Raw genomic sequence first — 114,375 nt, forward strand, 5'->3', positions numbered from 1 at the left:
TCACGAAGCCGGACGGGACGGTGGTGCACGGTGACATCAACATGTTCCTGGCGGGTGACCCGAACGCGGGGCAGTTCACCTCGGGGTTCTTCCCGATCATGATGTTCGCGTTGCCGGCGGCGGCGCTCGCGATCGCACACTGCGCGAAGCCGAGCCGTCGTAAAGAGGTCAGTGGTCTGATGCTCTCGGTGGCGCTGACGTCGTTCGTGACCGGTATCACCGAGCCCATCGAGTACTCGTTCCTGTTCATCGCGCCCCTCCTCTACGCGGTCCACGCGGTGTTGACCGGGGTGTCGATGGCGGTGACGTGGGGGCTGGGGGTGCACGACGGGTTCAGCTTCTCGGCGGGGCTGATCGACTACGCGATCAACTGGAACCTGGCGACGAAACCGTGGGCGATCATTCCGATCGGGCTGTGCTTCGCGGCGGTGTACTACGTCGTCTTCCGTTTCGCGATCACGAAGTTCGATCTGAAGACGCCGGGGCGGGAGCCGGAGGACGAGCGCGAGGACGTCACAAAAGCCTGACGGCACAAGGGAGTTGGGCCCTCGGACCATCGGTCCGGGGGCCTTTTGGCATGCGGGCGGGCGTGTACGTCGCGTAGCGATCCGGTCGCAGATTCAGCGGGTTCCTTTATGCGGACTTCATCTGCTACAACAGGTCTACACCACTGAGTGGTGTAGACCACCACCCGATGGAGGAAGTCCATGAGCACTGCCACCGCGCCAACGGCGGCACCCACGAAGAAGTGGGGATCCGGCCTGTTCCAGGGCCTGCAGAAGATCGGTCGCAGCCTACAGCTGCCGATCGCGGTGCTTCCGGCGGCGGGCATCCTGCTCCGGTTCGGCCAGGCCGACATCCACGACAAGCTGCATCTGCCGGACAAGGTGACGGCGGTCTTCGCCACCGCCGGTGGCGCGATCTTCGACAACCTGCCGCTGCTGTTCTGTATAGGTGTCGCGATCGGCTTCGCCAAGAAGTCCGACGGCTCCACCGCGCTCGCGGCGCTCGTCGGCTTCCTCGTCTACAGCAATGTGCTCAAGGCCTTCCCCGTCACCGACGCGAAGATCATGAAGGGCGCGGACATCGCCGCGACCTACAACAACCCCGGTGTCCTCGGCGGCATCATCATGGGTCTGCTCTCCGCGGTGCTGTGGCAGAAGTTCCACCGGACCAAGCTGGTCGACTGGCTCGGCTTCTTCAACGGCCGCCGTCTCGTCCCGATCATCATGGCGTTCGTCGGCACGATCATGGGTGTCTTCTTCGGCCTGATCTGGAAGCCGATCGGCGAGGGCATCTCGAACTTCGGTGAGTGGATCACCGGTCTCGGCGCGTTCGGTGCCGGTCTGTTCGGTCTGATCAACCGCGGTCTGATCCCGGTCGGCATGCACCAGTTCGTCAACTCGGTGGCCTGGTTCCAGATCGGCGACTACAAGGACTCCACGGGCGCCGTCGTCCACGGTGACCTGACCCGCTTCTTCGCCGGTGACCCGACCGCCGGACAGTTCATGTCGGGCTTCTTCCCCATCATGATGTTCGGCCTGCCGGCCGCCGCGCTCGCCATCGCGCACACCGCCCGCCCCGAGCGCCGCAAGGCCGTCACCGGCATGATGATCTCGCTCGCGCTGACGTCCTTCGTGACGGGCGTGACCGAGCCGATCGAGTTCTCGTTCATGTTCATCGCCCCGGTCCTCTACGCGATCCACGCGGTGCTGACCGCTCTGTCCATGGCGATCACCTGGGCCCTCGGCGTCCACGCGGGCTTCACCTTCTCCGCGGGCTTCATCGACTACGCCCTCAACTGGAACCTCGCCACCAAGCCCTGGCTGATCATCCCGATCGGTCTGGTCTTCGGCGCGATCTACTACTTCGTCTTCCGCTTCGCCATCACCAAGTGGAACCTCCCCACCCCGGGCCGCGAGCCCGAGGAGGAGATCGAGGACCTCACGAAGGCGTAGGTCCCCGTCCAACACCCGATGCCCGGCCCGGAGTTCGCCTCCGGACCGGGCATCGTCGCGTGTCGTGCCGGACCGCTCACACCGTGAGCACGATCTTTCCGCGCACCGAACGGCTCTCCGACTTGCGGTGCGCCTCGGCGGCCTCGGTCAGCGGCAGGGTCAGACCGACGCGGGTCTTCTTCTTCCCGGCGGCGACGTCGGCGAGGATCCGGGCCAGCAGCGCGCCGTCGGACTGCGCGCTGACGCGGCGTACGTCGACACCGCGCTCCGGTTCGGGGGCGGGCACGACCGCGATGACGACGAAGACACCGCCGTCGCGCACGGCGTGGACCAGGTCACCGCCGATACCGGCCGGGTCCACGACGACGTCGACCCCGCCGGGCACCAACTTGCGTACGGCGGCGGCGAGTTCCCCGGCGTCGCCCGCCCGGCCGAGGACGAGGTCGGCGCCGAGACCCTCGACGTACTTCTCGTCCCCCTCCGACGCCACGGCGACGACCTTGGCACCGCGCCCGGCCGCGTGCTGGACCGCCCATCCGCCGATCGCGCCGCTCGCCCCGGTGACCAGGACGGTCTGCCCGGCGGCGAGCCCGCCCAGGTCGAGGGCCTGCCAGGCGGTCTCGGCGGTGATCGGGAGGGACGCCGCCGTGATGTCGTCGACCCCGGCGGGGATCTCCGCCAGGTGAGCGGGGTCGATGGAGACGACCTCGGCGTACGTGCCCTCCTGGTCGACGAACCAGGGCGCGAGCCCCGCGACCCGAGTACCCGGGGCGAACGGTCCGTCGCCGTCGACGACCGTGCCGGCGAGGTCCGCGCCGAGAATGAACGGCGGTGCCAGATCGGGCAGCACCTGGCGCAGCCATCCCGCACGGGCCGCGAGGTCCGCCGGGTTCACGGAGGTCGCCGCCACCCGCACCCTGACCCGTCCGGCGCGCGGCGCGGGTTCGGGGATCTCGGTCACGGTGAGCACCTCGGGCCCGCCGAAGTCGTACTGCTGAATCGCTTTCATCACAGCCCCTTCTCCACGGGATCCGAGTTGCCGCGAGATCCGCTTCTAATTGCTTGCGGAAGCAACATTACGACGATGAACTTGCTCCCGCAAGCGGTACGCCGGAAAAGGGGCGGCCACTCAGAAGCTGTCACCGCCGAGCGCCTCCAGGAAGACCTCCGGGTTCCAGTACTCGCGGTAGGAGACGACGAGCCCGTCGCGGAAGGTCACGAAGGTCGCGTAACTCATGGTGTAGGGATTGCCGTTGGAGACCACGCTGCCGATGAGGTCGGGGTAGCCGCGCAGGTAGTCGTAGAGCGCCGCGCGCCCCTCGATCCGGGTCGGCGACCCTTCCGGGGCGAACGGGAATTCGGCGACGACGCGCGGCAGCCGGTCGCGGTGAGCGCCCGGGCACGGCAGAGCCCCTCGCAGCCGGAAGAGAACGGCGGGCTGCGAGGGGCTCTGTCAGATTTCGTACGACGCCCTCGGCGCCGCCAGTTCCACCGGGCCGGCGTAGGCCTCGCGAGCGTCGGCCAGGTTCGCCTGGGGGTCCGTCCACGGGGGGATGTGGGTGAGGACCAGGCGGCGGACGCCGGCGCGGGTCGCCGTCTCGCCGGCCTCGCGGCCGTTGAGATGGAGGTCCGGGATGTTCTCCTTGCCGTGCGTGAACGCGGCCTCGCACAGGAACAGGTCGGTGTCCCGGGCGAGTTCGTCGAGGGACTCGCTCACCCCCGTGTCGCCGGAGTACGTCAGGGACCGCCCGCCGTGCTCGACGCGGATGCCGTACGCCTCGACGGGGTGGCGGACCCGCTCGGTGTGCACGGTGAAGGGGCCGATGTCGAACGTGGACGGCTTCACCGTGTGGAAGTCGAAGACCTCGCTCATCGAGGAGGCGGTGGGGGTGTCGGCGTAGGCCGTGGTCAGACGGTGTTCGGTGCCTTCGGGGCCGTAGACCGGGATGGGGTCGCAGCGGCCGCCGTCGTGGCGGTAGTAGCGCGCGACGAAGTACGCGCACATGTCGATGCAGTGGTCGGCGTGCAGATGGCTGAGGAAGATCGCGTCGAGGTCGTAGAGACCGCAGTGGCGCTGCAGCTCGCCAAGGGCGCCGTTGCCCATGTCGAGGAGCAGCCGGAAGCCGTCGGCCTCTACGAGGTAGCTCGAACAGGCCGATTCCGCGGACGGGAACGACCCCGAGCAGCCGACGACGGTGAGCTTCATAAAGCAGAAACCTCCGCTGGCGGGAACTTCTGGAGTTGGGTGACGGGGGTCGTGCGGTCCGTCGAGCGTAAGGCGCAAAAGGGCCGGTCGCTCCTCCGCCAAGGGCTGTTGTGGGGGAACTCACCTGTGGTGTCACCGGTTCGGCTGGAACCGGGGCGCGTGGGGTCTGTAAGAGGGCGCGCGGCCTTGTTTGCGCGCCGGTACGGTCGTTCGTATGAACACGTACTGGTGGCTCGGGCTTGCGGCTGTGGTGTTGCTGGCGTTGGTCGCCACGCTCGTCGACGGGTGGGGGCGGGGGTCGTCCCGACGGGTGCGGGGGGATCGGCCTCGGCCCGCTGAGATCTGGTGGGCGAATGTGCCCTACGAGGATCAACCCGGGGCGGCCAAGGATCGGCCTTGTCTGGTGTTGGCGGTGCGGGGGCGGAAGGTCACCGTCGCGAAGATCACCAGCAAGTATCACGATGGGCGGGGTGGGGTAATTCCCTTGCCGCCGGGGGCCGTTGGCGATTCTCGGGGGCGGGCCAGCTACTTGGAGACCGACGAGTTGAGGAAGGTGTCGGTGTCTGAGTTCCGGCGGAAGGTTGGGGTGGTGGACCCGGTCCTTTGGGATCAGGTCCGTCACCTCAGCGGCTAACGGTTGTACGTCGGGTGCGGGTCGGTGGGGGCTGGTCGCGCAGTTCCCCGCGCCCCTACGCCAACTGCCCCTAGGCCCTTTTCGTCATGCCCAGAGTTGGCCCTGGAGCGTCTTGATGGCCTCTTCTGTCGTGGGCGCCGTGTAGACGCCCGTCGACAGGTACTTCCAGCCGCCGTCTGCCACCACGAACGCGATGTCCGCGGGCTCCCCCGCCGCTACGGCCTTCTTGCCGACGCCGATTGCCGCATGGAGGGCGGCGCCTGTGGAGACGCCGGCGAAGATGCCCTCTTGTTGGAGGAGTTCTCGGGTTCGGGTTACCGCATCGGCCGAGCCGACCGAGAAGCGGGTGGTGAGGACCGAGGCGTCGTAGAGCTCGGGGACGAAGCCCTCGTCCAGGTTGCGGAGGCCGTAGACCAGGTCGTCGTAGCGCGGCTCGGCGGCGACGATCTTCACGTCCGGCTTGTGTTCGCGGAGGTAGCGGCCTACGCCCATCAACGTGCCCGTGGTGCCGAGGCCCGCTACGAAGTGGGTGATCGACGGGAGGTCGGTGAGGATCTCCGGGCCCGTTGTCGCGTAGTGGGCGCCCGCGTTGTCCGGGTTGCCGTATTGGTAGAGCATCACCCAGTCCGGGTGTTCCGCGGCGAGTTCCTTCGCTACGCGGACTGCCGTGTTGGAGCCGCCCGCCGCAGGGCTGGGGATGATGTCCGCGCCCCACATGTTGAGCAGGTCGCGGCGTTCCTGGGAGGTGTTCTCGGGCATCACGCAGACCATGCGGTAGCCCTTGAGCTTGGCCGCCATGGCCAAGGAGATGCCGGTGTTGCCCGAGGTCGGCTCCAGGATCGTGCAGCCGGGGGTCAGGCGGCCGTCCTTCTCCGCCTGTTCGATCATGTGCAGGGCCGGGCGGTCCTTGACCGAGCCGGTCGGGTTGCGGTCCTCCAGCTTGGCCCAGATGCGGACGTCGGTGGACGGCGAGAGCCGCGGCAGGCGCACCAGAGGGGTGTTGCCCACCGCGGCCAGCGGGGAGTCGTAACGCATCGACGATCAGGCCATGCCGCCGGCGACGGCCGGCAGGATCGTGACGTTGTCGCCGTCCGACAGCTTGGTGTTGATGCCGTCGAGGAAGCGGACGTCCTCGTCGTTCAGGTACACGTTGACGAAGCGGCGCAGTTCGCCGCCGTCCACGATGCGGGCCTGGATGCCCGCGTGCCGGGTTTCGAGGTCGGCGAAGAGCGCGGCGAGGTTCTCACCGGCACCCTCGACGGCCTTCTGGCCGTCGGTGTAGGTGCGGAGGATGGTGGGGATGCGGACCTCGATGGCCATGGCAAGGGGCTCCTGTCGGAAGCGGAAAGGGTCTGGTCTCGGTGGGCGCGCGGCACGATCGTGAGCGCGCCTCGGCGTGCGGCCGTACGGCGACTGCGCCGCGGGTCAACAGATGGCGCTGCTGAGCCGGCACAGGTCGACGTGCAGCCGCGCCACGAGCAGTGTGCCCGGCGCCTTGTCGCTCACGTCGAGAAGAACCATGGGCTCATCGTATCGATTCCCTGTCCGGTCCTCGGTAGGGGATCTCACACTTCGGACGGATTTCATCCGGAGTACGAGATCAGGACCGCTTCAGGGTCGTGTACAGGGCCGGATCAGGACCCGATCAGTACGACTCCACCACCTTGACGTCCTCCTCCGTGACCTCGCCTTCCACGATCTGGTACGAGCGGAACTGGAAGGGGCCCGCTTCGTCGGAGTCGGCGGTGGAGACGAGGACGTAGTGGGCGCCGGGTTCGTTGGCGTAGGCGATGTCGGTGCGGGAGGGGTAGGCCTCGGTCGCCGTGTGGGAGTGGTAGATGATCACCGGCTCCTCGTCGCGGTCGTCCATGTCGCGGTAGAGCTTCAGCAGGTCCTGCGAGTCGAACTCGTAGAACGTGGGCGAGCGGGCCGCGTTCAGCATCGGGACGAAGCGCTCGGGGCGGCCCTCGCCCACCGGGCCCGCGACGACTCCGCACGCCTCGTCGGGGTGGTCCGCGCGCGCGTGGGCGACGATCTGGTCGAAGAGGGCCTGGGTGATGGTCAGGGTCGGCATGGTCGTCAGGATAAGCAGAAGGGCCGTCCTGTACCGAGTGGTGGTACAGGACGGCCCACATGGTGAAAGCGCGTGGCTAGCCGACCTTCTCGAACTCCGGGGTACGGCGCTCGGTGACCTGCGGGTTGCGGATCTTGAGGGCGATCCAGCCGGCGCCCAGGGCGATGGTCCAGCCGGCCATGACGTAGAGGCAGACGCGGGAGTCGGGGTCGTAGGCGATGAGGCCCGTGACGAAGAGGAGGAACGCGATGGCCACGTAGGAGAACTTCGCGCCGCCCGGGGCCGGGAAGGACGAGGCCGGGAGGCGGCCCGCGTCGACCGCGCGGCGGTAGAGGACGTGGCTGATCAGGATCATCAGCCAGGTCCAGATGCCGGCGGCGGTGGCGACCGAGGTGACGTAGCCGAACGCCTTCTCCGGGACGACGTAGTTGAGGACCACGCCGATGCCCATGAAGGCGACGGAGATCGTGATGCCGGTCGCCGGGGTCTTGGAGGCGGAGAGCTTGCTGAAGACCTTGGGGGCCTCGCCGTTGTCCGCGAGGGTGCGGAGCATGCGGCCCGTGGAGTACATGCCCGAGTTGCAGGAGGAGAGGGCCGCGGTGAGGACTACGAAGTTGACGATTCCGGCGCCTGCGGGGATGCCGATCTTCGCGAACGCCTCGACGAACGGGCTGACGCCCGGGGCGAATTCGGTCCACTTGACGACGCAGAGGATGACCGTGAGGGCGCCGACGTAGAAGAGGGCGATGCGCCACGGGAGGGTGTTGATCGCCTTGGGGAGGGTCTTCTCCGGGTTCTCGGACTCTCCCGCGGTGACGCCGACCAACTCGACCGCCAGGTAGGCGAACATGACGCCCTGGAGGGTCATCAGGGAGGAGCCGATGCCCTTGGGGAAGAAGCCGTCGAACTGCCAGAGGTTGGCGACCGAGGCGGTGTCACCGGCGCTGCTGAAGCCGAAGGTGAGGACGCCCAGGCCGATCACGATCATGCCGATGAGCGCGGTGACCTTGACCATCGAGAACCAGAACTCGATCTCGCCGAACAGCTTCACCGAGATCAGGTTGGCCACGAAGAGGATGACGAGGAAGGCGAGCGCGGTCACCCACTGGGAGACGGCGGGGAACCAGTAGTTGACGTAGATGGCGGCGGCCGTGAGCTCGGCCATGCCGGTCACCACCCACATCAGCCAGTACGTCCAGGCGGTGAAGTAGCCGAAGAACGGGCCGAGGAACTCGCGCGAGTACTCCGCGAAGGAGCCCGACACCGGGCGGTACAGGAGCAGTTCGCCGAGCGCCCGCATGATGAAGAAGATGATCACGCCCGCGAGGGCGTACATGAGGATGAGGCTGGGACCGGCCTTGGCGATGTTCGCCCCGGCTCCCAGGAACAGTCCGACGCCGACGGCGCCGCCGATCGCGATCATCTGGACCTGACGGCTGCCGAGCCCGCGCTCGTACCCCTCCTCGGGGGTCTTGTCCGTCTCGTCGACCTGAGCGGAGGTCATGTGTGTGGTGCGCCTTTCTCCGAATCCCCCCATGGACTGGAGCTGCCCGGCCGAGGTCCGTCGGCCGTACGGCGAACCCGGCGGGACATGGGTGGCGTCCGCCGGGCGTCGTGAAGATTTATCACGGTCGCAATGGTGATCGAAGGGGATGTCTGTGGCGCACACCACAGGAAGAAGCGGACAAAAAGATGCGACGGCCAGCATTCCTGGCCGTCGCGGTGACGTGATCGTTATCCGGATTTGAGCGTCCTCTGAGCGAACTCCGATCGAACTCCGAGGGACCGGAAGAGCGGCTGCTCCGGTCAGCGCAGCAGGGTGTTGACCAGGGTCTCCTGGAGGCCGCCCAGCCAGAGGTACGCCATCACCATCGGCTTGCGCGGGTCCTCGTCGGGGAGCCGGTAGAGGTCGTCGGTGTCGTCCTCGTCGGTGATGTCGAGGCGTGAACCGATCGCCAGGCGCAGGTCGTTGAGCGAGCCGAGCCACTGCCGGGACTCCTCGGCGGTGAGCTTGAGGATCGCGCCGCCGTCGCCGCCGGGGGTGAGGGAGTCGAGGGTGCGGACCACCGCGAGGGCGTTCTCGCGCTTGCCTGCGCGCAGGTCGTTCTCGGTGAAGCGGCGGAACTCGGCGGAGTGCGCCATCCGTTCCTCCGCGTCCTGCGGGGAGTCGGGGGCCTGCTCCGGGTCGGTGTACGCGTCCGGGAACAGGCGCCGGAGCACCGGGTCGGCGGGTGGTTCACTCGGGCCCTCGGCGAAGAGTTCGGCGAGGGGGTCGTCGGAGGCGTCCTCGCCCGGTCCTGGCCCGATCAGCTCAAGGAGCTGCACGGCCAACGACCGGATGATGGAGATCTCGACGTCGTCGAGCGCGACGGCCGCGCCGCCGCCGGGGAGCGGTTCGAAGTGTCCTGGCATCGGGATGGGTCGCTACTTCCGGTCCTGCTGGAGGGTGGCCCACAGACCGTAGCCGTGCATCGCCTGCACGTCGCGTTCCATCTCCTCGCGGCTTCCGCTGGAGACGACCGCGCGGCCCTTGTGGTGGACGTCGAGCATGAGCTTGTGGGCCTTGTCCTTGGAGTAGCCGAAGTACGTCTGGAAGACGTACGCGACGTAGCTCATGAGGTTGACCGGGTCGTTGTGCACGATCGTGACCCAGGGGACGTCCGGCTCGGGTACGGCGAAGACCTCCTCCGCCGACTCGGTGCGTTCGATCTCCAGGGGTGCGGGTGACGTCACCCGGCCCATGCTGCCACCAGAAGGGGGCCTCCGCACAAATGGACCCCACAAATCGTCAGAGTGACGAGATGGGAGTAGCATCACTCGTCATGAACACAGCGGACCTTGGGCTGCCGGTGGACGTTCCCTCGACGGCGCTCTTCACCGACCACTACGAGCTGACGATGCTGCAGGCCGCCCTCAAAGCGGGGACGGCGGACCGGCGTTCGGTCTTCGAGGTCTTCACCCGCCGGCTGCCCGAAGGGCGGCGCTACGGCGTCGTCGCGGGCACCGGACGCGTCCTGGACGCGGTGGAGAACTTCCGGTTCGACGCGGACGTCCTCGGCTTCCTGCGCGAGCGGAACGTCGTCAACGAGGAGACCCTGGAGTGGCTCGCCGCGTACCGCTTCAGCGGTGACGTCTGGGGCTACCCGGAGGGCGAGGTGTACTTCCCGGGCTCGCCGATCATGCGCGTGGAGGGCTCGTTCGCCGAGTGCGTGCTGCTGGAGACGGTGATCCTCTCCATCCTCAACCACGACTCCGCGATCGCGGCCGCCGCCTCCCGCATGGCCTCCGCCGCCGGCGACCGCCCGCTGATCGAGATGGGCGCCCGCCGCACCCACGAACTCGCCGCCGTCGCCGCCTCCCGCGCGGCCTACGTCGGCGGTTTCGCCACCACGTCCGACCTCGCGGCCGGCTTCCGCTACGGCATCCCCACCGTCGGCACCTCCGCGCACGCCTTCACCCTGCTCCACGACAACGAACGCGACGCGTTCCAGGCCCAGGTGGACTCGCTGGGCCGCAACACCACGCTGCTCGTCGACACGTACGACGTAACCGAGGCCGTCCGTACGGCAGTTGAGGTCGCCGGGCCCGAACTCGGCGCCGTCCGCATCGACTCGGGCGACCTGCTGCTCGTCGCGCACCGGGTGCGGCAGCAGTTGGACGAGCTGGGCGCCGTCAACACGAAGATCGTGGTGACCTCCGACCTCGACGAGTACGCCATCGCCTCGCTGGCGGCGGCGCCGGTCGACGCGTACGGCGTCGGCACCCAGCTGGTGACCGGGTCCGGGCACCCGACCTGCTCGATGGTCTACAAGCTGGTCGCCCGTGCCGAGTCCGCCGATCCGAAGGCGCCGTTGGTGCCGGTCGCGAAGAAGTCGAGCGGGGGCAAGACGTCGATCGGCGGGCGCAAGTGGGCGGCACGGCGGGTCGACGGCGACGGGGTCGCGGAGGCCGAGGTCATCGGCACCGGTGCGGTCCCCGCCGAACTGGCCGACCGGCAGCTGCTGGTGGAGCTGGTCAAGGGCGGCGAGGTCGTCGCACGCGAACCGCTGGACGTCGTACGGGACCGGCATGCGGTCGCCCGGGGCAACCTGCCGTTGTCGGCGACCCAGTTGTCGCGCGGGGAGGCCGTGATTCCCACGGAGTACGTACATCTGCGGTCGGGTAGTTAAGACCCGCACGAAAATCAGGGGTACGCCCTCCCGTAGTGCCGCCGGAGTCTCTAGGCTCGAATCTCACTCACTGTCGAAGGACACCACCATGCGCCGCGCCTTGATCGTCGTTGACGTGCAGAACGACTTCTGCGAAGGGGGCAGTCTCGCGGTGGCCGGGGGTGCGGATGTGGCCGCCGCCGTCACCGAGTTGATCGGGCAGGCGCCTGCCGGGTACCGGCATGTCGTGGCCACCCGGGACCACCACATCGCGCCCGGTGGGCACTTCGCCGACAACCCCGATTACGCCCGGTCCTGGCCCGCGCACTGTGTCGCGGGTACGGAGGGGGTGGGTTTTCACCCGAACTTCGCGCCTGCGGTTGCCTCTGGGGCGATCGATGCGGTGTTCGACAAGGGGGCGTATGCGGCGGCGTACAGCGGGTTCGAGGGGCGGGACGAGAACGGGGTTTCGCTTGGGGACTGGTTGCGGGCTCGGGAGATCGACGAGGTGGATGTGGTCGGGATCGCCACCGATCACTGTGTGAAGGCGACGGCGTTGGATGCGGTGCGGGAGGGGTTCCGTACGCAGGTGTTGCTTGATCTGACGGCCGGGGTGGCGAAGGAGACGACGGACCGCGCGCTGGAGGAACTGCGCGCGGCCGGGGTTGAGTTGACCGGGAAACCCGTCGTCTAGTTGTTCTTTGTGTGCGCGCCGGTGGGGGCTGGTCGCGCAGTTCCCCGCGCCCCTTCAGGGGCGCTGCTGCTTGCCGGGTGTTGGCGGCTCAGGCTTTCGCCCTCGATGTCCACGTTCGGGAGCAGGCGGTCCAGCCAAGCCGGTAGCCAGGAGATGCGGTCGCCCAGGATTGCCAGGACCGCCGGTACGAAGGCCATCCGCACGACGAACGCGTCGAAGAGGACGGCGATCGCGAGGCCGAAGCCGATCATCTTGATCATGGAGTCGCCGGCCGTGATGAAGCCCGCGAAGACGGAGATCATGATGAGGGCGGCGGCGGTGACGACGCGGGCGCTGTAGCGGAACCCGGTCGCGATCGAGGCGTGGGCCGCGCTGCCGTGGACGTAGGCCTCGCGGATGCGGGAGACGAGGAAGACCTCGTAGTCCATCGCGAGGCCGAAGACGATGCCCACCAGGAAGATCGGCATCAGGCTCATGATCGGGCCGGTGCTCTCCACGCCCAACAGGCTTGCGCCCCAGCCCCATTGGAAGACCGCGACCACGCAGCCCAGGGCGGCGAGCACCGAGAGCAGGAAGCCGACCGCCGCCTTGATCGGGATGACGATCGAGCGGAACACCAGGAGCAGGAGCAGTACCGCCAGGCCCACGACCACGATCAGGTACGGGACCAGGGCGCCGCTGACCTTCTGGGCCACGTCGATGTTCAGGGCGGTGGTGCCGGTTACCTCGAAGGTCGTGCCGGGGGCCGCCGATTCGATCGCGGGACGGTCGTCGCGGATCGTGTGGACGAGGTCTACGGTCTTCTCGCTCGTCGGCGCCTCGGCGGGTACGGCGGTGAACAGGGCTGTGTTGCCGGTGGAGTTGAAGCGGACGGGGGTTACCGACACCACGCCCGGTACCGCCGCGATCCGTCGCTCCACCGTGGCTGCTGCGGCCTTGGGGTGGGCGGAGTCCGTGAGGTCCACTACGACCGTCAGGGGGCCGTTGAAGCCGGGGCCGAACGCCTTGGCGAGGTCGTCGTAGGCCCGGCGTTCCGTGGTCGCGGTGGACTTGGCCTCGTCGCCGGACTGGCCGAGTTGGAGCCCGAGAACGGGGAGCGCCAGGACCACCAGGCCCACGACCGTGCCGCACAGGACCGGCCAGGGGTGACGCAGGACGAACCCGGCCCAGCGGCTGCCCATGTTGCCGGCCACGCCCTGGATGCGGCGGCCGGTGGTCTTGTAGCGGCGGGAGAGGACCGCGCGCGGCCAGAAGCCGAGCAGGGCGGGGACGAGGGTCAGCGCGATGAGCACGGCGAGGGCGACCGCCGCGGCCGCGCACAGGCCCATCTTGGTGAGGAGCGGGATGCCTACGACCGAGAGGCCGGCGAGGGCGATGACGACCGTGAGGCCCGCGAAGACGACCGCCGAGCCCGCGGTGCCGACGGCGAGGCCCGCGGCTTCCTCGGTGGTGTGGCCGTTGGCGCGTTCCTCGCGGTAGCGGAAGACGACGAACACCGCGTAGTCGATGCCGCAGGCCAGGCCGAGCATGGTGGCGAGGGTGCCGGTCGTGTCGGAGAGGCCGAGGGTGGCGGCGAGCGTGGTGATCGCGGTCATGGAGATGGCGACGCCGAGGAGCGCGGTGAGCAGCGGGAGTCCGGCGGCGGCGAGTGATCCGAAGGTGATCAGCAGCACTACGGCGGCGATGCCGACACCGATGACCTCGCCGACGCCGCCGGCGGCGGGCTGGGCGGCGAGCGCGGTGCCGCCGATCTCTACGGTGAGGCCGGAGGCGCGGGCCTGTTGCGCCGCGTTTCTGAGGTTGTTCTTGGCGGCGTCGGTGAGGTCGTTGGCCTGCACGGTGTACGTGATCGTCGAGTACGCCGTCGTCGCGTCCTTGCTGACCGCGCCCGCCTGGAAGGGGTTCACGGCGCTCGCGACCTGCGGTCCGCCGGAGACCTCGTCGACGAGCCGGACCACGGCCGCGCGGTCGGTACCGGTGGTGATCTTCTGTCCGCCGGGGGCGACGAACACCACGCGGGCCACGGCGCCGTCCGCCTGCGCGCCGGGGAAGCGCTGCTGGATCAGGTCGAAGGCGCGCTGGGACTCGACACCCGGGGTGGAGAAGGTGGTGGCGGGGGCTTCGGCGGCCTTGCTGGAGGCGAAGCCGAGGGCCGCGAGGATCACGACCCAGAAAACGGTCACGTACCAGCGCCGGCGGAAGGCCAGGCGCCCCAGGCGGTAGAGGACGGTAGCCACGAACGGCCTCCGGCGGTCTAGGCTGCCCCGAGCCATCCCAGGATGGGGGCGATGGGCCTGGTCCGCCTGTCGGGGGTCCTGGTGCGTCGTCTCGTCGTCTGCGGGCCCGGTGGGGGCTGGTCGCGCAGTTCCCCGCGCCCCTTAAAGGCAGCCCCTTCGGGGCGTGCCACCGCGTGGGCACCGTAGACGGACCGTGCCAGCCCCCACCGGGCCGCAGGCGACACACGACCCCGCTACGCCGAGGCCGCAGGCCTCCGGAGCAGCGCCCTGATCGGATGCCACAGTTCCTGCGGCAGCTCCGGCCCCGGGATCACGACAGCGTTGTCAGACGCAGGGGCCGTACGCCATATCAGACCGTCGGGGTGGTGCAGGACCGCCGTGATCTCGTCCGGCGTCGGCGGCTCCGCGTTGCCGCGCAGGTAGACGGCCCGCATTCCGAGGTTACGGAGCCGGGTCAGAGCCCGGGCGCGGTTGCGTGCGTGGACGAGAACGCGGACGCAGCCGTCACCCTGGGCGCTGGGTCTGGGCAGGTTCAACGCCACCACCACGCTGCCGGTCGGCAGCCTGCAGAAACCTCCTGCGGACAATGCGGTCACACCCCCTGGCGGGTCGTAGTCGAGGTCGGTGTCAATAAGCCAAGCACAGGACGCACCTAAACACGGATCGGCGGCGACCCGCCAGGGGGTCACCGCCGATACGTTTCTGACCTGCGCTTTTACCGACTACTTCGCCGAGGGGCCGACCTGGAGGCTCACCGTCGAGCCGCCGTGCGACTCCTTGGTGATCTTGATCCGGGTGTTGGTGTCAGTGATCTTGACACCGGCCGTCGGGTTCGACGTGTCGTAGTAGGTCGACTTGCCGTCGTCGAAGACGGGAACGCCCGGCTGCGACTTGATCTTGGTGGCGACGTCCGCGTTGTGCAGCGTCATCGAGTCCGTCCGGTCCAGGCCGAACGGCGAGTCGTAGGCCTGCACACGGTTGCGCATCAGCGTGCCGTTGGACCACTTCAGCTGCGTCGGGTGCGAGTCGATCGGCAGGATCAGACCCGTGCCGGGGTGCTCGCTGGTGTTGTCGTCCGCCTGCGAGGTGTCCCACTTCCAGATCAACAGGCCGTTCTGGTAGGCGTAGTGCTCCACCCAGTCCGGACGGGTCGTCGAGAAGCCGAAGTTGTACGGACCGACCTTCAACACCTTGTCGTACGACACGTATTGACGGTTCTCGGCGATGTAGTACTGCGGGTAGTCATCCGTGAAGGACGCGCCGATGCGCGAGAAGCCCTTCGCCGTCCACGCGGCGTCGGCCGTCTCGGCGTTGTCGGAGAAGAGGGCGGTGCCGTCGGCGGTCACGGTGATCTCGTCGGCCGTGAAGCCCTTCTGCGCCACCCCGCTGTCCGTCTGGTAGCGGAAGCGGACGTCGATCTTCTGACCCGCGTAGGCGTCCAGCGGGTACGTCAGCTTCTGGTACGCCGCCGCCGTGCCGGTGAGCGCCGGGTTGCCGCTGCCGTCACGCGGGATGGCGGAGCCGTCGGCCAGCGTGCCGTCGATCGGGATCCAGCTCGTGCCGCCGTTGGTGGACACCTCGGTGTAGAGGTAGTCGTAGTCCTGCTCGGCGTCGTACCAGCCGTCCAGCGTGAGCGCGGCGGACGTCTTGCCCGTCAAGTCCACTGTGCGGGAAAGGGTGTTGCTCAGGTCGTTGCCGCTGCCGCTCCACCACTGCGTGGCACCCTGCGCGGGGGCGATCACGTCGGTGGTGACCTCCTTCTCGGGCAACTGCACCACGAGAGCCTGGGGGTTCTTGGTGTTGTACTCCGCGACGCCCAGCGTGTGCTTCGACTTGGTGCCGGCCTTGGCCACGTCGTAGTCCAGCCAGCCCAGTTGGAGCTTGTCCCAGGCGTTCATGTCGCCGGGCAGGTCGCCGATGGCTTCCTTGCCGGTGCCGAGCCAGGAGCCGGACGACATCAGCGTCCAGAAGCCGGTGGAGTTCTCGCCGCCCGCGGTGTCGTACTCGTCGGGCAGGCCGAGGTCGTGGCCGTACTCGTGGGCGTAGACGCCGAGTCCGCCGTTCTCCGGCTGGATGGTGTAGTCGCCGACCCAGACGCCGGTGTCGCCGACCTGGGTGCCGCCGAGCTTGTTGGTGTCCGGGCCGGTGGCGCCGGCGTCGGTGCCGAAGGCGTACCAGCGGTGGGCCCAGATCGCGTCCTCGCCCTGCGCGCCGCCGCCGGCGGACTCGTCCTCACCGGCGTGCACGATCTGGAAGTGGTCGATGTAGCCGTCGGGCTCGTTGAAGTTGCCGTCGCCGTCGTAGTCGTAGCGGTCCCACTGGTCGAACTGGGCCAGCTCCGTCTTGATCTCGGCGGCCGTGTCACCGGCGGCCTCGCGCTGGGCGACCCAGGCGTTGACGCCGTCCTGCACCGCGTACCAGGCGCCGGTGGAGGCCTTGTTGGAGCCGTAACGGGCCTCGTTGTAGGGGACCTTGACCCAGTCGGTGACCTCGCCGTCGACCGAGTAGCGGCCCGAGGACTGCTTCTCGTAGTACTTCTTGAGCGACTCGGTGTTCTTGCCGGTGCCGAAGTACAGGTCCTGGAAGTGCGCCTGGTTGTAATCCGCCTGCCAGGCCGTCGAGTTGTCCTTCGCCCGGTCGGGCGCGGCTATCTGGTTGTGCAGCGGGCCGACGGTGCCGCCGTAGCGGCTGTCGACCTGGTCGCCGAACTCGACCAGGATCGTGAAGATCTTGTCGGTCTTCTCCCGGCTCAGTTCGACGTACTTGCTCTTGCCGCCCTTGCTCTTGAGCTGGACGACCTTCGAGCCGTTGCGGTCCTTGACCGAGGCCTTGCCGGCGATGACCTCGTTCAGGGCCTCCTGGCGCTGCGCGTCCTGCGTCTTGCTCAGCGGGCCGTCGAGGTCGTGCTCCTTCTGTGCGACCGGTGCCGGGTCGTGCCGGTCGACAGTGGTGGCCTTGGCCGAGGTGTTGGCCTCCGCCACGGCGAACGTCGAGAACGTGGCGGTGGCCGCCGCGAGGGCCACGCCCACCGCGGCCGCTCTGAACGTCCAGGGTCTGCTGGTCACTTGAGGTCCTCCCCTGCGCACACTCGACCGCGCGGAAGGGGGGGTCCTGGAGTCATGGAGGTCCGCGCGCCGTGAACGCGTGATAGTCAAGTGACGTTATTTGACTAGAGGTTTACGGGAAAAGACAGACCTTGACTTGGACAGGACAAGTGCACTATGCGAAGCCGGGGTCCGCTTTACGGACATCCGCGGCCGCCTCGTCCATCGCTCAACAGGCGCGTGCATCCGTCCACTTGGTGGACGGTATGACTCCGTGCGCCCCCCATGCTCCGGAGCTGTGTGTTAGGTCATGCTTACTGCACGTTCCACTCGGGCATGCAGGCGAATAGAGTCGCTTGGCGGAACGCCAGGAACCGGCGGAAAACCAGGCCGACATCCTTGTCGCACCCCCTTTTCACAGCCTCCCCTCCATCGCCTAACGAGGACTCGATTGCCATGCCTCGTCCGACCGCCGCACAGCTCGCCTACGGTTCGTTCACCGTGATCTTCTCGACCCTCGCCATGCTGCTGCTGTCACAGACGAACTCGGGTCTGGGGATCGCGGTCGTCGCATGCGCGGCCCTCGCCCTCGGACTGCTCGTCTCCCTGACGGTGCCGCAGCCGAAGACCCGCGCCGCGGCAGCCGCCCAGGCCGCCTCCCCGACCGCGGCCCCGGCCGCTCCCCCGCAGCGCGTACCGGTGCCGGTACGGCGGGAGACCGTGTCCGCCGCCGCCTCGTCGTCCGCGGAGCCGGTACGGGAGCGGAGCACTCCCTAGACCAAGCACAAGGCCAAGTGCCGCCCCGGCAACGCGAATCGGCGGGTCCGCAGAACACGGACCCGCCGATTCGCTGTGTACACCCGGGAGTTGCGTCACCGGTCACCTCAACGTGTGCTGACCACCACGGTCTTGGCGGCCTTGTCGTGCAGCCCCTGCTTGTACGGCTTGTCGAAGAAGCTCCAACCACCGCTGATCGCCGTCCAGATGCAGGCGCAGCAGAACGCGAACGGGATCCACAGCACCGCCGCGCGGATCAGGTTGGTCTGCACGGACGGCGTCGACCCGTTGTCGAGGTTGGCCACCCGCAGGCCCATCCACCGCTTGCCCAGCGTCTGCCCCGACTTGGCCGTCATCACGGTGTCGTAGCCGATGTAGAGCACGGCCGCGACGAGCGACTGGCCGAGCGACTTGGCGTACGACGTGCCGTTGGAGCCGACGTCGTACTCGTGGACGCCGAAGGCCCAGGTGACCAGCCAGACGACGATGCCGACGAGGATCAGGTCGATGATCCGGGCAAGCGTGCGCCGGCCGCTGTCGGCGAGCGGGGGCATGCCGGCGAGCGGGTCGCTGGGGTAGGAGCCGCCGCCGTAGGGGTCACCGCCACCGCCGCCGTACGGAGGGGGCTGCGGAGGCTGGTTGCCGTAGGACTGGTCGTACGGTGAGCCCGACCCCTGGCCAGGAGGGGGCTGCTTCCTGAACGGGTCGTCTTCCGGCGGCTGCTGGCCGGAGCCCGGAGGCGGTTCGGTGCTCATGGCCCGAGTCGACCGCGAACCGCCCCGCTCCGCATCCGGCGAGCGGCCGTCCGAGGTACGGAATCAGGTACCCCGGACGCCGTATGCCCCTATGCCGCTACGAACGTATGTGCGGCCTTGTCGTGCCAGCACTGGCGCCAGGGCCGGTCGAACAGACACCAGGCGACACCGATGATCCCGATGCCGAGCAGCCCGGGGACGCTGTAGACGAGCCAGCGGCGCAGCGCCCCGCCGAAGCCGGGCGGCTCGTGGCTCTCGATGCCCCGGACCTCGATCCCGCAGAGCTTCTTGCCCAGGGTGCGGCCCCACTTGGCGGTGGGCAGCGCCTCGTAGAGGACGCCGAAGAGGAGGAGGACGGCGAGGACGATGCCCAGGTAGGCGGACGTGGTGCCGTCCAGCAGCCAGACCGTCTCGGTACGGCCGGAGAGCTTGGCCGCGTCGATCTTCTCGTTGAGGTGGTCCACGGCCTTGGTGCCCAGCGGTACGGCGGCCGCGGCGGTGACCGCGCCGAGCACGACGGTGTCGATCAGCCGCGCGGCCAGCCGCTTCCCGAGCCCCGCGGGCCGCGCCGCCGACTGCCGCCGGGCCGCCGCCTGGAACACGTCCTCCACGGGTGGCTTCCAGGGCGCCACGGGCGCTTCCTCGTCCCCCGCCAGCCGGTGCACCTGCTGCGCCCAGGAGGGCTGCCCGCCACCGGGCCCGGCGGCCATGGGCGTACCCACGGCGGCGCCCTGCGGCTGCGCCGGGCCGGACTGCTGGGGAACGCCGGGGGCGGGCTGCTGGGGGCCGGAGAGGGCCGTAGGAGCGGCGGGGGCGGAGGCGGGCGCCCCGGTGCCGGTGCCCGCCTGAGCCTGCGCGGCGCGGGCGGCGGCGGCCTTGCCGGCACCGAAGCCGGGGCCGGAGGGGTCGGCGGAGGGGGTGTTGCCGACGGGGGAGTTTCCGACAGGGATGTTTCCGGCGGGGTGGTGGGGACCGAAGTCACCGGCCGCCGGACCCTGCGCGGAAAAGCCCCCCGCGCCCCCGCCCTGCGCCCCCGGCGCCCCGCCCTGTTGCGGCGTGCGCGGGGTCGGGCGGCGGAAAGTGGTCGTGCCCTCGTCGGTGACCGGGGTCGACGGGGACGGGATGTCCCCTCCCCCGGTGTTCGGGCGACGGAAGACGAAGGTGCCGGGGTTGGGCGCTTCCTCCGGAGAGGCCGTCGCCGAACCGTCCGGGTGGGCCGGGGTGTCCGCGGGGACCCTCGGGTCCGCGGGCGTTCTCGGGTCCGGGGAGCCCCAGGAGACGCGGCGGTCCTGGTCGCCGCCGAAACCGCTCTGGTGGGCCCGGTCCGCGCCCCACGCCGCCGCCGGCTCAGGGCGGCTGCCGTGCTGGGCGTCCGCCGGGTTCACCCGGTTGTCCGGCGCCGGGTCCTCGTCGAAGAAGTGCGGCCCGGTCTCCTCGACCGACTGGCCCTGTTGGCCCGGACCGCCCGGCGCGGCGAGCGGCAGGCCGTCCGACGGCGCCGGGCGGCTGGTGCCCGGCACCCAGGCCGCGCCGTTCCAGTACCGGACGTATCCAGGAATGGACGGGTCCGGGTAGTACCCCTCGCGGGGCCTGTCGTCACCGGGTGCCGGGGTTGGGGCGCTCATGTCCGTCGTCCCGTATCTGCTCGTAGGTCACATGGGGGTGTCCACATCTATCAGACCCGTGCGACCCCCACTGCCCGTCCCGCCGGACCCACCCCTTTCCGGGCAACCTCGTGCACGGAGTCCACACGCGCCGAAGCCCCGCGAAGCCTTCGTGACGCGGCGCGGAAAAAAAGATTCCCGAACTCGCGTAATGCTTGAGCCCGCACGCCCTCTCCACTCGTACGGGCCCACCGCAGGGCCCCGTCAGCGAGAGGAGACACGTCATGCACACAGTCGTAGAGCGGGAGTTGGAGCTCAAACTCATCCTGTCGCCGGAGCGGAGCATTCCGGTCCCGGCCCGGCTGAGCTACCGCACCGACGACCCGTACGCCGTCCACATCTCCTTCCACATCAACTCCGAGCACCCCGTGCACTGGACGTTCGCCCGCGAACTGCTCGTCGAGGGGGTGTTCCGGCCGTGCGGGCACGGGGACGTGCGGGTGTGGCCGACGAAGGTGGAGCGGCGCAGTGTCGTTCTGATGGCGCTGAGTTCACCCGACGGGGACGCCCTCCTGGAGGCCCCGGCCGCCCAGGTGTCGGCGTGGCTGGAGCGCACGCTGCGGGTGGTCCCTCCGGGCTCTGAGGCGGAGCAGCTCGGCATCGACGACGGCCTGGCCGAGCTGCTCGCACCGACCCCGGCCGACGACCTGTGGCTGCGCGACCCGTGGCCGTCGGACGAGTCTCGGGACGGGGAGTGAGCCGTAGGAACAGGAAAGGGAAGGGGAGTCAGAACAGCTTGCCGGGGTTGAGGATGCCGAGCGGGTCGAAGGTCGCCTTGACCGCCCGCTGCATCTCCACGCCCACCGGGCCGAGTTCGCGGGCCAGCCACTCCTTCTTCAGGACGCCCACGCCGTGTTCGCCGGTGATCGTGCCGCCGAGCTCCAGGCCGAGCGCCATGATCTCGTCGAAGGACTCGCGGGCGCGCCGGGACTCGTCGACGTCCTGCGCGTCGAAGCAGACGGTGGGGTGCGTGTTGCCGTCGCCGGCGTGCGCGCAGACGCCGATCGTCAGCCGGTACTTCTCGCCGATCCGTTCCACCCCTTCGAGCATCTCGCCGAGCCGCGAGCGGGGCACGCACACGTCGTCGATCATCGTCGTGCCCTTGACCGCCTCCAGCGCCGTGAGCGACAACCGCCGCGCCTGGAGCAGCAGTTCGGACTCGGCCGCGTCCTCGGCCGGCACGACCTGGGTGGCTCCGGCCGCCTCGCACAGCGCTCCTACGGCGGCCAGGTCGGCGGCCGGGTCCGACGTGTCGAAGGCGGCGAGCAGTAGGGCCTCGGTCGTCTCCGGCAACCCCATGTGGGCGAGGTCGTTGACGGCCTTGACGGTCGTACGGTCCATCAGTTCGAGGAGGGACGGCACGTGCCCGCCCTCCATGATCCGGCACACGGCGTCGCAGGCCTCCGCCGCGGACCCGAACTCGGCGGCCAGCACGAGCTGTTGGGGCGGCTGCGGCCGCAGCGCCAGGATCGCCTTGACCACGATCCCGAGCGAGCCCTCCGACCCGACGAACAGCCGGGTGAGGTCGTACCCGGCGACCCCCTTCGCCGTACGCCGGCCGGTGCTCATCAACCGCCCGTCGGCGAGGACGACGTCGAGGCCGAGGACGTACTCCGCCGTCACCCCGTACTTCACACAGCACAGCCCGCCGGACGCGGTGCCGATGTTGCCGCCGATCGTGCACATCTCCCAACTGGAGGGATCCGGCGGGTAGTAGAGGCCGTGTTCATTGACCGCGCGGGAGAGCGTCGCGTTGATGACGCCCGGCTCGACGACCGCGACGCGGTCGACCGGGCTGATCTCCAGGATGCGGTCCATCTTGACGAGGGACAGCACGATGCAGCCCTCGGAGGCGTTGGCCGCGCCGGACAGGCCCGTGCGGGCGCCCTGCGGGACGACCGGGAGGCGCAGTTCGGTGGCGACGCGCATGACGTGCTGGACCTGCTCGACCGTGCGCGGCAGCACGACGACGGCGGGGGTGCCGGAGGGGCAGAAGCTCGCCATGTCGTTGGCGTACGAGTCCGTGACGTCCGGGTCGGTGAGGACGGCCTCGGCGGGCAGCCCGGCCAGCAGCCGGTCGACGAGGGTCCCGGTGTCCTGGTCGCGAGGCGCTTCGATACGGCTCATGATCACAGCGTCGCACTCGCGGCCATCGGTGTGAACCCCGTCCGCGCGTGGCTTTGGGTGCCGGGATGTGGTCGTCGTACTGGCGCACAGTGAGCGCCATGGAGAACGAACAGCGGAGCCCGGGTACGTCCCTGGTGGCGGAACCGCGCAAGCGCCGCTCCCCCGTTCTACGGCGGGTGCTGATCGCCGCGGTCGCCGGGTCCTCGGTGCTCGGCGGACTGCTGTGGCTGCTGCCCGAGGAGCCGCGCCCGGCGCCGCCGCCCGCGCCGGGACCCAAGGCGCAGGCGCTGAGCGCGGTCACCGCGGGGGTGCCGGCCGCGCTGCCCGACCTGGCCGCGCTGATCGGCGACAGGGAGACGCGGGTACGGGTCCATCCGAGGGACGCGCGGTCCTGGGCGGTGCTCGGCTCGGCCTATGTGGAGCAGGGGCGGCGGACCGGGGACACGCTGTACTACCCGAAGGCGGAGGAGGCGCTCCGCACCGCGCTGAAGGTCCGCGCGCGGGGCAACGACGCGAACGCCGTCGCGATGGACGGCCTGGCGGCCCTCGCGAACGAACGCCGGGACTTCCGCGCGGCCCGCACCTGGGGCGAGGCCGCGGTGAAGCTGGCGCCGAGGCGCTGGACGACGTATCCGCTGCTGATCGACGCGTACACCGGCCTCGGCGACTACAAGGCGACCCGTCGCACCCTCGACAAACTGCTGGAACTGCACACCGGCCCCACCGTGATGGCCCGCGCCGCCGCCGTCTACCGCGACCGGGGCTGGCGCGAGGACGCCGCCGCCCAACTCGCCGACGCGGCGGCAAAGGCCACCGCCCCCGCAGAACAGGCCGCCTGGCTGCAACGCGCCGGAGAGCTGGCCTGGGAACGCGGCGACCGCGAGGTCGCGCTACGCCACTTCGAGGCGGCCGTACGCCTGGACCCCGACCAACGGGAGGCCCTGGCCGGCGAGGGCCGCGCACTGGCCGCCCTGGGCCGCACCTCGGAAGCCCTGAACGCCTACCAGGTCGCCCTGGCCAAACAACCGACCCCCCAATACGCCCTGGAACTCGGCGAGTTGTACGAATCCCTGGGCCTCGCCCAGGCCGCCCGCGTCCAGTACGACACCCTGCGCGCCCTCGCCGCCAAGGACGCGGCGGCGGGCGTCGACGACGAGTTGATCCTCGGCGTCTTCGAAGCGGACCACGGCGACGCCCACGACGCCGTACGCCGCCTTCAGGCCGAGTGGACCCGCCAGCCGGGCATCCCGGTGGCCGACGCCCTCGGCTGGGCCCTGCACCGGGCCGGCCAGGACGAGGAGGCCCTGAAGTTCGCGTCGGCGGCGACGGACAAGGTGCACGGCGGCGGGGTACGGGACGCGCTCTACGCGTTCCACCGGGGCATGATCGAGCGCGAGTTGGAGAAGTACGCGTCCGCCCGCCGCCATCTCCAGGAGGCGTTGCAGATCAACCCGTACTTCTCGCCCCTGCGGGTGCCGTTGGCCCAGGCGGCGCTGGCGGCGCTGGGCGAGCCGCCGGAGGAAGGCCTCCCCACGGACAAGGAGCCTACGGAGAAGCCGAGTTGATGGCTCTCGCGGACAACTGCCGCTGCGGCTACGGCTTGTAGCAGAGCGAGAACTCTCGTGCCCCCGCCTCCCCGGACGCGAACCCGACGCACAGCCGGGTGCGGGGCTTGGTGCGCACGGCCAGGCCCTCCGGTTCGCGGTACGTGAGGGTGTAGCCGGCCTCCGTGCGGGAGCGTTGGACCAGGGCGCCGGTGCGGATGTCCAGGCAGGAGACGTACGTGTTGCCGTGTTTCGCGGGCGGGTTGGTGGTGGCGTTGTAGGCGGTGCCCGCCAGTTGGTAGAGGTAATCGCCGTCGAGGGCGTAGCCCTGGAACGGGATCGTCGGGTCCGGGTGGGCGCCGGTCTGGGCTATGTCGGCCAGTGGAGTGGCGTAGTCGCGGGCTACGAAGGCGTCCAAGTCCCAGATCCTGTAACGGGGTTGGTTGGCCAGGCGGTAGCGGATCGCTATGCGGTTGGACGTCATGCAGACCGTGGGCTGGTTGTTGGTGGAGTTCGCGATGGGCTTGCGGATCGCTACGTCCGCCGACGTGCGGGTGGCGCCGTTCGCGAAGTGGAAGCGGGTGACCGCCTGGCCGTAGGCGCCGCCCGAACCGGCCTTCGCGGCGGCCTCGGTCCAGATCCAGACGTCGCCGTCGGCGGTGTTCTGGACGCCCATGCTGACGCCGTGGCCGAAGCCCTGGAGGTGCATGTGGCCGAGCGACTTGCCTGTGTAGTCGAGCTGGTTGAGGCAGAGGTTGCCGGCGTCCGCGCCGCCCGTTCTCAACTGGAGGACGTACAGGCGCTGGTGGACCTCGTCCAGGGCGAACGACTGGAGGACCGTGGGTTCGTGCAGGGTGGCCTTCTGCCACAGCCAGCGCACCGCCGGTGCGCTCAGGTCGATCGGCGCGACGGCCACGGTCCTCCCAAGTCCCTTGCGGGACCCGTGTGTTACAGGTTGCCCCGCTTCTCCTGCTCCCGCTCGATCGCCTCGAACAGCGCCTTGAAGTTGCCCTTGCCGAAGCCCATCGAGCCGTGTCGCTCGATGAGTTCGAAGAACACCGTAGGCCGGTCCTGGACCGGCTTGGTGAAGATCTGGAGAAGGTACCCGTCCTCGTCGCGGTCGGCGAGGATCTTCAGCTCGCGCAGGGTGTCGACGGGGACGCGGGTGTCGCCGACCCACTCGCCGAGGGTGTCGTAGTACGAGTCGGGGGTGTCCAGGAACTTCACCCCGGCCGCGCGCATCGTCCGTACCGTCTGCACGATGTCGTTCGTGTTGAGCGCGATGTGCTGGACGCCCGCGCCGCCGTAGAACTCCAGGTACTCGTCGATCTGCGACTTCTTCTTCGCCACGGCCGGCTCGTTGATCGGGAACTTGACCTTGAGCGTGCCGTCGGCGACGACCTTCGACATCAGCGCGCTGTACTCGGTCGCGATGTCGTCGCCCACGAACTCCTTCATGTTCGTGAAGCCCATGACCTTGTTGTAGAAGCCGACCCACTCGTTCATGTGGCCGAGTTCGACATTGCCGACGCAGTGGTCGACCGCCTGGAAGGTGCGGTGGGCCGGGGCCGCGACGAGCGGTTCCGCGGGGGCGAAACCCGGGAGGTAGGGGCCGTCGTAGCCCGTGCGCTCGACGAGCGTGTGGCGGGTCTCGCCGTAGGTCGCGATCGCGGCGAGGACGACCGAGCCGTGCTCGTCCTTGAGCTCGTACGGCTCGGCGAGGGAACGGGCGCCGTGCTCGACGGCGTACGCGTACGCGGCGCGCGCGTCCGGCACCTCGATGGCGAGGTCGACGACCCCGTCGCCGTGCTCGGCCACGTGCCGGGTGAGGAACTCGCCCCAGGGGGTCGCGGGCTTGATGACGGAGGTGAAGACGAAGCGGGCGGAGCCGTTGGTGAGCACGTACGAGGCGGTCTCGCGGCTGCCGTTCTCCGGTCCGGAGTAGGCGACCAGCGTCATGCCGAAGGCCGTGGAGTAGTAGTGCGCCGCCTGCTTGGCGTTGCCCACGGCGAAGACCACCGCGTCCATCCCCTTCACCGGGAAGGGGTCGGCCTGCCGGGCGGTGTCGGGAGTGTGGTGCATGGTCTGGGTCATGAGCGAAGGCTCCCGCCGCATCGCAAGGTGCGCAATAGTTCGCGTATTGGCTGGGCAATCTGTTCAGTGGTACGACCGTTTCGGCGGGCTTTCTGTACAGTATGACCATCGTTGGAGGCGGGCGTATGGGGATCGATCGTCTGGACGGCCGGATCATCGTGCTGCTGGCCGAGGAGCCGCGGATCGGGGTGCTGGAGATGTCCCGGCGGCTGGGGGTGGCCCGTGGGACCGTGCAGGCGCGGCTCGACCGGCTTCAGTCGAATGGAGTCATCCGGGGATTCGGCCCGCAGGTCGATCCGGCGGCGCTCGGGTATCCGGTCACGGCGTTCGCGACGCTGGAGATCCGCCAGGGCCAAGGCCCGGACGTACGGGCGCACTTGGCGACCGTCCCCGAGGTCCTCGAACTGCACACCACCACCGGCAGCGGCGACATGCTGTGCCGGCTCGTGGCCCGCTCGAACGCCGATCTCCAGCGGGTCATCGACCGGGTTGTCGGTTTTGATGGCATTGTCCGGGCCGCCACCGCCATCGTGATGGAGAACCCCGTTCCGCTGCGGATCATCCCGCTGGTGAAACAGGCGGCGGAAGACCCGGAAGGGACGACGACCTGGCCGACGTAGGGGTGTGGGCATGTGAGCTTCTGGGAGTACTTGGGCAACCGGCACCAGCAGCTGCTCACCGACGCCTACCAGCACGCCAGCGCGGTCTTCCAGTGCATGGTCGTCGCCACGCTGATCGGTGTGGTGATCGGGGTCGTCACATATCGGAGCGACTGGGCGGGCAACCTCGCCACCACGGCCACATCGACCATTTTGACCATTCCGTCGCTCGCCATGATCGGTCTGCTCATTCCGATCGTGGGGCTGGGCGTTCCGCCCACAGTGATCGCTTTGACTCTCTACGGCCTGCTGCCGATCGTCCGTAACTCGATCGTGGGCCTGCGCGGGGTCGACCCGTCGCTCGTGGACGCGGCGAAGGGCATCGGGATGTCCCGGCTCGCGCGGCTGCTGCGGGTCGAACTGCCACTGGCCTGGCCGCCGATCCTGACCGGGATCCGGGTCTCCACCCAGATGCTGATGGGCATCGCGGCCATCGCGGCGTACGCCTCCGGGCCCGGCCTCGGCAACGAGATCTTCCGCGGGATCGGGTCGCTGGGCAGCAAGAACGCCCTCAACCAGGTGCTCGCGGGCACGCTCGGGATCATCGTCCTGGCGCTGCTGTTCGACGCCGCGTACGTCCTTCTCGGACGGCTGACCATTCCCAGGGGGATCCGTGCCTGAGCCATCCGCGTCCGAACGGTCGGAGTCCGAGCAGGCGAACCCGACCTCCGGTGCCTCCATCGAGCTGGAGAACCTGACCAAGCGGTATCCGGGCAGCGCCGACCCGGCCGTCGAGAGCGTCAACATGGAGATCAAGGCGGGTGAGTTGGTCGTCTTCGTCGGGCCGTCCGGCTGCGGCAAGTCCACCACGCTCAAGATGATCAACCGGCTGATCGAACCGACCGGCGGCCGGATCCGCATCGGCGGCGAGGACGTCACCGACATCGACCCAGTGAAGCTGCGCCGCAAGGTCGGTTACGCGATCCAGTCGAGCGGGCTCTTCCCGCACATGACCGTCGCCCAGAACATCGCGCTCGTCCCGAAGATGATCGGCTGGTCGAAGTCCCGGATCAGGAACCGGGTGGAGGAGATGCTCGACCTGGTCGGCCTGGACGCCGGCGAGTTCCAGGGCCGGTATCCGCGCCAGCTCTCCGGCGGGCAGCAGCAACGCGTGGGCGTGGCACGGGCGTTGGCGGCCGATCCGCCGGTGCTGCTGATGGACGAGCCGTTCGGCGCGGTCGACCCGATCACCCGCGATCACCTCCAGGACGAGTTGATCAGGCTCCAGCACGAACTGCACAAGACGATCGTCTTCGTCACCCACGACTTCGACGAGGCGATCAAACTGGGCGACCGGATCGCGGTGTTGCGCGAACGCTCGCACATCGCGCAGTTCGACACCCCGGAGGCGATCCTCACCAACCCGGCGGACGACTTCGTCTCCGGGTTCGTCGGCGCCGGGGCGGCCCTGAAGCGGCTGAACCTGACCCGCGTACGGGACGTGGAGATCACCGACTATCCGACGGTCACCGTCGACGACCCGCTCCAGGACATCTTCAACCGGCTCCGGGACAGCGGCACCAACGAGATCCTCCTCCTCGACAAGCGCGGCCGACCCTACAAGTGGCTGCGGCGCGGCGACATGATGCGCGCCAAGGGTTCGCTGGCCCGGGCGGGCACGCTGGTCAGCGACACGGTGACCCGGGACGCGACGCTCCGGGACGCGCTGGAGGCCGTACTCACGGACAACGCGGGGCGAGTCGCGGTCACCGGGCGGCGCGGGGAGTACACCGGCGTCGTCGACATGGAGACGCTGATGAACTCCGTGCACGAACTCCTGGAGGCCGACCGGCTGGAGGCGATGGAGGCGCAGCACGAGCTGGAGGAGGCCCGGGCCCTCCAGACACACGCCGAGCAGGAAGGCGCCGGCGGGGAGGAGAAGGCGTGACCACTCCCGAGCTGGAGGAAGAGACGGAAGTCGAGGCCCCGCCGCCCGCGACTCCCCCGAAGCGGCGCATCACCTGGCAGAAGCTGACCTTCCTGCCCGCCGCCCTGGTGGCGATCCTGCTGGCGACCTGGCTGTGGTTCAACCAGGCCCACCTGGACGCCATTTCGAAGAACGCCCTCTCCAACGGCCAGGTGAGCAAGGCCCTTTGGCAGCACGTCCAGCTGACCGTGATCTCCACGTTCTTCGTGCTGATCATCGCGATCCCGCTGGGCATCCTGCTGACCCGGGGCGCGTTCCGCAAGGCCGCCCCGGTCGCGATGACGTTCGCCAACATGGGCCAAGCCACCCCGGCGATCGGCCTGTTGGCCCTGCTGGTGATCTGGCTCGGCACCGGCGAGAAGGCGGCCCTGATCGGCATCATCATCTACGCCGTCCTGCCGGTCCTGTCCAACACCATCGCGGGCCTGAAGGCCAACGATCCCACGCTCCTGGAGGCGGCCCGAGGCATCGGCATGTCCCCACTCGGCATCCTGGCAAAGGTGGAGCTCCCGCTCGCCGTCCCGCTGATCCTGGCCGGTGTCCGAACCGCCCTGGTCCTCAACGTCGGTACGGCCACCCTGGCGACCTTCGGCGGGGGCGGTGGCCTGGGCGTCCTGATCACCACCGGCATCACCACCCAGCGGATGCCCGTCCTGGTGCTCGGCTCGATCCTCACGATCAGCCTCGCCCTCCTGGTGGACTGGCTGGCCTCCCTGGTCGAACTCCTGCTCCGCCCAAGGGGATTGGAGGCGGGCGCATGAAACGCACGTGTCTCCTCCTCGCCGGAACCCTGGTCGTCGTCGCCGGCTGCGGACTGACCAGCGGCTCCCCCATGGTCGACGACGTCAGCCCCGGCACCGTCGGCAAGGGCGAGCCCCTCAAGGGCGCCCATCTCACCGTCACGTCGAAGGAGTTCACCGAGCAGCTGATCCTCGGCGCGATGATGGGCATCGCCTTCCAGGCGGCCGGCGCGGACGTTCTCGACCGGACCGGCATCCAGGGCTCCATCGGAGCGCGGGAGGCCGTCAAGTCCGGTGACGCGGACGGGATGTACGAGTACACCGGCACCGCGTGGATCACCTACCTCGGCAACAGCAAGCCGATCACGGACCCGCTGAAGCAGTGGCAGGCGGTACGGAACGCCGACCTCAAGAACGGCCTGACCTGGCTGCCCCCGTCGGCCCTGAACAACACGTACGCCCTCGCGATGAACCAGGCCAACTTCAAGAAGTACGGCACGAAGACGCTCTCCGACGTGGCCGCGCTGGCGAAGAAGGACCCGGGTGCGGTGACGCTGTGCGTAGAGAGCGAGTTCGCCAACCGCGCGGACGGACTGCCGGGCATGGAGAAGGCGTACGGGATGAGTCTCCCGGCGAAGAACATCACGCAGATGGACACCGGGATCATCTACACCCAGGTGAAGAAGGGGAGTTGCACGTACGGCGAGGTCTTCACCACCGACGGGCGCATCAAGTCGATGAACCTCGCGGTGATGGCCGACGACAAGAAGTTCTTCCCCAACTACAACGCGGCGCCCGAGATCAACACGAAGGCGTTGAAGAAGTGGCCGGCGATCGCGGAGGTCCTGGCCCCGGTGACGAAGAAGCTGAACAACACGGTGGCGCGGACGCTGAACGCCAAGGTGGATGTCGACGGGGAGGATCCTCACCAGGTGGCGTTGGACTGGATGAAGGCGGAGGGGTTGGTCAAGTAGGGGCGGCGGGGGGCGAGTTACAAAGGACCACTTGCAAAGAAGTGCTTGCAACGGCTTCTTTGCAACGCTATCTTTGGACGCATGCCGGAGCCCGAACCGTCCAAGTACCGCAATCTCGACGCCCGTTCACTGCGCGGGCTCGCTCATCCGCTACGGATGCAGTTGCTGAACTCGCTGCGACGGCACGGACCGGCCACCGCCTCGATGCTCGCCGAGCGACTGGGCGAGTCCAGCGGGGCCACCAGCTATCACCTGCGCCAACTGGCCACGCACGGGTTCGTCGAGGACGCCCCGGAGCGCGGCAAGGGGCGGGAGCGCTGGTGGCAGGCGGTCGCTCAGGGCATCGACTTCGACGAGAACCTGATCCTCGACGCCGATCCGGCGGTGCGTGGCGCGGCCGACACCTACCTGCACGAGGTCGCGACCACGCACGCCCGTGAACTGTCCACCTGGGTCGGCACCCGGCAGGACTGGCTGCCCAAGTGGTCCCACTCCAACGACATGAGCGACTGGACCGTACGACTGACACCCGAGCGCACCCGTGAACTCGTCGAAAAAATCCACGAGTTGCTCGAAGACTACGAGCCCGACGACTCGCCCGAAGCAGAACAGGTGCGCTTCCACCTGCACGCCTTCCCGACCGAATCAGAGTGAGAAGAGGCAACGCCCCATGCATCCCGAGACCCACCTCGCGCTGCACCACGCCCGCGCCGCCGAACTCCAGGCCAAGGCCGCGGCCCACCACCTGGCCGCCGAGGCCAAGACCCCGCACGAACTCCGTACCCGCCTCGGCTGGACCCTCGTAGAACTGGGTCTGCGTCTCGCCGCCACCCCGAACACCACGAAGCCGGCCGTCGCCTAACAGCTCGGTACGGAGCCCTTACCTGTCTCCAGCGCCTTCAGCGCGCTCACCGCGCCCTTGAGCGTGGTCACCGCCACCAGCCGTAGCCCCTTGGGCAGTTCGGACTTGGCGTCCGAGCACTCCGCCTTCGGCACCAGGAACACCGCCGCACCGTCACGGCGCGCGGCCTGGGTCTTGAGGGCCACTCCCCCGACCGCGCCGACCGTTCCGTCGGTGCCGATCGTCCCCGTACCGGCGATGGTGCGGCCGCCCGTCAGGTCACCGCCGTTGCCGTCGCCGTTCAGCTTGTCGATGATGCCCAGGGTGAAGAGCAGGCCCGCGCTGGGGCCGCCGACGTCCGCCAGTTTCAGCGTGACCTTGACCTTCTTGTCGCTGAGTTTCAGATAGGTGAGCGCGGCGGTCGTCGCGTCGTCCTGCGACTCCTGCATCTGCTCCGTGTTGTGCTGCTCGATCTCCTTGACGCTGTTGCCGCTGGGGTAGACCGAGTCACGCGGCATGACCGCTCGATCGGTACGGAACCAGCTGTCGATCACATCGCTCAACGAGACATGCTGATCGGGTCCGGTCGCTTCGATCGTCGTCATGCGCAACTGACCGCTCGTCGTGCGCACCGGCGCCCCGGAGATCGTGATCACCGGGGTGCCCTTGTTCTCGCCGAGCACGTTCGCGGTCAGACCGGGCTGCGCCAGCGAGAACGGCAACGGCGCGAGGCCCGCCGTGGCGAGCAGTGCGACGACGGGCAGAGCGCAGACGGCTACGGCCCGGGGGCGCGTGAGGCGAGAGAGGAGCACGGGATCAATCTAACGCGACGGCCAGGTCCGCCCGGGCGCCGGTCACCCCGCACCCCGGAACCGGCTCAGCGCAGCGCGTCCGCGACCTCCCGTGCCGCGTCGACGACCCGTGGTCCGACCCGCTCGGGCACCGCGTCGGCCAGCATCACGACACCGACGCTGCCCTCGACGCCCGTGACGCCCAGCAGCGGCGCGGCCGCACCGCTCGCTCCGGCCTCCAACTCGCCGTGCGTCAAGGTGTATCCGGGTTCGTTCGCGTCCTGGTGCCGGGCGGCGAGGATCGCGCGGCCGGCGGCTCCGCGGTCCAGGGGGTGACGGAAGCCGGCGCGGTAGGCCACGTGGTAGTCGGTCCAGGTCGGCTCGACCACCGCGACGGCCAGGGCGTCCGCCCCGTCGACCAGGGTGAGGTGGGCGGTCGCCCCGATGTCCTCGGCCAGCGAGCGCAGCGCGGGGAGCGCCGCCTCCCGTACCAGAGGGTGCACTTGGCGGCCCAGCCGCAGCACGCCGAGCCCGACCCGGGCCCGGCCGCCGAGATCACGTCGTACGAGAGCGTGCTGTTCGAGGGTGGCCAGCAACCGGTACACGACGGTCCGGTTGACGCCCAGTTTGTTGGACAGTTCGGTGACGGTCAGCCCGTGGTCCGTGTCGGCCAGCAGTTTGAGGACGCGCAGTCCCCGGTCGAGCGTCTGAGAGGTCTCCGCGGTCACGACGCCCACTCCTTAGGTGGTGAGGTCGGCGGCCCCCTCGCGGCGGTTGCGTCACCGAGTCCCGTCAGTGACGCGCTTCAGAGGCCGCCGATCGGCGAGGCGGCCCGGCGTGTCCGGGCCCAGTCGCTTCACGGCTGCGCTCCGCGGCGGCGCTGCCACGGGGCGTGTGCGTAGCGGGACACTAGCGAAGGCGGTTCGCTGAGCGGAAGTCTCCGTCCAGAATCCGGTCACCGACTGGTACGGACCGGTTCCCTTCATGTTGATATGTCCTGACCTGTGGATCATCTCTGCGCGGATTCCGCACAGATGTGCGGATCAGGTGGGTACGCGAGCGGGGTCGATCACTTCATGCGCGTGGCCCACTCCTGGACCTTCGCGATGCGCTGCCGCAGCTGCCCGGCCGTGGCCTCGGCGCTCGGCGGGCCGCCGCAGGTGCGGCGCAGCTCGGTGTGGATGACGCCGTGCGGTTTGCCGGTCTGGTGGACGTACGCGGAGACCATGGTGTTGAGCGACTTCCGCAGCTCCATCATCTCCTTGTGGGAGACCACGGGCCGCCGCTCGGCGGGCAGTTCGAGCAGGTCGGCTTCTTCGTCCGGCTTCTTGCGGCTGTGCGCGATCTGCCGGGCCTGCCGCTTCTGGAGCAGCATCTGCACCTGGTCGGGTTCGAGGAGTCCGGGGATGCCGAGGTAGTCCTGCTCCTCCTCGCTCCCCGGGTGCGCCTGCATACCGAACTCGGCACCGTCGTAGAGCACCCGGTCGAAGACAGCCTCGGACTCCAGGGCCTCGAAGGAGAACTGCTCCTGCTCGCCGGTGTCCTCGTCCTGCTCCTTGTTCGCCTCCTCCATCTCCTTCTCGGACTCGGCGTACGGGTCCTCCTCGCCCTCCTTCTTCGGCTTGTCGAGGGCGTGGTCCCGCTCCACCTCCATCTCGTTGGCGAAGGTGAGGAGGTCCGGGACGGTCGGCAGGAAGACGGAGGCGGTCTCGCCGCGCCGCCGGGACCGCACGAAACGGCCGACGGCCTGGGCGAAGAAGAGGGGCGTGGAGATGGTGGTGGCGTAGACCCCGACGGCGAGCCGAGGCACGTCGACGCCTTCGGACACCATGCGTACGGCGACCATCCACCGGTCGTTGCTCGCCGCGAAGTCGTCGATGCGCTTGGAGGCACCGGTGTCGTCCGACAGCACGACGGTAGCCTTGGAGCCGGTGATCTCGCGGATCAACTTGGCGTAGGCGCGCGCCGAGTCCTGGTCCGTGGCGATGACGAGGGCACCGGCGTCCGGGATGCCCTTCCTGACCTCGGTCAGCCGCTGATCGGCGGCACGCAGCACGCTCGGCATCCACTCACCGCGCGCGTCCAACGCCGTACGCCAGGCCTGACTGATCGCGTCCTTCGTCATCGGCTCGCCGAGCCGCGCGGCGATCTCGTCACCGGCCTTCGTCCGCCAGCGCATGTTGCCGCTGTAGGAGAGGAAGATGACGGGCCGCACGACGCCGTCGCTGAGTGCGGACCCGTAGCCGTAGGTGTAGTCGGCGGAGGACCGCCGAATCCCGTCGTTCCCTTCCTCATACGTGACGAAGGGAATGGGATTGGTGTCGGACCGGAAGGGCGTACCGGTCAGCGCGAGCCGCCGAGTGGCGGGCTCGAAGGCTTCGAGGCAGGCCTCACCCCAAGACTTGCTGTCACCGGCGTGGTGGATCTCGTCGAGGATGACGAGGGTCTTGCGCTGCTCGACGCGGTTGCGGTGCAGCATCGGCCGTACGCCGACACCGGCGTAAGTGACGGCGACGCCTTGGTAGTCCTTGCCGAGCGGTCCGGCGCTGTACTCGGGATCCAGCTTGATCCCTATGCGCGCGGCCGCCTCCGCCCACTGCTTCTTCAGGTGCTCGGTCGGCGCGACCACGGTCACCTGCTGCACGACATGGTGGTGCAGCAGCCAGGAGGCGAGGGTGAGCGCGAAGGTCGTCTTGCCGGCACCGGGGGTCGCGACCGCGAGGAAGTCCCGCGGCTGCTCCTGGACATACCTCTCCATCGCACCTTGCTGCCAGGCACGCAGCTTGCCGGCGGTGCCCCAGGGGGCGCGGCCGGGAAAGGCGGGAGAGAGGTGATGGGAGCTGGCGGAGGAGGCGGCGGTGGTAGTCACGGTCTCCGGGTTCGGGAGTAGGGCGGCTCGGTTGCGTCGGCTACGTCGGTACGTCGGCTACATATGACAACCGGGCCACCCTACCGGCGGCCCGGGGGTGTCGCCTTGCGGACTACGCCGGGGTGGCGGGGGATGGGACTGACGTCACACGGGTTGGCCGGCGAGGCCGCGCAGCGCCTCCGCGATCACTCCTACGTCCCCCTCCGCCCCCGAGGCCACGTCGATGACCAGGCCGTACGCCCGGTCCTGGTCCACCCCGGCGAGATCGACCCCGTTCACGGCGAGGAAGGTCGCGGCGGCGAGCCATGCGGTGCGCTTGTTGCCGTCGACGAGGGGATGGTTCGTGGCGAGGGCGTGGAGAAGCGCGGCGGCCTGCTCGTACAGGTCGGTGTAGGCCGCCGTCCCGAACATACGAGCGCGCGGCCGATGCACCGCCGAGGCGAACAGCCCCGCCTCACGCACCTCGGGCGCCCGCCCCCCGAAGGCGATCCGCGCGACGTCGGTCACTTCCCCGACGGTGAGGTGCCGACGCCCGACAGCACCGGTGCCGTACGTCATTCGCCTAGCCTCCTCAACAGATCGCCATGCGCGACGGCAAGCCGCTCGGCCGCCGCGAGCACCGGCGCACCCTGCTCAACCAGATATCTGCGTACGGCATCCCGCACAAGGGCCTCCGGCGGTTGGCCGGTGGCGTCGGCGAGGTCGTCGAGGGCTTGCTGGAGGGCGGGGTCGAGGTGGGGGTGTTGGGGCTGGGGGTGTTGGGGTCGGGAGGTCGGCTGGTGCATGAGGCGAGGGTAGGGGCGGCGATCACCGGCGGGCGACGGAATATCGCCGGGATGCTGTTCTACGGCTCACCGCTTCTCGCTGTTCCCTCGCGCCCGGGTCGTCATCTACGCCACGCGAGTCACCGCGATTCCGTCCGCACCCGCGTGCTCACCCACGCCCCCGCCAACGCCACCCCCGCCATCGGCAGGAACACCGCGGCGAACGCCCCCGGATGACCCCCGTCACCCGCTGCCCCGACGACATGCCCGACCGTGCCCCCGCCCAGTGCCCCGAACGCGGCCCCGCCGACGGAGAGCAGCACGACGTTGGACAGCCCGTCAGAAATCTGCAGCGCGGCGGAGTTGGAACCGGCCTCCTCCGGCGCGGACAACTGCAACAGCAGCACGCTGGTCGAGGAGATCACCAGCCCCATCCCGAAACACCCGAACCCCCACGCGACGGCGACGATCCACACGGGCACGGCATGCATGAGGACGCTCGGCGCGGCGGCGATGGCGCCGGCCACCAGCACCATCCCCCACGTCATCAGCCGTTCCCGATACGGCTCGGCCCGCGCCCGCGACTGCACCCACGACCCGAGCGCCCACGTCCCCCCGCCCGCCGCGAGCGAGAACCCGGCCAGGGTCGGCGACAGCCCCCGTTGCGTGACGAGCATCAACGGCACGAAGGACTCGGCCGAGATGAACGACCCCGCGGCCACCCCGCGCAACAACACGACGGAGGGCAGCCCACGCGCCGCCCGGTACGTCCCGCGGGGCAGCAGCCCGAGCACGGCGGGCACGAGCAGCGCGACGCCGGCGGCAGCGGGAAGAAGGGAGAACCACCGCACATCCTGAGCGGCGTACTGGAAGAGCCCGGCGCCGATGGAGATCCCGAGGGCAAGCCGAATACGCCGCCGGTCGAAGGAGGCGGACGGCTCACCGGTATCGCTCACCGGCCCGGCCGCCCGCCGCCGTATCTGAGGAAGGGCGAGGGCGAGCGGAAAGACGACAAGCGCCGGAATCCCCAGGAACACCCAACGCCAGCCCAGGTGTTCGGTCACCGCCCCGGAGGCAAGCGGCCCGACAACGGACGGCACGACCCAACTCGCGGCGAACGCGGCCATGATGGCGGGCCGCAACCGCTCGGAGTAGGCCCGCCCGACGACGACATACAGAGCGACGATGACCAGCCCACCCCCCAGCCCCTGCACGGCCCGCCCGAGAATGAACACCCACATGACCTGAGCGGTCCCGGCCACCACCAGCCCGGCGGCAAAGGCCCCGATCCCACTGGTCAACGCCCCGAGCGGCCCTCGCCGATCCGACCACTGCCCCGCGAACACCATCCCGAACAGACTGGTCGTGAAGTACCCGGAGAACGCGAACGCGTACAGGGACACCCCGCCCAGCTCCCGAGCGGCAACAGGCATCGCCGTCCCAACTGCCGTCGCCTCAAAGGCGATCAGCAGAACAACGGACACGATCCCCACACTGAGCGCCCGATGCGACCGCCCCAACACGGTGTCACGACACTCATCGGCCAGGTCAGGAGCGGTGTCCGTGACAGCGGCGTCACGGGGTTCGAGGACGGTCATGCAGGCCAGCGTAAGGTCCACTGGCCGGGTTGACCCCTGTCGGAGGTTGGTCGGGTGCTGAGACCTTGGTCGTACGACCACAGCTACCGCCCACCCATTCGTGAACGGCGTATGCCAGTCCCGTTGCACCACCCCAGGCCCCCTTGTCGGGGCCCACCCCCCGCCCATACGGTCAACTCACCAAACACGGCCGTGTGCCCGAGTGGTTCAGGGACTCGCCTGCAAAGCGAGTTACGCGGGTTCGATTCCCGCCACGGCCTCCAATACAGTCTCTGACCTGCATGTTCCTAGGTCAGACACAGCTCTCAAGGTCTGGGACTCCCGTCCGAGACGGGGCTAGGTCAGTTGCTTGGTCCTCTACCGACTGACCTAGCTCCACAGAGCGCCACACGGCGCACAGGGAGCCCAAGTGTCTTCACGTACACCTCTCCGGAGCGCGCTCAGGAAGCCTCAGAGCAGCGCTGAGCCGACACAGCCGACAGCACCTCTCCGTGTAGTCGACGGCCGCTCAGCCACAGATGCGCGTACGGCCATGCTCGATGAACTCGACCTTCACCTGAGCACGATCACCAACAGGTTCGGCCGTCCGTTCCAGCGGAAGACCATCAACGCGTACAAGTTCGCTGGTGTCGCTCTCCACAATTGCTCCGTTCTTGTGGCGGCTTACTTCCAGACGCCGAACTGCTCGACGTATGCGTCCCCCGTGACCGGTCGCCCCTCGTACGTGCCGTGCACTGACGAGTCGGCCTCGTTGATTCCCGGTGTGAACGGCTGGTTGGCCTGGATCTCCTGGAGTACGGGGCTGGCGGTCACGACGAGTTCGGTGTTCAGGGTGGGGATCGTGACGGTCCACTTGCCGGCGTAGCGCTGGGCGGTGGTGGGGCTGGTCTCGAAGTGGGTGGCCTGCGGGGCCAGCGGATTGACCGACACGACGCGGTGTGTGCCGTCGGGGCTGAGCACGGTGGCCCAGTGCTTCTCTCCGTTGGCGTCGAACATGTCCCACAGGTTGAGGACTTGGCCGTTGTCGAGCCGCACGGCCATCCACGTCCACTTGTGCAGCGTGTCCCAACTCCAGTTGCCCCACTGGCGGTCGAGCCAGGACGTGCCGGTGACTCGCTTGGTCGCGCCGTCCAGGGTGAGGGTGCCCGTGGTCTGCAGATCGGGGAGCGAGTAGTAGTAGCTGGTGTCGTCCAGGAAGGGGAACAGGCCGGTGCCGTTGTTGTAGAGCGTGGGGCCTACGGCCTTCAGCTTGAGGTCCAACGTCCCCTTGCCCTGGGGCAGTTCGGCCTTGAGGTGCATGGCGTCCAGCGGGCCGGAGAGGGATGAGTTCGGCATCCGTACGTCGAGCTTGTCGGCGGATGCGCTGAACTGGTCGGGCTTGAACGCCTTCTGTTCCGAGGTGTACGCCCCGCTCGCTTCGTCCGTGATGGAGATCTGCGTGATGCCCTTGCGGCTGAGCTGCACCTCGTAGCCGTACTTGTGGCCGCCGGCCCGGATGTGGCCGACGGTGTACCACCACTCCTGCTTGGCGTTCGGATGTGCCGCCTGGTCGGCGGGCAGGTGGACGAAGGTGGGGAAGCCCGGGTCGGCGCTCGGACCGGGCCGCGTTGCCTCCTCCGAAACGGTGCGTGCGGGGGCGGGGGTGGGGGCGTGGCTGCTTGCGGTGTCGGCCGCCGCAGGAATTCCGACGGAGCCGGCGATGGCGACTCCGGCAAGGGCGACCGCCGTCGTTCTGCGTCCATGGACCCAACTCCTTCGTCCGTGGACCCAACTCCTTTGTCCGTGCACCCAGTTCCTTGTACGCATCGGTTTTCTCCTCTGAACGCGATGAACGTGATGAACGTGATCGCCGGTGATGAACGTGATGGCCGGGTACAACTAGCGCGTGCGCGAAGGGGAGTTGCGCACCCGGCCCCGCACGATCTCGGCCAGACGGGCCGCCTGCTCGTCCGCGGCTTGGGGTCCGTTGCCGGTCAGCAGGGAGTGATCGGCGTCCCACATCACCTTGGGGGCCGAGGGGTTGAGGGTGAGGTTGACGTCGTAGCCGGCTTCCTTGAGTGCCACGTCGACGTAGTACGTCAGGCGCGTGCGCTCGCCGGGCACCTTCGGGTACTGGAACCCGAGCATCGCCCTCTCGCCGTACTTGGGCACGGTGGTGATGCGTGCGCCCTTGAAGGCGTGGTCGGGGTCGGTGGTGACCTTGCCGTCGCCGTCGACCCGGTAGCGCGCCGAGGTGAGGCCCACCGGGGCATGGCAGATGAGGGAGATCGGGACGTCGGCTTCACGGAGCGTGTGGAGCAACTCCCCCATCCACGGGTTGTCGTGGAAGTCGACCATCGGGGCGTGTCCGCCGGGCATGTGCACGAAGGCCATGTCCGCCAGCGAGAAGTCGGCGGCGGGGTCGCGGTGCCGTTCGATCAGTTGCTGGATGGACAGGTACTCGCGCTGCGGCGATGCCTCGAAGCCGGCGACGACGTCACCGCGTACGGAGATGGCCTCCGCGTCCGTCTTCGGAAGCGGCTCGGAGACCGGGATGCGGCCCAAGAGCCGGTGGGCGAGGGCGAGTTCGGACTCGCGGCGCTTGAGGAGGTCCGGGTTCTTCTCGCGCAGTTTCTCGGGGCTGAAGCGCTCGACTCCGCTCTGCATGGTGGTGCGGGCGGTGGCGAGACCGAGGTTGCCGCCCCCGTGGAAGTTGAGGGCCATTCCGTTGACGTCGAGTTGGGGCGGCCGGCCGTCCGGCGTGGCCAGCACGAAGTCGTAGTCGTTCTCGAACTCCGCCATCACGGCGGCGAGTTCGACGAGGAAGAACCCGGTCGGTATCCCGGGGTGACCGACGGGCTCGCTCAACGGGAGCACGCGGGCCGAGGACAGGACGATCAGGGCCTTGGGCCGAGGGGTGGTGGATTCAGTCATGGTCTTTTCTCCTCTTCGGAGTTGGCTTCGGATTCTTCGAAGTCGGTGGCGGATTCTTCGAAGTCGGTGTCGGAACAGGCGACTTCAGGGTCGGGACAGGGGACTTTGAGGTCGGGATGGGGGACCTTGGGGTCGGAATAGGGGACTTCAGGCCGGCACACCGGACGAGCGTTTGACGAGCGCGTCGAAAGTGCGGTCCGGCAGCAGCCTGTTGAGGAAGATCAGGGGGCGCGCCCCGAAGCCGACGCGGTAGCGGGTGCGCGGACGCCGGGCGGTCGCCGCCTCGGTCACGGCCTTGCCGATGACGGTGGCGGGTGAGGCCATGCGCGTGCCGGGCCGCGAGCTTCGCTCCAGGGACTCGGCCATCGCGTCGGCCTGCTCGGCGTACGGCCCGTCGGAGGAGGTGGCACGCAGCTTGCCGGCCGCGATCGCGCCCCAGTCGGTACGGACGGAGCCGGGCTCGATGAGGACGACGTCGATGCCGAACCGCTTGACCTCCAGGCGCAGCGCGTCGCTGAGGCCTTCTACGGCGTACTTGCTGGCGTGGTACCAGGCGCCCATGGGGGTGGCGAACCGGCCGCCCATCGAGCTGATGTTGACGATGGTGCCGCCGCGCTGGGCGCGCATGTGCGGCAGGACCAGCTGGGTCAGCCGCGCCAGGCCGAACACGTTCACCTCGATCTGGGCGCGGGCCTCCTCCAGGGGAACGTCCTCCAGCGCGCCGTAGGAGCCGTAGCCGGCGTTGTTGACGAGGACGTCGATGCGGCCCTCGGCCGCGATGATCTCGGCGACCGCGCGGCCGGCCGAGGTCTCGCTGGTGACGTCGAGCGGGAGCGTGCGCACGCCCGACGCCGCCAGGTCGCTCATCCGGTCGGTGCGCCGGGCCGCGCCGTAGACGATGAAGCCGGCCTGCTGGAGCTGTCGGGCGGTGGCTTCGCCGATACCCGAGGAGGCGCCGGTGACCAGGGCTACTTTCTTCGTCATTGCGGTTCCTCACATGTCATGGAATGGATCGGACGTGGAACGGATCGGACGTCGAACCGGCCCCCCTTAAAAGACCGGCGGGCTCTTCGGACTCTCCGAGCATAAGAGACCTGCGGTCTCTACACAAGGGACCGGGGGTCTGTAATATGTCGCCATGAACACGTTCCAGCGCGCCAGAAACGAGGAGCAGCGCGAAGTACGCCGCCGGAGCATCCTGGAGACGGCGGCGACGATGCTCAGCGAGATGCCGGTCTCGGCCCTGAGCCTCAATGAGCTCAGCCGCCGCGTGGGACTGGCGAAGTCCAACGTCATGCGCTATTTCGAGTCGCGGGAGGCGGTCCTGCTGGACCTCCTGGAGAGCCTGACCCGCGATTTCCTGGCAGAGGTGGTCGAGCAGCTGCCCGGGTGCGTCGACCGGACCGGTTCCGCGATCGCGAGAGCCGAGGCGGTGGCGTCAGGTCTGGCCACGTCGTTCGCGTCGCGCAAGATGCTCTGCGAACTGCTCAGCGCCCAGGCCGGCATCCTTGAGCACAATGTCTCCGCCGAGGTGGCCGCGCGGTACAAACGGGGGGCCCACGACGGTCTCGCCGGTCTGGCCGGCATGCTGCGGGAGATCCTGCCCGAACTCGGCGACCGCGAAGCCGCCGAAGCGGCCAGCATGACGATCGTGCTCGTCGGAGCGTTGTGGACCCACAGCCATCCGGCGGAGGCCGTGCGCGCCGCCTACGCCGGCGATCCGAGCCTCGTCTTCCTCCGCACGCCCTTCGCCGCGACACTCGAACGTTCGATCACGGTCTACCTGACCGGTCTGCTGGCCCGTTCCGACCGGTGACCCCGGGCGAGGCGACCCCGCGTCCGTCGCGGATCAGGTGGTGACGGAAGGGCGGCATTCCGAGGGGGTGCCGCCCTTGTCCTGCCTGTAGCAAGGTAGGAGCCCGATCCCCTGGCGGACGACCGGGAAGGAAAGCCGTGGCGACGTTTGCCGGGTGCGCGCAAGAGGCGGGCGAGATTGTCGCGGCTCGCTTGACCGAGGTCGGCTTTCGGGCGCGGTTGGAGTGCGGCGGTGTCTCGTGGGAGATGGAGTTTCCGGTCTTCGTACGGCGGTTGGAAGGCGTCATCGCCATCGCGTTGTTCAGCGCTTACCGCAGTTCAGAGCAACTGACGTCTACGGAGGCCCGCGCGGCGGCGCTGCGCTGCCTGCGGGAGCTCGGTCCGGTGGAGTTGTTCGGCGTTCTCCCTGTGGAGCTGGGTGAGTCTTCCGCTGTCGTCGCGCATCTACGGCTGCTCTCGATCGGCCTGACCTCTCGATCCGCGATCCTGTGGGAACGCCTGGCGCAAACCGCACGCAACGTTCTCGATCCCGGCGCGCGAGCGCAAGGGCCGGAGAGCCCGGCAAGCTCGGACAGTCCGCAGAGCCTGAGATGAAGGGCGCCACGTCTGAACAGGGGGAATTGTGAGCGGGGGGATTGTGGGCAGACGGAGGAAGATCGCTGTCGGTGTCGGGGTGCTGGTCGCAGCTTCCGCGCTCGTCGCAGGCGTGCTCCTTGGAGTCAAGGACTCCGCCGCGCATGACACTTCGGCAGCGGCCACGACGTCCGGCACGTCTGGAGTGAGGAGCCACAGCAGTCCGGCGGCCAAGCCGTCAGCGACGACCAACGGGGCCCTGGCCTCGCCCACACCCGCGTCGGCGTCGGCGTCGGGGCCGGCGGCGAAACTGGCCCGTCTCGACGGGATCGGTCGGCCCGCCGAGCAGTACCAGCAGGTTCTCGACGCGTTGGCGCCACGCTGCACGGAGGACCGGCCGCACCTGGCAGTCGTCGTCAGCTCCACGCTGGCGGACCTGAAGAAGAACGGTGTCGACGACGAGGACGCGTTCAGCCTCCTGCAACACCTGGAGCAGTTCGTGCCCGCCGGGAATCCGCGGGTCAACTGCGCGTCGGCGGCGGGTACTTACGCCACCCAGCGCGAAGCAAGCTAGCGCGAGCAACCGCACCGGCAGCAACCCGAGCAACCTTCGCGAGCGCCGAGCCGTCTTGCCGGGTACCGAGGCGGAGTGAGGGTGGAGATGGCGAATCTGGATGCCGTGGTGACGTGGGTCGACGCACGCAGTGCGCTGCCCTCCAGTGGCACGCCGGTCGCGGCGGCGATCACCGGGCGCTATCCGGCGGACAGCGACGCCGAGTACGGCGGCGTGTCCGGAACCGAGTCCGACACCGCGCTGGGTTCCGATGCCGCACTGGGTGAGGAATTCTGGCTCGTGCGGCCGATGTACTTCACGACCCTGCACGTCGGTGAGGACGGGACTGAGCACCGGAACTGCTTCGTCGACTCCGACGGCGTCGTCCGGCTGCCCTACGGCCTCTCCAGCGCCGAGACCGTGACCCACTGGGCCGAACTGCCCACGCTGCCGGGCGGGATGACAACGCGCGTGGTTCTCGGGGAGGGCGTGCAATCAGCTCTCCAGAACGCGTGGAACGCCCATCCCAGTACCTGACTCACAGCCCGCTCCCGGTACCTGACTCACAGCCCGCTCCCGGTACCTGCCTCACCGCCCACTGACCGACCGCGCCCGCCACAAGTCCCGCAGCAACGCGATCTCCGCCATGTGGTGAATGAACTCCAGGTTCGACCCCGCCAGTACGGCGACGTACGGGTCGTCCGGGTCCGATCCGTACGGGTACCGGGAGAAGCCGACCACGTCCAACTGGTCCTCCGTGACCGTCGCCACGGCCGCTCGCCAGCGGTCGATCACCGGCCAGAACCGGTCCAGGGTCAGCGCGGCCGACGGCGTGAAGTCGACCATCCGCTTGGGGTCTTGGCGTCGCTCACCGAACGTCCACTCCCACGCGCCCGCGAACTGGAAGTGCAGGTGTCCCAGTCGCCACGCGATGGTCGTGATCGGTGTCGTGTCGGGCTCCGGCTCGCCCGTGTGGGCCAGGATCTGCTCGACCCGTTCGACGGTCACACTCCAGTCCTCGGCGATCTTGGCGACCGTCATGCCGTCGGCTGCCTGCCGGGCCACCTCCGCGTACTCGCTCGCCGGGATGTCCGCCGCGCCCAGGTCGAGCACCCACTCCCCCGGTCCGAACGCCCTCGGTGTCACCGCCTCGCCCCGGCGCCGGAGCGACCAGCAGTCGGGCGCCGGCTCCCAGAGGTACTCCTCGTCACCGAGCCCCTTCAGCCGGACCTGTGCCATCTCCCGGGCCTTGTCGAACTGCTCCAGCAGCAAGCCCAGTCGGTCGGTCCGCGTGCGCCCAGTCTCCACGTGTGATCCCCGTCCCCTCGCCCGTGCCGTCTCGCACCCCGCCCCCACCCACCGCGGTGCGGTCAGGCGGACGGTAACGGCTCGGCCCACCCGGCGCGAACGAATTCCCCGCCCGCCTACCCTCGCGTCACAGCACCCCGCCCGCCTCGTCCTGGAACGCCTCCGTCCAGTAGTGCGAGCCGGCCGTCCGCGCGCGCAACCCCGTCGTATCCACCGTCGCCAGCGTCTGCAGCATCGTCGTCGCCAACTGGTCGTACGCATCCGCCGTCAACTCACCCGACAGGTCCGCGTCTATCGCCTTCTCGCGGTGCAGCAGCCAGAGGGTGAAGGCGAGGGTCGAGACGTCCGTGTTGAGAGGAGCCAGGGTCGTCTCCGGCTCGCTCCACGTCAGGATCTCTCCCGTCGCACCGTCCACCACCAGGCTGTTGTCCTCGATGAGGTAGCCGAGGCGGATCAACTGGTCGGCGCGGGGCGGGAGTTGCTCGGCCGGCTCGTCCTCGTAGAACTCGGCGAGGGTGGGGAGCGGGACGTCCGTGTCCAGGTGGAAGAGGAACGCGTCCTCGGGCAGGCCCGTCTCGCGCAGGAAGCGGCGGGTCGGTTCGTGGGTGAGGGTGGCGGGGAAGTCGACCTCCTCGAAGCGGGCGACCGTGCCCTGGCCGAACTCCTGGTCCAGCAGGCGGCCCGGGATGTCCAGGGTCAGACCCGACGTCGTGCCCGGGCCGGCGACCAGGGCGAGCGGGCGGATCAGGGCCGCCGCCTTCCAGAACGGGGGCACCTCGCCGTCCGTCTCCGACTCGAACACCGCGAGGAGTTGGCGTGAGGCCTCCGCCGCCGTCTTCGTGCCGTGCCGGCCCTCGTAGGACGCGAACTGGCCGCGCAGATGCGTCAGTTCGTCCGTCGTGGTCGTGAATCGGGTCAGCGTTTCGATCGACGGGGCCAGCGGGCCGGTCTCCATCAGGTCCGGGCGGTCGTGGAAGAAGTACGTCGTCGCGATCTCACCCGTCTCGCCGTCCAGCAGGATCGACTCCGCCTCCCCGCCGTCGGGTCCCCAGAGCGCTCCTATCACCAACTGGTCCCGGAGCTCCTCCGCCAGCGGGGCGGGGTCGCCCATCGAGTCCGCCACCGTCCGCAGGCCTTCCCTGCGCAGCTCCTCGAACGTCAACAGGCCGCTGTGTCCCGGCAGTCCGGGGCCTGTCAGCCAGCGGCGCGTCGACGCGTGCGTGATGTACGGATCGAGGTCGTCCTCGGTCAACGTGATCATGGTCGCCGTAGAACCGGCGTCGGTCCTGCTCATCGTTCCCCCGTGCATGAAACTTCCCCCGTGCGACATCAGTGTTCCGCTGCCGTCCCCACTGCTCAGAACACTACGCGGCACCACTGACAATGGCTCTGAACAGCCAAAACGTCCGGCAGCGGCCTCGGCGACGGCAGCTGCCGACTGCGTCCGGCCGGGGACCCCGTACCTCTCAAGACGCTCAAACCACCCGGGAACGTTCCCGTCCCTCGATGATCGCGTCCACCGTCTCCCCCACCGTCAGGCGGGAGGTGTCCAGCCACAGGCCGATGCGCGGGGTCTCAGTCCGCAGCCCCCGGTCCAGCTCCTCGACCGTCCACGCGCCGTATCCCGTCTTCGCCCGGCCCGCCTCCCGTGCCGTGACGGTCGCCGGGGTCGGTGCGAGGACGATCACGTGCAGGGGGCGGGTGCGGATCAGGTCGACGTACGCCGGCAACTCCGGGCCCAGCACCACGTCCTGGACGATCGCCGTGAACCCGGCCTCCGCGTACGCGTCCGCAGTCGCCGCCGACAGCCGGTACCGCAACCGGAGTTGGGACTCCCCCTCGCCGCCCGCACCGGGGACGTACTCCTCGCGCCCCGAGACGATCATCCGCCGGAAGATGTCACCCCGGACGTGCGCCGCCCTCGGCAACCGCTCGGCCAGCGCCTGCGCGACCGTGGACTTGCCGGCGGCCATCACGCCGGTGATGAGGACGACTCCCTCGAACACCGTCAAGCACCGGCCGCTCAGTGGCCGTACTGGCCGTACTGATCGGTCGTCGCCGTCACCACCGCCGCCTGGGGGCGGATCGGCAGGCGGTTCACCGGGCGGCCCGTCGCGGCGCGTACGGCGGACGCGATCGCCGCCGGGGACGTGACCACGGGGACCGCGCTGACCGCCTTCGCCCCGAAGGGGGCGACCACATCGCGTTCCTCCACGAGTTTCACGATCCGGATGTCGGGGGTGTCCAGGGCGGTGGGCAGGGCGTAGCCCGTGAGGTCGGGGTGGCGGATCAACCCGCGCGCGGTGCGCAGGTTTTCCGTCAGTGCGATGCCTACGCCCTGGGTGACACCGCCCTCGATCCGGGCGACCAACTGGGTCGGGTTCAGGATCCGGCCGACGTCCTGGGCGAGGGCCAGCTCGACGACCCGGACCGAGCCCAGTTCGATGTCGACGTCGACGACCGCGCGGATCGCGCAGAAGGCGAGCCCTACGAAGGCGTCGCCCTGGCCCGCCTCGTCCAGGGGCTCGGTCGGGTGCGGGCGGCACTGGGCGGTGGCCCAGAGTTCCTTGCCGTCCAGGGCCTCGGTGACGGTCGTCGAGAGGACGCCGTCGTAGGAGGTGATCTTGCCGTCGGTGATCTGGAGGAGCTCGGTCGACATCCCGAACTTGTGCGCCAGGGGCTGGAGGAGCTGGGTGCGGACCATTTTCGCGGCGCGTTCGACCGCGCCGCCTGATACCCAGGTATGACGTCCTCGGCAACCAGGGCCGGCGGGCGGCTGATCGGTGTCCACAGGGGCGACGTGCACCTCGTCGATACCGAGGGTCTCCTGGACGATCTGCCGGGCGAGCGTGGTGAAGCCCTGGCCGGTCTCCACGGCCGCGCAGAGCACCGTAGCGATGCCGTCGTGGACCTTCACGGTGGCCGTGGAGACCTCGTCCGCGCCCTCGGCGCCGAGCATGTGGACCATGCCGAGGCCGTAGCCGACGCCCCGGCGCATCGCGCCCGGTTCGCCCGCGCCCTCGGGGCCGCCGGGCAGCAGCCACTCGTCCTCGGGGGTGTCCTTGGGAAGCTGCGGCAGCGGGAAGTCCCGTACGGCCTGGAGGAGTTCGGCGACGGGCGCGGGACAGGTCACCGTCTGGCCGGTCGGGAGGACGTCGCCGGTGGCCATGGCGTTGCGCAGGCGCAGTTCGGCCGGGTCCATGGCGAGCTTCTTGGCGAGCTTGTCCATCTGCGCCTCGTAGGCGGCGCAGACCTGCATGGCGCCCTCGCCCCGGACGTGTCCGGAGGGCGGGTTGTTGGTGCGGACGGCCCAGCCTTCGATGAAGGCGTTCGGGACGACGTAGGGGCCGCAGGCGAAGGAGACGGCGGCGGCCAGGGCCTCCGAGGAGGTGTCGGCGTAGGCGCCCGCGTCGAGCAGCACCTGGGCCTCGACCTTGACCAGCCTGCCGTCCTCGTCGGCGTGGTGGCGGTAGCGCAGGAGCGTGGGGTGGCGGTGGGTGTGGCCGAGGAAGGACTCCTCGCGCGTGGCCGTCAGTTTCACCGGGCAGCCGGTCTTCAACGCCAGCAGTCCGAGCGGGAGTTGGAAGCCCTGGTCCTCGCGGTCGGCGGTGGCCCCGGGGACGCCGGTGACGACGACCTTCACGCGGTCGGACTCCAGGCCGAAGCAGGCGGCGGCCGTGTCGCGGTCGTTGTGCGGGTCCGTGGAGGCGATGTACAGCTCGACGCCGCCGTCGGGACGGGGCACGGCGAGACCGGCCTCGGCGCCGATGGGGGCGGGGTCCTGGCGGCCGATGCGGTACAGGCCCTCGACGACGATGTCGGCGACCGCGTCCGGGTCTCCGTGGCGCAGCGGGATGTGCCGGATCAGGTTGCCGTCGGGGTGCAGCGGCTCGGCCTCGAAGGCCTGCTCGGGGTCGGTCACCGGGTCGAGCACTTCGTACTCGACCATGATGGCCGCGGCGGCCATCCGCGCGGTGTCGGGGTGGTCGGCGGCGACGGCGGCGATGGGCTCCCCGTGGTGGCGCACGACCTCGGAGGCGAACACCGGGCGGTCGGCCGTGCCCCGGCCGTAGCGGTCCCGGCCCGGCACGTCCTCGTGGGTGATGACGGCCCGAACGCCGGGCATGTCCCGCGCGTGGGACGTGTCGACGGACACGATGCGCGCGTGCGGGTGCGGCGAGCGCAGGACGGCCGCCCAGAGGAGGCCCTCGGCCCACAGGTCGGCCGCGTACGGGAACGTGCCCTCGGTCTTGGCGCGGGCGTCGGCGGCCGGGAGCGAGGCGCCCAGGCCGTGGCCCGGCAGCTCCGGGGCGGGCGCGGCCTCCGTGGTCGCGGTGGCGGCTTCGTTGCTCACGCCTGACCTCCGTCCTGGCCGTACACCTGGTCCTGCGTGCGCGGGGACTCGAACGCCGACTGGTGGACGCCACCGCCCCCGGGACCCGCCTGGTGGGGAATACGCGCCTCGTCGCCGTCCGACTCAGGTTCGGCGGCGGCGGCGTGCGCCTCGCGTTCGGCGACGACTTCCTGGACGGCGTCCAGGACACCCCGGTAGCCGGAGCAGCGGCACAGGTTGCCGCACAGGGCCTGGCGGGCCTCCAGTTCGGTGGGCGCGGGGTTGCCCTCCAGGAGGTCGTGCACGGTCATCGCCATGCCGGGCACGCAGAAACCGCACTGCACGGCACCGCACTTGGCGAGCGCCCGCTGCACGTCCGAGGGCTGCCCCTCGACGGCGAGACCCTCGACCGTACGGACCTCGGAGCCGGCGGCGGTCACGGCGGGCACCAGGCAGGAGGCGACGAGCCGTCCGTCGACCTGGACGTTGCAGGCCCCGCACTCGCCCTGCGAGCAGCCGTCCTTGGCGCCCGCGAGGCCGAGGCGTTCGCGCAGCACGTAGAGCAGCGACTCGCCGATCCAGGCGTCGGTGACGGGCCGGTCGGCGCCGTTGACGCGCAACACGTAGGAGGCGAGCGGGTGTTCCTCGCCGGGGATCTTCGGGGACGACTCGGCGGCCTCGTCCGGCGCGTCGGCCTCGACGGCCGTCACGGGCGCCTCAGCGGCCTCCGGAGCGTCGTCGGCACCCTCGGCCGCGTCATCCGCCGCGGGCGCCTCAGCGGGCCCCTCAGCGGCTTCCTCGGCCGCTTCGCCGTCGGCGCCCGCCCCGTCGCCCCCGTGCGCCGACTGCGCGTCGGTCACGGCGAGTTCGGCGGCGGTGTCGTCGTGGCGGTCGGCGCGCGCGTCGCCGTAGGGGTCGGGGGCGGCGTCGGTGCGGGTGTGGGCGTACGGGTCGCCGGGTTCGCCGTACGGCTGCCGGGTCGCCTCGGCGGGCGGGCGGGTGGCGGCCTGCGCCGACACCTCGCCGGTCGGGTGGGTGCCGGACCCGTCGGCCGGGTGTTCCAGGCCGCGCCCGTCGGTGCGCTCGCCCGGCCGCTCCACCACTCCGGTGTCCGCCGCCTGCTGGGCCCAGTTCTGGCCCGCGCCGTCCGTCGCCCAGGGCGCGGGCGCGCCGCCGGGCAGGGTGGCCGGCGGCGTGCCGCCCCACTGCTCGACCAGCGCCGACGTGGTGAACTCGCCCGATTCGTCCGGGAGATCACCCCCGGCGACGGGGATCGACCACTCGCCGGTCACGTCACGACCGGGAGCGGCGCCCGCGTCCGGCGTGTTGGTGTCCTGGAAGGTCCACTGGCCGGTGGACCCGGGGCGGTACGAGAACTGGTCCCCGCCGGCCGTGCCCTGGTGCGGTACGGCGTTCGGGTCGGGCCACTGGACGCCCTCGGCGGGCACCGCCCAGGAACCGCTCGACGACGGGTCGGCGTCCGGGGCGGCCTCTATGGGCGGCGGCACATAGCCGTGCCCCGGGGCGGCCAGGAGGGCGTCGATGCCCCCTTCGGGGAGTTTCACGAAGGCCGTGGCGCCGTCGTCGTAGTCGCCCTGGGGCAGCGGGTCCCAGCGTCCGCCGCCCTGAGGGGTGCCCTCTCCGTGCTGGTCGTCGGTCACGACAGCGCCCTCCCGAGTGCTCGTCGGGCCAGTGCGGCGACGGTGCGCCGCAGGTGCAGTACCGCGGGCGGAAGCTGTTCCACGGAGCCGTCCTCGGCCGGTACCGGGTCGGGGATGCAGGCCGCGGCGACGTACTCCCCGAAGGCGGCGAGCGCCTCGGGGACGATCGTGCGGCTGTTGTCCCAGTCGATCAGCCGGGCCACCCACTGTTCGGCGTCCAGCGGTCTGAGCGGCATCGGCGCTATGGCTCCGACGGCGCACCTGACCCCGCGCCGGGCGGGGTCGAGGACGACCGCGACGGACGCGACCGAGCGCCCGGGTCCCGTCCTGCCGGTGGCCTTCAGGAAGACCTGCGGGGCGTGCAGCAGGGGCACGCGCACGAAGCCGATGAGTTCGCCGCCGCGCAGCATCTCCACGCCGGCCAGCAGGTGCGACACCGGGATCTCCCGGCGGGCTCCGTCCTGGCCCGCGATGATCAACGTGGCCTCCAGGGCGGCCAGTACGGGCAGCGCGTCACCGGTGGGCGCGGCCGAGGCGATGTTGCCGCCCAGGGTGCCCGCGTTGCGGATCTGCGGTGGGCCCGCGGCACGCGCGGAGGCGGCGAGCGCCGGGATGAGCGCGGCGAAGTCGGGGCGGCCCATGCGGGCATGCGTGAGGCCCGCGCCGAGCAGCGCGTGCCCGTCCTGGTACTGCCAGCCGCGGATCTCGCTGATCCGGCCGAGACCGACCAGCGCGCTGGGCCTCAGCTGGCCCGAGTTGACGGCCGCCATGAGGTCGGTGCCACCGGCCACCGGGACGGCGGTGGGCAGGGCCGTGAGCGCCGCCACGGCCTCGTCCAGCGTTGTGGGCAGCGTGACGGACTGCCCCGCCTGCGGTGCGTGCGTGGTCAAACCGGCTGCCCCTTCCCGCTGCCCCACCTGGTCCCACCTGTTGCTGCCGTACGGTACGTGCTGACAGGGCGGACGTGGCAACTCTGGCACATCTTCGCAAGACCCGAGCGCGGGGGTCCGCTAGGAGGCATTCGCCCGTCTCATCCGGGAGATGGTCCGTTTTCGTACGGCATCACCGGTACGCGCGGATTGCCACTCAACGGTGACTCCTGGGGGCTTTCTCCCTTACGGGGTCTACGCGTTCGGGGGCGGTCCGTCCTTGGGCCGGCCGAGCACTCCGGGGCGTCGCTGCCACGGCAGTGGTCCCGTGGGCGGACGGTAGGCGACCCCCAGGGCGTCGAGGCGCGGGTAGTGGGCGGTCATCCGGCGCTCGAAGTCGGCGAAGTCCCGTTCCGTAGACGCCGGAAGAGCGCTCCAGGCGACCTCGGCGAAGGCCGCGAGCCGGGGGAACGTCTGGTAGTCCACGCGTGCGTGATCCTCCATCACCTCGGTCCACACGTTGGCCTGCGTGCCCAGCACATGACGGGCCTCGGCCTCGGTGAGCTGCTCGGGAACGGGCTCGAACCGGTAGACGTCCTCCAGGGTGCGCACATGGGCGATCGGCACCGGCTCGTCCTCCCCGGGTGCCTGCCGCCAGTCCAAGTACACGTGCTGTTCGGGGCACATGACGACGTCGTGCCCCGCGCGGGCGGCGGTGATCCCGCCCTCGTAGCCACGCCAGGACGACACGACCGCCCCGTCCGCGAGCCCGCCCTCCAGGATCTCGTCCCACCCGACAAGCCTTCTCCCGCGCGCGGAGAGCCACTTGTCGAAGTGTCCGATGAACCACGACTGCAACTCGTCCTCGTCCGCGAGCCCGAGTTCCGCGATGCGCGCCTGCGCGGTCGCCGACTGCTTCCACTGGTCCTTGAGGCATTCGTCACCGCCGACGTGAATGAACTCCGAGGGGAACAGCTCCAGGAGTTCCTCGAACACCCCCTCGTAGAACCGCAGGGTGTTGTCAGTGGGGGCCAGTACGTTGGGGTTGATCCCCCAGTTGTCCCAGACGGAGAGGGAGTTGGTGGCGATGACGTCGGTGTTGCCGAGTTCCGGATACGCGGCGATGGCGGCCTGCGAGTGTCCCGGTACGTCGATTTCCGGGACCACGGCGATATGCCGCTCGGCGGCGTAGGCGACGATCTCCCGGATGTCGTCCTGCGTGTAGTAGCCGCCGTGGGGCTTGTCGTCCCACAGCGGTGAGGCACGGTGGCCGAATTTCGTGCGCGCCCGCCAGGAGCCGATCTCGGTCAGCTTCGGGTACCGCTTGATCTGTACGCGCCAGCCCTGGTCGTCCGTCAAGTGGAAGTGGAAGACGTTGAGTTTGTGCGCCGCCATCAGATCCAGGTAGCGCAGGACGCCTTCCTTGGGCATGAAGTGCCGGGCCACGTCGAGCATGAGGCCGCGCCAGGGGAAACGGGGAGAGTCCTGGATCGTCAGGTGCGGCACGGCCCAGGTGCGATCGCGGTCGAGCGGGGCCCTGCGATACGCCTCGGGGCCGAGGAGTTGACGCAGCGTCTGGGCGCCCCAGAACACACCGGCCGGGCTGCCGCCCTCGATGAAGACCCCGTTCGAGTCGCTGACGAGGCGATACTCCTCGGGGCCGAGCGCGTCGTCGAGTTGAAGCCCGATGCCGTCGTCGCAGGCGTCGTCGAGTTCCCGCCCCTCGTGCAGCGACAACCCGGTGGCCTGCTGGAGAACGGTGCGCAGCCAGTTGCCGACACCCTCCGTCCCGTCGCCGGCGTAGAGCTGGGAGTGCGCCGACAACCGCACCGCGCCAGAACCGGCGACAACACCGCGGGGCGCCGGAATCAGTTCCGTCTCTGAAGTCACGTCGGTCACGTCAGTCCTTAACCGCTCCGCCCAGCCCCGAGACCAGACGTCGCTGTACGAGTACGAAGAACACCAGCACCGGAATCGTCATCACCGTGGAGGCCGCCATGACACCACCCCAGTCCGGATCATCGGGCTTGTAGAAGACAAGGAGGGCCATCGGCAGGGTCGACTGGGAAGTGTCGCTGATGATGAAGGACTTGGCGAAGAGGAAGTCGTTCCAGGCCGAGATGAAGGAAAACACGCTCGTGGCCACCAGCCCCGGGAAGACGAGCGGGAAAAGGATCTGCCACAGGAATCGCGTCCGGCTCGCCCCGTCGATGTACGCGGCCTCCTCCAGCGCGTCCGGCACCGCTTTCACGAACCCCCGCAGCATCCAGATCGCGAACGGCAGCGAGAACGCGATCTGAGGCAGGATCAGCGACCCCAGCGTGTTCAGCAGCCCGAGCCCCCGCATGGTGAAGAACAGAGGGATCGTCAGCGCTTCCACGGGCACCATCTGGGCCACCAGGAACATGATCAGGAGGGTGGTCCGGAAGCGGAACCGGAATCGTGTCACCGCGGTCGCGGCGAGAAAGGCGATCAACGCCGAGACGATGACCACCGAGCACGCCACGACAAGGCTGTTGACGAAGTAACGGCCGAATTCCTGCTGCCCGAACACCCGCCGGAACGAGTCCAGAGAGGGCGCCAGCGTCCACGGCCGGGGCTCGCTCGACTCGATCTCCCCGGCCGGTTTGAAGGCGCTGAGCACCATCCAATAGAGGGGGAAGGCGACGACGACCGCGATCAGCAGCGCCGAGGCCTCGGCAGCGAGCCGCCAGGGCCGCCGGGGTCGTCGTACAAAGCCGCCAAGACCGCGAAGCAGACTCACAGTTCCTCCCCCTGCCTGCGCAGCAGCCGCAGATAGACCAGCGTGACGGCGAGCAGCATCAGCAGCATGACGACACCGATCGCCGAACCGAGGCTGTACTTCGAGGACGCGAACGCCTGTTGATAGGCGTACACGTTCAGCACGAGGTTCTGGCCCGCGATGCCGCCGCCGTTGGTCATGACGTAGATCTGGGTGAAGACCTTGAAGTCCCAGATGACGGACTGGATGGTGACGACGGTCAGGATCGGCCGCAGCATCGGCGTCAGGATGGACCGCCAGATCCGCCACTGCGAGGCCCCGTCCAGAGCGGCGGCCTCCAGCACCTCGGAGGGCACGGCGCGGATGCCGGCGTAGACGGTCACCATCACGAACGGGAAGGAGCACCACACCACTTCGAGCAGGACGAGGAAGAACGCACTGAGGCGCCCGTAGGTCCAGGAGTGGTCCCCGAGCCCGAGGATCCGGTTCACAGGCCCGAAGTCAGGGTCAAAGAGCAACAACCAGACCGTGGAACCAGTGACCGCCGGTGTCGCCCACGCGCCGAGCGCGGCAAGCATCAACACCAGCCGAGGCAAGGCCCGCACCCGCGTGAGCAACACCGCGAGCGCACACCCGACGGCGAGCGTCGAGACGACGCAGGCCCCCGCGAACAACACGGTGGCCACGAGCACTTGCCAGAACTGACTGTCCGAGAAGAGCGCGGAGTAGTTCCCGAACCCCTCAAAGGTCGTCGGCTCCCCACCACTGACCTGGGCCTGCGTGTACTGGAAGAACGAGATCAACCCGAGCTGATAGATGGGGTAGACGAGCAACCCACCAAGGACGACAAGAGCCGGGGAAAGGTACAACCAGGGCGTACTGGCATGCCCTCGGGGGCGCGAGGAACTGCGCGACAAGCCACGACGAACCCGCACCCGCGAGCGCTCCACAACAACCGAGCTATTAGGCGCCACCGGTCAACCCGCGGAGCTGAACGCGTCGTTCATCTTCTTCGCCGCGTCCTTCGAAGCCGCCGCCACGCTCTTCTTGCCGCTGATGACCTCCTGGAGCATCGTAGGCAGCACCAGCGAGGAGTCGATCTCGGACCAACCCGGGGACGCGGGAACGAACTTGGTGCCGGCGGCCAGGGTCTGCACGAACGGCTTCTCGAACGGCACCTTCGCCGCAGCAGCGTCCCGCACGTCGGTGAACGTAGGCAGGAACCCCATCGCATCGAACATGGACGCCTGCGTCGCCTTCGAGGTGAGCTGCTCCATCAGATCCACAGCCAGCGTGCGATGCGACGTGCTCTTCAGGACACCGATGTTGTTGCCTCCGGCGAACGCAGGGGCAACGGACCCGGACGCGACACCTGGCAACGGCACCACCGCGTACTTGCCCTTCACCTTGCCCGCCTCGACAGCCGTATGACTGAAGTCGCCCCCGATGGCCATCCCGGCCTTGCCCGCCGCGAACGCCGTGATCGTGTCGTTGCCGCCCATCACCGCGCACTTGGCGGCGGGACAGTTGTCGCTGGTGAACAGCGAGGTGTACGCCTTGATGCCCTTCTGAGCGGCCGCACTGTCGATCGCGGAGGTGTACGAGCCCCCCGAACCCCCCTTGGCCGTGGCGAGTTCACCCCCGTTGGCCCACACGAACGGCATCGCGCCGTACGTGTACGCGCCGCCGACGACAAGGCCGTAGAGGTCGGACTTCGCCTTGTGGATCTTCCGGGCGGTGGCTGCCAACTCGGCCATGGACTTGGGGGGTTGGAGGCCCAGGTCCTTGAAGACGTCGGTGCGGTAGTACAGGGCGCGGACGCCGACGTAGAACGGGGAGCCGTACATCTTGCCGTCGACCGTGACGGACTGCTTCGCGGTCGGGTCGGTGTCCTTGGCCTCGCTCCACGCGCCGAAGTCCTTGGTGACGTCGAGGAGTCCGCCGTCGTGGACGTAGCCGGCCGTGTCGGTGTTGCCGTACTCCATGACGTCCGGCGCGGACTTCGGGTCGTTGAAGGCGGCCTTCACGCGCTGGGCGCGGGTGTCGATCGGGATGTACTCGACGTCGACCTTGGTGCCCTTGTGGGCCTTCTCGAAGGCGGCGACCACGGAGTCGACGACCTTGGCCTTCGGGTCGTTGCCGACCTCCTGGAAGAGCCACACCCGCAGGGTGCCGCTCTGATCGTCCTTGTCCGAGGACGAGTTGTCGGAGGTCTGGGGCGCGCAGCCGGCGACGACAGCGACGGCCGCCAGGAGTACGGCGAATCGGGGGGCGAGCTTCATGGAGCGTTCCTCCGGGATTCCGGGCGTGCGTTGCAACATATGCAATGAGCGTTTCGCTCTGCACAACACCACGGAGATTAAGGAGTAGATGAACGCGGCCACAAGAGGTCTCAACCACTTCGTGACACGCGAAAGCCGGCCGAAAAGTCGTCGAAACACGCAAAAGGCCCTCGGGGCGCACCGAAGCGCGCCCCGAGGGCCTTACGAAGTCAGACCGCCGGTCCGCAGGAAATCGGACCGGCCGAACGGCTACTTGTCGCCGCCGCCCTTGCCCTTGTCGCCGTCCCCGCCCGAGCCCATGGACTCGTAGATCTCCTTGCACATGGGACACACCGGGTACTTCTTCGGGTCGCGGCCCGGCACCCAGACCTTCCCGCACAACGCCACCACGGGAGTGCCGTCGAGGGCGCTCGCCATGATCTTGTCCTTCTGGACGTAATGGGCGAAGCGCTCATGGTCCCCGTCGCCGTGCGACACCTGGGGCGTCGGCTCTACGAGGGTCCCCGTACCAGTCCCGCGCTCGGGCTCAAGAGTGCTCATAGTGCCAAGGGTACTGAAGCCCGCCCACATCAGTTCCGCGAAGGGCCCCTCAGTTCAGGGAAGGGTCGTCCGGTCAGTTCAGAGAAGGGTCGTCCGGTCAGTTCAGGGAAGGGTCGTCCGGATACGTCGCCACCATCGCCAGCTCGCTGCGCTGGCGGCGCAGCACCTCGCGCCAGAGTCTCTCCGGGGACGGCGAGGACACGTCACCGGGCTCCGACTCGACGACGTACCAGGCGCCCTCCACCAGTTCGGACTCCAGCTGCCCCGGACCCCAGCCCGCGTACCCGGCGAAGATCCGCAGCGAGCCGAGCGCCGAGGCGAGCAGCTCCGGCGGGGCCTCCAGGTCGACGAGTCCGATCGCGCCGTGCACGCGCCGCCAGCCGAGCGGGGCGCGCTCGCCGGCCGCGCCGCCCGGGATGACGGCGACGCCGAGGGCCGAGTCGAGCTGGACCGGGCCGCCCTGGAAGACGACGCCCGGTTCGCCGGCGAGATCCGCCCAGCCCTCCAGGATGTCGCCGACGTCCACAGGGGTCGGGCGGTTGAGGACGACACCGAGGGAGCCCTCCTCGTCGTGGTCGAGAAGGAGCACCACCGCGCGGTCGAAGTTCGGGTCCGCCAGGGCGGGTGTTGCCACGAGCAACCGCCCTGTGAGCGAGGACACCTCGGTCATGCCTGACATGATCCCGCATCTTCCGCGTGATGGGGGAGGCAATGCGGGTACCAGAGTGCATGCAGCTCAGGGCGCACCGAAGCGTCCTCCGCGCACACCCCCGTCCCGTGACCCCATGTGCCCGATTGGGAACGGTTCGTGTTGTGACACAGCTATGACGTAGCTGGGTACTCCTTGGGCTTTCAGGAGGGGGGTGGGCGGCCATTACGCTTACGTCTTCGGCCCCTGCCCAACTCCACGGAACGCGAGATTCATGACCGTCAACGGCTCAGACGACGTACTGCTTGTCCACGGCGGAACCCCGCTCGAGGGCGAGATCCGTGTCCGCGGTGCGAAGAACCTCGTACCCAAGGCCATGGTCGCCGCCCTGCTGGGCAGCGAGCCAAGTCGACTGCGCAACGTTCCGGACATCCGTGACGTTCGTGTCGTACGCGGACTGCTGCAACTGCACGGGGTGACGGTCCGTCCGGGTGAGGAGCCGGGCGAGCTGGTGCTCGATCCGTCGCACGTGGAGAGCGCCAACGTCGCCGACATCGATGCCCACGCGGGCTCGTCGCGCATCCCGATCCTGTTCTGCGGTCCGCTGCTGCACCGGCTCGGGCACGCGTTCATCCCGGGTCTCGGCGGCTGCGACATCGGCGGCCGGCCGATCGACTTCCACTTCGAGGTGCTGCGGCAGTTCGGCGCGAAGATCGAGAAGCGGGCGGACGGCCAGTACCTGGAGGCTCCGCAGCGGCTGCGCGGCACGAAGATCCAGCTGCCGTACCCGTCCGTGGGCGCGACCGAACAGGTCCTGTTGACGGCGGTGTTGGCGGAGGGTGTCACCGAACTCGCCAACGCGGCCGTGGAACCGGAGATCGAGGACCTCATCTGCGTACTGCAGAAGATGGGCGCGATCATCGCCATGGACACCGACCGCACGATCCGCATCACCGGTGTGGACTCGCTCGGCGGCTACACCCACGCGGCGCTCCCGGACCGCCTGGAGGCCGCGTCCTGGGCGTCGGCGGCGCTGGCGACCGAGGGCAACATCTACGTCCGGGGCGCGCAGCAGCGCTCGATGATGACGTTCCTCAACACCTACCGGAAGGTGGGCGGTGCCTTCGCGATCGACGACGAGGGCATCCGCTTCTGGCACCCCGGCGGCCAGTTGAAGTCCATCGCGCTCGAAACGGACGTGCACCCCGGCTTCCAGACGGACTGGCAGCAGCCGCTGGTCGTCGCCCTCACGCAGGCGACGGGCCTCTCCATCGTGCACGAGACGGTCTACGAGTCCCGCCTCGGCTTCACCTCCGCGCTCAACCAGATGGGCGCGCACATCCAGCTCTACCGCGAGTGCCTCGGCGGCTCCCACTGCCGCTTCGGCCAGCGCAACTTCCTCCACTCGGCGGTCGTCTCGGGCCCGACCCGCCTCCAGGGCGCCGACCTGGTCATCCCCGACCTCCGCGGCGGCTTCTCGTACCTCATCGCCGCCCTGGCGGCCCAGGGCACGTCCCGCGTCCACGGCATCGACCTCATCAACCGCGGCTACGAGAACTTCATGGAGAAGCTCGTGGAGCTCGGCGCGAAGGTGGAGCTGCCGGGCAAGGCGCTCGGCTGACCTTCACCCGCTGGGCGTGATGAGGCCCGAACTGCCGGGTGAAGCGCTCTTTGGCTGATCGCCGCCCGGTCGCCCGGCCCAAGGGCCGCACTGGGTCTCTGCTGGGGGTCCGGGGGTTATCCCCCGGGCAAGCACAGCATGGAGAAGCTCGTGGAGCTGGGCGCGAAGGTCGAACTCCCGGGCAAGGCGCTCGGATAAGCAGTCGTACGTACGACGATGGGGCGGCCACCCTGACCGGGTGGCCGCCCCATTCGCGTTACTCGAGCCTCGTACGCAATCCCGTCGCGTACGCGAAGGCTTACTTGCCCTTGGCGGCTTCCTTGAGCTTCGAGCCCGCGGACACCTTGACGCTGTAACCGGCGGGGATGTTGATCGGGTCGCCGGTCTGCGGGTTGCGCGCGGTGCGAGCGGCACGGTGGGTGCGCTCGAAGGTGAGGAAGCCGGGGATGGTGACCTTCTCGTCGCCCTTGGAGACAATCTCGCCGACGGTCTCGGCGAACGCGGCCAGAACGGCGTCGGCGTCCTTGCGGGTCACCTCGGCACGGTCGGCCAGCGCGGCCACCAGCTCACTGCGGTTCATGTTGTTACTCCCGTGTTCTTCTTGCCGTTTGAGGCGTGCCACGCGGCGGAGCCGCATATCGGGCACGGTGAAGCCGATGCTGCCAGGGTCCTCGGTGAGTCCCCGGACCCGGGTCCGTCGTCCAGACCCTCGCGCCCGAAGACGCATCCTGCCCCTACCTGCGGCGGGAAAGCCAATCCGGCACCCGTAGGAGTCGCGAGAACACCCTTGGGAGTCACACGAAGAGCGCCACGCCCTCTGCGTGGTGACGCTCCGTCGGCTCCCGGCAGCGAGGGCCGGGCCTGGAAGGCCCGAAACCTGGCCGCCACGATAAACGGCCGCCGAAGGCCCCGGGTTCCGCGACGCGCCGATGTGCGAGCGGCCGTGGCGATCCTCACAGCCGCCGCACACCCGCCGATCGAGGCGCTACGACAGCGTCTACGACACGGAGGGCGCCGCCGAGGCCGCCGCCACCCCCGCCGCCTTGGCCGCTTCGCGCACCGCGCCCGCGACCGCGCCGGCGACCTTGTCGTTGAAGACGCTGGGGATGATGTAGTTCGCGTTCAGCTCATCCTCGGTCACCACGTTCGCGAGTGCGGTCGCCGCGGCGAGCATCATCTCGGTGTTGACGGTGCGGGACTGCGCGTCGAGCAGACCGCGGAAGACACCCGGGAAGACCAGCACGTTGTTGATCTGGTTCGGGAAGTCCGAGCGGCCCGTGGCCACAACCGCCGCCGTCTGACGGGCGATCGTGGGGTCGACCTCGGGGTCCGGGTTCGCGAGCGCGAACACGATCGCACCCTCGGCCATCGCGGCCACGTCGTCGCCGTCGAGGACGTTCGGGGCGGAGACGCCGATGAAGACGTCGGCGCCGCGCACGGCCTCCTTGAGCGTGCCCGTGAGGCTCTCGGGGTTGGTGTTGTCGGCGATCCAGCGCAGCGGCGAGTCCGGCTTGGCGTCGACCAGGTCCTCGCGGCCGGCGTGCACGACACCGTGGATGTCGGCAACGACCGCGTTCTTGACACCGGCGGCGAGCAGCAGCTTGAGGATGGCCGTACCGGCCGCGCCCGCGCCGGACATGACGACCCGGATGTCACCGATGTCCTTGCCCGCGACGCGCAGCGCGTTCGTCAGCGCGGCGAGGACGACGATCGCGGTGCCGTGCTGGTCGTCGTGGAAGACGGGGATGTCGAGGGCCTCGCGCAGCCGGGCCTCGATCTCGAAGCAGCGCGGCGCGGAGATGTCCTCCAGGTTGATGCCGGCGAAGCCCGGGGCGATGGCCTTGACGATCGCGACGATCTCGTCGGTGTCCTGGGTGTCCAGGCACAGCGGCCAGGCGTCGATGCCGGCGAACCGCTTGAACAGGGCCGCCTTACCCTCCATGACCGGCAGCGCGGCCTTGGGGCCGATGTTGCCGAGGCCCAGGACGGCCGAGCCGTCGGTGACGACCGCGACGGAGTTGCGCTTGATGGTGAGGCGGCGCGCGTCCTCGGGGTTCTCCGCGATCGCCATGCACACGCGGGCCACGCCCGGGGTGTAGATCATGGAGAGGTCGTCACGGTTGCGGATCGGGTGCTTGGACTGCATCTCGATCTTGCCGCCGAGGTGCATGAGGAACGTACGGTCGGAGACCTTGCCCAGGGTGACGCCCTCGATGCCGCGCAGCTGCTGGACGATCTCGTCGGCGTGGGCCGTCGAGGACGCCGCGATGGTGACGTCGATCCGGAGCTTCTCGTGGCCGGAGGCGGTCACGTCGAGGCCGGTCACCGAGCCTCCGTGGGACTCCACGGCCGTGGTGATCTGGGAGACCGCCGTTCCGCTCGCGGGCACCTCCAGACGGACCGTGATCGAGTAGGAGACGCTGGGCGCCGTAGCCATGGCCGACTTCCTCTGCTTTCACCGTTGAGCTGAGTACGCGTTCCGATCGTCGCACCTACTGCCCGGTAGACGTTAGCCACCCCCTATTGCGAACGTTTTGTTCGCAAGAAAAAGAGGCCCCCGTCACTTTTCCCGTGACGGGGGCCTCTCCGACAAGCAATGACACCGACCCGCCATGCTCGCCTCGCGGCAAGTGGTCGCTCGTAGCGACGAAGGTTGGGCCCGGGGGCTTGGATCGGGCCGGTGTCACATCCAGGCTAACAAACAGATCCCGTAAGACCATTCCCATCCCGAGAGTTCATCGAAAGCACCTCTCGGCCGGACCCGCGGCCGGCCCCTCAGTCCCTGAGCAGATCGGGAACCCCGTTCGCGTCCGGCTCGTCCCGCTCGGCCGAGACGACCGTGAGCTGCTGGGTCGCGCGGGTGAGGGCGACGTAGAGGACGCGCAGGCCGGCGGGCGACTCGTCGGCGATCTCCGCCGGCGAGACGACGACCGTCGCGTCGTATTCGAGCCCCTTGGCCTCCAGGCTGCCGAGGGCCACGACCCGGTCCCCGAGGCCGGTGAGCCAACGGCGGGCCTCCTCGCGGCGGTTCATGGCGACGACCACGCCGACGGTGCCGTCGACCTGGTCGAGCAGGCGGGCGGCCTCCGCGCGGACCGACTCCGAGAGCGAGTTCCGTACGACGGCGAAGCGCGGTCGTACGCCCGTGGAGCGGACCGCCGACGGGGACTCGGAGCCGGGCATCGCCAGCGCCAGGACCTTCGCCGCCAGTTCCGCGATCTCGGCGGGGTTGCGGTAGTTGACCGTGAGGGTGAAGCGGCGGCGGGGGCGGGAGCCGAGGGCCTCGTCGCGGGCCTCGGCGGCCTCGTCGGGGTCGGACCAGGAGGACTGGGCCGGGTCGCCTACGACCGTCCAGGTGGCGTGCCGGCCGCGGCGGCCGACCATGCGCCACTGCATCGGGGTGAGATCCTGGGCCTCGTCGACGATGACGTGCGCGTACTCGGTGCGCTCCTGGGCGAGCCGCTCGGCCCGTTCGCGCTGCGACTCCTCGCGTACGGGCATCAGCTCTTCGAGTCCGGTGAGCTGGTCCAGCGGGTCCAGGTCGCGCCGCTTGCGGGGGCGGGCCGGGGTGCCGAGGATCGCCTGGAGTTCGTCGAGGATGGCCACGTCGTGGACCGAGAGGCCCTCGCGCTTCAGGGCGCGGGAGACTCTGCGGACCTCGCCGGGGTTGAGGATGCGCCGGGCCCAGCGGCCGAGCTTGCGCTCGTCGGACATGGACTCCAGGACGGCGCGCGGGGTGAGTTCGGGCCACCAGGCGTCGAGGAACGCGATGAACTCGTCCTCGCTCGCGATGTCCTCGTCGAAGGACGAGCGCAGTTCGGCGGCGAGTTCGGGATCGGTGTGCCGTCCTGCCGAACCGGAGCGCTCCCACAGGGCGTCCAGAAGCAGCTTGCGGGCACGCGGCCGCAGCATGTTGACCGGGGCCGTACCGCTGAGCACGCTCTGCCGGACGCGCTCCAGGTCGGCGGCCTCCAGTTCAAGGCGCCGCCCGAAGGCGACGACCCGTAGCCGAGTCGGCGCGTCGCTCGACTCCAGGGCTCCGCGCGCGGCCTTCCGCAGCACGCGCAGCATCCGGTACGAGCCCTTCGCGCGGGCCACGGCCGGGGAGTCGTACAGGGTGGCCTCGGCGCCGTCGACGAGCGAACCGATCGCCCGGATGGCGACCTGGCCCTCCTCGCCGAGGGACGGCAGGACGCCCTCGGTGTACGCGACCAGCAGCGGGGTCGGCGAGACGATGAGGATGCCGCCCGCGTACCGGCGCCGGTCCTGGTAGAGCAGGTAGGCGGCGCGGTGCAGGGCGACGGCCGTCTTGCCGGTCCCCGGGCCCCCCTCGACGTAGGTCACCGACGCGGCGGGCGCGCGGATCACCAGGTCCTGCTCGGCCTGGATCGACGCCACGATGTCGCGCATGGTGTGACTGCGGGCCTGACCGAGCGCGGCCATCAGGGCGCCGTCGCCGATGACGGCCAGCTGCTCACCGTCGAGGAAGGCGCTCAACTCCGGCCGCATCAGGTCGTCTTCGACCCCGAGCACCCGGCGCCCCTTGGACCGGATGACCCGGCGCCGTACGACACGCCCCGGGTCGACCGGCGTGGACCGGTAGAAGGGCGCGGCGGCGGGCGCCCGCCAGTCGATGACGAGGGGCGCGTACTCGGAGTCGAGGACTCCGATACGGCCGATGTGCAGGGTCTCGGCGATATCGGCGGTGCTGTCGTCCCGGACAGCGCCTTCAGCCGGTTCTACGGCGGTGTAGGCGCCGTCGGGCCCCTTCTTGCCGTCCTTGCCGAGGAGGAGGTCGATCCTGCCGAAGAGGAAGTCCTCGAACTCGTTGTTGAGCCGGTTGAGGTGGATACCGGCGCGGAACACCTGCGCGTCCCGTTCGGCGAGCGCGCCGGGCGTGCCGACCTGGCCGCGCTTGGCCGCGTCGTTCATGAGGAACTCGGCCTCGTGGATCTTCTCCTCGAGCCGCCGGTACACCCGGTCCAGGTGTGCCTGTTCGACGCTGATCTCCCGGTCCCGTAGCGAATCCTGGGCGGATTTGTCGGACACCGTGTCGAGCGCGGTCTCCTGTTGAGCCTGTGCGGCCACCGGGCCCCCTTCTGACGTGCTGGGCAGCCGTCAACCGTACGCGAAAAAAGGCCTCGGTAGTGAGGGGCCTGCCCGGTGGATCTTGACAAAAACGCGGGGCCCGGCACGCGCGCCTTCCGCGTTCCGGGCCCCACACACCACAACCGGCCGGTTGTACAGGTGCTTACGCGTCCACTGCCACGAGCTTCTTGCCGTCGAAGGTCATGACCTCGAAGTGGTCGATCTCGTTCGGCGTGAAGGCCGCTCCGCCCTGGGCGTAGAGCGGGTTCTTTGCCTCCGTCTTGGTGGCGTTCGCGATGCCGTAACCCCAGGCCGGGACCGACCAGGAGCTCATGGTCTCGCGCTCGCCGTTCTTGCCGACGGCGATCAGGGAGCACTTCAGCGGGCCCTTGACGTTCTTGAGCTCCACTACCCCGAGGGTGCCCCAGTCCTTCTTGGACATCGCCACGGTCGCGGTGACCTTGGTGCTCGCGTCCGTCGCCGTGACCTTGTCGGACAAAGTGTCGAAGGTGGTCTTGGCGGTGGACACGGCCACGTTGTTGCCGCCGCCCGAGTCGTTGCCGCCGTTGGCCGCGATGACGGCCAGCGGTCCGGCGATGATCAGGGCGGCCGCGGCGGCGATCATGTAGAAACTGCGCCGACGCTTCTGGGCCCGACGGTCACCGACGTCGTCGACCAGCCGCTCCACCAGCCGTGGACTGGGTTTCGCGGCCAGGGACTCGGCGATCGCCGGGGTGCCGGTGCCCGGCAGATCCGCGAGCGCCGCCAGCATCGGTTCCATCCCGGCCAGCTCGTCGAGCTGCTGGGCGCACCATTCACAGGTGGCGAGATGGGCCTCGAAAGCGGTTGCTTCGGCGTCGTCGAGAATCCCGAGGGCATAGGCGCCGACGGTCTCGTGTTCGTTCGAGCCCTGAGATCCCTGCATGGAACCAGGACTACCCGTTCCGTATCCCCCGTAAATGCTCATGCCGTCACCCCCCGCTCCTCCAGAGCAAGCTTCATCGATCGAAGGGCGTAGAACACCCTTGAGCGCACCGTGCCACTGGGGATGCCAAGCGTCTCGGCCGCCTCATTGACGGTACGCCCCTTGAAGTACGTCTCGACGAGCACCTCCCGGTGGGCCGGGGTCAGGTCGTCCAGCGCGTCCGACAGTGTCATCAGCCACAACGCCTTGTCGATCTCGTCCTCCGCGGGGATGACCTCCAGCGGCGACGGGTCCACCTCCTGCGGCCGGGCCTGCCGGCTGCGGTGACCGTCGATGACGATGCGCCGTGCCACCGTCACAAGCCAGGGTCGTACCGATCCGGTCGCCCGGTTGAGCTGGCCGGCGTTCTTCCAGGCCCGGATGAGCGTCTCCTGCACCACGTCCTCGGCACGCTGCCGGTCCCCGGCGACGAGCCGCAACACATAGGCGAGCAAGGGTCCGGCGTGCTCTCGGTACAGGGCACGCATCAGCTCCTCATCAGGTTCCGAGGACTGGGACATGCGATGTCGGGCCCTCGGTGCGTGTTCATTGGCCACGACGGAATCCTTGCGCACGCCCACCTCCGGTGTCCGGGGGTTCCCCCAGTCGGTCGCTCATGGAGAGGTACGCGGGCGGGTGGTCGAGTGTTCAACGTGAGGCGACAGTTTTCTTGGAAGTGACGTGACGAGCGGGACATGAGTGCACATTCCCACCGTACGATCTTTACATTTCCACCACACGAGCAAGATCACGCGAGCTGCCCGGACGGCGCCGGAGTGAAACGCACTGTTGTCGAAATCACTTCGACAATTGACGTCCCGTCACTCCACAGAAGCCGCATAAGGGATTCTCAGGCTCGCGCGAGCGCGGCGCGCCGCCGATGCCGGGCCACTCTTTCCCGGTTCCCGCACACCTCACTGGAGCACCAGCGCCTCCTGCGCCCCCGGGACGAATCCAGATAAACGATCGGGCAGTTGTCCCCTTCGCACTCCCTGAGCGAGGCCCGGGCGACGGGATCGGTGAGCAGTTCCACGACGTCCCGCGCGATCACCGAGAGCAACGCATCGCACCCCGGCTGCGCGTCCAACTGCCGTACCAGCGCGCCCTCTTCGTCGCGTACGGCACGGGGTGCGGGGGTGGCGGCGCGGGCGAGGTCGTTGACGCGGGCGAGGGCGAGGTCGTAGGGCCGGGTATCGTCCGACGACCTGCTACTGCTGCGCACCAACTGCCCGATCTGCCCCCGCAGTTCACGAAACCCGACAAGCCAGGAGGAGTCGACGTGCGCGAGCGGGGTGGCCGCGGGGACGAGCCCCGAGCGGACGATCCACGCGCGGAGCGGCTCCGGTGCGTCGAGCCGTTCCTCGGGATGCGTGGTCGCGAGCAGATCCAGACAGATCCGCCCGGCGTCGAAACGCAGCTCGTACGGGGCCATGGTCGAACCGAGTGCCATGTGCCTGTCACCGCCTCGGGATTACCCCGGTCGGGAAACCGATGTCTCTACAGTGCCTGCCCGCTCGCGTGGCCGTAACCCCTCGGAGCTTGGGCGCAGGGCGACTTTTGATGCGGGGCGGCACGATCCAGCCCGTTGGGGCCCCCTCTGGGGGAGTTTGAGGACGAGGCCCTTTCGGGGCCGATGGGGGTCTGGGGGCGCAGCCCCCGGCTACGTCCGCCTCAACGCCGGTTCACGCGTCGGAGTACTTGGAGTCGGCCGCCGGGTCCAGCGCCAGCCGGTACCCCCGTTTCACCACCGTCTGGATCAGCTTCGGAGATCCAAGTGCCGTACGGAGCCGGGCCATCGCTGTCTCCACGGCGTGCTCGTCGCGGCCGGCGCCGGGGAGGGCGCGGAGGAGTTCCGCGCGGGCGACGACCCAGCCCGGGCGGCGGGACAGGGCCCTGAGCAAGGACATGCCGGCCGGCGGGACGGGTCGTAGCGCGCCGTCGACCAGGACCGCGTGGCCGCGGATCTCCACCCGGTGGCCCGCGACGGGCAACGTGCGGGCGCGGGCGGGGAGTTCCTGGCAGAGGAGTTGGACGAGGGGGCCGAGGCGGAAGCGTTCGGGCTGGACCGTGGTGATGCCGTGGTTCTGGAGGGGGAGCGCGGTGACGGGGCCGACGCAGGCCGGGAGGACGTCGTGGTGCAGGGCGGCGAGGAGTTCGGGCAACAGGCCGCGCGTCTCGGCGCGGGACAGCAGCGACGCGGCGGCCGGTGCGCTGGTGAACGTCAGCGCGTCCAGGCCCCGGGAGACCGTGGCGTCCAGGAGCCGGTCCAGCGGGGCGATGTCCTCGGGCGGCATCCACCGGTACACGGGAACGACGACGACGTCCGCGCCGCCCGCCCGCAGTGATTCCACGAACCCGGGCAGGGGTTCGCCGTGCAGCTGGATCGCGACCCGGCGGCCCTCGACGCCCTCCTCCAGGAGCCGGTCGAGCACCTCCGCCATGGACTCGGAGGACGGGGACCACTCCTCGGTCAGCCCTGCGGCGCGCACCGCTCCTTTGACCTTGGGTCCGCGCGCGAGCAGTTCCACCCCGCGCAACCGGTCGAGGAGCGCCTCCCCGAGCCCCCACCCGTCGGCGGCCTCGATCCACCCCCGGAACCCGATGGCGGTCGTGGCCACCACCACGTCCGGCGCCTGGTCGATCAACTCCTTGGTCGCGGCGAGCAGTTCACTGTCGTCGGCGAGCGGCACGATCCGCAGCGCGGGCGCGTGCACGACCACCGCGCCGCGCCGCTGGAGCAGTGCCCCCAGCTCGTCGGCGCGGCGCGCGGCGGTGACGCCCACGGTGAACCCCGAGAGGGGTCCGTGTTCCGCGCGGTGCTCCGTGCGATCCGGTCGCTGCTGTTCCTCGTGCATGGGTCTCGTCCCGAATGTCGTCGTACACGCGATGATGCAGGGCCTACATGCCGAACGAGCCTGTCAACGGCGCGTGACAGGCTCGGTTCGGCTTTATGTCGCCGGTGTTACGTCACACCTCGGCATAGCTGAGCTGCGGCTTCGCCTCCGATGCGGAAGCTTTGGCCTGAGCCTGGGCGGTAGGGCGGCGAAGGTATACGGCCCACGTCACGCCGAAGCAGAGGCCGTAGAAGACAAGGAAGGCGACGAACGCGCCGGTCCCCGAGCCGGAGGACAGGAACGACTGCCGGAAGGCGAGGTTGATGCCGACCCCGCCGAGCGCGCCCACGGCTCCGATGAGCCCCATGGAGGCACCGGAGAGCCGACGCCCGTAAGCGGCGGCCTCGTCCCCTTCGAGCCCCTTCGCGAGGGCCTTGGTCTGGAAGATGCCGGGGATCATCTTGTACGTCGACCCGTTGCCGAGCCCGCTGAGCACGAACAGGACGACGAACACGGTGACGAACAGCGGCAGTGACTTCTGCATGCTGGCGACCACCAGGATCGCGGTCGCGGCGGCCATGGCGACGAAGTTCCACAGGGTGATCCGGGCGCCGCCGTAGCGGTCGGCGAGCCATCCGCCGACGGGCCGGATCAGCGAGCCGAGCAGCGGGCCGATGAAGGTGAGATTCGCGGCCTGCAACGGCGTACGGCCGAACTGGACCTGAAGCACCTGCCCGAACGCGAACGCGTACCCGATGAACGACCCGAACGTGCCGATGTACAGGAACGCCATGATCCAGGTGTGCCAGTCCCGCGCGGCGTCCTTGGCGGCGCCGGTGTCGTTCTTCACGGAGGTGAGGTTGTCCATGAAGAGGGCGGCGAGGACGGCGGCGACGAGGATGAGCGGTATGTAGATCCCGAGCAGCACGCGCGGTCCGCCACTGGCGCCGATGATCGCGAGGGCGACCAGCTGGATCACGGGCACGCCGATGTTGCCGCCCCCGGCGTTCAGCCCCAGCGCCCACCCCTTCTTCCGCAACGGGAAGAAGGCGTTGATGTTGGTCATGGAGGAGGCGAAGTTGCCGCCGCCGATGCCGGCCAGCAGGCCGATCCAGAGGAAGGTGTCGAAGGACGTCCCCGGCTTCATCACGACGAACGCGGCGATGGTGGGGATGAGCAGCAGGCTCGCGGAGATGATCGTCCAGTTCCGCCCGCCGAACACGGCGACCGCGAAGGTGTACGGCACCCGGACGACCGCGCCGACGAGCGTGACCATCGACGTCAGCAGGAACTTGTCGGCCGGCGTCAGCCCGTACTCCGGGCCCATGAAGAGCACCAGGACGGACCACAGGGTCCAGATCGAGAAGCCGATGTGCTCGGAGAGCACGGAGAAGACGAGGTTGCGGCGGGCGACCTTCTCACCGGTCTCCTGCCAGAAGGTCTCGTCCTCCGGGTCCCAGTGCTCGATCCACTTGCCGGGGGCGGGAGTTGGGGCCGGGGCTGTCATGACGCCTCCACGATGCACTACGGGTCAACGAGCAGTGATGCATCCCGAAGGTAGGGAGGGCTGGTTTCCGCGCTGTGGCTGTGGGTGACCGGAAGGGAACGTTGCTCTCACGGGCGGGGGGTGGGCGCGGTGAGGAAGAACGGGGCACCGCCGGCCTGAGCGGACCGACAGCGGTGCCCAGCTCTTCCGCGCCGGGCCTCAGAGAGGCATCGTCAACTGGTGGGTGCTCTGTACGTCACCACAGGTCAGCATCAGGGTCAGGGTCAGGGACCGGGCTTCGGGAGCGGGGCCGGGTTCCAGACTGAGTGAGCCGTCGGTGAACCCGCCTTCCGGGTCGGTCCCGAACGCGCCTCCGCCGTCCAGGTATTCACGCCCGAGGTCGTCGACTCCCTCGACGGAGAAGAAGACCGGCGGCCCTGCCGCATCGAGTGATCCATCCGGATTGTCCCGCCACCTTTCGGGCAGGGCGGGCGTGATGCGGTACGCGACTTCAACCCGTTCCGCGGTCGCGGTGAGGCGACGGACCGCCAGTTCGTGCCGGCCGTTCAGGACAGTGAAGCTCTGGGCGGTGTCGCCCGCACCCTTGCGTTTGCCTTGTGCCATCGTGTGCTCCCGTCGGCCCCTGGCTCAGGTCGTGCCCTTCGTACTCGCCTTGGAGTGCGGGCCGTAGGGCGGGTTGATGGCGTGGTTGTTCACCCAGGCGTTGGGCATGGTGACGGTCACGGCCGCGCCCAGGTTGGCACGTGCCGTGGCGGTCAGCCTGAAGCTCCAGCGGACGGTGCCAGCGGGCGTGCGGTCCCAGTCGACGTTGGCGACACTGTGCTTCCAGACGCCCGTGCACTTCTTGTCGGCCGTCGTGCGCGCGTTGATCTCCGCCGCGCGGCGCGTCACCCGCGCGTAGGTGGCCGCGGTGCTCTCGCCGGCCGGTATGGAGATCAACTCCCCGATGTTGTCGCCGGATTCGAGGCGGTGTACGGAATCGGCGCCGGTTGCGGAGTCGGCCTTGATCGCGGAGTCGGCGCCGTGCGCGGAGTCCGCGCTGGCAGGTGTCATCCCGGCCATCACCAGCGAGGCACCGACGGCGGAGCAGAGCAGGAATGTTCCGCACTTCGTGTCGGGCATGTTCGACCTTCCCCCGTTCGTCCTTGAGCCCGGAACTGGGAACTGGACTCAAGATCAGTACTTGTTGCCGTACGGGAGGAGGCTCTCCGGGGCTCGGCAGGTTCCGGGGCGGACGCCAGGAAGGCGCTAATACCGACCAGCCGCGCGGCCACAGGGAAGCCGTCTCCTGCCCCACGAACTGGGCGGAAGCGGTGGCGGCCGATGGGACTACGCGGCAGCCCATCCCTCGGTGTTCGAGTAGGACTCGTAGGAGTAGCGCGTGCCGCGATCCCACTCCTCACCCGTGATACGGCCGTATGCCTTGTCCGGCACGTAGAGCAGGCTCTCTGCCCAGATGAGGTCTTCGACGTAGGGAGTGAACAGCCGGGGATCGCGGAGCGTGGCTTCGTGGGCTTCACGGCCGGCGGCGACGACGGCCGCGCGGGTGTAGAGAAAGCTGTCGCCCGACAGGCCGTTCCTGTTCCCGTACTCCCTGCGGTCCAGTCGGTAGAGGGCCCAGGAGAGTTGTTCGGCGAAACCGACGACCGTTGCCAGTGGCCCGGTGGAGAGACGGTGGGTCAATGTCGCGGCCAGTTGTTCGGCGTCCGGGTCGGGTGTGGGTGGGGTGCAGTCGTCGATGAGCCGCCAGAAGGTGTCCTCGTTCATGCGCAGAGCATGGCGGAGACCTCTGACAGCGACCTCCCTCACCTGGAACGGGCCCCGCCCACCTCGAACCACAGCACCTTCCCCGCACCCCGGTCCATCACCCCGCCGTCACCGATCGGCAGGCCGCCCCAGGAGGTGGCGTACGCCTGGATGAGGTGGAGCCCGCGGCCGCTGTCGGCGTCGGGTGGGGCGGGCGGGAGTTTTTCGCCGGGCCGCATGTCGAAGGGGGCGGGGACGTGGGGGTTCGAGTCCCAGACGCCGACGCGGAGCCGGCCGTCGCCGAGGGCGGTGAGGCGTAGGGACGCGGGGCCGTGTGTGTGCCGGTAGGCGTTGGTGACGAGTTCGGAGGTCAACAGCTCGACCACGTCCAGGACTTCGGACATCCCGTGCCCGTGGAGGGCGGCCCGTACGGTCATACGTGCGACGCGTGCGGCTCGGGGGTCATGGGGTAGGCGGAGGGCGTACACCCAGGTGGCGGGCGGGGATACGGTGACCATGAAGGCTCCGGGAGGGGGTGGATGCGTGGACTCGGGCACGCTCAACGGCTGCGCCGGGCGGTGGCAGTGCCGGGGGTTCGGTGCGCTTCCGGCTTATGGGCGGGGGCAGTTGGGCGGCGGTACGGGCTCTACAGTAGGACCGAGTGGGAGATAAATCTCCCGAACCTAAGAGATGTACCTGTAATTACCTCGTGTGAGTTACACGCGCGCCGCGTCGCGGCCCGAAGAGGAGGTGCCTTGCCGCCCACCAACAACCCCACCCTGCGCCAACGGCGACTCGGCACCGAGCTGCGCAAACTCCGCGAGCGGGCCGGGCTCAACGTCACTCAGGCCGCCGCCCGCCTGGGCGTCAACCAGGGTCGGGTAAGCATGATCGAGACCGGCCGCAGCGCGCTCAGCGCCGACCGCGTCCGCAGCATGACGCGCTCGTACGACTGCTTCGACGATCAACTGATCGACGCGCTGGCGGAGATGACGGGCAAGCGTTCACGCGGCTGGTGGGAGGAGTACCGCGACAACCTACCCGCCGGCCTCATCGATCTCGCCGAACTGGAGCACCACGCAACGGCGTTGCGCGTAGGGCTGGTCGTCCACATCCCCGCTCTGCTGCAGACCACCGAGCACGCCCGGGCCCTCTCCAAGGAGGCGGTGCCGCCCCTGCGTCAGCACGAGATCGAGCACCGGGTGAGCCATCGCATCAAACGACAGGGCATCCTCTACCGCGAAACTCCGCCCCCTTACGCGGCGGTGATCCACGAGGCGGCCCTGCACATGGGATACGGCGGCCCCGCCACGGTCCGCGGCCAACTCCAACACCTGCTGGACATGAGCGAACTGGACCACGTCACCGTGCGGATCATCCCGTTCGGGAAAGGCTCCTTCCCCGGAACGGGACAACCCATCGACTACCTCATGGGCGCGGTCCCTCAGCTCGACACAGTCCAGTTGGACGCCCACCACGGGTGCGAATTCCTCGACGCCGCCTCGCAGTTGGACAAGTACCGGCACGTCATCGACCGGATGGAGGAGAACGCCTTGAAGCCCGAAGCGTCTCGCGACCTCATCCACCGCATCAGCCAAGACACCTGAGAGAGCCGAACGATGCCCAACCCCGTCTGGCAGAAGTCCACTTACAGCCCCGACGCCTCCAACTGCGTCTACGTCGCCCAGGGCCCCGCCGGTGCCATCCGCCTCCGCGAAAGCGACACCCCCGACACCATCCTCACCACCACAACCGACGGCCTACGGCGCCTGATCGACGCCCTCAAGTCCGCCCAACGAGCAGCTTGACCATGCCCAACCACCCTTGGCGGAAGTCCACCTTCAGCGGTGACGGCTCCAACTGCGTCTACGTGTCTGCCAACCCCACAGGCACCGTCCGCCTCCGCGAAAGCGACATCCCGGACAGCATCCTCGCCACGACAGCCGAAGGCTTCCGGCACCTCATCGACACCCTCAAGCCCCCTTCCGCCGACTCGCCCCACGACTAACCCCGTTGGGCCACAACCGCGGACTCCGCTTGGCGGCGATGTCCTCGATCCACCCGAACGCAAGGATCGCCAGGGCAATCAGCGGCCAGATCAGCAGGAACATCAGGAACGTGTCCGCCTTGTCGAGCAACGACGTCGCCGCGTCGCTCTCCATGAAGGGCAGGTTGTACAGCTGGTCGATGATCGGGACCGTGGCCATGATGAGGAGGTTGTGCCACAAGTAGATCGTGACGGCACGGTTGTTGGAGAGCGTGACCAGCTTGTCCCACTTCGCCAACCGGCCCGGCAATGACTGCCACGACGGTGCGTACTGGAGCAGGATCACCACGATGCCGAAGGACCAGAGCGCCTGGGCCAGTGGGATGTCGTTCAAGTCCCAGCCGTCCGGGCCGAGATGACCCGACGCCCACCACAACCCGAAGCCCATGATCACGGTCGCGCCCGACACCGCGAGGTAACGCGGGACCTTCTTCAGTACGCCCTCGTGGTGCGCGAAGCCCAGGACCCAACAGCCGCCGTACACCGCGAAGTCGGAGACCGCGTTGCCCGTCTCGCCGGGGATCGTGACCAAGCCCGTGCCCACAACTGCCGTCAACGCCAAGGGTGCCAGCAGCGTTGCCCAGGGGACCCTCCTGAACGCCCACAACAACAACGGCGACGCGATCACGAACCACAGATACGCCCGCAAGTACCACAACGGGCCCGCCGCCTGGTCCGCCCACGTGCTCTCCAACAGGCCCGACTCCGAACCCAGATGCTCGGGATACGGCGGCGCGCCGAACGGCACGATGTAGTCGAAGACCTTCGCCGCACCCCACCAAGTGCCGCCCAGATCAGGGTCCTTGAGCGGGTTCCAGCCCATCCCGAACATCATCACCAGCACCAGCGCGCTGAACGCCCAGAGCGGGGGCAGCAGTCGCCGTAGCCGACCCTTGATCACACCCAGCGCGGGACGGTTCAGGGAGCGGGCCATCAGCGAACCCGCCAGGGCGAACATCACACCCATGGAAGGGAACAGCACCGACAGCCACGCCCAGCCGAAGAGGTGGTAGACGACGACCCGGACCAGGGCGATCGAGCGGAGGAGGTCGAGGTAACGGTCCCGGCCGCCGCCCTTGCCCTTTCCCTTCGCCGGTGCCGACTCCGGCGCCAACTCCGGTTCCTGCTGCCGTTGTTGGGGAATGCCGTACGCCGGCGTCGACTCGGGATCCGACCCCGGCCATGACCCCGACCCCGACCCCGGTTCCGGGCTCGTACCCGCCCCGGTCGTATATCCGTGCGTCATGCCACAGTCCTCCGGTCAGTACTGCTACCGCTACCGCTGCGCGCCCCCGGCACCGCACCCCCGGGCGTCCCCACAACCCCCGTCCGCCGCAGCTTCTGCCAGCGCAGGCGGCCTCCGGTGAGCGCGGTGATCCAGGACTGGAGCAGGACGACGTACATGAGTTGGCGGTAGAGGATCTGTTGCAGGGGCAGGGAGACGAGGTGGGTCATGCGTTCGCGGTCGAGGCGGAAGGCGTAGGCCGCGCAGAACGCCTGGATCGCCAACACGCCCAGCCAGGCCAGGAATGTCTTCTCCGTCGGCCCGAACACCAGGCCGTAGAGCAGGAATACGTCGATCAGCGGGGCCAGGATCGGGGCGATCACCATGAAGAGGGCCACCAACGGGAGGCCCACCCTGCCGAAGCGGCCGGACGGGCCCCGGTCCAGCAGCGCACCCCGGTGCTTCCAGATCGCCTGCATCGTGCCGTAGGACCAGCGGTAGCGCTGGGACCACAACTGCTGGACCGTCTCCGGGGCTTCCGTCCACGCCCGCGCCTTCTCGGCGTAGACGACGCGCCAGCCGTCCCGGTGCATCGCCATCGTGATGTCGGTGTCCTCGGCGAGCGTGTCGTCGCTCATGCCGCCGACCCGCTCCAACGCGCTTCTCCTGAAGGCCCCCACGGCGCCCGGGATCGTCGGCATGCAGCGGAGGATGTCGTACATACGGCGGTCGAGGTTGAAGCCCATCACGTACTCGATGTGCTGCCAGGCGCCGATGAGGGAATCCCGGTTGCCCACCTTGGCGTTGCCGGCCACCGCGCCTACGCGCGGGTCGCCGAAGGGCTGGACCAACTCCCGTACGGTGGCCGGTTCGAAGACCGTGTCGCCGTCCATCATGACGACGAGGTCGTAACTCGCGTTCGCCAGACCGCGGTTGAGGGCGGCCGGCTTGCCCGCGTTGACCTGGCGTACGACCCGGACGTTCGGCAGGAACATCGCCTCGACGATTCTCGCCGTACCGTCCGCCGAGCCGTCGTCGATGACGATCACCTCGACCGGATGCTCGCTCGCCATGAGTGAACGGACCGTGTTCTCAATGCACTTGGCCTCGTTGTACGCCGGGACCAGGACCGAGACCGGTTCCGTCACCGGTGGGCCCCAGGCGAAGTTCTTGCGGCGCACCCGGCGGGCGTGGATGCCGGAGAGCAGGAGCATCAGCGCGAAGCGGGCGATGACGAGCGAGCCGGTGATCGCTAGGCCCACCACCAGGACGCCCGTGATGTCGTCCGCGGCCTGGACCAGGAAGATCCACGCCTTGCCCTTCCAGAGGTTGACGCCGGTCACCGGGGTGAGCGCGCTGGGCGCGCCCAGGGCCTCGGTGAGGTTGTCGAACTTGTAGCCCTTGGCCTGCATTTCCGGCAGGAACTTGTCCAGCGCCTCGACCGTCTGGTGGCGGTCGCCGCCGGAGTCGTGCATGAGGACGATCGCGCCCTTGCCGCCGCGCGGGGTGGCATTGCTGATGATCTTCGCGACGCCGGGCTTCTGCCAGTCCTCGCTGTCCGTGTTGTTGACGGCGGTGATGTAGCCGCGGGTGCCGATGTACTGGGTCACCGGCCAGGACAGGTTGTCCATCGCGTCGGCGGAGGACGAGTACGGCGGCCGGAAGAGCGATGTACGGATGCCCGCCGCGCCGGTGATCGCCAGCTGCGTCTGCGACAGCTCCCAGTCGATGCGCTTCTTGGACTGGAAGGAGAGGTCGGGGTGGCTGAACGTGTGCACGCCGACCTCGTTGCCCTCCGCCACGATGCGTTTGACCAGCTCCGGGTAGCGCGAGGTCATGGTGCCGGTGACGAAGAAGACGCCGTGCGCGTGATGCTTCTTCAGCACGTCCAGGACCTTGGGCGTCCAGGTCGGATCGGGGCCGTCGTCGAACGTCAGCACGATGTCGTGGTCCGGAACGTCCAGGCTCGTCGTACGGCCGCTGCGGGTGTCGATGACCGGGCCGCCGTCGAGGATCTTGTCCGGCACCTTGTTGGTCGCCGCCTCGGGGCGGATGCGGTGGTCGGCGAGGATCTCGCTGTGGACGTAGCCGCGCAGCATCAGCATCGCGAGCAGCGCGACGAGAAGCAGCATCGGCAGCAGGAACCGCATGGAGAGGCGCCGCCGCCGGGGATCACGGGAGGCGCGGCGCTCGGCACCGGGCTTCTCCCTCTTCCGGGCACCCGGCTTCTCTGCCTTCCTGGCACCCGGCTTCTCCCCCTTCCCGGCGCCGGGCCCAAATCCCTTCAGGGCGGCCGGAGTTGCTGAGCCCGCCGGAGTTGCTGAACCTGCCGGACTTGCCGGAGTTGCTCCATGACGACCGCCCGGGGCCTGGTGCGTGGCCTTGGGGCGGCGGTTGTGCGATGCCATCAGAGAATGTGCTCCGGGGTCTTGGACGGGGCCGGCGCCGGTTCGGAAGGAGCGGCCGGCCCCTGCGCCACGGGCGACGGGGTGCTCGGCGCGTCGGCGACCGTGCCGGTGCCCGTCGTAGCGCTCGGGCTCGGCGTCGTATCAACCGGCGCGCTCACGCTGGTGGACGGGGACGGATCGGCCGACGGCGGGGCCGAGGACCGCGAGGGCTGCACGACCGGATTGCTCGCGCCGCCCCCCGTCGGCGCCGAAGCGCTCTTGCTGGCGGACACCCCCGGCGACACGGACGCACTCGCCTTACTGCCGGGCTTGGCGGACGCACCGGTCGCCCCGCTCGCACTCACACCCGGCGACGGCGTCGTACCGTCACTCGCGGTCGGAATGTTCCCCGGCGCCACACTGCCGCTGCCCCCGGACGGGTGCCCCGACTCGGCGGGCACCGGCGAGGTGTCGACCTTGCCCGCGGGCGCGTCGTCCTTCTGCCCCGGCACCGGCAGCCACGGCGCGTCCGAACTCCCGGACAGCAACGTGATCACGATGACGACGGCATACACGGCGCACGCGATCCCGACGGCCATACCGAACCGCCGGTACCTACGGCTACGACGCCCGGACTCGTCGACGAAGACGGGCCGATCGGACCCGTCGCCACCGGCACCGGGCTTGCCCCCGGCTTCCCCCAGCGGTGCGGGCCCGTCGAGCTGAACGGTCACCTCGTCGGGATCGGCCGCACCGACCGCTGCTTCCACCGGCGCGCCCCAGGGATCGGCGAGGATTCCCGCGCCGACGGCGGATCCGTCCTTCACGTCCTTGCCGGCGGGCGGCTCGGGCCACCCGGTCCGTATACGACGACCGTCCTTGGCCGTACGACGGCTGTCCTTGCCCGCATGCCGACCATCCGTGCCGCCATGCCGACCGTCCATGCCGATATTTCGACCGACCTTGGCGGCATGCCGGCCGCCCTCCAGAATTTCTGGTCCTCTGGTTCCTCTGGTCTCTCCGGCCGTTCCGGTCGCTTCAGTGTCCGGAAACGCACCCTCGGCCTCTCCGCCTATGACCGGTACGTCTCTGGTCGCGGATGCAGCTTGGGGCCATTCCGGTTGGGCGTCTTCTCGCCACTTTTCCATGCGCACGCACATCCCCCCACGGGACTGTTCCGGGTGCGCAAACGACCCTGAGCACACGCCGCCGAACCGGGCCCCCACCCGGTCCTCGCGCCCCCCTTACCACACCGTGCTCAGGCCCTGAAGGTAGCGCACAGGGGGCTCTTTGTGTGGCGTGATGCGTCATTTTCTCCTTTTTAGCATGTCCACGTCGATGGCCGGAATCCATCCGTTCACCGGCCGACGCAGCCACCCATCGGCCCTGCCGATCTCCACCGCAGCACGTCGAAGCGCATCGAATCCGGGGTGCACCAGCCCCTTTCGCCACACGAGCGACACGGCGGACAACGGCACCGGCTCCACCAACGGCCGCAGCACCGCCCCGGGCATGGCCGGAAAATCCACCACGGCAAGAACCGGCGTCCCCGTCTTCGCCATCACCCGCTCGAACTCCTCTTCGCCTACGGCCATGGGCGCGGGCGCGGCAACATCGATGTCACGCCCGTCGAACAACTGCCGCGCGAGATCCGTCCATTCAGAGGTACGCGGATTCCCGGCCCCGGCGTACACGACCTCCCCCGCGAGCGCGTCGACAGGCACCGCATCGAGCGACGCCAACCGATGCCCCTCCGGCAACAGAACCGCCATCGGCTCGAACCGCACCAGTTGATGATCGAGCCCGGCCCGCACCCCCGCCTCCAACCCGCCGAACCGCCCGAACGACACGTCGAGCCGCCCGGCCATCAACTCCCTTGCTGCACCGGCCAGTCCACTCTCATAGCGGGCCATCAGCTCGTGCTCCGGGGCGAGTTCACGGGCCCGGTGCAGCACGCGACGCCCGGTGAGGACGCCCGGCGAGTTGAGATCGACAAGGAGAGGCCGGGCCAACTCCGCCCGAAACGCGGCAAGCAACTCCTCCTGCGCCCCGAGCACCCGCCGCGCATACGGCACCAGCCGCTCACCGTCCGCCGTCAACGTCACCTGCCGAGTGGTCCGCACAAACAGCTCGACCCCCAACTCCCGCTCCAACCGCCGCACATCACGACTGAGCGCCTGTTGAGCGACGTAGAGCCGGACGGCGGCACGGGTGAAGTGCAGCTCTTCGGCTACGACGAGAAAGGCACGGAGGAGTCGGGGGTCCACGTGGGCCGACGTCGAGGGGGTCGGAGGCGTCGAGGGCAGTGGGGTCGGTGAGGGCATCCGGCGAACTTACAACGCAGGTGCGTGAATCGACGCGGACCAGGTGTTGGACCCGGTGATCCACTCCGGCCGACGCTTACCGCATGCCCCAACACACCACCTACGGCAGCCTGTTCACCATCCCCGGCACTCGGGCCTTCACCGCCGGGAACCTCATCGCCCGCCTCCCCGCAGGCATGTTCAGCGTGAGCGCGGTCGTGATGATCGCCGGTTCAAGGGGTTCGTACGCCCTGGCCGGCGCGGTGACGGCAACGGGGTTGGCGGCGACGGCGCTGACGGGCCCATGGATAGCAAGGCTGACCGACCGCCACGGCCAGTCCCGAACGGCCCTACCAGCAACGGCGGTTGCGGCACTGGGCTCCCTGGCCCTCCTCCTCTGCGTGCACTACGGCGCCCCCAACTGGACCCTGTTCGCCGCCTACACGGCCACCGCGACAACCCCCAACACCGGCGGCATGTCCCGCGCCCGCTGGGCACACCTCCTCGCGGACAACCCCGAGGCCCTCCACACGGCGAACTCCTTCGAACAAGCGGCAGACGAACTGTGCTTCATGCTGGGCCCGGCACTGGCGGCCTTCCTCTGCGGCACGTTCTTCCCGGAGGCAGGCACGCTGGTGGGGGCCGTGCTGTTGATGACAGGCACCCTGATCTTCACGGCCCAACGCAAGACAGAACCCCCAACAAGCCCAGTCCCGGAGGGCGGCCCGCCCTGGCGCGCGCCCGGCATCCCTAGCCTCCTCGCCGGTTTCATGGCGACCGGCGCGGTGTTCGGTTCGATGGAGGTCGCCACGCTCGCGTACGCGAACGCGACCGGTCACCGGGCAGTGGGCGGCGCGGTGTTGGCACTCCAGGCAGCCGGTTCCTGCGCGGCGGGCCTGCTGTACGGCAGGCTGAAACCGAGAGTCCCCGCGGAACACCTCCTGCGGTGGTGCCTGTTGGCCATGAGCCTCTCGATGTCACTCCCCCTGCTGGCGGCTCGCACGTTCGGCTCCCTGACGGCGCTGGCGGTGGCCTTGCTGCTTGCGGGCATGGCAACGGCCCCGACGATGATCACCGCGATGACGCTCGTCCAACACCGCGCCCCTGAAGGCAGATTGAACGAGGGAATGAGCCTGGTGGTGACGGCCTTGCTGACAGGAATCGCATGCGGCTCGGCGGCAGCGGGTTGGACAACGGACCACACCTCGGCAACGGCGGCATTCTGGCTACCGGTTGCGGCAGCAACAAGCGCCCTACTGGTGGGAGTTCAGGGCAGGACAACCCCCTAGGGGCTCGGGGCTGTATCGATTTGCGGCTCCGCCGCGTGGGCGCGACCAGCCCCCACCGAACCCGCACCCACCCACAAACTCATCGAAACGCTTGCCCCAATCCCTGCCGCACCCATTGACGCCCTCACAGCCCCTACATACCTTCCTCCATCGAAGCGCTTCGACGCTCCTCGTCGAATCGATTCGACATCCCATCCGACTCCCCTGGAGGCATTGGATGTTGACGGCACGAAGGCGCGCAACCGCCGCCGCAGTGATCCTGAGTGGATCCCTGCTCCTCTCCTCCTGCGGCGGCAGCGACAACGGCAGCTCCTCGGACAGCAAAACCCTCAAACTCTGGCACTACGAGGGCCCCGACAGCGCGATGGGCGTGGCCTGGAACGAGGCCATCAAGGAGTTCGAGGCCCAACACCCGGGCGTGAAGGTGAAGTTCGAGGAGAAGGGCTTCGAGCAGATCCAGAAGACAGCCCCGATGGTCCTCAACTCCTCGGACGCCCCGGACATCATGGAGTACAACAAGGGCAACGCGACGGCAGGCCTGCTCTCCAAACAAGGCCTGCTCACCGACCTCACCGCCGAGGCAAAGGCGCGCGGCTGGGACAAGAAGATCCCGGCAAGCGTAGGCACGACAGACGTCTACAACCCCAACGGGGTGATGGGCTCCGGCAAGTGGTACGGCGTCACGGACTACGGCGAGTACACGATGGTCTATTACAACAAGGCCCTCTTCAAGAAGTACAAGATCGCCGAACCGAAAACCTTCGACGAACTGACCACCGCACTGGGCGAGTTCAAGGCGAAGGGCATCACCCCGCTCGCCAACGCCGGCGCCGAGTACATCGCCCAGCAGTACCTCTACCAACTCGCCCTGTCGAAGGCCGACCGCGCCTGGGTCGACAAGTACGAGCTGTACAAGGGCAAGACGGACTTCCACGACCCGGCCTGGACCTACGCGGCGACGACGTTCGCCGACTGGGTGAAGAAGGGCTACATCGCCAAGACCTCCAGCTCCACGAAGGCCGAGGACGCCGGCGTCTCCTGGATCCAGGGCAAGGCCCCGATCCTGTTCTCCGGCAGCTGGTGGTACGGCCGCTTCCAGACGGAGGCCAAGTTCGACTGGGACACAAGCCTCTGGCCCGGCTCGAACCTCACCCTCGGCTCCGGCGGCAACATCTGGGTCGTCCCCAAGGGCGCCAAGAACAAGCAACTCGCCTACGACTTCATCGACATCACCCTGTCGAAGAAGATCCAGAACCTGATGGGCAACAAGGGCGGCATCCCGGTCGCGGCCGACACCTCCGCGATCACCGACCCCAAGTCCAAGGAACTCATCGCCAACTTCAACACCGTCTCCGCCCGCGACGGCCTCGCCTTCTACCCGGACTGGCCGGTCCCCGGCTTCTACGACGTCCTCGTCTCCGAGACGCAGAAGCTGATCACGAACAGCGAGAAGCCGGACGCCTACCTCAGCAACTTGCAGAAGGCGTACGACAAGGGCGTCCCGTCGACATGACGGTCACCGTCGAGAAGGACGGCCGGGTGCTCGACAAGCGTGACGCCATGCGGCACCCGGCCCGTCGCCCGCGTAACTCTTACGCCCTCTTCCTCCTCCCCGGCGCCCTCGCCGCCCTAGCCGTGATCGTCATCCCCTTCCTGATGAACACGGCTGTGAGCTTCACGAGTTGGCAGGGCGTCGGCGACCCCAAGTGGACGGGCCTCGCCAACTACCGTGACCTGCTGGACGATGCGGAGTTCTGGGCGTCGTTCCGCCACAGCCTGTTCATGGTCGTGGCGATGGCAGCGATACCCACCGTCGTCGGACTGGTCCTGGCCGCGGCCCTGTTCGACTACATAGCCAAACACTTCGGCACCCGTATCGCCGCGATCCTCCGCGCCTGTTTCTACCTCCCGCAGGTGCTCCCGATCGCGGTCGCCGGCATCGTCTGGAGCTGGATCCTCGCCCCCGACAACGGCTCCCTCAACGCCCTGCTGAAAGCAGTGGGGTTGGGCTCCTGGCAACAGGACTGGCTGGGCGACCCGGACATCGCGCTCTACAGCGTCATGGGCGTCATGGTCTGGGTCCAACTCGGCTTCCCGCTCGTGGTGTTCATGGCCGGCCTGCAACGCGTCGACCCCCAGTTCTACGAGGCGGCCGAGCTCGACGGCGCCGGCTGGTGGCGCCGCTTCTGGCACATCACGCTGCCGCAGATCCGACCCGAGATCTACGTCGTCCTGACCTGGTGCACGATCGCCGCACTCAAGGTGTTCGGCGCGGTGTACGTGCTCACGAAGGGCGGGCCCGGCGGCGCGACCGACGTCCCCTCCTACTTCTCCTTCACCACGTTCTTCGAGAAGACCCAGGTCGGCTACGGAGCCGCGATATCAACGGTGTTGACGGTGATCATCCTGGTCCTCTCCCTCGCCTTCCTTAAATTCCAGACCCGCGCGGAGGACGCCGAGGAAGGAGTTCGCGCATGACGACCGCCCTGCGCCGCTACCCCGTACTGATCGCCCTGTGCATCGCGGCCCTCTTCATGGTCGTCCCGTTCCTGATCGTCCTGGTCAACGCCGTGAAGTCACCGGCCGAGTACTCCGAACACGGCCCCCTCAGCCTCCCGCAGGGCCTCTACCTGGACGGCCTCAAGGACTTCTGGCAGCGCGTCGACTTCGGCCAGAAACTCTTCAACTCGGCTGTGATCAGCGGCTCGGTGGCCCTCCTCGCCGCCGCCCTCTCCGTCCTCAACGCGTACGCGATCGGCATCGGCCGTATCAAGGGCCGCACGTGGGTCCTGGCCTTCTTCGTCCTCGCCAACATGCTGCCGCAGGAGGCGCTGGTCTACCCGATCTACTACCTGAGCAAGCAAGTAGGCCTGTACGACACGAGGTTGAGCGTCATCATCGTCTTCACGGTGATCCAGGCGGCGTTCGGCACGTATCTTCTCTCCTCCGTGCTGGGCCAGTTCCCCCGCGAGATCCTGGAGGCCGCCCGGATCGACGGCGCGAACAAGTGGCAGGTGCTGTGGCGGATCGTGGTCCCGGTCAGCCGCCCCACCATCGGCGTGCTCCTGGTCTTCTTCTTCATCTGGACCTGGAACGAGTTCCTGCTCCCCCTGGTCATGCTGATCTCCAACGACAACCAGACCGTGTCGGTGGCCCTCGGCGTCCTCCAGGGCCAGCGCCTGATGGACGCCACGATGACCAACGCGGCTGCCCTGCTCGGTGTGTTGCCCGCCATCGTCTTCTTCCTCGTCTTCCAGCGGACCCTCACGCGCGGCATCGCCGTGGGTGCCGTCAAGTAGTAAGGGGACCCCCCACATGAAGTTCACCGACGGCTACTGGCTGCTGCGCGAGGGCGTCACCGCCGCCCACCCGGTCGAGGTCCTCGATGTCACCGCCCCTGGGGGTACCCCCTCGGGAGGAGGCTCGTTGGAGATCCACGCCCCGACCATGCCGATCCGCCACCGCGGCGACCTGCTGAAGGGACCGGTCGTGACGATCAGCGCCCACTCCCCGCTGCCCGACGTCATCGGCGTCACCTTCACCCACTTCGAGGGCGAGCAGCCACGCGGCCCCCAATTCGACGTGCACACCGAAGAGTTCGCGGTCCATACCTCCTACGACGACGAGCACGCGACCCTCACCTCCGGCGCGCTCTCCGTCCAAGTCGCCCGCACCGGCCCCTGGCACGTCGACTTCCTCGCCCACGGCCGCACCCTCACCAGCAGCGGCCCCAAGGGCATGGGCATCATGCGTGACGCGACCGGCGCCCACTACCTCCGCGAACAGCTCGGGCTCCAAGTGGGCACATCCGTCTACGGACTTGGCGAACGCTTCGGCCCGCTCGTCAAGAACGGCCAGGTCGTCGACATGTGGAACGCCGACGGCGGCACCGCCACCGAACAGGCCTACAAGAACATCCCCTTCTACCTGACCGACGCGGGCTACGGCGTCTTCGTCGACCACCCCGGAAAGGTCTCCTTCGAGGTCGGCTCGGAGGCGGTCGCCCGGGTCCAATTCAGCGTGGAGAGCCAGCAGTTGACGTACTACGTCATCTACGGCCCGACCCCGAAGGACATCCTCCGCAAGTACTGCGCCCTGACCGGCCGCCCGGCCCTCCCGCCCGCCTGGTCGTTCGGCCTGTGGCTGTCGACGTCGTTCACCACGTCGTACGACGAGGAGACGGTGACGTCGTTCATCGAGGGCATGCGGGAGCGTGAACTGCCGCTCTCCGTCTTCCACTTCGACTGTTTCTGGATGCGGGAGTTCAACTGGTGCGACTTCCAGTGGGACCCGAGAGTCTTCCCCGACCCAGAAGGCATGCTCACCCGGCTCAAGGCCAAAGGGCTCCACATCTCCGTCTGGATCAACCCGTACATCGCCCAGCGCTCCCCACTCTTCGCCGAGGGCAAGGCACTTGGGCATCTGCTGCGCCGGCCGGACGGCAGTGTCTGGCAGTGGGACCTGTGGCAACCCGGCATGGCCCTGGTCGACTTCACCAGCCCGGCCGCCCGCGACTGGTACGCCGGAAAGCTGGAGGCGCTCCTCGCGCAGGGCGTCGACTGCTTCAAGACCGACTTCGGCGAGCGCGTCCCGGTCGACGTCGCCTACGCGGACGGCGCGGACCCCGAGCGGATGCACAACTACTACACCTACCTCTACAACCGCACGGTCTTCGACGTCCTGCGCAAACACCGCGGCGAGGGCGAGGCGGTCGTCTTCGCCCGCTCGGCGACAACCGGCAGCCAGAAGTACCCCGTTCACTGGGGCGGCGACTGCGAGGCGACGTACGAGTCGATGGCCGAGTCCCTGCGCGGCGGCCTCTCGCTGGGCCTCTCCGGCTTCGGCTACTGGAGCCACGACATCGGCGGCTTCGAGGGCACCCCGACCCCCGCCCTCTTCAAACGCTGGCTGGCCTTCGGCCTGTTGTCCTCCCACAGCCGCCTGCACGGCAGCTCGTCGTACCGCGTCCCATGGCTCTTCGACGAGGAATCCGTGGACGTACTAAGGCAGTTCACCCACCTGAAGCTTGGCCTCATGCCGTACCTCTACGAGACCGCGCGCACCGCCTCCGCCGAGGGTGTGCCGATGATGCGCGCGATGGTGCTGGAGTTCCCGGACGACCCGGGGTGCGCGCACCTGGAACGGCAGTACATGCTCGGCCCGGATCTCCTGGTCGCGCCGGTGTTCAGCGACGACGGCGACGTCTCGTACTACGTCCCCGAGGGCACCTGGACCCACTACCTCACCGGCCGCACGGTCACCGGACCGCGCTGGGTGCGCGAGAAGCACGGCTTCGACAGCGTGCCGCTCCTCGTCCGGCCCGGCGCGGTGATCCCGGTCGGCGCGGTGACCGACCGGCCGGACTACGACCACGCCGATGGCGTAACTCTGCGGGCCTACGCCCTGGAGCGGGGCGCGCAGGTGACGGTGGCGGTCGGCGAGGTGACCTTCACCGTCGTACGGGAGGGGGACACGCTCCGGGCGTCCTGCACGGATCCGTCCAACTCGTGGGCGCTGGCCGCCGGTTCGCGGTCGAAGTCGGGCTCCGGCTTCCTGACCCTGGAGCTGGGCTGATGGTGAAGATCACGGACGTGGCCCGGCACGCCGGAGTCTCCCCCAGCACCGTGTCGTACGCCCTGAGCGGCAAGCGCCCGATCTCCGAGGAGACCCGGCAGCGCGTCGAGGCGTCCATCCGCGAGCTGGGCTACCGCCCGCACGCCGGCGCCCGCGCCCTGGCCAGCAGCCGGTCCAACGTCCTGGCCCTGGTGATCCCCTTACGGACCGGCATCCACGTCCCGGTCGTCATGCAGTTCGCGGTCTCGGTGGTGACCACCGCCCGCCGCCACGACCACGACGTCCTGCTGCTCACCCAGGAGGAGGGCGAGGAGGGGCTGCGCCGGGTCGCGGACACGGCACTCGTCGACGCGATGATCGTGATGGACGTCCAACTCGCCGACCCCCGGCTGCCGTTGCTGCGTTCCCTGGACCGGCCGTCGGTGATGATCGGCTTCCCCGCCGAGGCGGACGGACTGACCTGCATCGACCTCGACTTCAAGGCGGCCGGCGAGCTGTGCGTGGAACGGCTCGCGGGCCTCGGGCACCGGGTCGTCGCCCTCGTCGGCTCCCCGCCCGAGGTGTACGTCCGCGGAACCGCCTTCGCGCAGCGGGTCGTTCAGGGTTTCACGGCCGCCGCCGACCGCAACGGGCTCGCCTCGTCCGTCCACCCCTGCGAGGCGGCACCGGCCGCCGCGGCCGCCGTAGCGGAACAACTGCTGCGTGAGCAGCCCGCGTTGACCGGGGTCGTCGTCCACAACGAACCCCTCCTGGAACCCCTCATCGACGCCTTCGAACGGCTCGGACTGCGCGTCCCCGGCGATCTGTCGATCACCGCGATCTGCCCCGACGAACTCGCCGAGTCCGTACGGGTCCCGGTCACGTCGGTCGCGCTGCCGACCGCCGAACTCGGCTCCGGGGCGGTCGAGTTGCTGATGAGGAAGCTGGGCGGCAAGACCGTGCCCGACGCGACCCTGCTGGCCCCCCGGCTGACGGAACGCGCGAGCACGGCACCGCGCAACGCGCCCTGAGGCCGGTCTCCGAGTTCCATAACACCCTTGTGCAAGGCCCTACTTGAGGAGCCGTGACATGAAAGGCAAGAGAAGAAGACACAGAACCACGCTCGTCGTCGCCTTCGCCCTGATCGCCGGCCTGGGAGCGACGGTCCCTGCGACGGCCGACACGACCCCGTACCCCTTCCGCGACCCGACTCTCCCGGTGAGCAAGCGCGTTGACGACCTCCTCGGTCGCCTGACCCTCGACGAGAAGATCTCCCTCCTCCACCAGTACGAGCCCGCGATCCCGCGCCTCGGCATCCAGTCCTTCCGCACCGGCACCGAGGCCCTGCACGGCGTCGCCTGGCTCGGCAAGGCCACCGTCTTCCCACAGGCCATCGGACTCGCCTCGACCTGGGACCCGGCGCTGATGCAGCAGGTCGGCTCGGCGGTCGGCGACGAGGCCAGAGGCTTCCAGCAACAACGCCCGGACGGCTGGGGGTTGAACCTCTGGGCCCCGGTGGTGAACCTCCTCCGCGACCCGCGCTGGGGCCGCAACGAGGAGGGCTACAGCGAGGACCCGGAACTCACCGGCGCCCTCTCGACGGCGTACGGCGAGGGCCTGACCGGCGGCGACCCGAACCACCTCAAGACCGCCCCCACCCTCAAGCACTACCTCGCCTACAACAACGAGGTCGACCGCGCCACCACGTCCTCGGATCTCCGCCCCCGGGTGGAGAAGGAGTACGACGAGGCCGCCTTCAAACCGGCGATCGAGGCGGATGCGGCGACGGGCCTGATGACGTCGTACAACCTCGTCAACGGCCGCCCCAGCACGGTGAATCCGGACCTGAACGACGTCGTACGGAAGTGGACCGACCAGAGCCTGCTGAACGTCACCGACGCCTTCGCCCCAGGCAACCTCGTCACCCCGCAGCAGTACTACCCGAGTGTCACGGAGGGCGACGCGGCAGCGCTCAAAGCCGGCGTCGACAGCTTCACGGACAACAGCGCCGACCCCGGCCCGACGACGACAGCGATCAACTCGGCCTTGCAGCAAGGCTTGTTGAAGGTCTCGGACATAGACAAGGCGGTGTCGGACATCCTCTCCGTCCGCGTCCGTCTCGGTGAGTTCGACCCGGGCGGCGGCAAGTACGGCTCGATCGACGCGTCCGTCATCAACAGTCCCGCGCATCAGCAGCTGGCGCGCAAGGCGGCGGCCGAGGGGACGGTACTGCTGAAGAACAACGGGGCGCTGCCACTGAGGAGTTCGGGCTCCGGTTCGGCGAAGAACGTGGCCGTGGTCGGCCCCCTCGCCGACACCCTCTACACCGACTGGTACTCGGGCACGCTCCCCTACGCCGTCACCCCCGCGCAGGGCATCGCCGCGAAACTGAACACCAGCGTGGCCACCAGCGAGGGCGTCGACCGCATCGCCCTGCGCGACACGGCGACCGGCAAGTACGTCACGGCGGGCACAGGCGACACCGGCGCACCCTTGCAGGAGACCGCCAACACCCCCACAACAACAGCCCAGTTCGACGCCTTCGACTGGGGCTCGGGCATCGTCACCCTGCGCTCAGCCGCCAACGGCAAATACGTCGGCTACAACTGGTCGAACTTCGTCAACGACCAGACACAGCCGAACGGTTGGTACGTCCAGCAGCAGTTCAAGCTGGAACAGCAGGACGACGGAACGTACTTGCTGAAGTATGCGGGCTACGAGACCACCGAGTCCTGGTGGTCGAACCCCCTCTACCTCGGCCCGACCGACGCGAACGGCACCCTGGGACTAGTCCCCAAGGACCAGGCCGCGCACTACGCAAAGGACGTCGTCCGCAGCGGAGTCGCCGACGCGGTGGCGGCGGTGAAGGGCAAGGACACGGCGGTCGTCGTCATCGGCTCCATGCCGTCGATCAACGGCCGCGAGGCCCACGACCGAACGGACATGGCGCTGGCGCCCTCCCAGGAAGCCCTGGTCAAGGCAGTCCACCAGGCCAACCCGAAGACAGTGGTCGTGGTCGAGAACAGCTACCCGACCACACTCGGCGCCCTGCAGAAAGAAGTCCCGGCCGTCCTCTGGACCTCCCACGCGGGCCAGGAAACGGGCAACGCCCTCGCCGACGTCCTCTACGGCGACGTCAACCCGTCCGGCCGCCTCACCCAGACCTGGTACCAGGCGGAGTCGGACCTCCCGTCGATCCTCGACTACGACATCATCAAGTCCGACCGCACGTACGAGTACTTCCAGGGCACCCCGCTCTACCCCTTCGGCTACGGCCTCTCGTACACGACCTTCCGCTACGGCACCCTGAAGCCCGTCTCCGGCGGCTACGAACTCCCGGTGACGAACACGGGCACGCGGGCCGGCGACGAGATCGTACAGCTCTACACACATCAGCGCACATCCCGCGACAAAGAACCCCTCAAGCAATTGAAGGCATTTCAGCGGGTCTCCCTGAAACCCGGCGAGACAAAAACAGTCCGCCTGAAAATCCAGCAGAAGGACCTCGCCCACTGGGACGTCACCCGCTCGAAATGGACGGTGGAAAGCGGCACGTACGACGTCATGGCCGGAGCCTCGTCGGCGGACATTCGCGCCCGCACGACCTGGCGCGTCCACGGCGAGACCATCCCACCCCGGAATCTCTCCCGAACGACCCGCGCCGAGAACTTCGACGACTACTCCGGCATTCACCTCATGGACGAGTCAAAGGCGAGCGGTACGGCGGTGGGCGCGGCTGCGGACGGGGCGTGGTTGAAATTCGCGGACACGCAACTGGGCGCGGGGGCAACGAAGTTCACGGCCCGGGTCGCAGGAACGGCCACCGGCACGATCGAGGTCCGGCTGGGCTCCCCGACCGGCAAGCTCGTCGGTACGGCACACGCAGGCGGGACGGCATCGTCGTACGACTATGAGACGGTGACCGCCGACCTGTCGGGTGGCACGGCGAAGGGCCGTACGGACGTGTATCTGGTCCTGAGCGACGGGTTGCGAATGGCGACCTTCTCGCTCCGCTGAACCGACTTCGCCGAACGGAAAGGAAAAAGGCCCCGCTGCCGAAGCAGCGGGGCCTTTACCCACATGGGATGAGTGGAGATGGCGGGAATCGAACCCGCGTCCACCGGTGCAGAATCAGGGCTTCTCCGTGTGCAGTTCGCTGTGATTTTCTCGGCCCCGGTGATCACGCGAACAAGTCACCGACGGGCCCAGTCACTGTTTGATTTCCCATCGAACCCCGTGACCGGGCTCGATGGTTTAGTTCCCTAGATTATGCCAGGGTCCGGGTCGGGAACACCCCCGGGCTGACACCCTTTTAGGGTCCTTCAGTCGCTGTTATTAGGCAGCGAGGGCGAAGGACTGGGAATCGCTCTTGGAATTGGCGATTATTGGTTGCGACATATGGTTAACGAGATCATTGCCGCTTCCTCGACACGCTTCACCTGCTTCGACAGCCGCTGTCGAAACCGATCATCCCCATGTTGTTTTTTCAAGCCCCTCCGGAGAGGGATTCACACCCGCTGTGGGGTGCTGTTGCCATCGTACGTGACCAACGCACGCCGAGGCCACCGTATTCCCGGCGACAGCCCGCACGAAGGACCGCTACTCGCCGCGCTGCTTCCGCTTGGCCACCGCGATCGCGCGGTCCGACTCCCGGCGGTCCTGCTTCTCGCGCAGGGTCTGCCGCTTGTCGTACTCCTTCTTGCCTCGGGCGAGGGCGATCTCTGCCTTGGCCCGGCCGTTGCTGAAGTACAGGGCGAGGGGCACGATCGTGTGACCCGTCTCCTGGGTCTTGGCCTCCAGCTTGTCGATCTCCTCGCGGTGCAGCAGCAGCTTGCGCTTGCGGCGCACCGAGTGGTTGGTCCACGTGCCCTGGTGGTACTCGGGGATGTGGGCGTTGTGCAGCCACGCCTCGCCCCCGTCGATCTGGACGAAGCCGTCGGTCAGCGAGGTGCGGCCCTCGCGCAGCGACTTGACCTCGGTGCCGGAGAGGACGAGCCCGGCCTCGTAGGTGTCGATGATCGCGTAGTCGTGCCGGGCCTTCTTGTTCTGGGCGACGATCTTGCGCTTGCCGCCCTTCTCGCCGTCCCTGGCCTTGCCGCCGGCGGCCCCACCGCCCTGCTTGGGCTGGGACTCCTTGGGTACGTACATTCCCTTGCTCATAGTGCTGCCCATTTTCGCACTACAGGGGGGTCCGAGGGAAAGGCGATTACAGACGGGCCTCAGAAAGGCCTACGACGCGTCCCCGAGCCCGCTCAACACCGTCTCGGCGCGCTCCACGGCGGCCTGTCCCTGTGCGGTGACGTCGAGGTCGGGGGTGATGCCCCGGCCGTCGACGGTGTGGCCGGAGGGGGTGCGGTAGTGGCCGACGGTCAGTTCGGCGACGACGCCGTCGGGGAGTTTGCTCGGCATCTGGACCGAGCCCTTGCCGAAGGTCCTGGAGCCCACGACGACCGCGCGACCGCGGTCCTGGAGGGCGCCGGTGAGCATCTCGGCCGCGCTCATCGTGCCGCCGTCGACGAGCGCGACCAGCGGTCTGATGGTGTCGCCGCCCGCGTCCGCGTGCAGGGCGCGCTCCTCGCCGTCGACGTCGTACGTCGCGACGAGCCCGCCGTCGAGGAAGGCGGAGGCGGTGGTGACGGCCTCGGTGACCAGGCCGCCGGAGTTGCCGCGCAGGTCGAGGATGAACGCGGAGTCGGCCGGGGCCTGTCGTACCGCCGCGTGCACTATGTCGCCGACGCCCTTGGTGAACGCGGCGATCCTGATGACGGTGACATCGCCCGCGAGCCTGCGGACGGTCACGGAGTCGGTGGAGAGGCGGGCGCGCCGTACGGTCTCGCTCCACGCGTGCGTGCCGCGCTCCAGGCCGAGGGTGACGGCGGTGCCGGCGGCGGCGTCCTGGGCGTCGCCCCGTAGTAAGGACACGACCTCGGTGACGGGCTGGCCGTCGACGTTCTCCCCGTCGACGCTGCGGAGACGGTCGCCCTTGCGGACCCCGGCGGTGGCGGCGGGCGACCCGGACTGCACGCGGGTCACCTCGATCCGGCCGTCCCGCTCACGGCGGGCCCAGAGCCCGACGCCGGTGTACTGGCCGTCGAGGGCCTCCTCGAACTCCTCGTACTCCCCTTGGGAGTACACGGCGCCCCATCGGTCCCCGCTGCGACTGACGGCCCGCTCGGCGGCCTCCATGGGCGACTTGCCGTCGGCCTTGGCCTCGGCGGCGGCCTTCGCGACCTCTTCGGTACGGGCGACGGGCGCCGAACGCGCCGTACCGGACGCCGATTTCCGGTCGGCCCGGTCGGGTTCGTCGAACGACCCGGCCGCCGCACCGGCGACCAGCACGCTCGCGAACACCAATGTCAGGGCGGCCCCGCGGCGGATGCGGCGGGGCTGACAGAACAGGTCACGACCTGACATGGCGGTGAGTCTAGGACAACGCGAAGGGCCGCACGGGCGGTTGCCCGTACGGCCCTCTTGGCATGCGTCACACCTTGAGGTACTTGCGCAGCGCGAAAAACGCTGCCAGCGCAGGCATCAGGAGGCTCGTCGCGAGGATCAGCGGGAGCTTCGTCAACACGGCGTCCCAGCCGATGAAGTTGATCAGGTTGAGCTTGTGGGACAGGTCGAGGCCGTGGTCGATGATGAAGTACCGGGCGACGACCAGGAATCCGCAGGCGACCGTGCCGCCGATCAGGCCGGCGACCGCGGCCTCCATGATGAACGGGGCCTGGATGTAGAAGCCGGAGGCGCCGACCAGGCGCATGATGCCGGTCTCGCGGCGGCGGCTGAACGCCGAGACGCGCACCGTGTTGACGATCAGCATCAGGGCGACGACCAGCATGAGTGCCATGACCGCGCGGGCGGCCCAGTTCATGCCGTTCAGGAGGCCGAAGAGGTTGTCCAGGATGCCCTTCTGGTCCTGTACCGACTGGACGCCGTCACGGCCGTCGAAGGCGGTCGCGATGACCTGGTACTTCTCCGGGTCCTTGAGCTTGATGCGGTACGACTCCTGCATCTGGTCCGGCGTCAGGGAACTGGCCAGCGGGGAGTCGCCGAACTGCTCCTTGTAGTGCTTGTACGCCTCGTCCTGGGACTCGTACGTGACCTTCTGGACGACCGACATCTTGTCCAGGTCGGACTGGATCTGCTTCTTCTGGTCGTCGGTCACCGCGCCCTTGGCGCAGTTGGGGTCGGACTCGGCGTCGCTCTTGTTGCAGAGGAAGATCGAGACGTTGACCTTGTCGTACCAGTAGCCCTTCATCGTGGTCACCTGGTCGCTCATCAGGAGCGAGCCGCCGAAGAGGGCCAGGGACAGGGCTACGGAGACGACGACCGCGAAGGTCATCGTCAGGTTGCGGCGGAGACCGACACCGATCTCGGAGAGTACGAACTGGGCGCGCATGGCGGCTTTTTCAGGCCTTTCCGTGGACGGACATCAGACGGCGGTCGGTCGGCGGTCAGTGCTGGTAGCCGTAGACGCCACGTGCCTGGTCACGGACGAGGCGGCCCTTCTCCAGCTCGATGACGCGCTTGCGCATCTGGTCCACGATGTTCTGGTCGTGCGTCGCCATCACCACGGTGGTGCCCGTCCGGTTGATCCGGTCGAGGAGCTTCATGATGCCGACGGAGGTCTGCGGGTCGAGGTTGCCCGTGGGCTCGTCCGCGATGAGGAGCTTGGGGCGGTTCACGAAGGCTCTCGCGATGGCCACGCGCTGCTGCTCACCACCGGACAGTTCGCCGGGCATCCGGTCCTCCTTGCCGCCGAGCCCGACGAGGTCGAGCACCTGGGGCACGGACTTGCGGATCTCGCCCTTGGACTTGCCGATGACCTCCTGCGCGAAGGCCACGTTCTCGGCGACCGTCTTGTTGGGCAGCAGGCGGAAGTCCTGGAAGACGGTCCCCAGCTGGCGGCGCATCTGCGGCACCTTCCAGTTGGAGATACGGGCGAGGTCCTTGCCCAGCACGTGCACCTGGCCCTGACTGCACCGCTCCTCGCGGAGGACCAGCCTCAGGAAGGTGGACTTTCCGGAGCCGGAGGACCCCACGAGGAACACGAACTCGCCCTTCTCCACTTCCAGGGAGACGTCCCTGAGAGCGGGGCGGGTCTGCTTGGGGTAGACCTTGGAGACATTGTCGAATCGGATCACGGGTGCACCACGGGTAGCCGGGGGTAGGTGAGCGTGACCATACGCGACCCGGGTGTGCCCGCGCAGTCGGCGTCCGGGGTTGCGCGAGGCTTGCACGTTTTGTCGCGGATTTGAAGGGCTGGAACGTACAAGGTCGGGGCAGGATAAGGCGAGCCGCGCCGAATCCCGCGGAACCTGGCACAGTGGAGGGGAACGTTCGGGAACGTTCTCGTGTCCCGTGGCGTTGTGTCTGTGATAGCCGGTGCAAGGAGGGCGAGCGCATGACGTACGACCGGTTGGTGTGCGCGAACTGCGCGGCGCCCGTGAACGAGGGCCGCTGTCCCGTCTGCCGTGCGAACCGCGCGCGGCTGCAGCAGGAGAACCCCTGGGGCAATCTGAACCCCATGGCGTTGATCGCCCTGCTCGCGGTACTGATCGCGGCGCTGGCGCTGGTGGCGCACCAGACCGCCTAGCCGCACGAAAAGCGCGCAGGACACACCAAGAGCACGTACGAAGGGCCCGGAGCGACACGCTCCGGGCCCTTCGTCGTACGACGCGCGTACGGACCGTACGGGGACGGCTACCGTCAGGCGATCGTGCCGCCGCGGTTGCTGCTCGCGAGGCGCGGGAGCACGCGGAAGGCGATGCCGCCGGCGATCATCGTCGCGGCGCCGATCAGCAGGAACGCGGTCTGACCGGCACCGGTCTCGGCGAGCTCACCGCCGCTCCCCTGGGCCGTCGTGTCCGACCCGGTGTCGGTGAGCGCGGAGGTGCCCGCCTCCTGGGCGGAGGAGCCGCCGTCGGGGTCGGTGTTGTTGCCGCCGGTGGAGCCGGAGCCGCTGGTGCTGCCGTCCGACGGGCTGTCGGTGGGCTCGTCCGTCGGCTCGGTGGGGTTGCCGGTGGGCTCGGTCGGCTCGTCGGTGGGAGGCGTCGAGGTCGGCGGCTGCTGCGTGGGCGGCTCCGAGGTGGGCGGCTCCGAGGTCGGGGGCTGGTCCGTCGGCGAGTTCGGAGCGGTCGGGAGACCGGTGTCGGTCGGGGCGGGCGGGGTGGTGTCGTCGAACTTGACGTCCGCGCTGACCCCGTTCTCGTCCACGGTCACACCGAGGTCGAGCGCCGAGGCGGCACCCGCGGCGGTCAGCGAGGCACCGGCGGCGATGATCGCGCCGGCCGCTATGCGTGCGACACGGATCCGCGTCTTCTTGGTCATTAGGTTGCTACCCCCAGTAGCTCGTCGTCAGGGTGGCGCGTCGGTGTCCGGGGCCGTGATCGACGGGGGTGGCAGCTGGCGAAAGCTCACGTCCCCCGGTTCACATGCGCCCCGGAGACACGCATGCCACGCTTCACCCTTCCCAGTTTTCACAGCAACGTCAAGGCCGTTGCGAGCGCAATGTCCAACTAGGCGTTCTTTGCTGGGGAATGGAACCTGTGAGTGTGATGTAAAACCCAGACATCAAGGCTCAAGAGAGGGACGAAAAAAGGCAACTGCCGCCCGATGGGAGGCAGTTGCCTTGTCGACAAAGTAACTCGGAAATCCCTCGTGGAGTTACTTCTCCTGCTGCTTGCGCCAGCGAATTCCGGCCTCCAGGAAGCCGTCGATCTCGCCGTTGAACACGGCCTCGGGGTTGCCGACCTCGTACTCCGTGCGCAGGTCCTTGACCATCTGGTACGGGTGCAGGACGTACGAACGCATCTGGTTGCCCCAGGAGTTGCCGCCGTCGCCCTTGAGGGCGTCCATCCGGGCCTGCTCCTCCTGGCGGCGGCGCTCCAGCAGCTTGGCCTGGAGCACGTTCATCGCGCTGGCCTTGTTCTGGATCTGGGAGCGCTCGTTCTGGCAGGAGACGACGATGCCGGTGGGGAGGTGGGTCAGGCGCACCGCGGAGTCGGTGGTGTTGACGCCCTGGCCGCCGGGACCGGAGGACCGGTACACGTCGACGCGCAGTTCGGACTCGTCGATCTCGATGTGGTCGGTCTGCTCGACGACCGGGAGGATCTCGACACCGGCGAAGGAGGTCTGGCGGCGGCCCTGGTTGTCGAACGGCGAGATCCGCACCAGCCGGTGGGTGCCCTGCTCGACGGAGAGCGTGCCGTAGGCGTAGGGCACGTGCACGGCGAAGGTGGTCGACTTGATGCCGGCCTCTTCGGCGTACGACGTCTCGTAGAGCTCCGTCTTGTAGCCGTGGCGCTCGGCCCAGCGCAGGTACATGCGCTGGAGCTTCTCCGCGAAGTCCGAGGCGTCGACGCCGCCGGCCTCGGCACGGATGGTGACGACGGCCTCGCGGGAGTCGTACTCGCCGGAGAGGAGGGTGCGGACCTCCATCTCGTCCAGCGCCTTCTTGACGGCGGTCAGTTCGTTCTCCGCCTCGGCGCGGGTGTCCGGGTCGTCCTCCTCCTCGGCCATCTCGAAGAGGACCGAGAGGTCGTCGATACGGCTGCGGAGCGCCTCGGTCTTGCGGATCTCGGCCTGGAGGTGGCTCAGCTTGCTGGTGACCTTCTGCGCCGCCTCCGGGTCGTCCCACAGGGAGGGCGCTGCCGCCTGCTCCTCAAGGACGACGACATCTGCCCTCAGCGTGTCCAGGTCCAGGACGGCCTCGATCGACTCCATGGTCGAGGAGAGGGACTTGAGCTCTTCGGAAACATCGACGACTGCCACGCCCCCAGCGTAACGGCTCCGCCAAGCGGGGTGTGCCGTGGCTGGAACGGGGCGCTGGGTCACCCGGTACCTGGGCTGGCGTCCCTGGGGGCTCCGCCCCCAGACCCCCGGGCCTGTGCCCACCCACCACCCGTCTCGGTCGGCCAAGAGGCGGGCGTACCCCCCAACGCACCCGGCGCGTGAGGATGCGAGGGCGCGCCACCCCCAGCCCGCCCGGCGTTTCCAGAAGCGCCCACCCCCACCCCGTCCAGCGTCTCCAGAAGCGCCCCCACCCCCAGCCCGTCCGGCGTTTGAGGACGAGGCCGTTCAGGCCGATCGGGGGTCCAGGGGGCGGAGCCCCCTGGGATGGGACGGGTAGGGGCGGCGGGGGCGAGAAAAATTACGGCGAAGCCGGTGCCGAGTTCTTCGTGTCCGGGGAGTCCCCGGACGAGTCCCCCGACGTCGCCGCCCACGTGCCGACCCCCACCGCGGCCACCAGCACCACCCCCGCCGCAGCCAACGTCAGCCGCCGCCGTCGCGTCGCAGCCCGGTGCCGGGCAGAGCCGGGACGCGGGGCGCCCGCCGGACGCGGGGCACGGGCCGTCCCGCGCGGACCGCCCGCCAGCTCGTCCGGCGCCGGCACCCGCATCGACGTATGCGTGTCCCGGTTGGAGTCGGCCGGCTTGGCACCCGGTACCAGCGGCACGGCACCCCGCCGGACCCGCTCGCTGCTCGCGGGTACGGCCTCCGGGGTCTCCTCCTGCTCCGCCGCCTCCTCCTCGGTGTCGGGCTCGTCGACGTCCAGCGGAGGCATCCCGGCCAGCAGCGGGAGCTGTTCGCGCAGGCGGGCGGCGAGCTCGGAGGCGCGCAGCCGGGAGGCCGGGGCCTTCGCCAGGCACTGGACCATCAGCTGCCACAGCTCGTCGGGGATCCCGGGCAGCGGTACGACGGTCTCGGTGACGTGCCGTCGTAGCACCGCACCGGGGTGACCGCCCCCGAACGGGGTGAATCCCGCGAGGAGTTCGTACAGGACCGTCGCCAGGGCGTAGATGTCGACGGCCGCGCGCGGGGGCAGGCCCTCGACGATCTCGGGGGCGAGATAGTCGGGCGTACCGATGATCTTCGTGGCGCGGGTGCGGCGCGGGGAGTCGATGAGTTTGGCGACCCCGAAGTCGGTCAGCAGGGCGGGGTGCGCGCCGCCGGGGCCGAGCGGACCCTGCATGTCGAGGAGGACGTTCTCCGGCTTGACGTCCCGGTGGACGACGCCCGCCGCGTGGGCCGCCGCGAGTCCGTCCGCGATGTCGGCGACGATCGCGACCGCGGCCTCGGGGGACAGTCGGCGTTCCCGGTCGAGGCGGGTGCGCAGATCCGTGCCCCGGACCAGGTCCATGACGAGGGCGAGGTCGTTGCCGTCGACCACGAGGTCCCGTACGGACACGATGTTCGGGTGCTCCAGGCCGAGCAACGCCGTGCGCTCCTGCACGAAGCGGCCGACGAGCTCCTGGTCGGACGCGAGGTCCTCGCGCAGCAGCTTGACGGCGACGGGCCCCTCGGGTCCCTCGCCCAGCCACACCGTGCCGGCACTGCCCCGCCCCAGGATCTGGTTGGCGGTGTACCGGCTGCCGATCTTCCGTGCCAAGGCTGCTCCTACCAGACGCGTGTTGTCGTTAAAACTACGCGTCGGATGAGCCAACCTTCACCGCCGAGGCAGAAATCACCCACTGGGTGTCGACAAATCCCCAACCCAGCGTCCGACTTGGGCTTTTCGGGGGTCGGTCGCCGGTCGCGTCGAGAGGCCGGGAGGCCGGGAGGTCGGGAGTCAGTTGCCTGTGGCGGAACTCAGGTCCTTGACCCAGCCGCTCACCTGTCCGGCGACATGGCTGATCTCGTGCCAGTAGCTCCGGCCCGTGCCGATCCAGTCCTGGAGCGGGGTCAGTTCCCACACCAGCCAGCCCGCGACGAACAGCAGGACGATCGTGAACAGGCAGCCCTTCAGGCAGCCGAGTCCGGGGATCTTCATCGGGTTGGCGCTGCGCTGCCGCGGCTGGCGGGGTTCGCGCGCCGGCTCCGGCGGCCGCTGGGGCTGCTGGCGGCTCGGCGGGGCGTACTGCTGCGGCTGGTGCTGCTGCGGATGTCCGTAGCCGCCCTGCTGCTGCGGTTGCTGACGCTGCGAAGGGCGTTGCTGCGGGCGCTGTTGGGCGGCCTGGCGGGGTTGTTGCTGGGGCTGCTGCGGGCGGGAGACCTGGCGCTGGGGGCGGCGGCGCAGGGGGTCCTCGCCCGGGTCGAGGTAGGGCTGGTACTGGGTCTGTTCGTTGCGGTCGCGGGCGGCGCGCAGCTGGTTCTGCCAGGGGTGCGGCTGCTCGGGGGCGCCGCCAGACTGGTTCTGCTGTCCCTGCTGGCCGTACGGGTTCTGCGGCATGACCGTGGTCGGGTCGGCCGCGCCGCGGTTCGGCATCACGGTGGTCGGGTCGGCGGCGCCCACCGGGCCGCTGGTGTGCGGGAGGACGCTGGTCGCCGCGTTCGGGTCGTAGGCACCGGCCTGGTGCGACAGGACCTGCGTCGGGTCGGCGGCGCCGGGCACGGTCGGTACGGCGGCGGGGGCCGGGTCGGGGGCGAGCAGCCTGCCGACGCTCTCGGCGGCGGCGATCTGCGCGGAGTTCGCATGCACGCCGACGCCCTCGGCCACGACCCGGAGGCCGCGGGCGAGGTTCTCGGCGCTGGGGCGCTCGTCCGGGTTCTTGCGCAGGCAGCGCTCGATGACCGTCCACAGCGGGTCGGGGACCGTCGAAGGGCGGCGCGGTTCGGCGCTGAGGTGCTGGTGGAGGACTTCGAGGGCGGAGCCGCCGGAGAACGGCGGATGCCCGGTGACCAGCTCGTACAGCAGGATGCCGGCGCCGTAGATGTCCACGGCGGAGGTCTGCGGGCGGCCCTCGGCGGACTCCGGCGCGATGTACGCGGGCGTGCCGACGAATTCCTGCGTCCGGGTCAGGCCCGGGGAGTCGGCGAGGCGGGCGATGCCGAAGTCGGTGAGCAGCGGGTACATCTGGCCGCCGCCCTGCTTGAGCAGGACGTTCGCCGGCTTCAGGTCGCGGTGGACGACGCCGTCGGCGTGGCTGGCGGCCAGCGCGTCGGCGATCTGCGCGGTGAGCAGGGCCGCGCCGACGGGGCTGAACGGGCCGTTCTCCCGGAGGTAGTGGTGCAGGTCGGGGCCCTCGACGAGGTCCATGACGAGCGCCAGGAGATCGCCTTCCACGACGAGGTCGCGGACTCTGACGATGTTCGGGTGGGTCAGGCGCAGCAGCACCGACCGCTCGCGCAGGAACCGCATCACGATGTCGGGATCGTTCGCGAGCTCTTCTTTGAGGACCTTGATCGCGACGGTCTCGCCGGGCTGGCCCTGGACGGCTGCCTCGGCGCCCGCGGTCTCACGCTGGCGGGCCCGCCAGACGGTGCCCGTGGCGCCGCGTCCGAGTGGCTCCTCCAGGAGGTACTTGCTGCCTACCGGCCGCACGTCTGCGCTCCCTGCTGCTTGCCTGTGTTCCGGTCCACTGTAGTGCCGCCCCTCTTGCGGCTACCTACGTAAGCGTTGCCGTACATGTTCGAAGGAAAGACGCTTACCCCGGTCTCCTGGTTGCCGAAGCCGGACATGACCGGTCTCACTCGATCACCGGTGCGCCACTGGTCAGGCACTTTTGGGGACAGAGCTGACCAATCAAGATCACTTGCTGCCGGGCCCCGGGCGCGTTGTCAGTGGCAGGTGCGAGGATGCGTGCAGTACTGGCCGATTGCTCGCGCGGGGTGGGGGAAATTCCGTGCCCGGGCAGAAGGGACCGCTGACGGCGATGCAGATCCGGCTGACCGTCGTAGACCCGCTGGGGCCGCCCGCGCAGCCGCGGGGCCGCTCCGCGCGTTGCGATGTGCTGGTCACCGCGCCCGCCGGCACGGCCCTGGCCGCGGTGGCGTCCGCGCTGGCCTCGGCGGTCTCCGCCGACGCGGCCGCGTCGCAGTCCGAGCGGAGCCGCGAGTCCGGCGGCCCGATCGTGCTGTACGCGGGCGTGGAGCGCCTCGACACCCAGCGCTGCACGCTCGGCGAGCCGCCGCTGACGGACGGCGCGGTGCTGTCCCTGGGCGCCCCCGCCGAGCCCGAGGCGCATCCCGAGCTGGACGACGCCCCGACCCAGCTGCATGTGGTCGCGGGCCCGGACGCGGGCGGGGTGCACCTCCTGCACGGCGGCCAGATCCACATCGGCCGCTCCGCCGACGCCGACGTCCCCCTGGACGACCCGGACGTGTCCCGGCTGCACTGCGCGGTGACGGTCGACCCCGGAGGCCGCGTCTCGGTCGCCGACCTGGGCTCGACGAACGGCACGACCCTGGCGGGCACGCGTGTGGGCACCCGCCCGGTGCGCTTCGCCCCCGGCGCGCTGCTCCGCATCGGCGAGTCGGCCCTGCGGCTGACCCCGTCCGGCGGCCCGGGAGCGCGCGCGGAGACGGCCCCGGACGGCGAGGGCCACGTGCGCGTGTCTCCCTGCACCCCGGCCGCCCCGCGCAGCGAACCCCTCGTGGTGCCCGGCCAGGCAGGCGCCCCGAGCATCGAGCACCGCGTCACGCACGACGGCGGCGACACCCACGCGGGCCGCTTCGGCGTGTTCGGCGAGGCTCTCGAAGACGGCGACTCCGAGGACGCGTTCTCGGCACGTACGACGACCTCCCGCATCCCCACGCAGGACGACGACACCGACGCCCACGGCGGACGCAAGGGCACCCCGCTCCGGGGCACCGACGTCCCGCAGGGTGTGCGCAGGCGCGGCGGCATCGGCAAGTGGGCGCGCCGCCTGACGGGCGGCCGCGGCGAGTCGACGGCCGAGGGCCCTCCTTCGTCGTACGACGAAGAGGTCGCCGACGAGAGCGTGGCGCCCCCGCCCGTCGTGCTCCAGCAACCGGACACCTGGCCCGACCCGGCGGCCCTGCTGCTCACCGCGCTGGGCCCGGGACCCCGGCTGTGGGAGCGCGCCCCCGGTCACCCCGAGGCGCTCACGGTGCGGCTCGGCACGGCGGACCGCACGACACCGGACGGCTCGGCGCTGCTGCCCGCGGTGCCGGTGACCTCCGGACTCCGCGAGGTCGGCGCACTGGGCCTGGCCGGTCCGCGCGCGCGGCTCTCGGGGCTCGCCCGCGCGGTCGTGGCCCAGCTCGCCGCGCTGCACTCCCCCGACGCCCTGGAGATCGTGCTGATCAGCACGGACCGCGCGCGTACGGTGGCCGAGCGCACCGCCGAGTGGTCCTGGCTCGGCTGGCTGCCGCACCTGCGCCCGGGACACGGCCAGGACTGCCGGCTGCTGCTCGCCTACGACCGGGAGCAGGCGACTGCTCGGACCGATGAGCTGCTGCGGCGGCTTGAGGACCACGCCATGGACGCGCGGGGCGCGGGGCGACCGGGTGTCACCTCCAGCGCCTCCAGCCGTCGCACTCCGGGCATCGGCGCGCAGCGCGGCTCGGCGGAGGGACGGTCGGGCCTCACCTCGCCACACGGTTCGCTCGCCTCACAACACGGTTCAGGGGAAGGCCAGTTGGGGGCCGCCACCGCGCGGCACACGGCCGACGACCGTGATCGACGCGGGGCGACGGGCGCCTCCGCCACCCCAGCCACGTACAACACCACGGACGACGCCCACCACCACCGTTCCGGCACCTCCGACGACCCGGCGTCCGGTGCCACCCGACCCCGGCCCGCAGGCTCCGACGATTCACTTCGCGGCGCCGCCCACCGTCCCGCGTGGGCCCGCACCGACGACGGTGACGGCTCGGCGGACGGGTTCGTGGGGCCGTACACCGTGCTCGTGGTGGACGGCGACCCCGGTGGGGCCGATGTGCGCGAGGCGGTGGCGCGGCTGGCCCATGACGGGCCCCGGGCCGGTATCCACGTCGTGTGCCTCGCCGAGACGGAGTCGGCCTCGCCCTCGTCCCCCGTCACGGAGACGTACGAGGCGGCCTGCGCGGCGGCGCCGACGTTCCGGGAGTGCGGGGCGGTCGCGCTGCTGAGCGGCGATGTCGCCACGGCGCTACGGCTGTTGAGGGTCGCGCACGGCGGTACGGGGACGTCTCGGAACGGGGCGGGAGCGGCACGGTCCGGTACGGATGCATCCCGGCCCGGCACCACGTCGTCACCTCTCCGTACAGAACCGTCGCGCCCCGGTGCGGCGACATCTCGCCCCGGCCAGAACGACCCCGACCACGCACGCCTCGGTCAGGCGGGCCTCGGCCAAGCCGACGCCAACCCCAACCCATCCGACCCCAGCCCCACCGGTCCCGGCCCCGTCGGCAACGGCACCATCGCCGCCGTGGACGCGGTGTCCCTCGCGTGGGCCGAGCGGTTCGCGCGGGCGCTCGCGCCGCTCAGGGCCGACGGGCCCGCGAACGAGCGGCACGCGCGTGTGTCGGCGCCGTTGCCTCAATCGGCGCGGCTGCTGGACGAGTTGGGGCTGGCGCGGGCCACCCCGGCGTCGTTGCTGACGCGTTGGGCGGACGCGGGGGACGACAAGGACGCGGTCGGCGGGCGGGCCTGGGCGGTGCTCGGGGCCGGGCCGCGCGGGCCGGTCACCGCGGACCTCGCAGGCGACGGGCCGCATCTCTTGATCGAGGGCCCGGCGGGCAGTGGCCGTACGGAGTTGCTGCGGGCGGTCGTCGCGTCGCTCGCCGCCGCCGAGCGCCCGGACCGGCTGGGCATCGTGCTGATGGACGGGCGGGACAGTGTCGGCGCGAGCGGCGGGCACGGTGAGGGCCTGCGGGTCTGCACGGACGTACCGCATGTGACCACTCACCTCACCGCCAACGACCCTGTGCGCATGCGGGAGTTCGCGCAGTCGTTGAGCGCCGAGCTGAAGCGGCGGGCCGAGTTGCTGGGCCGGGTCGGGTTCGTCGAGTGGCACTCGCGGCACGAGGTGTCGGGGCGGATCATCTCCCAGCGCGGCACGTCCGGTGCCGGGGATCTGGAGTCCCCGTCCAGTTCGACGATCCGGTTGCGCCCGTCGGCCGCCGCTCGTCAACAGACCGAGGCGGCACCGCCGTTGCCCCGGTTGGTCGTGATCGTGGATGACCTGGACGCGCTGGTGAAGCCCCCGCTCGGCTCCCCGGGCCGTCCCGCCGCCGGGTCGGTGATACGCGCGCTGGAGGCCGTGGTCCGCGAGGGCGAGCGGCTCGGGGTGCATCTGGTGGCGGCGGCCGCCGTAGAGGCGCGTACGTCCGAGACCGAACCCGCGCGGCACATCACCCTGCGCGTCGCCCTGGACGCGATCACCCAGGGTCCGGACGAACCGGCGCCGGGGCGCGGGCGGTTGATCCTGGCGGACGGGCGGAGCACCCCGTTCCAGGGTGGTCGTGTGACGGGTCGTATCCCGCGTACGGCGACGCTCCGCCCCACGGTCGTGCCGCTGGAGTGGCAGCGCATGGGCGATCCCCCGGCGCGCCGGCCGGTTCGTGAACTGGGCAACGGGCCAACGGACTTGGCGCTCCTGGCCAGCGCGCTGGAGCGGGCCACGCGCTCGGTGTCGGCGGCGGAGGTGCCGTCGCTCCTCTGATCGTTCACAGGTTGCCCACACAACCCCACGTCACGACACAATCACGATCCCGTACTTGACAGCGGACGCCATCTTGCCGCGTTCAAGCACCGGGCGTAGACCAGTGCGCACGGAAGCGTTCGAGCGTTCGACGAGGAACGAAGAACGGGGCAGTGATGCGCAGCACGAGCAGCACACACCGGACACGTACCAGCGTACGCACAGCGGCAGTTGTCGCCGCGGGAGCACTGACGCTCTCGCTCGCCGCCTGCGGAGGCAGCGACAACAAGAGCGACGACAACACATCCAGCAGTCCCTCGGAGACCGTCGGCACGGTCACCCTCCCCAAGCTGAACGGCGCGAGCCTCGAAGTGGCCGCCGTGTGGACCGGTGACGAGCAGAAGAACTTCAAGGCGGTCCTCGCGGAGTTCGAGAAGCGCACGGGTGCCAAGGTCACCTTCGTGCCCGCCCAGGACCCGATCATCAACTTCCTCGGCTCGAAGGTCGCGGGCGGCCAGCCGCCGGACGTCGCGATGCTCCCGCAGCCCGGCGCCATCAAGCAGGCCGTCGACAAGAAGTGGGCCAAGCCTCTCGGCGCCGACGCGCTCAAGGAGGTGCAGAAGAACTACTCGCAGGGCTGGCAGGACATCGGCAAGGTCGACGGCAAGCAGTACGGCGTGTACTACAAGGCCGCCAACAAGTCGCTGATCTGGTACAACGCCAAGGTCTTCGAGAACGCGGGCGCCAAGGAGCCCAAGACCTGGCAGGAGTTGCTGAAGACCGCGCAGACGGTCTACGACTCCGGGGTCACCCCCTTCTCGATCGCGGGCGCGGACGGCTGGCCGCTCACCGACTGGTTCGAGAACATCTATCTGTCACAGGCGGGACCCGAGAAGTACGACCAGCTCGCCCAGCACAAGATCAAGTGGACGGACCCCTCCGTGAAGGAGGCGCTGACCACGCTGGCCCAGATCTGGGGCAAGAAGGCCTATATCGCGGGAGGTCAGAACGGCGCGCTGCAGACGGAGTTCCCCGCGTCCGTCACCCAGACCTTCAACGGCGGCGACCAGCCGAAGTCCGCGATGGTCTACGAGGGCGACTTCGTGCAGGTCAACATCGGTGAGACCAAGGCGAAGGTGGGCACGGACGCGAAGGTGTTCCCGTTCCCGGCGGTCGGCTCCGCCGCGCCCGTGGTCTCCGGTGGCGACGCGGCCGTCATCCTGAAGGACTCCAAGGCGTCCCAGGCACTGGCCACGTTCCTCGCCTCCCCGGACGCGGCGACGATCCAGGCGAAGCTCGGCGGTTACCTCTCCCCCAACAAGAGCGTGCCGAACTCGGCGTACCCGAACGCGGTGCAGCGGACCATCGCCAAGGCGCTCATCGCGGCCGGTGACGACTTCCGCTTCGACATGTCGGACCAGGCCCCGCAGTCCTTCGGCGGTACACCGGGCAAGGGCGAGTGGAAGGACCTCCAGGACTTCCTGAAGAACCCCACGAACATCGCGGGTACGCAGGCGCAGTTGGAGAAGGACGCGGCGGCGGCGTACGCGAGCGGGAGCTGAGCCCCCGATGGCATCGGCAGCGGCGGAGGCCCCCGGGGCCCCCGTCCCTCCCCGCAGGCGCAAGAGCGTGACCGGCACCCGCAGGACCGTGGCAGTGCTGTTCCTGCTGCCCGCCCTGGTGCTGCTCGGCGCGCTCGTGGTCTACCCGATCGGGTACTCGCTGATCCGCAGCTTCGGCAACCAGGCCGGCGACGGTTTCGCCGGATTCGACAACTACAAGGCCCTGTTCACCGACGACGGCATCCGCATTGCCCTGAAGAACAACGTCATCTGGGTGATCTTCGCGCCGACGGTCGCCACCGCCCTCGGTCTGATCTTCGCGGTGCTGACCGAACGGGTGCGCTGGGGAACGGCGTTCAAGCTGGTCGTCTTCATGCCGATGGCGATCTCGATGCTGGCCGCCGGCATCATCTTCCGCCTCGTCTACGACCAGGACCCGCACAAGGGGGTCGCCAACGCGGTCTGGGTCGGCATCCACGACACGTTCGCCTCGTCGTCGGCGTTCCCCAACGCCCACCCGGGCCGCGAGTCGCCACTGAAGGCGGACAAGGGCGGCTTCATCACCAGTACGACCGTCCACACCGGCCAGACCGTCACGCTCCCGCTGGTCGGCGTCGCCCCCGACCAGATGCCCGACAGCGCGAAGAAGGCCGTGGCCGCGAAGGCCGAGCCGGGGAAGATCACCGGCACGACCTGGCAGGACTTCACCCGCGGCAAGGGCGTCGGCAAGCTCGGCGGGGTCGACCCGTCCGAACTCGGCTACGGCGGGATGAAGATCGAGGCGGTCAAGGACGGCAAGGTGGTCGCCTCGACCAAGGCCTCCGGAGACGGCACCTTCACGCTGCCCGCCAAGGCCGACGGGGCCCAACTCCGGCTCCCGGCAGGCAACTTCAAGCAGCCGTACAACGGAGTGGAGTGGCTGGGCCCGTCGTTGGTGACGCCGGCCATCATCGGGTCGTACGTGTGGATGTGGGCCGGGTTCGCGATGGTGCTCATCGCGGCCGGACTCGCGGGCGTGCCAAGGGAGTTGCTGGAGGCGGCGCGGGTCGACGGGGCCAACGAGTGGCAGGTGTTCCGGCGGGTCACGGTGCCGTTGCTGGCGCCGGTGCTCGCGGTCGTCGCCGTCACACTGATGATCAACGTGCTGAAGATCTTCGACCTGGTCTTCATCATCGCCCCGGGCTCCTCGCAGGACGACGCCAACGTGCTGGCCCTGGAGCTGTACCGGAAGGGCTTCTCGGAGGGCCAGCCGGGTGTCGCCAGCGCGATCTCGGTGTTCCTGCTGCTGCTGGTGATCCCGGTGATGCTCTTCAATGTGCGGCGGCTTCGGCGGGAGGTGCGGCGATGACCACGGATGCCGGAACTCTGGGAAAGACAGGGCCCGTTGAGGTCGTCAAGGCGCGGGAGTCGCTCGGCTCCCGGCTCGCGGCGGCGGCGAGCGGGGGCCTGGTCCGGGTGTTCCTGATCCTCGTCGGCCTGTTCTGGCTGGTGCCGACGCTCGGGCTGCTGCTGTCCTCGCTGCGCAGCCCGGAGGACATGAGCGCGAGCGGCTGGTGGAAGGTCTTCAGCCAGCCGTCCCAACTCACCTTCCACAGCTACAAGACGCTGCTGGAGAACAGCGACATCACCAACTCGCTGTGGAACACCGTCCTGATCACCGTCCCGGCGACGATCCTCGTCGTGGTGATCGGCGCACTCGCCGGCTACGCGTTCGCGTGGATGGAGTTCCCGGGCCGCGACTGGTGGTTCCTGGGCGTGGTCAGCCTGTTGGTCGTGCCGGTGCAGGTGGCGCTGATCCCGATCGCCGAACTCTTCGGAAAGATAGGCCTGTTCGGGACCATCTTCGGGGTGATCCTCTTCCATGTGGGATACGGGCTGCCGTTCGCGGTGTTCCTGCTGCGGAACTTCTTCGCGGAGATCCCGCGCGAACTCCTGGAGGCGGCCCGGCTGGACGGCGCGGGTGAACTCCGGCTGTTCGCACGGGTCGTGATGCCGCTGGGCGGGCCCGCGATCGCGAGCCTGGGCATCTTCCAGTTCCTGTGGGTGTGGAACGACATGCTGGTCGCGCTGGTGTTCACCAAGTCGAGCACCCAGCCGATCACGGTCGCACTCCAGACGCAGGTACGCCAGTTCGGCAACAACATCGACGTGCTGGCACCCGGCGCGTTCATCTCCATGGTGATCCCGCTGGCCGTGTTCTTCGCGTTCCAGCGGCAGTTCGTGTCCGGGGTGATGGCGGGCGCGGTCAAATAGCCGCAATTCAGGCGTACTTCACGAGGCGGGCCGTCACCGGCCCGCCTCTTCCCGTTCACCGAGGATCCCCCGTATGCCGTACGCGCCGTAACCAAGTCACTCCATCGGCCGTTCCCGGGCAGAACGCCCGCGCCGACCGACCCATGGATGTCCCTTGCCCAGGTTCAGTGTCATTGTCCCCGCGTACAAGGTGCAGGCGTACCTGCACGAATGCCTGGAATCGGTGCTCTCCCAGTCGTACCCCGATCTTGAGCTGATCGCGGTCGACGACTGCTCGCCGGACGCCTGCGGCGCGATCATCGACGAGTTCGCGGCCCGCGACGCCCGGGTGCGCGCGGTCCATCTCCCCGAGAACCAGGGCCTCGGCCGCGCCCGCAACGCCGGTCTGGAACAGGCGACCGGCGACTATCTCGTCTTCCTCGACAGCGACGACACGCTCACGCCGGACGCGCTGCGCGCGATCGCCGACCGCCTCAAGGAGACCGGCGAGCCCGATGTGCTGGTCTTCGACTACGCGCGCACCTTCTGGTCGGGCGAGGCCCAACGCAACAAGGTCGCCGTCCAGTTGACCGAACAGGGCCCGGCGCCCTTCCGCCTCGAGGACCGCCCCGGGCTCCTGCGGGTCATCATGGTGGCCTGGAACAAGGCGTACCGGCGGGAGTTCGTCGAGCGCGAGGGCTTCGCCTTCCCGCCCGGCTACTACGAGGACACCCCGTGGACCTACCCGGTCCTGATGACGGCGGAGACGATCGCGACCCTCGACCGGGTCTGCGTCCACTACCGCCAGCGCCGTCAGGGCAACATCCTCGGCACCACCAGCCGCAAGCACTTCGACGTCTTCGACCAGTACGACCGGGTCTTCGCGTTCGTCGACGCGCACCCCCAACTCGCCTCGTGGCGCCCGGTGTTGTTCCGCCGCATGGTCGACCACCTCGCGACGGTGTTCACCAAGCCCGACCGCCTCCCACGCGGCACCCGCGCCGAGTTCCTGCGCAAGGCCCGTGCCCACTACCGCCGTTACCGCATCCCCGGCACCCCGGTCCCGCTGCGCACCCGGATGCGCCACACGCTCGTCCACTTCGGCGTCCACCGCACGTTCCGGGCCGTGCAGAAGGCGATGAGCTGGCGCCGCAGCGCGGTCAAGCTCACCGCGAAGGCGCTGCGCACGCTCAGGGCGGCGGTCCTCCAGCTCCACTACCGTGTCCAACTCCGGCTCCCGCTGAGGGATCGCGCGGTGTTCGCCGCCTACTGGGGCCGCGGCCACAGCTGCAACCCGGGTGCGCTGGAGACGGCGTTCCGCACCCACGCCCCGCACATCCGCACCGCGTGGATCGCCCGCCCCGAGCACCACCACACGATCCCGGCCGCCACGCGCAGACTCCGCCCGAACACCGCGTCCTACTGGACGGCGCTGGCCCGCTCCAAGTACCTGGTGAACAACGTCAACTTCGACCGCCGGCTGGTCAAGCGCCCCGGCCAGGTCATGATCCAGACCCAACACGGCACCCCGCTCAAGCACATGGGCCTCGACCTCCAGGAACGCCCGGCCGCAGCACGGGACATGGACTTCGCCGAACTCCTCAAGGGCGTCGACAAGTGGGACCACGTTCTGTCCCCCAACCGCCACACCACCCTGACCTGGGAGCGCGTCTACCCCGGCAGCTACACCACGCTCGCCTACGGCTATCCCCGCAACGACGTGTTCCAGCAGGCGACTTCGGCCGACGTGCACCGGCTGCGCGAGTCCCTCGGCATCCCGCAGGACGCCATCGCCCTGCTCTACGCACCGACCCACCGCGACTACCGCCGCGTTCAGCGCGCCCACCTCGACCTGGACCGCGTCCTGCGCCGCCTCGGCCCGCGCTACGTCGTGCTGGCCCGCGCCCACTACTGGCACGAGGGCCCACTCGCCGCTTCCCCGTCCGGCCGGATCATCGACGTCACCGACCACCCCAGCGTCGAGTCGCTGTGCCTCGCCTCGGACGCGCTGGTCACCGATTACTCGTCCCTGATGTTCGACTACGCCAACCTCGACCGCCCGATCGTCATCCACGCCGACGACTGGGAGGCCTACGAGGCGGCCCGGGGCACCTATTTCGACCTGCGCGCCTTCCCGCCGGGCGCGGTCGCCCGCAGCGAGGACGAACTGATCGACATCTTCGCGACCGACCACTGGCGCGGCTCCCGCTCGACCCAACTGCGCACCGCGTTCCGCGAACGCTTCTGCCCCTACGACGACGGCCGCGCCGCCGAACGCGTCGTACGCCACGTGGTGTTGGGCGAAACGGACCTCCCGCCGGTCGTACCGCTCGCCGACCGCCACCCGGTCCCGTCGGCCGCCGCGAGCCTCACGCGCTCCCCGCTCGCCACCGTGCCGCAGCCCTCGTCGTCCCTGCCCGTCACCGACCGACTCTGAACGCCGTTCCCACACCGGGGAGTTCGCATGCCCTCAAGCCCCTCGCGCCCCACACCGACCCGCCCGACCACCTGGCGCCCGACCGGACGCCCCGGGGCCTGTCGCACGCACTGACACCGGACCCCTCCGGACCACTGGAGAAAGAACAGAATGCCCCGCTTCAGCATCATCGTCCCGTCCCACGGGGTCACCGGCCGGCTGTCCCTGGCCCTGGACTCGGTCCTCGCGCAGTCCTACGGCGACTTCGAGCTGATCCCGGTCTGCGACAGCCCCGGCTCCCCGGCCGCCGACGTCGCCGCCGACCACGCCGGGCAGGACTCCCGGGTGGCCCCGGTCAACTCCCCACCGTCCGCCGGGCTTGGCGGGGCCCGCAACACCGGGCTGCGGGCGGCGACCGGCTCCTACGTGCTGTTCCTGGACGGCGACGACACCCTCGCCCCGGGGGCGCTGGCGGCGCTGAACGCCCGGCTGACAACGACCGGTGACGTGGACGTCCTGTACTACGAGCACGAGCGCACCCCGTGGTGGGAGGGCGAGCCCACCAACCCGGCGGCCCCGCTGCTCGCGAAGACCCCGGCGGGCGGCTTCTCCCCCGCGCAGGCACCGCAGCTGACGGGCGTACAGCTCCCGGCGTGGAGCGCGGCCTACCGTCGCGCCTTCCTCACCGAGCACCAACTCACCTTTCCTGAGGGCCAGTTCACGGACCTCGGCTGGGGCGGCCTGGTGACGGTCGCCGCCGAGCGGGTCGCGGTCCTGCGCTCGGTGGTCGTACGGCATCTACTGCGGAGGCAGGGCAGCCGGCTCAACCTTCCCGGCGAGCATCACCATCAGCTTCTGGACCAGGTGGAGTTGGTGCTCGGCGCCGCGCAGGGTCTGACTCCCGAGCGGTCGCACGCTCTGTTCGAGCAGCTCTTCGCCGTGGTGCTGAAGACCGCCTCGCGACCCGAGCGGCTTCCCTCCGGACACCGCGCCTTCTTCCGCCGGGCCGGACGGCTCTACCGCAGTCACCGGCCCGCCAACTTCCGTGCGCCGGGCGGGAGTCTGGGGGTGCAGCACCGGCTGCTGGCGTCGGGGGCGTACACCGCTTTCAAGGCGCTGCGCGGCGCCAACCGGAAGGCATCGGGAGCGGCCGAGCGCGTCCCATGCCCCCGGATGCTGCGTACCCGGCTGCGCTACGCCCGTGACCTGCGCCGCTCCCTCGACCCCAACCTTGCTGTCTACTGCGCCTATTGGGGCCGGGGCTACGCCTGCAGCCCCGCCGCGATCGAGGCCAAGGCCCGCCAACTCGCCCCGCACATCCGCTCGGTGTTCCTTGTGGAGCCGGACGCGGTGGACGCCGTACCGAAGGATGTCGAGTACGCCGTCATCGGCAGCCGGAAGTACTGGGAGGTGCTGGCGCGGGCCAAGTACCTGGTGAACAACGCCAACTTCGCGGAGGGCGTCGTCAAGCGGCGCGGCAGTGTGCACGTCCAGACGCAGCACGGGACCCCGCTGAAGAAGATGGGCGTCGACCAGTCGACGTACCCGGTGGTGGCCGCGGCGACCGGCAGCTTCGCCAAGTTGCTGGGCCGGGTGGACCGTTGGGACTACAACATCTCCTCCAACCGGCACTCGACCCAGATGTGGGAGCGCGCCTTCCCGGGCTCGTACGAGGCGTTGGAGTACGGCTATCCGCGCAACGACGTCTACTACACGGCGACGGCGGATGAAGTGGCGCGTGTGCGGCGGGAGTTGGGCGTCCCTGAGGGCAAGACGGCCGTCCTGTACGCGCCCACCCACCGCGACTACCAGACCGGTTTCGACACCGGCCTCGACCTGGAGGCATTCTGCGCGGCGGCCGGCGAGGACGTGGTCGTGCTGCTGCGCGCCCACTACTTCTACGACCAGGGCCGGGCGAAGAGCAGCGGCCGGATCATCGACGTGACCGGGCACCGCTCCTCCGAGGACGTCTGCCTGGCCGCCGACGCGCTGGTCACGGACTACTCGTCGATCATGTTCGACTACGCCAACCTCGACCGGCCGATCGTCGTGTACGCCGACGACTGGGAGGTCTACCGGGAGACGCGGGGCGTCTACTTCGACCTCATGGAGGCGCCGCCCGGCCCGGTCGCGCGCACGCCCGAGGAGCTGGCGCAGGTCTTCCGTGACGGCTCGTACGCGGGGGCCGAGTCCACGGCCCTGCGGGCCGAATTCCGGTCCCGTTTCTGCGAGTTCGACGACGGGCTGGCCGCCGAGCGGGTCGTACGCCGGGTGTTCCTCGGCGAGCCGCCGGAGACCGTGCCGCCCGTGATCCCGCTCGCGGAGCGCGTCCCGGCCCCCGCCGCCACCCTCGTAAGGAGCTGAACCCGAAGTGCCCCGCTTCAGCGTCATCGTCCCCGTCTTCAAGGTGCAGGGCTTTCTGCGCGAGTGCCTCGACTCGGTTCTGGAGCAGTCCTACCGGGACATCGAGGTGATCGCCGTGAACGACTGCTCGCCGGACGGGTGCGGCGCGATCCTCGACGAGTACGCGGCCCGCGACCCGCGCGTCCAGGTGCTGCACCTGCCGGAGAACGTCGGCCTCGGCCGCGCCCGCAACGCCGGAATGCCCCTGGCCACCGGCGACTTCCTCTTCTTCCTCGACAGCGACGACACCCTCACGCCGGGCGCCCTGCGTGCGATGGCCGACCGGCTCGACGCGAGCGGCGACCCGGACGTCCTGGTCTTCGACTACGCGCGCACCTACTGGTGGGGCGGCACCCGGCGCAACGTCCTCGCGCACGTCCTGACGGAGGTCGACGACACCTTCACGGTCGCCGAACACCCGGAGATCCTCGACCTGTTGATGGTCGTGTGGAACAAGGTCTACCGCCGGGAGTTCGTCCACAAGCACGCCTTCGAGTTCCCGCCGGGCTACTACGAGGACACTCCCTGGACGTTCCCGGTCATGCTCAGCGCCGAGCGGATCGCCACCCTCGACCGGATCTGCCTCAACTACCGCCAGCGGCGGCAAGGCAACATCCTGTCCACCACCAGCCGCAAGCACTTCGACATCCACGACCAGTACGAGCGGGTCTTCGCGTTCGTCGACTCCCGCCCGGAGCTGGCGAGTTGGCTGCCGTACCTGCACCGGAAGATGGGCGAGCACTGTCTCGACATCCTCGGCAAGCCGGACCGCCTGCCGCCGTCCGACAAGGCCGAGTTCTTCCGTCGTACGGCCGAGTTGTTCGCCAAGCACAAGCCAGCGGGGGTGAGGGTGGACGCCGAAGTCCGTGCGCTTGAAGGCAGTTACGCGCTGTACCGGGTGCGGCGGCAGGCGGGGCGGGGCGGGCGGCAGCTGGAGCGCCGGGCGTTGCAGGTCCGTAAGGCGGCGGCCGAGCGGGTCAAGGGCGGTTGGGGCGCGTTGCACGCCCGCCGGTCGCTGGACCCCAACCTCGTTGTGTACTCGGCGTTTTCGCACCGCGGGGTGCTGGGTGATCCGGCCGCCGTCTACTACAAGGCGCGGGAGATCGCCCCGCACCTGCGGGGCGTGTGGGTCGTACAGGACACGGAACAGGCCGCGTTGGTGCCGCCGGATGTCGAGCACGTCCTCCTCAACACCCCGCGGTACCGCCAACTCACCGCACGGGCCAAGTACTTCGTCAACAACGTCAACTGGCCCGGCACCCTCACCAAGCGCCCCGGCAGCGTCCACATCCACACCCACCAGGGCACCCCGCTCAAGTACATGGCGGCCGACCTGCTGGACAAGCCCGGCGGCCGCTACGGCGTCGACGTCCCGCAGATGCTGCGCCGGGCCGACCGCTGGGACCACAGCCTGGTCGCCAACCGGCACTCGGAGCTGGTGTGGGAGCGGGCGTATCCGTGTCACTTCGCTTCGGCGCGGACCGGGAGTCCGCGCAATGACGTCCTGGTCGCTCCAACACCCGGAGCGGGGG

At 69.3% G+C, this 114,375-nt stretch carries 101 protein-coding genes, 1 tRNA gene and 1 other RNA gene (2 of these 103 cut by a window edge); 39 read left to right on the forward strand and 64 right to left on the reverse strand.

The annotated features are described in order from the left end of the window. Positions 1-527, forward strand: the end of a protein-coding gene (locus ACIBK4_RS45380) for a PTS transporter subunit EIIC (protein WP_399005157.1). Its footprint begins 766 nt before the window's first position; only the last 527 of its 1,293 coding nucleotides appear in the window; the start codon falls outside the window, past its left edge; its stop codon occupies positions 525-527. 180 nt (positions 528-707) lie between these two features. Further along, entirely contained in the window at positions 708-1,958 is a 1,251-nt protein-coding gene (locus tag ACIBK4_RS45385) for a PTS transporter subunit EIIC (protein ID WP_399005159.1), read from the forward strand. Positions 1,959-2,034: 76 nt separating this feature from the next. On the opposite strand, the gene ACIBK4_RS45390 is transcribed toward ACIBK4_RS45385, so the two are convergent. Both ACIBK4_RS45390 and ACIBK4_RS45395 read right to left on the reverse strand, forming a co-directional pair. After that, positions 2,035-2,967: an NADP-dependent oxidoreductase gene (locus ACIBK4_RS45390; protein ID WP_399005161.1), complete on the reverse strand. Its 933-nt coding sequence runs from the start codon at positions 2,965-2,967 to the stop codon at positions 2,035-2,037. 444 nt (positions 2,968-3,411) lie between these two features. Then, positions 3,412-4,164: an MBL fold metallo-hydrolase gene (locus tag ACIBK4_RS45395; protein ID WP_399005163.1), complete on the reverse strand. Its 753-nt coding sequence runs from the start codon at positions 4,162-4,164 to the stop codon at positions 3,412-3,414. Between the two features lie 214 nt (positions 4,165-4,378). On the opposite strand from ACIBK4_RS45395, the gene ACIBK4_RS45400 reads away from it, so the two are divergent. Further along, on the forward strand, positions 4,379-4,798 hold the full coding sequence (locus ACIBK4_RS45400; protein WP_399005165.1) for a type II toxin-antitoxin system PemK/MazF family toxin: 420 nt from the start codon (positions 4,379-4,381) through the stop codon (positions 4,796-4,798). An 84-nt stretch (positions 4,799-4,882) separates the two neighbouring features. On the opposite strand, the gene ACIBK4_RS45405 is transcribed toward ACIBK4_RS45400, so the two are convergent. The 7 genes from ACIBK4_RS45405 to clpS form a co-directional block, all read right to left on the reverse strand. Beyond that, positions 4,883-5,833: a PLP-dependent cysteine synthase family protein gene (locus ACIBK4_RS45405; protein WP_399005167.1), complete on the reverse strand. Its 951-nt coding sequence runs from the start codon at positions 5,831-5,833 to the stop codon at positions 4,883-4,885. Positions 5,834-5,839: 6 nt separating this feature from the next. Further along, the gene (locus ACIBK4_RS45410; RefSeq protein WP_266769135.1) at positions 5,840-6,118 is read right to left on the reverse strand and encodes a MoaD/ThiS family protein; all 279 of its coding nucleotides are present in this window, start codon (positions 6,116-6,118) and stop codon (positions 5,840-5,842) included. Positions 6,119-6,223: 105 nt separating this feature from the next. Continuing rightward, a complete protein-coding gene (locus ACIBK4_RS45415; RefSeq protein ID WP_019056721.1) occupies positions 6,224-6,319 on the reverse strand; it encodes a putative leader peptide in 96 nt (31 codons plus the stop codon). Between the two features lie 124 nt (positions 6,320-6,443). Next, positions 6,444-6,872, reverse strand: a complete 429-nt coding sequence (locus tag ACIBK4_RS45420) for a Mov34/MPN/PAD-1 family protein (protein WP_399005170.1) — start codon at positions 6,870-6,872, stop codon at positions 6,444-6,446. A gap of 76 nt (positions 6,873-6,948) precedes the next feature. Next, the gene (locus ACIBK4_RS45425; RefSeq protein WP_399005172.1) at positions 6,949-8,376 is read right to left on the reverse strand and encodes an amino acid permease; all 1,428 of its coding nucleotides are present in this window, start codon (positions 8,374-8,376) and stop codon (positions 6,949-6,951) included. Positions 8,377-8,678: 302 nt separating this feature from the next. Continuing rightward, positions 8,679-9,284, reverse strand: a complete 606-nt coding sequence (locus ACIBK4_RS45430; RefSeq protein ID WP_033286043.1) for a DUF2017 domain-containing protein — start codon at positions 9,282-9,284, stop codon at positions 8,679-8,681. A gap of 12 nt (positions 9,285-9,296) precedes the next feature. Beyond that, complete coding sequence (gene clpS / locus ACIBK4_RS45435) at positions 9,297-9,614, reverse strand: ATP-dependent Clp protease adapter ClpS (protein WP_019056726.1); 318 nt, start codon at positions 9,612-9,614, stop codon at positions 9,297-9,299. Between the two features lie 80 nt (positions 9,615-9,694). On the opposite strand from clpS, the gene ACIBK4_RS45440 reads away from it, so the two are divergent. Together ACIBK4_RS45440 and ACIBK4_RS45445 are read left to right on the forward strand one after the other, a co-directional pair. Then, a complete protein-coding gene (locus ACIBK4_RS45440; RefSeq protein ID WP_033286042.1) occupies positions 9,695-11,041 on the forward strand; it encodes a nicotinate phosphoribosyltransferase in 1,347 nt (448 codons plus the stop codon). 88 nt (positions 11,042-11,129) lie between these two features. Further along, a complete protein-coding gene (locus tag ACIBK4_RS45445) occupies positions 11,130-11,714 on the forward strand; it encodes an isochorismatase family protein (RefSeq protein WP_399005175.1) in 585 nt (194 codons plus the stop codon). On the opposite strand, the gene ACIBK4_RS45450 is transcribed toward ACIBK4_RS45445, so the two are convergent. The 3 genes from ACIBK4_RS45450 to ACIBK4_RS45460 all read right to left on the reverse strand — a co-directional run bounded on the left by ACIBK4_RS45450 (position 11,711) and on the right by ACIBK4_RS45460 (position 17,016). After that, the gene (locus ACIBK4_RS45450) at positions 11,711-13,951 is read right to left on the reverse strand and encodes an MMPL family transporter (RefSeq protein ID WP_399005177.1); all 2,241 of its coding nucleotides are present in this window, start codon (positions 13,949-13,951) and stop codon (positions 11,711-11,713) included. The two genes, ACIBK4_RS45445 and ACIBK4_RS45450, sit on opposite strands and share 4 nt — an antisense overlap. Positions 13,952-14,184: 233 nt before the next feature. After that, positions 14,185-14,538 carry a hypothetical protein gene (locus ACIBK4_RS45455; RefSeq protein WP_399005179.1) on the reverse strand — a complete coding sequence of 118 codons (354 nt, stop codon included), beginning with the start codon at positions 14,536-14,538 and terminating at the stop codon, positions 14,185-14,187. Between the two features lie 135 nt (positions 14,539-14,673). Next, positions 14,674-17,016: an immune inhibitor A domain-containing protein gene (locus tag ACIBK4_RS45460; protein ID WP_399005181.1), complete on the reverse strand. Its 2,343-nt coding sequence runs from the start codon at positions 17,014-17,016 to the stop codon at positions 14,674-14,676. A gap of 435 nt (positions 17,017-17,451) precedes the next feature. On the opposite strand from ACIBK4_RS45460, the gene ACIBK4_RS45465 reads away from it, so the two are divergent. Next, on the forward strand, positions 17,452-17,772 hold the full coding sequence (locus ACIBK4_RS45465; protein ID WP_399005183.1) for a hypothetical protein: 321 nt from the start codon (positions 17,452-17,454) through the stop codon (positions 17,770-17,772). A gap of 107 nt (positions 17,773-17,879) precedes the next feature. Here ACIBK4_RS45465 and ACIBK4_RS45470 read toward each other — a convergent pair whose 3' ends face one another. Then, the gene (locus tag ACIBK4_RS45470) at positions 17,880-18,527 is read right to left on the reverse strand and encodes an RDD family protein (protein WP_399005185.1); all 648 of its coding nucleotides are present in this window, start codon (positions 18,525-18,527) and stop codon (positions 17,880-17,882) included. Positions 18,528-18,616: 89 nt separating this feature from the next. Next, a complete protein-coding gene (locus ACIBK4_RS45475) occupies positions 18,617-20,152 on the reverse strand; it encodes an RDD family protein (protein WP_399005187.1) in 1,536 nt (511 codons plus the stop codon). Positions 20,153-20,415: 263 nt separating this feature from the next. Between ACIBK4_RS45475 and ACIBK4_RS45480 the strand changes: the two genes are divergently transcribed. Next, positions 20,416-20,889 (forward strand): SsgA family sporulation/cell division regulator, encoded by a 474-nt coding sequence (locus ACIBK4_RS45480; RefSeq protein ID WP_363098899.1) that lies wholly within the window; start codon positions 20,416-20,418, stop codon positions 20,887-20,889. A gap of 28 nt (positions 20,890-20,917) precedes the next feature. Here the strand turns inward: ACIBK4_RS45480 and ACIBK4_RS45485 are convergent, their stop codons facing one another. Beyond that, positions 20,918-22,324, reverse strand: coding sequence for an FAD-binding oxidoreductase (locus ACIBK4_RS45485; RefSeq protein WP_399005189.1), 1,407 nt, complete (start codon positions 22,322-22,324; stop codon positions 20,918-20,920). A gap of 92 nt (positions 22,325-22,416) precedes the next feature. On the opposite strand from ACIBK4_RS45485, the gene ACIBK4_RS45490 reads away from it, so the two are divergent. Continuing rightward, on the forward strand, positions 22,417-23,883 hold the full coding sequence (locus ACIBK4_RS45490; RefSeq protein ID WP_399005191.1) for a tetratricopeptide repeat protein: 1,467 nt from the start codon (positions 22,417-22,419) through the stop codon (positions 23,881-23,883). A gap of 28 nt (positions 23,884-23,911) precedes the next feature. Here ACIBK4_RS45490 and ACIBK4_RS45495 read toward each other — a convergent pair whose 3' ends face one another. Both ACIBK4_RS45495 and hppD read right to left on the reverse strand, forming a co-directional pair. After that, positions 23,912-24,778, reverse strand: a complete 867-nt coding sequence (locus ACIBK4_RS45495) for a Teichoic acid biosynthesis protein C (Precursor) (protein ID WP_399005193.1) — start codon at positions 24,776-24,778, stop codon at positions 23,912-23,914. Between the two features lie 32 nt (positions 24,779-24,810). Beyond that, a complete protein-coding gene (gene hppD / locus ACIBK4_RS45500) occupies positions 24,811-25,956 on the reverse strand; it encodes a 4-hydroxyphenylpyruvate dioxygenase (RefSeq protein ID WP_399005195.1) in 1,146 nt (381 codons plus the stop codon). Positions 25,957-26,081: 125 nt separating this feature from the next. Here hppD and ACIBK4_RS45505 point away from each other — a divergent pair, with 125 nt between their 5' ends. From ACIBK4_RS45505 to ACIBK4_RS45535, 7 genes are all read left to right on the forward strand, one after another. Beyond that, the gene (locus ACIBK4_RS45505) at positions 26,082-26,576 is read left to right on the forward strand and encodes an Lrp/AsnC family transcriptional regulator (protein ID WP_266857409.1); all 495 of its coding nucleotides are present in this window, start codon (positions 26,082-26,084) and stop codon (positions 26,574-26,576) included. Positions 26,577-26,588: 12 nt separating this feature from the next. Beyond that, positions 26,589-27,236 (forward strand): ABC transporter permease, encoded by a 648-nt coding sequence (locus ACIBK4_RS45510; protein WP_366432414.1) that lies wholly within the window; start codon positions 26,589-26,591, stop codon positions 27,234-27,236. Next, positions 27,229-28,503: a betaine/proline/choline family ABC transporter ATP-binding protein gene (locus tag ACIBK4_RS45515; RefSeq protein WP_399005198.1), complete on the forward strand. Its 1,275-nt coding sequence runs from the start codon at positions 27,229-27,231 to the stop codon at positions 28,501-28,503. Before ACIBK4_RS45510 ends, ACIBK4_RS45515 begins: the two co-directional genes overlap by 8 nt. Then, positions 28,500-29,303, forward strand: coding sequence for an ABC transporter permease (locus ACIBK4_RS45520; RefSeq protein WP_399005200.1), 804 nt, complete (start codon positions 28,500-28,502; stop codon positions 29,301-29,303). The genes ACIBK4_RS45515 and ACIBK4_RS45520 overlap by 4 nt, the downstream gene beginning before the upstream one ends. Beyond that, positions 29,300-30,256, forward strand: coding sequence for a glycine betaine ABC transporter substrate-binding protein (locus tag ACIBK4_RS45525; protein ID WP_399005202.1), 957 nt, complete (start codon positions 29,300-29,302; stop codon positions 30,254-30,256). The genes ACIBK4_RS45520 and ACIBK4_RS45525 overlap by 4 nt, the downstream gene beginning before the upstream one ends. 81 nt (positions 30,257-30,337) lie before the next feature. Then, positions 30,338-30,910 carry an ArsR/SmtB family transcription factor gene (locus ACIBK4_RS45530; RefSeq protein ID WP_399005204.1) on the forward strand — a complete coding sequence of 191 codons (573 nt, stop codon included), beginning with the start codon at positions 30,338-30,340 and terminating at the stop codon, positions 30,908-30,910. A 16-nt stretch (positions 30,911-30,926) separates the two neighbouring features. Further along, positions 30,927-31,118, forward strand: a complete 192-nt coding sequence (locus ACIBK4_RS45535) for a hypothetical protein (RefSeq protein WP_399005206.1) — start codon at positions 30,927-30,929, stop codon at positions 31,116-31,118. Here ACIBK4_RS45535 and ACIBK4_RS45540 read toward each other — a convergent pair. From ACIBK4_RS45540 to ACIBK4_RS45565, 6 genes are all read right to left on the reverse strand, one after another. Beyond that, complete coding sequence (locus ACIBK4_RS45540) at positions 31,115-31,909, reverse strand: S16 family serine protease (RefSeq protein WP_399005208.1); 795 nt, start codon at positions 31,907-31,909, stop codon at positions 31,115-31,117. The two genes, ACIBK4_RS45535 and ACIBK4_RS45540, sit on opposite strands and share 4 nt — an antisense overlap. 65 nt (positions 31,910-31,974) lie before the next feature. After that, positions 31,975-32,616, reverse strand: coding sequence for an IclR family transcriptional regulator (locus tag ACIBK4_RS45545; RefSeq protein WP_399005210.1), 642 nt, complete (start codon positions 32,614-32,616; stop codon positions 31,975-31,977). 341 nt (positions 32,617-32,957) lie between these two features. Beyond that, a complete protein-coding gene (locus tag ACIBK4_RS45550; RefSeq protein ID WP_033286019.1) occupies positions 32,958-34,757 on the reverse strand; it encodes a DEAD/DEAH box helicase in 1,800 nt (599 codons plus the stop codon). A gap of 144 nt (positions 34,758-34,901) precedes the next feature. After that, on the reverse strand, positions 34,902-35,315 hold the full coding sequence (locus ACIBK4_RS45555) for a type II toxin-antitoxin system death-on-curing family toxin (RefSeq protein WP_399005213.1): 414 nt from the start codon (positions 35,313-35,315) through the stop codon (positions 34,902-34,904). After that, complete coding sequence (locus ACIBK4_RS45560) at positions 35,312-35,542, reverse strand: ribbon-helix-helix protein, CopG family (RefSeq protein ID WP_399005215.1); 231 nt, start codon at positions 35,540-35,542, stop codon at positions 35,312-35,314. Before ACIBK4_RS45560 ends, ACIBK4_RS45555 begins: the two co-directional genes overlap by 4 nt. Positions 35,543-35,661: 119 nt before the next feature. Continuing rightward, on the reverse strand, positions 35,662-37,119 hold the full coding sequence (locus tag ACIBK4_RS45565) for an MFS transporter (RefSeq protein WP_399005217.1): 1,458 nt from the start codon (positions 37,117-37,119) through the stop codon (positions 35,662-35,664). A gap of 188 nt (positions 37,120-37,307) precedes the next feature. Here ACIBK4_RS45565 and ACIBK4_RS45570 point away from each other — a divergent pair. Next, positions 37,308-37,382 (forward strand) — tRNA-Cys (locus ACIBK4_RS45570). A 245-nt stretch (positions 37,383-37,627) separates the two neighbouring features. Here ACIBK4_RS45570 and ACIBK4_RS45575 read toward each other — a convergent pair. The 4 genes from ACIBK4_RS45575 to ACIBK4_RS45590 form a co-directional block, all read right to left on the reverse strand. Further along, entirely contained in the window at positions 37,628-37,759 is a 132-nt protein-coding gene (locus ACIBK4_RS45575; protein WP_399005219.1) for a hypothetical protein, read from the reverse strand. Positions 37,760-37,782: 23 nt separating this feature from the next. Then, the gene (locus ACIBK4_RS45580) at positions 37,783-38,925 is read right to left on the reverse strand and encodes a lipocalin-like domain-containing protein (protein WP_399005221.1); all 1,143 of its coding nucleotides are present in this window, start codon (positions 38,923-38,925) and stop codon (positions 37,783-37,785) included. Between the two features lie 72 nt (positions 38,926-38,997). Next, positions 38,998-40,032 (reverse strand): hypothetical protein, encoded by a 1,035-nt coding sequence (locus ACIBK4_RS45585; RefSeq protein WP_399005223.1) that lies wholly within the window; start codon positions 40,030-40,032, stop codon positions 38,998-39,000. Between the two features lie 147 nt (positions 40,033-40,179). Further along, the gene (locus ACIBK4_RS45590) at positions 40,180-41,016 is read right to left on the reverse strand and encodes an oxidoreductase (protein ID WP_399005225.1); all 837 of its coding nucleotides are present in this window, start codon (positions 41,014-41,016) and stop codon (positions 40,180-40,182) included. 154 nt (positions 41,017-41,170) lie between these two features. Here ACIBK4_RS45590 and ACIBK4_RS45595 point away from each other — a divergent pair, with 154 nt between their 5' ends. The 4 genes from ACIBK4_RS45595 (at position 41,171) to ACIBK4_RS45610 (ending at position 43,510) form a co-directional block, all read left to right on the forward strand. Continuing rightward, positions 41,171-41,848, forward strand: coding sequence for a TetR family transcriptional regulator (locus ACIBK4_RS45595; RefSeq protein ID WP_399005227.1), 678 nt, complete (start codon positions 41,171-41,173; stop codon positions 41,846-41,848). Positions 41,849-41,985: 137 nt separating this feature from the next. Continuing rightward, positions 41,986-42,441 carry a hypothetical protein gene (locus tag ACIBK4_RS45600; RefSeq protein ID WP_399005229.1) on the forward strand — a complete coding sequence of 152 codons (456 nt, stop codon included), beginning with the start codon at positions 41,986-41,988 and terminating at the stop codon, positions 42,439-42,441. 79 nt (positions 42,442-42,520) lie between these two features. Further along, positions 42,521-42,994: a hypothetical protein gene (locus tag ACIBK4_RS45605; protein WP_399005231.1), complete on the forward strand. Its 474-nt coding sequence runs from the start codon at positions 42,521-42,523 to the stop codon at positions 42,992-42,994. Positions 42,995-43,081: 87 nt separating this feature from the next. Continuing rightward, a complete protein-coding gene (locus ACIBK4_RS45610) occupies positions 43,082-43,510 on the forward strand; it encodes an AQJ64_40280 family protein (protein WP_399005233.1) in 429 nt (142 codons plus the stop codon). Between the two features lie 51 nt (positions 43,511-43,561). Here ACIBK4_RS45610 and ACIBK4_RS45615 read toward each other — a convergent pair whose 3' ends face one another. From ACIBK4_RS45615 to ACIBK4_RS45670, 12 genes are all read right to left on the reverse strand, one after another. Then, positions 43,562-44,281 (reverse strand): DinB family protein, encoded by a 720-nt coding sequence (locus ACIBK4_RS45615; protein ID WP_399005235.1) that lies wholly within the window; start codon positions 44,279-44,281, stop codon positions 43,562-43,564. Between the two features lie 127 nt (positions 44,282-44,408). After that, positions 44,409-45,575 (reverse strand): SUKH-4 family immunity protein, encoded by a 1,167-nt coding sequence (locus tag ACIBK4_RS45620; protein WP_399005237.1) that lies wholly within the window; start codon positions 45,573-45,575, stop codon positions 44,409-44,411. Positions 45,576-45,756: 181 nt separating this feature from the next. After that, positions 45,757-46,254 carry an AAA family ATPase gene (locus tag ACIBK4_RS45625; RefSeq protein WP_399005390.1) on the reverse strand — a complete coding sequence of 166 codons (498 nt, stop codon included), beginning with the start codon at positions 46,252-46,254 and terminating at the stop codon, positions 45,757-45,759. Positions 46,255-46,304: 50 nt separating this feature from the next. Further along, positions 46,305-48,635 carry a xanthine dehydrogenase family protein molybdopterin-binding subunit gene (locus ACIBK4_RS45630; protein WP_399005239.1) on the reverse strand — a complete coding sequence of 777 codons (2,331 nt, stop codon included), beginning with the start codon at positions 48,633-48,635 and terminating at the stop codon, positions 46,305-46,307. After that, on the reverse strand, positions 48,632-50,275 hold the full coding sequence (locus ACIBK4_RS45635; protein ID WP_399005241.1) for a 2Fe-2S iron-sulfur cluster-binding protein: 1,644 nt from the start codon (positions 50,273-50,275) through the stop codon (positions 48,632-48,634). Before ACIBK4_RS45635 ends, ACIBK4_RS45630 begins: the two co-directional genes overlap by 4 nt. Continuing rightward, positions 50,272-51,165 (reverse strand): xanthine dehydrogenase family protein subunit M, encoded by an 894-nt coding sequence (locus ACIBK4_RS45640; RefSeq protein WP_033286011.1) that lies wholly within the window; start codon positions 51,163-51,165, stop codon positions 50,272-50,274. The genes ACIBK4_RS45635 and ACIBK4_RS45640 overlap by 4 nt, the downstream gene beginning before the upstream one ends. Positions 51,166-51,399: 234 nt before the next feature. Further along, a complete protein-coding gene (locus tag ACIBK4_RS45645) occupies positions 51,400-53,043 on the reverse strand; it encodes a beta-N-acetylhexosaminidase (RefSeq protein WP_399005244.1) in 1,644 nt (547 codons plus the stop codon). A 1-nt stretch (position 53,044) separates the two neighbouring features. Next, positions 53,045-53,908, reverse strand: coding sequence for a carbohydrate ABC transporter permease (locus tag ACIBK4_RS45650; protein ID WP_390160072.1), 864 nt, complete (start codon positions 53,906-53,908; stop codon positions 53,045-53,047). Further along, positions 53,905-54,822 (reverse strand): carbohydrate ABC transporter permease, encoded by a 918-nt coding sequence (locus ACIBK4_RS45655; RefSeq protein ID WP_399005246.1) that lies wholly within the window; start codon positions 54,820-54,822, stop codon positions 53,905-53,907. Before ACIBK4_RS45655 ends, ACIBK4_RS45650 begins: the two co-directional genes overlap by 4 nt. 42 nt (positions 54,823-54,864) lie before the next feature. Further along, on the reverse strand, positions 54,865-56,169 hold the full coding sequence (locus tag ACIBK4_RS45660) for an extracellular solute-binding protein (protein ID WP_399005248.1): 1,305 nt from the start codon (positions 56,167-56,169) through the stop codon (positions 54,865-54,867). Positions 56,170-56,418: 249 nt separating this feature from the next. Continuing rightward, positions 56,419-56,709 carry a DUF3039 domain-containing protein gene (locus ACIBK4_RS45665; RefSeq protein WP_026150330.1) on the reverse strand — a complete coding sequence of 97 codons (291 nt, stop codon included), beginning with the start codon at positions 56,707-56,709 and terminating at the stop codon, positions 56,419-56,421. 97 nt (positions 56,710-56,806) lie between these two features. Further along, positions 56,807-57,379, reverse strand: a complete 573-nt coding sequence (locus tag ACIBK4_RS45670; RefSeq protein ID WP_399005250.1) for a YqgE/AlgH family protein — start codon at positions 57,377-57,379, stop codon at positions 56,807-56,809. Positions 57,380-57,632: 253 nt separating this feature from the next. On the opposite strand from ACIBK4_RS45670, the gene murA reads away from it, so the two are divergent. Further along, positions 57,633-58,979 (forward strand): UDP-N-acetylglucosamine 1-carboxyvinyltransferase, encoded by a 1,347-nt coding sequence (gene murA / locus ACIBK4_RS45675; RefSeq protein ID WP_043679363.1) that lies wholly within the window; start codon positions 57,633-57,635, stop codon positions 58,977-58,979. A 298-nt stretch (positions 58,980-59,277) separates the two neighbouring features. Here murA and ACIBK4_RS45680 read toward each other — a convergent pair whose 3' ends face one another. The 12 genes from ACIBK4_RS45680 to ACIBK4_RS45735 all read right to left on the reverse strand — a co-directional run bounded on the left by ACIBK4_RS45680 (position 59,278) and on the right by ACIBK4_RS45735 (position 71,636). Continuing rightward, positions 59,278-59,559: an HU family DNA-binding protein gene (locus ACIBK4_RS45680; protein ID WP_019056394.1), complete on the reverse strand. Its 282-nt coding sequence runs from the start codon at positions 59,557-59,559 to the stop codon at positions 59,278-59,280. A gap of 417 nt (positions 59,560-59,976) precedes the next feature. Further along, entirely contained in the window at positions 59,977-61,416 is a 1,440-nt protein-coding gene (locus ACIBK4_RS45685; RefSeq protein ID WP_399005253.1) for an NAD-dependent malic enzyme, read from the reverse strand. A 338-nt stretch (positions 61,417-61,754) separates the two neighbouring features. Next, complete coding sequence (locus ACIBK4_RS45690) at positions 61,755-64,067, reverse strand: HelD family protein (RefSeq protein ID WP_399005255.1); 2,313 nt, start codon at positions 64,065-64,067, stop codon at positions 61,755-61,757. A 163-nt stretch (positions 64,068-64,230) separates the two neighbouring features. Next, the gene (locus ACIBK4_RS45695) at positions 64,231-64,992 is read right to left on the reverse strand and encodes a zf-HC2 domain-containing protein (RefSeq protein WP_399005257.1); all 762 of its coding nucleotides are present in this window, start codon (positions 64,990-64,992) and stop codon (positions 64,231-64,233) included. A 38-nt stretch (positions 64,993-65,030) separates the two neighbouring features. Further along, positions 65,031-65,552 (reverse strand): sigma-70 family RNA polymerase sigma factor, encoded by a 522-nt coding sequence (locus tag ACIBK4_RS45700; RefSeq protein ID WP_019056398.1) that lies wholly within the window; start codon positions 65,550-65,552, stop codon positions 65,031-65,033. Positions 65,553-65,881: 329 nt separating this feature from the next. Next, positions 65,882-66,481, reverse strand: a complete 600-nt coding sequence (locus tag ACIBK4_RS45705; RefSeq protein ID WP_399005260.1) for a CGNR zinc finger domain-containing protein — start codon at positions 66,479-66,481, stop codon at positions 65,882-65,884. A gap of 232 nt (positions 66,482-66,713) precedes the next feature. Beyond that, positions 66,714-67,886 carry a uroporphyrinogen-III synthase gene (locus ACIBK4_RS45710; RefSeq protein WP_399005262.1) on the reverse strand — a complete coding sequence of 391 codons (1,173 nt, stop codon included), beginning with the start codon at positions 67,884-67,886 and terminating at the stop codon, positions 66,714-66,716. Between the two features lie 112 nt (positions 67,887-67,998). Further along, positions 67,999-69,372 (reverse strand): nitrate/nitrite transporter, encoded by a 1,374-nt coding sequence (locus ACIBK4_RS45715; protein WP_399005264.1) that lies wholly within the window; start codon positions 69,370-69,372, stop codon positions 67,999-68,001. Between the two features lie 198 nt (positions 69,373-69,570). Continuing rightward, entirely contained in the window at positions 69,571-69,975 is a 405-nt protein-coding gene (locus tag ACIBK4_RS45720; protein WP_399005266.1) for a hypothetical protein, read from the reverse strand. 24 nt (positions 69,976-69,999) lie between these two features. Then, positions 70,000-70,494, reverse strand: coding sequence for a hypothetical protein (locus ACIBK4_RS45725; RefSeq protein ID WP_399005268.1), 495 nt, complete (start codon positions 70,492-70,494; stop codon positions 70,000-70,002). 207 nt (positions 70,495-70,701) lie between these two features. Further along, positions 70,702-71,139 (reverse strand): DUF4240 domain-containing protein, encoded by a 438-nt coding sequence (locus ACIBK4_RS45730; protein WP_399005270.1) that lies wholly within the window; start codon positions 71,137-71,139, stop codon positions 70,702-70,704. Between the two features lie 38 nt (positions 71,140-71,177). Further along, positions 71,178-71,636: an ATP-binding protein gene (locus ACIBK4_RS45735; protein WP_399005272.1), complete on the reverse strand. Its 459-nt coding sequence runs from the start codon at positions 71,634-71,636 to the stop codon at positions 71,178-71,180. Positions 71,637-71,873: 237 nt separating this feature from the next. Between ACIBK4_RS45735 and ACIBK4_RS45740 the strand changes: the two genes are divergently transcribed. From ACIBK4_RS45740 to ACIBK4_RS45750, 3 genes are read left to right on the forward strand one after another with little or no spacing between them, the layout of a single operon-like run. Then, positions 71,874-72,725: a helix-turn-helix domain-containing protein gene (locus ACIBK4_RS45740; protein ID WP_399005274.1), complete on the forward strand. Its 852-nt coding sequence runs from the start codon at positions 71,874-71,876 to the stop codon at positions 72,723-72,725. Positions 72,726-72,737: 12 nt separating this feature from the next. Then, positions 72,738-72,926 carry a DUF397 domain-containing protein gene (locus ACIBK4_RS45745; protein ID WP_399005276.1) on the forward strand — a complete coding sequence of 63 codons (189 nt, stop codon included), beginning with the start codon at positions 72,738-72,740 and terminating at the stop codon, positions 72,924-72,926. Between the two features lie 2 nt (positions 72,927-72,928). After that, the gene (locus ACIBK4_RS45750) at positions 72,929-73,126 is read left to right on the forward strand and encodes a DUF397 domain-containing protein (RefSeq protein ID WP_399005278.1); all 198 of its coding nucleotides are present in this window, start codon (positions 72,929-72,931) and stop codon (positions 73,124-73,126) included. Here the strand turns inward: ACIBK4_RS45750 and ACIBK4_RS45755 are convergent. The 4 genes from ACIBK4_RS45755 to ACIBK4_RS45770 all read right to left on the reverse strand — a co-directional run bounded on the left by ACIBK4_RS45755 (position 73,092) and on the right by ACIBK4_RS45770 (position 79,101). Beyond that, positions 73,092-74,411, reverse strand: coding sequence for an acyltransferase (locus ACIBK4_RS45755; protein WP_399005280.1), 1,320 nt, complete (start codon positions 74,409-74,411; stop codon positions 73,092-73,094). The genes ACIBK4_RS45750 and ACIBK4_RS45755 overlap by 35 nt on opposite strands. Continuing rightward, the gene (locus tag ACIBK4_RS45760; RefSeq protein ID WP_399005392.1) at positions 74,408-76,540 is read right to left on the reverse strand and encodes a bifunctional polysaccharide deacetylase/glycosyltransferase family 2 protein; all 2,133 of its coding nucleotides are present in this window, start codon (positions 76,538-76,540) and stop codon (positions 74,408-74,410) included. The genes ACIBK4_RS45755 and ACIBK4_RS45760 overlap by 4 nt, the downstream gene beginning before the upstream one ends. A 257-nt stretch (positions 76,541-76,797) precedes the next feature. Next, positions 76,798-77,721, reverse strand: a complete 924-nt coding sequence (locus ACIBK4_RS45765) for a hypothetical protein (RefSeq protein WP_399005282.1) — start codon at positions 77,719-77,721, stop codon at positions 76,798-76,800. 363 nt (positions 77,722-78,084) lie between these two features. After that, a complete protein-coding gene (locus tag ACIBK4_RS45770) occupies positions 78,085-79,101 on the reverse strand; it encodes a LysR family transcriptional regulator (RefSeq protein WP_399005284.1) in 1,017 nt (338 codons plus the stop codon). Between the two features lie 83 nt (positions 79,102-79,184). Here ACIBK4_RS45770 and ACIBK4_RS45775 point away from each other — a divergent pair, with 83 nt between their 5' ends. From ACIBK4_RS45775 to ACIBK4_RS45805, 7 genes are all read left to right on the forward strand, one after another. Next, positions 79,185-80,369: an MFS transporter gene (locus tag ACIBK4_RS45775; protein ID WP_399005286.1), complete on the forward strand. Its 1,185-nt coding sequence runs from the start codon at positions 79,185-79,187 to the stop codon at positions 80,367-80,369. A gap of 217 nt (positions 80,370-80,586) precedes the next feature. Further along, positions 80,587-81,882 carry an extracellular solute-binding protein gene (locus ACIBK4_RS45780; RefSeq protein ID WP_399005288.1) on the forward strand — a complete coding sequence of 432 codons (1,296 nt, stop codon included), beginning with the start codon at positions 80,587-80,589 and terminating at the stop codon, positions 81,880-81,882. Beyond that, positions 81,879-82,847, forward strand: coding sequence for a carbohydrate ABC transporter permease (locus ACIBK4_RS45785; RefSeq protein ID WP_399005290.1), 969 nt, complete (start codon positions 81,879-81,881; stop codon positions 82,845-82,847). Before ACIBK4_RS45780 ends, ACIBK4_RS45785 begins: the two co-directional genes overlap by 4 nt. Further along, positions 82,844-83,668, forward strand: coding sequence for a carbohydrate ABC transporter permease (locus ACIBK4_RS45790; protein WP_399005292.1), 825 nt, complete (start codon positions 82,844-82,846; stop codon positions 83,666-83,668). The genes ACIBK4_RS45785 and ACIBK4_RS45790 overlap by 4 nt, the downstream gene beginning before the upstream one ends. A 16-nt stretch (positions 83,669-83,684) precedes the next feature. Continuing rightward, positions 83,685-85,943, forward strand: coding sequence for an alpha-xylosidase (gene yicI / locus ACIBK4_RS45795; protein WP_399005294.1), 2,259 nt, complete (start codon positions 83,685-83,687; stop codon positions 85,941-85,943). Then, positions 85,943-86,953, forward strand: coding sequence for a LacI family DNA-binding transcriptional regulator (locus ACIBK4_RS45800; RefSeq protein ID WP_399005296.1), 1,011 nt, complete (start codon positions 85,943-85,945; stop codon positions 86,951-86,953). The genes yicI and ACIBK4_RS45800 overlap by 1 nt, the downstream gene beginning before the upstream one ends. Before the next feature lie 58 nt (positions 86,954-87,011). Beyond that, positions 87,012-89,939 carry a glycoside hydrolase family 3 C-terminal domain-containing protein gene (locus ACIBK4_RS45805; RefSeq protein WP_399005298.1) on the forward strand — a complete coding sequence of 976 codons (2,928 nt, stop codon included), beginning with the start codon at positions 87,012-87,014 and terminating at the stop codon, positions 89,937-89,939. Between the two features lie 70 nt (positions 89,940-90,009). Here the strand turns inward: ACIBK4_RS45805 and ssrA are convergent. From ssrA to ftsE, 5 genes are all read right to left on the reverse strand, one after another. Beyond that, positions 90,010-90,397: a transfer-messenger RNA gene (gene ssrA / locus ACIBK4_RS45810) on the reverse strand. 124 nt (positions 90,398-90,521) lie between these two features. After that, positions 90,522-91,070: an SsrA-binding protein SmpB gene (gene smpB / locus ACIBK4_RS45815; protein ID WP_399005300.1), complete on the reverse strand. Its 549-nt coding sequence runs from the start codon at positions 91,068-91,070 to the stop codon at positions 90,522-90,524. 81 nt (positions 91,071-91,151) lie between these two features. Beyond that, positions 91,152-92,336 (reverse strand): S41 family peptidase, encoded by a 1,185-nt coding sequence (locus ACIBK4_RS45820; RefSeq protein ID WP_399005302.1) that lies wholly within the window; start codon positions 92,334-92,336, stop codon positions 91,152-91,154. Between the two features lie 67 nt (positions 92,337-92,403). Continuing rightward, the gene (ftsX, locus tag ACIBK4_RS45825) at positions 92,404-93,321 is read right to left on the reverse strand and encodes a permease-like cell division protein FtsX (protein WP_399005304.1); all 918 of its coding nucleotides are present in this window, start codon (positions 93,319-93,321) and stop codon (positions 92,404-92,406) included. A 55-nt stretch (positions 93,322-93,376) separates the two neighbouring features. Then, positions 93,377-94,066 carry a cell division ATP-binding protein FtsE gene (gene ftsE, locus ACIBK4_RS45830; protein ID WP_033286714.1) on the reverse strand — a complete coding sequence of 230 codons (690 nt, stop codon included), beginning with the start codon at positions 94,064-94,066 and terminating at the stop codon, positions 93,377-93,379. A 260-nt stretch (positions 94,067-94,326) separates the two neighbouring features. On the opposite strand from ftsE, the gene ACIBK4_RS45835 reads away from it, so the two are divergent. Continuing rightward, entirely contained in the window at positions 94,327-94,518 is a 192-nt protein-coding gene (locus ACIBK4_RS45835) for a hypothetical protein (RefSeq protein WP_019056429.1), read from the forward strand. 113 nt (positions 94,519-94,631) lie between these two features. On the opposite strand, the gene ACIBK4_RS45840 is transcribed toward ACIBK4_RS45835, so the two are convergent. From ACIBK4_RS45840 to ACIBK4_RS45855, 4 genes are all read right to left on the reverse strand, one after another. Continuing rightward, complete coding sequence (locus ACIBK4_RS45840; protein WP_399005307.1) at positions 94,632-95,252, reverse strand: hypothetical protein; 621 nt, start codon at positions 95,250-95,252, stop codon at positions 94,632-94,634. Positions 95,253-95,588: 336 nt separating this feature from the next. Next, positions 95,589-96,695: a peptide chain release factor 2 gene (gene prfB, locus ACIBK4_RS45845; RefSeq protein WP_399005309.1), complete on the reverse strand. Its 1,107-nt coding sequence runs from the start codon at positions 96,693-96,695 to the stop codon at positions 95,589-95,591. Positions 96,696-97,074: 379 nt separating this feature from the next. Beyond that, on the reverse strand, positions 97,075-98,313 hold the full coding sequence (locus ACIBK4_RS45850) for a serine/threonine-protein kinase (RefSeq protein WP_366432365.1): 1,239 nt from the start codon (positions 98,311-98,313) through the stop codon (positions 97,075-97,077). Positions 98,314-98,493: 180 nt separating this feature from the next. Next, complete coding sequence (locus ACIBK4_RS45855) at positions 98,494-100,185, reverse strand: serine/threonine-protein kinase (RefSeq protein ID WP_399005312.1); 1,692 nt, start codon at positions 100,183-100,185, stop codon at positions 98,494-98,496. Between the two features lie 331 nt (positions 100,186-100,516). On the opposite strand from ACIBK4_RS45855, the gene ACIBK4_RS45860 reads away from it, so the two are divergent. From ACIBK4_RS45860 to ACIBK4_RS45890, 7 genes are all read left to right on the forward strand, one after another. Beyond that, complete coding sequence (locus ACIBK4_RS45860; protein ID WP_399005394.1) at positions 100,517-104,251, forward strand: FHA domain-containing protein; 3,735 nt, start codon at positions 100,517-100,519, stop codon at positions 104,249-104,251. A 155-nt stretch (positions 104,252-104,406) separates the two neighbouring features. After that, positions 104,407-105,792 carry an ABC transporter substrate-binding protein gene (locus tag ACIBK4_RS45865; RefSeq protein ID WP_399005314.1) on the forward strand — a complete coding sequence of 462 codons (1,386 nt, stop codon included), beginning with the start codon at positions 104,407-104,409 and terminating at the stop codon, positions 105,790-105,792. A gap of 67 nt (positions 105,793-105,859) precedes the next feature. Then, positions 105,860-107,140 (forward strand): carbohydrate ABC transporter permease, encoded by a 1,281-nt coding sequence (locus ACIBK4_RS45870; RefSeq protein ID WP_399005316.1) that lies wholly within the window; start codon positions 105,860-105,862, stop codon positions 107,138-107,140. Further along, entirely contained in the window at positions 107,137-108,045 is a 909-nt protein-coding gene (locus ACIBK4_RS45875; RefSeq protein WP_399005319.1) for a carbohydrate ABC transporter permease, read from the forward strand. Before ACIBK4_RS45870 ends, ACIBK4_RS45875 begins: the two co-directional genes overlap by 4 nt. 154 nt (positions 108,046-108,199) lie before the next feature. Next, on the forward strand, positions 108,200-110,461 hold the full coding sequence (locus tag ACIBK4_RS45880; protein WP_399005321.1) for a CDP-glycerol glycerophosphotransferase family protein: 2,262 nt from the start codon (positions 108,200-108,202) through the stop codon (positions 110,459-110,461). Between the two features lie 150 nt (positions 110,462-110,611). After that, the gene (locus ACIBK4_RS45885; RefSeq protein WP_399005323.1) at positions 110,612-112,804 is read left to right on the forward strand and encodes a CDP-glycerol glycerophosphotransferase family protein; all 2,193 of its coding nucleotides are present in this window, start codon (positions 110,612-110,614) and stop codon (positions 112,802-112,804) included. Between the two features lie 7 nt (positions 112,805-112,811). Further along, positions 112,812-114,375, forward strand: partial view of a CDP-glycerol glycerophosphotransferase family protein gene (locus ACIBK4_RS45890; protein ID WP_399005325.1) — the 5' portion only. It continues 659 nt past the right edge of the window; the window shows 1,564 of its 2,223 coding nt (coding positions 1-1,564); its start codon is at positions 112,812-112,814; the stop codon falls past the right edge of the window.

The sequence above is a fragment of the Streptomyces sp. NPDC050528 genome (assembly GCF_044457795.1).
Lineage (GTDB): Bacteria > Actinomycetota > Actinomycetes > Streptomycetales > Streptomycetaceae > Streptomyces.

What these genes read in the sequence shown, in the direction of transcription:
- ACIBK4_RS45670 (WP_399005250.1), bottom strand. Translation starts at nt 57,379, where the DNA reads ATGACCGAGGTGTCCTCGCTCACAGGGCGGTTGCTCGTGGCAACACCC.
- ACIBK4_RS45835 (WP_019056429.1), top strand. Translation starts at nt 94,327, where the DNA reads ATGACGTACGACCGGTTGGTGTGCGCGAACTGCGCGGCGCCCGTGAAC.
- ACIBK4_RS45765 (WP_399005282.1), bottom strand. Translation starts at nt 77,721, where the DNA reads ATGGACGGTCGGCATGGCGGCACGGATGGTCGGCATGCGGGCAAGGAC.
- ACIBK4_RS45885 (WP_399005323.1), top strand. Translation starts at nt 110,612, where the DNA reads ATGCCCCGCTTCAGCATCATCGTCCCGTCCCACGGGGTCACCGGCCGG.
- ACIBK4_RS45590 (WP_399005225.1), bottom strand. Translation starts at nt 41,016, where the DNA reads ATGACGAAGAAAGTAGCCCTGGTCACCGGCGCCTCCTCGGGTATCGGC.
- ACIBK4_RS45445 (WP_399005175.1), top strand. Translation starts at nt 11,130, where the DNA reads ATGCGCCGCGCCTTGATCGTCGTTGACGTGCAGAACGACTTCTGCGAA.
- ACIBK4_RS45580 (WP_399005221.1), bottom strand. Translation starts at nt 38,925, where the DNA reads ATGCGTACAAGGAACTGGGTGCACGGACAAAGGAGTTGGGTCCACGGA.
- ACIBK4_RS45760 (WP_399005392.1), bottom strand. Translation starts at nt 76,540, where the DNA reads ATGCGGTTCCTGCTGCCGATGCTGCTTCTCGTCGCGCTGCTCGCGATG.
- ACIBK4_RS45865 (WP_399005314.1), top strand. Translation starts at nt 104,407, where the DNA reads ATGCGCAGCACGAGCAGCACACACCGGACACGTACCAGCGTACGCACA.
- ACIBK4_RS45385 (WP_399005159.1), top strand. Translation starts at nt 708, where the DNA reads ATGAGCACTGCCACCGCGCCAACGGCGGCACCCACGAAGAAGTGGGGA.
- ACIBK4_RS45700 (WP_019056398.1), bottom strand. Translation starts at nt 65,552, where the DNA reads ATGTCCCAGTCCTCGGAACCTGATGAGGAGCTGATGCGTGCCCTGTAC.
- ACIBK4_RS45705 (WP_399005260.1), bottom strand. Translation starts at nt 66,481, where the DNA reads ATGGCACTCGGTTCGACCATGGCCCCGTACGAGCTGCGTTTCGACGCC.
- ACIBK4_RS45685 (WP_399005253.1), bottom strand. Translation starts at nt 61,416, where the DNA reads ATGGCTACGGCGCCCAGCGTCTCCTACTCGATCACGGTCCGTCTGGAG.
- ACIBK4_RS45625 (WP_399005390.1), bottom strand. Translation starts at nt 46,254, where the DNA reads ATGGCCGCCGGCAAGTCCACGGTCGCGCAGGCGCTGGCCGAGCGGTTG.
- ACIBK4_RS45730 (WP_399005270.1), bottom strand. Translation starts at nt 71,139, where the DNA reads ATGAACGAGGACACCTTCTGGCGGCTCATCGACGACTGCACCCCACCC.
- ftsX (WP_399005304.1), bottom strand. Translation starts at nt 93,321, where the DNA reads ATGCGCGCCCAGTTCGTACTCTCCGAGATCGGTGTCGGTCTCCGCCGC.
- clpS (WP_019056726.1), bottom strand. Translation starts at nt 9,614, where the DNA reads ATGGGCCGGGTGACGTCACCCGCACCCCTGGAGATCGAACGCACCGAG.
- ACIBK4_RS45405 (WP_399005167.1), bottom strand. Translation starts at nt 5,833, where the DNA reads ATGCGTTACGACTCCCCGCTGGCCGCGGTGGGCAACACCCCTCTGGTG.
- ACIBK4_RS45400 (WP_399005165.1), top strand. Translation starts at nt 4,379, where the DNA reads ATGAACACGTACTGGTGGCTCGGGCTTGCGGCTGTGGTGTTGCTGGCG.
- ACIBK4_RS45695 (WP_399005257.1), bottom strand. Translation starts at nt 64,992, where the DNA reads ATGCAGGGATCTCAGGGCTCGAACGAACACGAGACCGTCGGCGCCTAT.
- ACIBK4_RS45480 (WP_363098899.1), top strand. Translation starts at nt 20,416, where the DNA reads ATGCACACAGTCGTAGAGCGGGAGTTGGAGCTCAAACTCATCCTGTCG.
- ACIBK4_RS45525 (WP_399005202.1), top strand. Translation starts at nt 29,300, where the DNA reads ATGAAACGCACGTGTCTCCTCCTCGCCGGAACCCTGGTCGTCGTCGCC.
- ACIBK4_RS45805 (WP_399005298.1), top strand. Translation starts at nt 87,012, where the DNA reads ATGAAAGGCAAGAGAAGAAGACACAGAACCACGCTCGTCGTCGCCTTC.
- ACIBK4_RS45490 (WP_399005191.1), top strand. Translation starts at nt 22,417, where the DNA reads ATGGAGAACGAACAGCGGAGCCCGGGTACGTCCCTGGTGGCGGAACCG.
- ACIBK4_RS45770 (WP_399005284.1), bottom strand. Translation starts at nt 79,101, where the DNA reads ATGCCCTCACCGACCCCACTGCCCTCGACGCCTCCGACCCCCTCGACG.
- ACIBK4_RS45390 (WP_399005161.1), bottom strand. Translation starts at nt 2,967, where the DNA reads ATGAAAGCGATTCAGCAGTACGACTTCGGCGGGCCCGAGGTGCTCACC.
- ACIBK4_RS45780 (WP_399005288.1), top strand. Translation starts at nt 80,587, where the DNA reads ATGTTGACGGCACGAAGGCGCGCAACCGCCGCCGCAGTGATCCTGAGT.
- ACIBK4_RS45395 (WP_399005163.1), bottom strand. Translation starts at nt 4,164, where the DNA reads ATGAAGCTCACCGTCGTCGGCTGCTCGGGGTCGTTCCCGTCCGCGGAA.
- ACIBK4_RS45735 (WP_399005272.1), bottom strand. Translation starts at nt 71,636, where the DNA reads ATGGTCACCGTATCCCCGCCCGCCACCTGGGTGTACGCCCTCCGCCTA.
- ACIBK4_RS45415 (WP_019056721.1), bottom strand. Translation starts at nt 6,319, where the DNA reads ATGGTTCTTCTCGACGTGAGCGACAAGGCGCCGGGCACACTGCTCGTG.
- ACIBK4_RS45725 (WP_399005268.1), bottom strand. Translation starts at nt 70,494, where the DNA reads ATGCCCGACACGAAGTGCGGAACATTCCTGCTCTGCTCCGCCGTCGGT.
- ACIBK4_RS45535 (WP_399005206.1), top strand. Translation starts at nt 30,927, where the DNA reads ATGCATCCCGAGACCCACCTCGCGCTGCACCACGCCCGCGCCGCCGAA.
- ACIBK4_RS45785 (WP_399005290.1), top strand. Translation starts at nt 81,879, where the DNA reads ATGACGGTCACCGTCGAGAAGGACGGCCGGGTGCTCGACAAGCGTGAC.
- ACIBK4_RS45750 (WP_399005278.1), top strand. Translation starts at nt 72,929, where the DNA reads ATGCCCAACCACCCTTGGCGGAAGTCCACCTTCAGCGGTGACGGCTCC.
- ACIBK4_RS45560 (WP_399005215.1), bottom strand. Translation starts at nt 35,542, where the DNA reads ATGCACCAGCCGACCTCCCGACCCCAACACCCCCAGCCCCAACACCCC.
- hppD (WP_399005195.1), bottom strand. Translation starts at nt 25,956, where the DNA reads ATGACCCAGACCATGCACCACACTCCCGACACCGCCCGGCAGGCCGAC.
- ACIBK4_RS45470 (WP_399005185.1), bottom strand. Translation starts at nt 18,527, where the DNA reads ATGAGCACCGAACCGCCTCCGGGCTCCGGCCAGCAGCCGCCGGAAGAC.
- ACIBK4_RS45840 (WP_399005307.1), bottom strand. Translation starts at nt 95,252, where the DNA reads ATGACCAAGAAGACGCGGATCCGTGTCGCACGCATAGCGGCCGGCGCG.
- ACIBK4_RS45720 (WP_399005266.1), bottom strand. Translation starts at nt 69,975, where the DNA reads ATGGCACAAGGCAAACGCAAGGGTGCGGGCGACACCGCCCAGAGCTTC.
- ACIBK4_RS45860 (WP_399005394.1), top strand. Translation starts at nt 100,517, where the DNA reads ATGCAGATCCGGCTGACCGTCGTAGACCCGCTGGGGCCGCCCGCGCAG.
- ACIBK4_RS45745 (WP_399005276.1), top strand. Translation starts at nt 72,738, where the DNA reads ATGCCCAACCCCGTCTGGCAGAAGTCCACTTACAGCCCCGACGCCTCC.
- ACIBK4_RS45755 (WP_399005280.1), bottom strand. Translation starts at nt 74,411, where the DNA reads ATGACGCACGGATATACGACCGGGGCGGGTACGAGCCCGGAACCGGGG.
- ACIBK4_RS45410 (WP_266769135.1), bottom strand. Translation starts at nt 6,118, where the DNA reads ATGGCCATCGAGGTCCGCATCCCCACCATCCTCCGCACCTACACCGAC.
- ACIBK4_RS45595 (WP_399005227.1), top strand. Translation starts at nt 41,171, where the DNA reads ATGAACACGTTCCAGCGCGCCAGAAACGAGGAGCAGCGCGAAGTACGC.
- ACIBK4_RS45425 (WP_399005172.1), bottom strand. Translation starts at nt 8,376, where the DNA reads ATGACCTCCGCTCAGGTCGACGAGACGGACAAGACCCCCGAGGAGGGG.
- ACIBK4_RS45875 (WP_399005319.1), top strand. Translation starts at nt 107,137, where the DNA reads ATGACCACGGATGCCGGAACTCTGGGAAAGACAGGGCCCGTTGAGGTC.
- ACIBK4_RS45775 (WP_399005286.1), top strand. Translation starts at nt 79,185, where the DNA reads ATGCCCCAACACACCACCTACGGCAGCCTGTTCACCATCCCCGGCACT.
- ACIBK4_RS45790 (WP_399005292.1), top strand. Translation starts at nt 82,844, where the DNA reads ATGACGACCGCCCTGCGCCGCTACCCCGTACTGATCGCCCTGTGCATC.
- smpB (WP_399005300.1), bottom strand. Translation starts at nt 91,070, where the DNA reads ATGTACGTACCCAAGGAGTCCCAGCCCAAGCAGGGCGGTGGGGCCGCC.
- ACIBK4_RS45440 (WP_033286042.1), top strand. Translation starts at nt 9,695, where the DNA reads ATGAACACAGCGGACCTTGGGCTGCCGGTGGACGTTCCCTCGACGGCG.
- ACIBK4_RS45715 (WP_399005264.1), bottom strand. Translation starts at nt 69,372, where the DNA reads ATGACAGCCCCGGCCCCAACTCCCGCCCCCGGCAAGTGGATCGAGCAC.
- ACIBK4_RS45565 (WP_399005217.1), bottom strand. Translation starts at nt 37,119, where the DNA reads ATGACCGTCCTCGAACCCCGTGACGCCGCTGTCACGGACACCGCTCCT.
- ACIBK4_RS45610 (WP_399005233.1), top strand. Translation starts at nt 43,082, where the DNA reads ATGGCGAATCTGGATGCCGTGGTGACGTGGGTCGACGCACGCAGTGCG.
- ACIBK4_RS45555 (WP_399005213.1), bottom strand. Translation starts at nt 35,315, where the DNA reads ATGACGTACGGCACCGGTGCTGTCGGGCGTCGGCACCTCACCGTCGGG.
- ACIBK4_RS45820 (WP_399005302.1), bottom strand. Translation starts at nt 92,336, where the DNA reads ATGTCAGGTCGTGACCTGTTCTGTCAGCCCCGCCGCATCCGCCGCGGG.
- ACIBK4_RS45530 (WP_399005204.1), top strand. Translation starts at nt 30,338, where the DNA reads ATGCCGGAGCCCGAACCGTCCAAGTACCGCAATCTCGACGCCCGTTCA.
- ACIBK4_RS45620 (WP_399005237.1), bottom strand. Translation starts at nt 45,575, where the DNA reads ATGAGCAGGACCGACGCCGGTTCTACGGCGACCATGATCACGTTGACC.
- ACIBK4_RS45430 (WP_033286043.1), bottom strand. Translation starts at nt 9,284, where the DNA reads ATGCCAGGACACTTCGAACCGCTCCCCGGCGGCGGCGCGGCCGTCGCG.
- ACIBK4_RS45505 (WP_266857409.1), top strand. Translation starts at nt 26,082, where the DNA reads ATGGGGATCGATCGTCTGGACGGCCGGATCATCGTGCTGCTGGCCGAG.
- ACIBK4_RS45680 (WP_019056394.1), bottom strand. Translation starts at nt 59,559, where the DNA reads ATGAACCGCAGTGAGCTGGTGGCCGCGCTGGCCGACCGTGCCGAGGTG.
- ACIBK4_RS45660 (WP_399005248.1), bottom strand. Translation starts at nt 56,169, where the DNA reads ATGAAGCTCGCCCCCCGATTCGCCGTACTCCTGGCGGCCGTCGCTGTC.
- ACIBK4_RS45710 (WP_399005262.1), bottom strand. Translation starts at nt 67,886, where the DNA reads ATGCACGAGGAACAGCAGCGACCGGATCGCACGGAGCACCGCGCGGAA.
- murA (WP_043679363.1), top strand. Translation starts at nt 57,633, where the DNA reads ATGACCGTCAACGGCTCAGACGACGTACTGCTTGTCCACGGCGGAACC.
- ACIBK4_RS45475 (WP_399005187.1), bottom strand. Translation starts at nt 20,152, where the DNA reads ATGAGCGCCCCAACCCCGGCACCCGGTGACGACAGGCCCCGCGAGGGG.
- yicI (WP_399005294.1), top strand. Translation starts at nt 83,685, where the DNA reads ATGAAGTTCACCGACGGCTACTGGCTGCTGCGCGAGGGCGTCACCGCC.
- ACIBK4_RS45465 (WP_399005183.1), top strand. Translation starts at nt 17,452, where the DNA reads ATGCCTCGTCCGACCGCCGCACAGCTCGCCTACGGTTCGTTCACCGTG.
- ACIBK4_RS45665 (WP_026150330.1), bottom strand. Translation starts at nt 56,709, where the DNA reads ATGAGCACTCTTGAGCCCGAGCGCGGGACTGGTACGGGGACCCTCGTA.
- ACIBK4_RS45800 (WP_399005296.1), top strand. Translation starts at nt 85,943, where the DNA reads ATGGTGAAGATCACGGACGTGGCCCGGCACGCCGGAGTCTCCCCCAGC.
- ACIBK4_RS45420 (WP_399005170.1), bottom strand. Translation starts at nt 6,872, where the DNA reads ATGCCGACCCTGACCATCACCCAGGCCCTCTTCGACCAGATCGTCGCC.
- ACIBK4_RS45585 (WP_399005223.1), bottom strand. Translation starts at nt 40,032, where the DNA reads ATGACTGAATCCACCACCCCTCGGCCCAAGGCCCTGATCGTCCTGTCC.